The sequence below is a fragment of the Flavobacterium gillisiae genome (assembly GCF_900107635.1).
GTDB lineage: Bacteria > Bacteroidota > Bacteroidia > Flavobacteriales > Flavobacteriaceae > Flavobacterium > Flavobacterium gillisiae.
In genome coordinates, this window is sequence record NZ_FNRD01000003.1 from 1 (window position 1) to 115343 (window position 115343).

General features: G+C 33.8%; 95 protein-coding genes and 1 pseudogene (1 of these 96 running past the window's edge). 62 read left to right on the forward strand and 34 right to left on the reverse strand.

Annotated features, from left to right (window positions below):
• From BLV35_RS05240 to BLV35_RS19725, 4 genes are all read left to right on the forward strand, one after another.
• Positions 1-614, forward strand: a 614-nt coding sequence (locus BLV35_RS05240; protein ID WP_143031838.1) for a helix-turn-helix domain-containing protein, incomplete at its 5' end; no start/stop codon positions are given.
• Positions 615-713: 99 nt separating this feature from the next.
• Positions 714-1424, forward strand: a complete 711-nt coding sequence (locus BLV35_RS05245) for a MauE/DoxX family redox-associated membrane protein (RefSeq protein WP_176980578.1) — start codon at positions 714-716, stop codon at positions 1422-1424.
• Complete coding sequence (locus BLV35_RS05250) at positions 1414-2226, forward strand: hypothetical protein (RefSeq protein ID WP_091085855.1); 813 nt, start codon at positions 1414-1416, stop codon at positions 2224-2226. Before BLV35_RS05245 ends, BLV35_RS05250 begins: the two co-directional genes overlap by 11 nt.
• A 93-nt stretch (positions 2227-2319) precedes the next feature.
• The gene (locus BLV35_RS19725) at positions 2320-2589 is read left to right on the forward strand and encodes a DUF6520 family protein (RefSeq protein ID WP_091085859.1); all 270 of its coding nucleotides are present in this window, start codon (positions 2320-2322) and stop codon (positions 2587-2589) included.
• A gap of 96 nt (positions 2590-2685) precedes the next feature.
• On the opposite strand, the gene BLV35_RS05260 is transcribed toward BLV35_RS19725, so the two are convergent.
• The 3 genes from BLV35_RS05260 to BLV35_RS05270 are packed head-to-tail and all read right to left on the reverse strand — an operon-like array spanning position 2686 to position 9834.
• Positions 2686-5340 carry a S9 family peptidase gene (locus tag BLV35_RS05260; protein WP_091085862.1) on the reverse strand — a complete coding sequence of 885 codons (2655 nt, stop codon included), beginning with the start codon at positions 5338-5340 and terminating at the stop codon, positions 2686-2688.
• A 9-nt stretch (positions 5341-5349) separates the two neighbouring features.
• Positions 5350-6780 carry a RagB/SusD family nutrient uptake outer membrane protein gene (locus tag BLV35_RS05265; protein ID WP_245712016.1) on the reverse strand — a complete coding sequence of 477 codons (1431 nt, stop codon included), beginning with the start codon at positions 6778-6780 and terminating at the stop codon, positions 5350-5352.
• Positions 6781-6792: 12 nt separating this feature from the next.
• Positions 6793-9834: a SusC/RagA family TonB-linked outer membrane protein gene (locus tag BLV35_RS05270; protein WP_091085868.1), complete on the reverse strand. Its 3042-nt coding sequence runs from the start codon at positions 9832-9834 to the stop codon at positions 6793-6795.
• 870 nt (positions 9835-10704) lie between these two features.
• Between BLV35_RS05270 and BLV35_RS05275 the strand changes: the two genes are divergently transcribed.
• Entirely contained in the window at positions 10705-10965 is a 261-nt protein-coding gene (locus BLV35_RS05275; protein ID WP_245712017.1) for a helix-turn-helix domain-containing protein, read from the forward strand.
• Between the two features lie 714 nt (positions 10966-11679).
• Here BLV35_RS05275 and BLV35_RS05280 read toward each other — a convergent pair.
• On the reverse strand, positions 11680-12768 hold the full coding sequence (locus BLV35_RS05280) for a Fic family protein (protein WP_091085870.1): 1089 nt from the start codon (positions 12766-12768) through the stop codon (positions 11680-11682).
• Positions 12769-13036: 268 nt separating this feature from the next.
• Here BLV35_RS05280 and BLV35_RS05285 point away from each other — a divergent pair, with 268 nt between their 5' ends.
• On the forward strand, positions 13037-13882 hold the full coding sequence (locus BLV35_RS05285) for an RteC domain-containing protein (protein WP_091085872.1): 846 nt from the start codon (positions 13037-13039) through the stop codon (positions 13880-13882).
• Between the two features lie 672 nt (positions 13883-14554).
• Here the strand turns inward: BLV35_RS05285 and BLV35_RS05290 are convergent.
• Complete coding sequence (locus BLV35_RS05290) at positions 14555-14836, reverse strand: hypothetical protein (protein ID WP_091085874.1); 282 nt, start codon at positions 14834-14836, stop codon at positions 14555-14557.
• A 384-nt stretch (positions 14837-15220) separates the two neighbouring features.
• Between BLV35_RS05290 and BLV35_RS05295 the strand changes: the two genes are divergently transcribed.
• From BLV35_RS05295 to apaG, 5 genes and pseudogenes are all read left to right on the forward strand, one after another.
• Complete coding sequence (locus BLV35_RS05295) at positions 15221-16873, forward strand: AraC family transcriptional regulator (protein ID WP_091085877.1); 1653 nt, start codon at positions 15221-15223, stop codon at positions 16871-16873.
• A 562-nt stretch (positions 16874-17435) separates the two neighbouring features.
• The gene (locus BLV35_RS19450; protein WP_091085883.1) at positions 17436-17717 is read left to right on the forward strand and encodes a helix-turn-helix domain-containing protein; all 282 of its coding nucleotides are present in this window, start codon (positions 17436-17438) and stop codon (positions 17715-17717) included.
• A 79-nt stretch (positions 17718-17796) separates the two neighbouring features.
• Positions 17797-18210: a hypothetical protein gene (locus BLV35_RS05310; RefSeq protein WP_176980579.1), complete on the forward strand. Its 414-nt coding sequence runs from the start codon at positions 17797-17799 to the stop codon at positions 18208-18210.
• 178 nt (positions 18211-18388) lie between these two features.
• Positions 18389-19021: pseudogene (gene ricT / locus BLV35_RS19620) on the forward strand (regulatory iron-sulfur-containing complex subunit RicT).
• A gap of 55 nt (positions 19022-19076) precedes the next feature.
• Positions 19077-19463, forward strand: coding sequence for a Co2+/Mg2+ efflux protein ApaG (apaG, locus tag BLV35_RS05320; RefSeq protein ID WP_091085887.1), 387 nt, complete (start codon positions 19077-19079; stop codon positions 19461-19463).
• Positions 19464-20151: 688 nt separating this feature from the next.
• Here apaG and BLV35_RS05325 read toward each other — a convergent pair.
• The 19 genes from BLV35_RS05325 to BLV35_RS05425 form a co-directional block, all read right to left on the reverse strand.
• Positions 20152-21594 (reverse strand): undecaprenyl-phosphate glucose phosphotransferase, encoded by a 1443-nt coding sequence (locus BLV35_RS05325; RefSeq protein WP_245712018.1) that lies wholly within the window; start codon positions 21592-21594, stop codon positions 20152-20154.
• 827 nt (positions 21595-22421) lie between these two features.
• Positions 22422-23000, reverse strand: coding sequence for a hypothetical protein (locus BLV35_RS05330; RefSeq protein WP_091085894.1), 579 nt, complete (start codon positions 22998-23000; stop codon positions 22422-22424).
• Between the two features lie 688 nt (positions 23001-23688).
• Positions 23689-24111 carry a VanZ family protein gene (locus tag BLV35_RS05340; protein WP_091085901.1) on the reverse strand — a complete coding sequence of 141 codons (423 nt, stop codon included), beginning with the start codon at positions 24109-24111 and terminating at the stop codon, positions 23689-23691.
• 128 nt (positions 24112-24239) lie between these two features.
• The gene (locus tag BLV35_RS05345) at positions 24240-24971 is read right to left on the reverse strand and encodes a WecB/TagA/CpsF family glycosyltransferase (protein WP_091085904.1); all 732 of its coding nucleotides are present in this window, start codon (positions 24969-24971) and stop codon (positions 24240-24242) included.
• A gap of 824 nt (positions 24972-25795) precedes the next feature.
• Positions 25796-26959 carry a glycosyltransferase gene (locus tag BLV35_RS05350; protein WP_091085910.1) on the reverse strand — a complete coding sequence of 388 codons (1164 nt, stop codon included), beginning with the start codon at positions 26957-26959 and terminating at the stop codon, positions 25796-25798.
• 170 nt (positions 26960-27129) lie between these two features.
• On the reverse strand, positions 27130-28194 hold the full coding sequence (locus tag BLV35_RS05355) for a glycosyltransferase family 4 protein (protein WP_091085914.1): 1065 nt from the start codon (positions 28192-28194) through the stop codon (positions 27130-27132).
• 297 nt (positions 28195-28491) lie between these two features.
• Positions 28492-29580: a glycosyltransferase family 4 protein gene (locus BLV35_RS05360; RefSeq protein WP_091085918.1), complete on the reverse strand. Its 1089-nt coding sequence runs from the start codon at positions 29578-29580 to the stop codon at positions 28492-28494.
• A complete protein-coding gene (locus tag BLV35_RS05365) occupies positions 29580-30131 on the reverse strand; it encodes an LbetaH domain-containing protein (protein ID WP_091085921.1) in 552 nt (183 codons plus the stop codon). The genes BLV35_RS05360 and BLV35_RS05365 overlap by 1 nt, the downstream gene beginning before the upstream one ends.
• A 12-nt stretch (positions 30132-30143) precedes the next feature.
• Complete coding sequence (locus tag BLV35_RS05370; protein ID WP_091085924.1) at positions 30144-30926, reverse strand: glycosyltransferase family 2 protein; 783 nt, start codon at positions 30924-30926, stop codon at positions 30144-30146.
• Positions 30927-30931: 5 nt separating this feature from the next.
• Positions 30932-32266 (reverse strand): hypothetical protein, encoded by a 1335-nt coding sequence (locus BLV35_RS05375; protein WP_091085927.1) that lies wholly within the window; start codon positions 32264-32266, stop codon positions 30932-30934.
• A 270-nt stretch (positions 32267-32536) separates the two neighbouring features.
• A complete protein-coding gene (locus tag BLV35_RS05380; RefSeq protein ID WP_091085929.1) occupies positions 32537-33184 on the reverse strand; it encodes a CatB-related O-acetyltransferase in 648 nt (215 codons plus the stop codon).
• A 2-nt stretch (positions 33185-33186) separates the two neighbouring features.
• The gene (locus BLV35_RS05385) at positions 33187-34551 is read right to left on the reverse strand and encodes a lipopolysaccharide biosynthesis protein (RefSeq protein ID WP_091085933.1); all 1365 of its coding nucleotides are present in this window, start codon (positions 34549-34551) and stop codon (positions 33187-33189) included.
• A gap of 452 nt (positions 34552-35003) precedes the next feature.
• The gene (locus BLV35_RS05390) at positions 35004-36173 is read right to left on the reverse strand and encodes a glycosyltransferase family 4 protein (RefSeq protein ID WP_091085937.1); all 1170 of its coding nucleotides are present in this window, start codon (positions 36171-36173) and stop codon (positions 35004-35006) included.
• A 195-nt stretch (positions 36174-36368) separates the two neighbouring features.
• Positions 36369-37451, reverse strand: coding sequence for a GDP-mannose 4,6-dehydratase (gene gmd / locus BLV35_RS05395; RefSeq protein WP_091086695.1), 1083 nt, complete (start codon positions 37449-37451; stop codon positions 36369-36371).
• 146 nt (positions 37452-37597) lie between these two features.
• Positions 37598-38548 (reverse strand): GDP-L-fucose synthase family protein, encoded by a 951-nt coding sequence (locus tag BLV35_RS05400; RefSeq protein ID WP_091085940.1) that lies wholly within the window; start codon positions 38546-38548, stop codon positions 37598-37600.
• A 91-nt stretch (positions 38549-38639) separates the two neighbouring features.
• Positions 38640-40043 (reverse strand): nucleotide sugar dehydrogenase, encoded by a 1404-nt coding sequence (locus BLV35_RS05405; protein ID WP_091086697.1) that lies wholly within the window; start codon positions 40041-40043, stop codon positions 38640-38642.
• Positions 40044-40690: 647 nt separating this feature from the next.
• Entirely contained in the window at positions 40691-41704 is a 1014-nt protein-coding gene (locus tag BLV35_RS05415; protein WP_091085947.1) for a mannose-1-phosphate guanylyltransferase, read from the reverse strand.
• Positions 41704-42138 carry an adenylyltransferase/cytidyltransferase family protein gene (locus BLV35_RS05420; RefSeq protein WP_091085950.1) on the reverse strand — a complete coding sequence of 145 codons (435 nt, stop codon included), beginning with the start codon at positions 42136-42138 and terminating at the stop codon, positions 41704-41706. Before BLV35_RS05420 ends, BLV35_RS05415 begins: the two co-directional genes overlap by 1 nt.
• Positions 42139-42523: 385 nt before the next feature.
• A complete protein-coding gene (locus tag BLV35_RS05425; RefSeq protein ID WP_245712019.1) occupies positions 42524-42994 on the reverse strand; it encodes a UpxY family transcription antiterminator in 471 nt (156 codons plus the stop codon).
• A gap of 1049 nt (positions 42995-44043) precedes the next feature.
• Between BLV35_RS05425 and BLV35_RS05430 the strand changes: the two genes are divergently transcribed.
• The 3 genes from BLV35_RS05430 to BLV35_RS05440 all read left to right on the forward strand — a co-directional run bounded on the left by BLV35_RS05430 (position 44044) and on the right by BLV35_RS05440 (position 48684).
• A complete protein-coding gene (locus BLV35_RS05430) occupies positions 44044-44829 on the forward strand; it encodes a polysaccharide biosynthesis/export family protein (protein WP_091085957.1) in 786 nt (261 codons plus the stop codon).
• Between the two features lie 4 nt (positions 44830-44833).
• On the forward strand, positions 44834-47167 hold the full coding sequence (locus BLV35_RS05435) for a tyrosine-protein kinase (RefSeq protein ID WP_091085960.1): 2334 nt from the start codon (positions 44834-44836) through the stop codon (positions 47165-47167).
• 779 nt (positions 47168-47946) lie between these two features.
• Positions 47947-48684, forward strand: a complete 738-nt coding sequence (locus BLV35_RS05440) for a LytR/AlgR family response regulator transcription factor (RefSeq protein WP_091085965.1) — start codon at positions 47947-47949, stop codon at positions 48682-48684.
• Between the two features lie 174 nt (positions 48685-48858).
• On the opposite strand, the gene BLV35_RS05445 is transcribed toward BLV35_RS05440, so the two are convergent.
• The gene (locus BLV35_RS05445; protein WP_091085967.1) at positions 48859-49941 is read right to left on the reverse strand and encodes an ATP-binding response regulator; all 1083 of its coding nucleotides are present in this window, start codon (positions 49939-49941) and stop codon (positions 48859-48861) included.
• A 520-nt stretch (positions 49942-50461) separates the two neighbouring features.
• Between BLV35_RS05445 and BLV35_RS05450 the strand changes: the two genes are divergently transcribed.
• Positions 50462-51226 carry a response regulator transcription factor gene (locus BLV35_RS05450; protein WP_091085971.1) on the forward strand — a complete coding sequence of 255 codons (765 nt, stop codon included), beginning with the start codon at positions 50462-50464 and terminating at the stop codon, positions 51224-51226.
• Between the two features lie 459 nt (positions 51227-51685).
• Here the strand turns inward: BLV35_RS05450 and BLV35_RS05455 are convergent, their stop codons facing one another.
• On the reverse strand, positions 51686-55324 hold the full coding sequence (locus tag BLV35_RS05455; protein WP_091085973.1) for a sensor histidine kinase: 3639 nt from the start codon (positions 55322-55324) through the stop codon (positions 51686-51688).
• 640 nt (positions 55325-55964) lie between these two features.
• Here BLV35_RS05455 and BLV35_RS19255 point away from each other — a divergent pair.
• Positions 55965-56114 (forward strand): hypothetical protein, encoded by a 150-nt coding sequence (locus BLV35_RS19255; protein ID WP_176980581.1) that lies wholly within the window; start codon positions 55965-55967, stop codon positions 56112-56114.
• Between the two features lie 394 nt (positions 56115-56508).
• On the opposite strand, the gene BLV35_RS05460 is transcribed toward BLV35_RS19255, so the two are convergent.
• Both BLV35_RS05460 and BLV35_RS05465 read right to left on the reverse strand, forming a co-directional pair.
• Complete coding sequence (locus tag BLV35_RS05460) at positions 56509-57201, reverse strand: SIMPL domain-containing protein (RefSeq protein ID WP_091085982.1); 693 nt, start codon at positions 57199-57201, stop codon at positions 56509-56511.
• A 53-nt stretch (positions 57202-57254) separates the two neighbouring features.
• Positions 57255-57893 carry a rhomboid family intramembrane serine protease gene (locus BLV35_RS05465; RefSeq protein ID WP_091085983.1) on the reverse strand — a complete coding sequence of 213 codons (639 nt, stop codon included), beginning with the start codon at positions 57891-57893 and terminating at the stop codon, positions 57255-57257.
• A 115-nt stretch (positions 57894-58008) separates the two neighbouring features.
• Here BLV35_RS05465 and BLV35_RS05470 point away from each other — a divergent pair, with 115 nt between their 5' ends.
• Positions 58009-58878: a lysophospholipid acyltransferase family protein gene (locus tag BLV35_RS05470; protein WP_091085986.1), complete on the forward strand. Its 870-nt coding sequence runs from the start codon at positions 58009-58011 to the stop codon at positions 58876-58878.
• 78 nt (positions 58879-58956) lie between these two features.
• Positions 58957-60522 carry a protein adenylyltransferase SelO gene (locus tag BLV35_RS05475; protein ID WP_091086701.1) on the forward strand — a complete coding sequence of 522 codons (1566 nt, stop codon included), beginning with the start codon at positions 58957-58959 and terminating at the stop codon, positions 60520-60522.
• A 78-nt stretch (positions 60523-60600) separates the two neighbouring features.
• Here the strand turns inward: BLV35_RS05475 and BLV35_RS05480 are convergent, their stop codons facing one another.
• The 4 genes from BLV35_RS05480 to BLV35_RS05495 all read right to left on the reverse strand — a co-directional run bounded on the left by BLV35_RS05480 (position 60601) and on the right by BLV35_RS05495 (position 64792).
• Positions 60601-62088 (reverse strand): aminotransferase class V-fold PLP-dependent enzyme, encoded by a 1488-nt coding sequence (locus tag BLV35_RS05480; protein WP_091085990.1) that lies wholly within the window; start codon positions 62086-62088, stop codon positions 60601-60603.
• A 183-nt stretch (positions 62089-62271) separates the two neighbouring features.
• A complete protein-coding gene (locus BLV35_RS05485; protein WP_091085992.1) occupies positions 62272-62850 on the reverse strand; it encodes a porin family protein in 579 nt (192 codons plus the stop codon).
• Between the two features lie 23 nt (positions 62851-62873).
• Positions 62874-63650, reverse strand: a complete 777-nt coding sequence (locus BLV35_RS05490) for a zinc metalloprotease (protein WP_091085994.1) — start codon at positions 63648-63650, stop codon at positions 62874-62876.
• A 98-nt stretch (positions 63651-63748) separates the two neighbouring features.
• Entirely contained in the window at positions 63749-64792 is a 1044-nt protein-coding gene (locus tag BLV35_RS05495; protein WP_091085996.1) for a hypothetical protein, read from the reverse strand.
• Between the two features lie 248 nt (positions 64793-65040).
• Between BLV35_RS05495 and BLV35_RS05500 the strand changes: the two genes are divergently transcribed.
• The 5 genes from BLV35_RS05500 to BLV35_RS05520 all read left to right on the forward strand — a co-directional run bounded on the left by BLV35_RS05500 (position 65041) and on the right by BLV35_RS05520 (position 70352).
• Positions 65041-65556, forward strand: coding sequence for an RNA polymerase sigma factor (locus tag BLV35_RS05500; protein ID WP_091085998.1), 516 nt, complete (start codon positions 65041-65043; stop codon positions 65554-65556).
• A 61-nt stretch (positions 65557-65617) separates the two neighbouring features.
• Positions 65618-66526: a FecR family protein gene (locus BLV35_RS05505; protein ID WP_091085999.1), complete on the forward strand. Its 909-nt coding sequence runs from the start codon at positions 65618-65620 to the stop codon at positions 66524-66526.
• The gene (locus tag BLV35_RS05510) at positions 66519-69044 is read left to right on the forward strand and encodes a TonB-dependent receptor plug domain-containing protein (RefSeq protein ID WP_091086001.1); all 2526 of its coding nucleotides are present in this window, start codon (positions 66519-66521) and stop codon (positions 69042-69044) included. The genes BLV35_RS05505 and BLV35_RS05510 overlap by 8 nt, the downstream gene beginning before the upstream one ends.
• Positions 69045-69407: 363 nt before the next feature.
• A complete protein-coding gene (locus BLV35_RS05515) occupies positions 69408-69713 on the forward strand; it encodes a hypothetical protein (RefSeq protein ID WP_091086003.1) in 306 nt (101 codons plus the stop codon).
• A 240-nt stretch (positions 69714-69953) separates the two neighbouring features.
• Positions 69954-70352, forward strand: coding sequence for a DoxX family protein (locus tag BLV35_RS05520; protein ID WP_091086006.1), 399 nt, complete (start codon positions 69954-69956; stop codon positions 70350-70352).
• Between the two features lie 123 nt (positions 70353-70475).
• Here BLV35_RS05520 and glmM read toward each other — a convergent pair whose 3' ends face one another.
• Positions 70476-71864 (reverse strand): phosphoglucosamine mutase, encoded by a 1389-nt coding sequence (glmM, locus tag BLV35_RS05525; RefSeq protein ID WP_091086009.1) that lies wholly within the window; start codon positions 71862-71864, stop codon positions 70476-70478.
• A 98-nt stretch (positions 71865-71962) separates the two neighbouring features.
• Here glmM and BLV35_RS05530 point away from each other — a divergent pair, with 98 nt between their 5' ends.
• The 7 genes from BLV35_RS05530 (at position 71963) to uvrA (ending at position 82787) form a co-directional block, all read left to right on the forward strand.
• On the forward strand, positions 71963-72547 hold the full coding sequence (locus tag BLV35_RS05530; RefSeq protein WP_091086011.1) for an acyl carrier protein phosphodiesterase: 585 nt from the start codon (positions 71963-71965) through the stop codon (positions 72545-72547).
• Positions 72548-72761: 214 nt separating this feature from the next.
• A complete protein-coding gene (gene ggt / locus BLV35_RS05535) occupies positions 72762-74447 on the forward strand; it encodes a gamma-glutamyltransferase (RefSeq protein ID WP_091086012.1) in 1686 nt (561 codons plus the stop codon).
• A 31-nt stretch (positions 74448-74478) separates the two neighbouring features.
• Positions 74479-76167: a gamma-glutamyltransferase gene (gene ggt / locus BLV35_RS05540; RefSeq protein WP_091086013.1), complete on the forward strand. Its 1689-nt coding sequence runs from the start codon at positions 74479-74481 to the stop codon at positions 76165-76167.
• Entirely contained in the window at positions 76124-76837 is a 714-nt protein-coding gene (locus BLV35_RS05545; RefSeq protein ID WP_143031839.1) for a DNA alkylation repair protein, read from the forward strand. Before ggt (BLV35_RS05540) ends, BLV35_RS05545 begins: the two co-directional genes overlap by 44 nt.
• Positions 76838-76881: 44 nt before the next feature.
• Positions 76882-78666: a chloride channel protein gene (locus BLV35_RS05550; RefSeq protein WP_091086015.1), complete on the forward strand. Its 1785-nt coding sequence runs from the start codon at positions 76882-76884 to the stop codon at positions 78664-78666.
• Between the two features lie 68 nt (positions 78667-78734).
• Positions 78735-79688: a Fic family protein gene (locus BLV35_RS05555; protein WP_091086016.1), complete on the forward strand. Its 954-nt coding sequence runs from the start codon at positions 78735-78737 to the stop codon at positions 79686-79688.
• Between the two features lie 267 nt (positions 79689-79955).
• Positions 79956-82787, forward strand: coding sequence for an excinuclease ABC subunit UvrA (uvrA, locus tag BLV35_RS05560; RefSeq protein ID WP_091086017.1), 2832 nt, complete (start codon positions 79956-79958; stop codon positions 82785-82787).
• 1207 nt (positions 82788-83994) lie between these two features.
• Here uvrA and BLV35_RS05565 read toward each other — a convergent pair.
• Positions 83995-84849, reverse strand: a complete 855-nt coding sequence (locus BLV35_RS05565; RefSeq protein WP_143031840.1) for a hypothetical protein — start codon at positions 84847-84849, stop codon at positions 83995-83997.
• 350 nt (positions 84850-85199) lie between these two features.
• On the opposite strand from BLV35_RS05565, the gene BLV35_RS05570 reads away from it, so the two are divergent.
• The 32 genes from BLV35_RS05570 to BLV35_RS05715 form a co-directional block, all read left to right on the forward strand.
• Positions 85200-85928: an LOG family protein gene (locus BLV35_RS05570; protein ID WP_091086026.1), complete on the forward strand. Its 729-nt coding sequence runs from the start codon at positions 85200-85202 to the stop codon at positions 85926-85928.
• A 191-nt stretch (positions 85929-86119) separates the two neighbouring features.
• The gene (locus BLV35_RS05575; protein WP_176980585.1) at positions 86120-88867 is read left to right on the forward strand and encodes a gluzincin family metallopeptidase; all 2748 of its coding nucleotides are present in this window, start codon (positions 86120-86122) and stop codon (positions 88865-88867) included.
• 186 nt (positions 88868-89053) lie between these two features.
• Positions 89054-91462, forward strand: a complete 2409-nt coding sequence (locus BLV35_RS05580; protein ID WP_091086033.1) for an alpha-ketoacid dehydrogenase subunit alpha/beta — start codon at positions 89054-89056, stop codon at positions 91460-91462.
• A 110-nt stretch (positions 91463-91572) separates the two neighbouring features.
• On the forward strand, positions 91573-91830 hold the full coding sequence (locus tag BLV35_RS05585; RefSeq protein ID WP_091086037.1) for a hypothetical protein: 258 nt from the start codon (positions 91573-91575) through the stop codon (positions 91828-91830).
• An 89-nt stretch (positions 91831-91919) separates the two neighbouring features.
• Positions 91920-92600: a peptidoglycan DD-metalloendopeptidase family protein gene (locus BLV35_RS05590; protein WP_091086040.1), complete on the forward strand. Its 681-nt coding sequence runs from the start codon at positions 91920-91922 to the stop codon at positions 92598-92600.
• A gap of 2 nt (positions 92601-92602) precedes the next feature.
• Positions 92603-93115 carry a hypothetical protein gene (locus BLV35_RS05595; protein ID WP_091086044.1) on the forward strand — a complete coding sequence of 171 codons (513 nt, stop codon included), beginning with the start codon at positions 92603-92605 and terminating at the stop codon, positions 93113-93115.
• Positions 93116-93579: 464 nt separating this feature from the next.
• Entirely contained in the window at positions 93580-94944 is a 1365-nt protein-coding gene (locus BLV35_RS05600) for an NAD-dependent succinate-semialdehyde dehydrogenase (RefSeq protein WP_091086047.1), read from the forward strand.
• Between the two features lie 108 nt (positions 94945-95052).
• Positions 95053-96051: an NADP-dependent oxidoreductase gene (locus BLV35_RS05605; protein WP_091086050.1), complete on the forward strand. Its 999-nt coding sequence runs from the start codon at positions 95053-95055 to the stop codon at positions 96049-96051.
• A 341-nt stretch (positions 96052-96392) separates the two neighbouring features.
• On the forward strand, positions 96393-96959 hold the full coding sequence (locus tag BLV35_RS05610) for a helix-turn-helix domain-containing protein (RefSeq protein WP_091086054.1): 567 nt from the start codon (positions 96393-96395) through the stop codon (positions 96957-96959).
• Positions 96960-96973: 14 nt separating this feature from the next.
• Positions 96974-100327, forward strand: coding sequence for a PAS domain S-box protein (locus BLV35_RS05615; protein ID WP_091086059.1), 3354 nt, complete (start codon positions 96974-96976; stop codon positions 100325-100327).
• Positions 100327-100761, forward strand: coding sequence for a response regulator (locus BLV35_RS05620; protein WP_091086062.1), 435 nt, complete (start codon positions 100327-100329; stop codon positions 100759-100761). Before BLV35_RS05615 ends, BLV35_RS05620 begins: the two co-directional genes overlap by 1 nt.
• Before the next feature lie 215 nt (positions 100762-100976).
• Positions 100977-101798, forward strand: a complete 822-nt coding sequence (locus BLV35_RS05625; RefSeq protein ID WP_091086066.1) for an ice-binding protein — start codon at positions 100977-100979, stop codon at positions 101796-101798.
• Positions 101799-101978: 180 nt separating this feature from the next.
• Positions 101979-102146, forward strand: coding sequence for a Thivi_2564 family membrane protein (locus BLV35_RS19695; protein WP_317040161.1), 168 nt, complete (start codon positions 101979-101981; stop codon positions 102144-102146).
• Between the two features lie 60 nt (positions 102147-102206).
• Entirely contained in the window at positions 102207-102401 is a 195-nt protein-coding gene (locus BLV35_RS05630; protein WP_091086069.1) for a hypothetical protein, read from the forward strand.
• A gap of 317 nt (positions 102402-102718) precedes the next feature.
• Positions 102719-102931, forward strand: coding sequence for a hypothetical protein (locus tag BLV35_RS05635; RefSeq protein ID WP_091086074.1), 213 nt, complete (start codon positions 102719-102721; stop codon positions 102929-102931).
• 119 nt (positions 102932-103050) lie between these two features.
• Positions 103051-103524 (forward strand): Dps family protein, encoded by a 474-nt coding sequence (locus BLV35_RS05640; protein WP_091086077.1) that lies wholly within the window; start codon positions 103051-103053, stop codon positions 103522-103524.
• 119 nt (positions 103525-103643) lie between these two features.
• Entirely contained in the window at positions 103644-104087 is a 444-nt protein-coding gene (locus BLV35_RS05645; RefSeq protein ID WP_091086080.1) for a hypothetical protein, read from the forward strand.
• A 283-nt stretch (positions 104088-104370) separates the two neighbouring features.
• The gene (locus BLV35_RS05650; protein ID WP_091086083.1) at positions 104371-105273 is read left to right on the forward strand and encodes a YihY/virulence factor BrkB family protein; all 903 of its coding nucleotides are present in this window, start codon (positions 104371-104373) and stop codon (positions 105271-105273) included.
• A 258-nt stretch (positions 105274-105531) separates the two neighbouring features.
• Positions 105532-105915 carry a hypothetical protein gene (locus BLV35_RS05655; protein ID WP_091086086.1) on the forward strand — a complete coding sequence of 128 codons (384 nt, stop codon included), beginning with the start codon at positions 105532-105534 and terminating at the stop codon, positions 105913-105915.
• A gap of 211 nt (positions 105916-106126) precedes the next feature.
• Complete coding sequence (locus BLV35_RS05660) at positions 106127-106576, forward strand: PA2169 family four-helix-bundle protein (protein WP_091086089.1); 450 nt, start codon at positions 106127-106129, stop codon at positions 106574-106576.
• A gap of 93 nt (positions 106577-106669) precedes the next feature.
• Positions 106670-107428: an MlaE family ABC transporter permease gene (locus BLV35_RS05665; RefSeq protein WP_091086093.1), complete on the forward strand. Its 759-nt coding sequence runs from the start codon at positions 106670-106672 to the stop codon at positions 107426-107428.
• A gap of 1 nt (position 107429) precedes the next feature.
• Complete coding sequence (locus BLV35_RS05670; RefSeq protein WP_091086096.1) at positions 107430-108209, forward strand: ABC transporter ATP-binding protein; 780 nt, start codon at positions 107430-107432, stop codon at positions 108207-108209.
• Between the two features lie 23 nt (positions 108210-108232).
• A complete protein-coding gene (locus tag BLV35_RS05675; protein ID WP_091086098.1) occupies positions 108233-108970 on the forward strand; it encodes an MlaD family protein in 738 nt (245 codons plus the stop codon).
• A 218-nt stretch (positions 108971-109188) separates the two neighbouring features.
• Complete coding sequence (locus tag BLV35_RS05680; RefSeq protein ID WP_091086101.1) at positions 109189-109968, forward strand: DUF4382 domain-containing protein; 780 nt, start codon at positions 109189-109191, stop codon at positions 109966-109968.
• Positions 109969-110192: 224 nt separating this feature from the next.
• Complete coding sequence (locus BLV35_RS05685; protein WP_091086104.1) at positions 110193-110378, forward strand: CsbD family protein; 186 nt, start codon at positions 110193-110195, stop codon at positions 110376-110378.
• Between the two features lie 209 nt (positions 110379-110587).
• Entirely contained in the window at positions 110588-111220 is a 633-nt protein-coding gene (locus BLV35_RS05690) for a porin family protein (RefSeq protein ID WP_091086108.1), read from the forward strand.
• Positions 111221-111292: 72 nt separating this feature from the next.
• On the forward strand, positions 111293-111445 hold the full coding sequence (locus BLV35_RS19135) for a lmo0937 family membrane protein (RefSeq protein ID WP_139174262.1): 153 nt from the start codon (positions 111293-111295) through the stop codon (positions 111443-111445).
• Positions 111446-111487: 42 nt separating this feature from the next.
• On the forward strand, positions 111488-111766 hold the full coding sequence (locus BLV35_RS05695) for a YtxH domain-containing protein (protein WP_091086111.1): 279 nt from the start codon (positions 111488-111490) through the stop codon (positions 111764-111766).
• A 41-nt stretch (positions 111767-111807) separates the two neighbouring features.
• Positions 111808-112155 (forward strand): hypothetical protein, encoded by a 348-nt coding sequence (locus BLV35_RS05700; RefSeq protein WP_091086114.1) that lies wholly within the window; start codon positions 111808-111810, stop codon positions 112153-112155.
• A gap of 1 nt (position 112156) precedes the next feature.
• A complete protein-coding gene (locus tag BLV35_RS05705; protein ID WP_091086118.1) occupies positions 112157-112486 on the forward strand; it encodes a hypothetical protein in 330 nt (109 codons plus the stop codon).
• A gap of 190 nt (positions 112487-112676) precedes the next feature.
• Positions 112677-113807 carry a coiled-coil domain-containing protein gene (locus tag BLV35_RS05710; RefSeq protein WP_245712020.1) on the forward strand — a complete coding sequence of 377 codons (1131 nt, stop codon included), beginning with the start codon at positions 112677-112679 and terminating at the stop codon, positions 113805-113807.
• Positions 113808-114192: 385 nt separating this feature from the next.
• Positions 114193-115343: the 5' portion of an Ig-like domain-containing protein gene (locus BLV35_RS05715; RefSeq protein ID WP_091086121.1), read on the forward strand. The gene runs 643 nt beyond the window's last position; the window shows 1151 of its 1794 coding nt (coding positions 1-1151); the start codon lies at positions 114193-114195; the stop codon falls past the right edge of the window.

Sequence of the window (115343 nt, forward strand, 5' to 3'; positions counted from 1 at the left end):
CGGATACAATTATCAATACCGACTTTGCTAAATTAATTGCCCAGCAATCGAAAGATATTTGGAACGGTATTCTTGATGAATTAAATAAAAACTCCAATTACAATACTACTTTGCAATTAATTTTCATTACTGGTGATAATCACCTACTGCCGTCATTTTGCACAATATCACGATTATTATATAGCGATGAAATAATTGTAAGTTCAGTATCAACCCTACTTGAAGACATGCGTATCATTAACGAACGTCTCTCTGGTTCAAAAATCCGTAGACAAAATGAAGTTACTGCGGTGCAAAATTTACATGATTATATTTTAAGTCATCTAGATGAACCATTACCCACTTTACATTTCTTGACTCAAATGTTTGTTGTTGAAGAACATATATTAAAAAATGGTTTTAGAACTTTTTTTAAAACCAGTGTCTATAACTTTTATCAAGAGGAACGCTTGAAAAGAGCAAATCTAATGATCCGGCAAACATCTGTTTCTTTAAAAGAAATAGCATATCTGAATGGCTTTAAGGGCTATCTTAATTTCTATAAAGCCTTCAAAAAAAGATTTGGCTACAAACCAAGTGATCTTTCAAGACCTGAAGAAGATCTTCAACCCTAATACTTTTGCACAATTTCATTATTTGAATAACGAAATTCCTGATTTGCATAATGTTATATGTTTTTTATTTACAATTTTACACTACTAAAAAATAGTAAAATGAAACTAACAGCTACAAATAGAGAGAAATTAAAAAGCACCATCAACTATTTATTCATACTGCTTTTTGTTTATGCCGCAGTAAGCAAAACACTTGATTTTCAAAATTTTCAGGCTCAATTAGGATTATCTCCATTATTAAGCGCATTTGCTGATTATGTTTCCATTGGGGTCATATTGGTAGAAGTTTTAATTGCTGTCCTAATCGCAATACCACGGTTTCGGCTAATAGGATTATACAGTGCCTTTAGTCTGATGGTAATGTTCTCCACTTATATCTTTATCATTTTAAACTACAGCTCATTTATCCCTTGCTCCTGTGGTGGAATACTAGAAAAAATGACTTGGAAACAGCATTTGATTTTCAATCTTATTTTTGTTTTATTGGCAGCAACAAGCATTGCGTTAACAAAAACAAAAGCACCCACAAAAAACATCCTAATCAGATTGGGAGGATGTGCTCTTCTTAGTGTAGCAGTCGTTGCAGTACTCTTTTTGATGTCCGAAGAAATGATCCAACATAAAAATAGTTTTATCCGTCGCTTCCCTCATGCTGCTGCAACTAAGACTGGAGAAATAGATTTAAAATATAGCGGCTATTATTTCGCTGGAGCTACTTCAGACAAAATCTATCTTGCTAATTACACCGCTCCTTTGCAAATTAGTGTTATCGATTCTAATATACGGCAAAACAATCACTTTGCGTATTAGCGACGATAATTTCCCTTTTCGTTCCGTACAGATCAAAGTACTGCCTCCTTATTTCTATGTACTCGACGGAACGGTTCCAATCATTTTCAAGGGGAGAACCTCTGATTGGAAAGCATACCCTTTACAAAAGGGATACAGCTACTTTTCAAAAGCAGAACCAATCAATTCCAACACGATCCTATTTCGTGCACAGCAACAAAAAACAGGAGAAAATATCCTTGGTGTATTTAAATTGGGGGACACTGTATTGACAAGTTATGCCCCTACCCTTCTAGAGAAGCAAATTGATGGTTTCTTCGATACAGATGGAACCTTACAATATAGCAATCAATTAAAAAAAATGGTTTACGTCTACAGATATAGAAACCAATTTATCGTAACAAATGATGCTCTACAACTGAATTACCGCGGCAATACCATCGACACTACTAAAAAGGCGCACTTAAAAATTATGTATAACAACAAATCAGGAGATCGTAAACTGGGAGGAACTCCATATATAGTGAACGCCTCGACTGCTTTAGATGGAAATTTACTCTTTGTAAATTCTGCCCTTAGAGGAAAATATGAATCCGAAACCATGTGGAAAGAAGCAGCTGTTGTTGATGTTTATGATATCAGTCAAAACAGCTATCAGACAAGCTTTTACATTTATAATATTGGAAATGAAAAGATGAAAACATTTATGGTTACAGGAAACAATTTATATGTGATCATCGGTCAAAATCTTCACAAATATCACTTAGGTAAAGCCATTATTAACAGCAGTACTACTATAAGAACCAAAGAAGCAGATAAATGACCTCAAAAATATACCGGCCAGTATCAGGGGTGCGATCGAAAACCTGTAAAAAAGAGTAGATCATTATTTTTTTAAATTCTAATATTTAATATCATGAAAACAACAATTGTAAAAATGTTGATGCCTGTAGCAGCCTTTGTGCTTGCCAGTGCAGGTGCCGTTAGTACGAATGCCAGTCATTCGTTGAAATCTTCAACGGCTTTAGTGCCAGGCTATATTCATAGCGCTATGCCCTGTCAGCCTTCTATCCAATGCAATCAATCTGGCAGTTTCGTCTGTCAGACAAACATTACCTCAGGCCCTCAGGTTTTTGGTAAGGATGCAGCTGGACCCGGTTGTGCGGTAACGTTGTACAGACCGTAGATTTGATTTTAATTAAGTAAATCAGATGATGCAGTTCCTGAATAGTTCGGGAACTGCATTTTTTCATCTAATGATTAATAAGATGGATATCGCAAATTAATCAGCAACGCCCTTATTAATCCATTCAATAGCCTTTTTGTCTTTCAAGTAATAATCAAACCAGTCTTGAGTCTTATTAGTAATATCGATCTGATTATCCAAACCAAAAATGGCGTGCCCTTCATCAGGATAAAGTAACATAATGTTCTTCTTCCCTAAACGACGTAATGCTAAATAAAACTCCATATTCTGATGCCAATCTACTTGAAAATCCAATTTTCCTGACCATAACAATACTGGTGTTTGAATATTCGACGCATGCACGATGGGAGAATTACGATAATAGGCTTGTTGATCATCATAAAATGATTTCCCCATTCGCCATTGCTGGGTTTCAGAGCGCCACATATCAGGTTTACTCTTGAAGTTACCCATGGTCAGGTACCAACTTACCATATCGGAAACTCCTGCTCCAGAAACAGCAGCAGCAAAAATATCCGTCTGAGTAATGATAAAATTAGTTTCATATCCACCAAAGGAATGCCCCGTCAATCCAATTTTATCTTTATCAATGATCCCCATATCAATAACCTTCTGGGTTGCTGCTACTACACAATCTAAGGCTGATATTCCAGTGTCCCCCTTAACATGAATAATATCCGGTAGTAAAACAAAATACCCCCTAGTCGTAAAATTGGTCACGTTAAAACCTCCCATATTGAGCATAGACGGATTTTCATACTGAAAAAGGTCCCGAGATTGTTTTTCATAAGGATAGACAACCATCGGGTATTTTTGCATGGGATCATAATTTGCTGGATAAAATAAGGCACCGTTCAATGATTGTCCTATACTATTTGAATAATGGATCATTCGTGAAGTCCCCCAATAATAATTTTTCTGCTGGACATTCGTCTCCAGAAAAGTTTGCTTATCAAAATCTGGAGCAGAAAGTATGATGAGACTTGGAGATTTATCAAAGGCCATTTGGCGACAAACATATGTTTCACTGCTTGATGCCTTAGATAACTGGTCAAAAGCGCCACTACCATAAGCCAATAATTTCTCTGCAGTTTTAGTGCTCCAGAGAAAGTATCCCTTGAAACCATCTACAGTACCTGTTGCGGTCAATACCAACTGTTTTGTTAGATCATAAGTGAGACTGTTCCGTCCATTATATAGTAACGAACCTTCCGCACTTGAAATTTTAGATAAGCGGAAACTGATATTCTTTTCCCGTCCCTTCGTTATTCTTCTTTTTAAGCCACTTTCAGGATTGATGATCCAAATATCAAATTGGTCATATACAATTAACTCATTATCTAACGTCCAGCCGGGGTTTCCAAAAGAAGTAATGTCATTGCCTGGATCAAGAGACTCGTTATCCCATTCCATTGGCATGCCTTTGGTGAGATTGCTGGAGGTCGATTTTGCAATATCATATACCCACCAATTTTTGTCTCTGTAATAACAAATGTATTTTTCATTACTAGATAGACCCATCTGTGCCACGTCACCAGATTGCTTTCTCAGCCATGGAGTGCTTTCTCCAGTGGCTATATTAGTAATATAATAGTCCATGTCACCATACATCTTATATTGCGGTTCGTATGCAGCTGGATTGGCCGTTATCGCATAGTTCTGTTTTGAGGTTAGCATAATCCATGGCAATTCATTAGTGCTAATCTGACGGTATATTTTTTTCTTTGGAAACCAGACGGCAATCTTTGCTGTTTTTTCATTACCCTCAAGCTGCTGTGCTAAAGGATAAAGAAATTTATCATTTCCATTCCAAACTTGTACTTTATCAGTAGTCTCAGGCAGATTGATGTAAGACTGTTTTTTTATACCAAAAAATACCTTGCTGCCATCATCGGAAATAGTCAGCTCCATTATATCATGATTAACAATTCCCATCGATGCAGGAAAATCCTTTTCCTTTTCAGGAATAAAAGAATACAGCGAATCATTTTTCACGCTGTAAAATAGGATTTCATTTTTAATACCATTGGAGTCAGAGCGTTCTTTAAGAAAAGCGATACTTTCATCCTTTTGCTGCCAAACCAAATTATAAAAACCGGAACACTGAGCCGCCGCAATTATTGTATTAGTATAGCCTTTTTCGAAAGACAACATTTTAACAATGCTTTTGCTTTTATCTTTATAGTTAAAAACCAGTTTGTCGGCTTTATGGCTCACACTGAACTGATCAACACCCGTAAAAGTATCGGTAGTAGTTTTTTCAAGATTTCGTATGACAAGCGAACTTGTCTGGTCCTTTTCCTTTTTAATGAACGCGAAGTAGGAGCCGTTTGCTAAAAAAGCATAACTGCTCACATTAGGCATTACTTCCTTATTTCCATTTTTTAGATTAATTAGATGAAGCGCCCCATCTGAAGATAAGCAGGCAAACCATTGCTTCTCCGTAAAATTACCTCGGTAACCGGACGGAATTACGTAGGTCGTTTTTTTAGCTTTGTTTTTAACAAACAGGGTGTCAGAAATCCCTGGATACTCTAAACTGTAACTGACCCATTTACCATCAGCTGAAAGTTGATCAACAGCTAGCGTATTCCATAGATGATAATCTGCTTCCTTAAGATTTTTTTTCATCTGGACCTGCCCACTTAGAAGGCAGGAAACAGACAAAAATAACCAATTCAAAATAAAAAACTTTCTCTTATATCGATATATCGTATTTTGCTTTTTCATAAACGTAGATTAATAGCCCGCATTTTGCGGTCTCAAATTAGGATTAGCAATCAGTTCAGTTGATGGCAATGGCCATAAAATATCGGTGCTGTTCCAGCCTACCTTAACACCCGATAATGTCGCGTCAAGTTGTGCCGTTCTCTTCAAATCAAAAAAACGTTGCCCCTGTTCGGTAAAAAATTCCAACCTTCTTTCCGCTAAAACCGCTGTAATAATTTCTTCTGAGGTAATGGCTTCAGTATCGTCTAATCCCGCTGTATTTCTGATTTTATTTAGATCTTCTTTAGCGCCAATCAAATCACCTTGATGAGCACGGGCTTCTGCTCTAATTAGGTACTGCTCGGCTAGGCGAAAAACAATCGAATATTCAACGGATGATCCTGTGAAACCCATTTCTTTGTATTTATTAGCGTAATGCCATACATTCGTCCCTGATGTAATGGTGCCAATCCAGTGAATTTTGCGTTGGTCTCCAGAAGAAAATGCACTTACCAGCGCATTACTAAGAGCCACAAAAGGAGGAGGTCCACTGCTAAAAAGAAACGTACTTCCCTCATCTGTATTCGCTCCCTCAACCTTAGGTATAAATTGCCAGATCGTCGTCGTACTTTCTTTTAGGAATATCTTATCTAAATCGGTTTCCCATACATAAAGAGAGCTATTTAATACAGCCGAAGCACTATTAGAGGCTTCCGCCCAAGAGCGATTATAGAGAAATACCCTTGCCAATAATGCGTTGGCGGTACTTCTATTAGGAAGTGTACGATCTGCGGTACGATACTCTTCTGGTAAAAGAGTGGAAGCATCATTTAGATCTGAAATAATCTGATCATAAACCTGCGACACAGGCATTCTGCCTACCAATCGGTTCACTTGGTAATCTGTCACTGTTATATAGGGAATATCCCCATAGAGATTTGCCAGATAAAAGTGTACCAATGCCCTTATAAATTTTGCCTCTCCAATCAATTGACTTTTATCTGCAACTCCTAAGGCAACTGACTTCTGAACTCCTTCAATAATGGCATTTACCGCATAAATCTGATTGTAGCTCACATTCCATACATTGGATATATCGCTATTAGCGGCAAGCAGCGTGTTGTTGTAGAAATTCGATTCCGAATTAGTCGACCCTCCGTAAAAAGTAAGTTCATCAGCATAAAGCCCTAATCGGCTTGAAATACCCATCGTACTTCCCGTCAGTATTCCACTATCCCTAAGTTTAGCATAGACATCAGCCAAAGCAGCATTTGCAGTGTTTTTATCCTCAAACACTTTTACACCTGTAAGCTGTGAATCAGGAAGACCAACTTCTACAAAATCGGTACAGGAAAAAAGGGTCATACTAAGGAATAACAAGTAAAGAAACGGCCTTTTATTGGCGAACAAACAAGCACAATAATGCCTTGTATTGGATTGATAGTTTATAGTTTTCATCATGGTTATTTTAAGTTAAAAAGTAAGCTGCACACCTAGGTTATAGGTCTTAAGAGGAGGTAAATAACCTGGGTTTCTAAATTCAGGATCCCCATTTTTATAGTTCGTGAAAGTCAAAATATTTTGTCCCTGTAGCGATATCTTACAGTGAACACTTTTACTCCAGTGCTGTGGAAGAGCATAGGATAAAGCAATATTTTTCAAACGGATATAAGAAGCATCAACTACGCCAGCATCACTTAAGGTATAATTAGAATACGCTTGCACTATTTCACCATTTGTACCACTTGTAAATTGCTGAAAGGCGGTCGTGTCGCCAGACTGTTGCCAGCTATTGGCAATCGCTGCAGGCTGGTTATACATGCCCCCAGCATATCCTGCGGCATAATCCCAATTCTGCTGTTTGACAAATTGAAAAAGAAAATCAAGCTGCCAACCGTAATAACTAAATTGGTTTTGGAGCCCACCAAAATACCTCGGGCTAAAATCAAGCACGGTCTGTTTATCATCCGGTGCCGAAATAACACCATCACCATTCACATCCTCAAACTCATAAACACCCGTTTGCGGATTCAAGCCTGTAAAATGATAGGCCTTCTGAATATTTAATGAGTGACCAATCACATAGGTTTCCGAATAAGACGAAGTAGACAAATCAGGAAATGACAAGAGTTTATTACGAGAAGTCGAAATATTAAAGTTGGTTATCCAACTAAAATGAGAATCCTGAATGTTTTGTGTGCGCAAGGTAAATTCATACCCTTTGTTCTCAACAGTTGCATTCAAATTAGCATTCAATGAGGCAAAACCAGTTGTTCCCGGCAACGGAATTCCAACAAGCTGATTGGAAGAAAGGTTCTGATACCCCGCCGCAGTAAAGAAAATGCGGTCTTTAAGCAATCCTATTTCAAGAGCTACCTCCAATTTTTTGTTTTTCTCCCAGCCAAAATTGGGGTTATACAGTCTCGTGGGCTGTAAACCGATAATCCCATGATAATTAGTTCCTGAAGAGGAATAAGTATCTAAGAATTGATAGTCTCCTATCTGGTCGTTACCGGTAATACCATAACTAGTTCTTAATTTTCCAAAGCTTAAAACCGATACTTTATCTTTTATAAGAGGTTCATCTGAGAAAACCCAAGCAGCACCTACAGCCCCAAAATTGGCAAAGCTATTCTCGGGCCCGAAGCGGCTGGAACCATCCCTCCTACCAGTCACATTAAGAATATAACGACTGTTTATATTATAATTAACCCTTGCAAAAAATGCAAGATACTTATACAACGTTTCGCTACTGTTATACACTGCTTTGTATGTCGAAGAGGAAAAGTCATGGATAAGGCTATTACTAGAAAATCCAAAACCAGCTTGGTACAACACATCTGATTTTTGATTTTGCATGGTGCTTCCCACCAAAACTTCCAATTTATCAGTGCCAAAATCTTTATGCCATTGGAGCTGTGGTTCTATAATCCAAGAGTGTCGCGCGGTATCATTAGTAAACAACGATGAATATTCTGGACCTATGCCATAGGCTGGATTATATATTGTTGAGGGTACCGCTCGTGTTTCATCATTTCTCAAATCAGTAAACCCAAAGCTAGATTTCATCTGAAAACCAGGAAAAAATTCATAGGATAAAACACCATTACCAACAAGGTCAGCGGTAACTGACTTAAATTGTATATCCAGATTACTCAACGGATTTTGGAAAGTACCATTTTCCCAATTCAAATTACCCTCGGCATCATAAAGTGCTGGAGCATTTGGTGAGATTGTCGCTGCAATTCGTGTCAAATCAAATCCAGGCTGGATATTATTCTGTGAGATATACCCCGCTGAAAAACTAACTTTTAACTTTTTGTCCTCAGACTGATGATTCATACTAAAATGCAACCCTCCTTTTTTATACCTGAAATCACCCGCAAATACGGTGGTTTCATTACGGTAATTCCCACTCAACAAAAACTGCGTTAAGGAAGATCCACCTGAAACAGTGGCTTGAATACCAGTAATTAGCGCCGTGCCTCCAAGCAACTCTTTCTGCCAGTTGGTGTTTCTATTTTGATCCCAGGTACCATCGACATCATACGCATCATAGGGATAGGGAGTAATTCCATCGTTGGTAAAAGCCTGCCTACGCATGGCCAAATACTGCTTGGTGTTCATCAAGTCAATGAATTTTGTGGCACTCCCCTTCCCTGTCGAGCTATTGATCGTTACAGTTGTTTTGCCTTCCTTCCCTTTTTTAGTGGTAATAAGCACTACGCCATTCGCTCCTCTTGAGCCATAAATTGCCGTTGCATCAGCATCCTTAAGAACTTCAATACTTTCAATAGATGCAGGATCAATACTATTTAACGGGCTTGTTGTAGAAGGCGTACCCACCGAAGTTTGGTTGTAACCAATGCTTTCCGATGAATACGGAACGCCATCTATTACATACAAAGGAGCATTCCCCTGAGTTCGCAGGCTATTTTGCCCTCGTATCTGAATATCAAAACCGCCACCAGGAACGCCACTAGTCTGTGTTACATTTACACCAGCCATCCTTCCTTGCATTACAGCAAGTACATTTGTGACTGGTTGCGTTTCAATAGCCGCCGCCGTAATTCTAGCAATACTTCCAGTACGTTCACTTTCTTTTACACTATAATAACCCGCATTAACTTTCACTTCCTGCAAGTTAGTAGCAGTTTCTTGCAACTGGATATTAAGTATTGTTTGATTATTGACAGCGACAGCAATCGTTTTGTATCCTATAAAGGAAAACACCAGCACATCTGTAGGCAAAGCATTTATGGAGTATTGTCCATCAAAATCAGTAAGGACTGTCGTATTATTCCTTTTTAAATGTACAGTAACTCCAGGTAAAGGATTTCCCTTATCCGTTACAGTTCCCGTAATTTGTTGTTGTTGGCTTGTCATCCCGACGAAGGAGGGATCTCCACTATCTTCCTTCTTACTTACCTCAGCAAAAGAAACAGTGAAATAAAGGCAGCAGCAAATAGTAAAATACCATACCCGCCTACCCTTGTTTAATGAAATATTTTTCATAATATTGGTTTAGTTAATATAAATAATGTTTTTGTTAGCTATAGGTCCTCTATACAGTTGTCCAGACGGTGAGAGGGCCTTTTTTTATGTGTGTGCCACGAAGGGTTTTGTTTTTTTATTTGATCATAGGCGTTTTTTAGAGTGATGAGTTATAGGTTATGAGTTGTTATTAATACTAAATAAGCTGTAGCGGTTTTTAAATCTTTAAAAACAATTGCAACCATATAACCAAAGGCATATTATTGCTATTAAAGCCACTATTAATGCAATTTGTATTTGTTTGTAGTATTTCATCTTTGCAATTTTTGTATGTTATTGATTATCTATTATCTGATCACTACACTCTGCAATCTGGCCATTGTTGTCTATTTTCTATTATTGACATCACTATTAAAATTGTTATTGATATTGCTATTCTTATTGTGTTTTTATTGCATAGGCAGCTGGGTTTTAAAGTTTTTTTTAAAAGGAAAGTACACTGCCGTTGGCAGTTGCAGCCCGACGCAAGCAGTGCATTTCCAAACTAACTAATTCAACAAATAATTTGTTTGCGAGACTTTAAATAAGAAGGAAGATTTGCTAAGAATGGCAGCTGGGTTTGTACCAATAAAAAATGGCATGGAACTCAGCTTACTGCCTTAGAGGTACTGGTATACCTAGGAACAATAAGTGAGCCCACGCCATGGGACGTGAGCATCATACTTATTATTTCGTTCCTTTTAAAATTACCAGTTTTCTAAGACGAAATTCTAAGCGAATGCTTCAAATATTTTCTATATGAAGAAACGCAAATATAATTTATTAGTGACAAATATAATAAATTATTTTTAATAAGTAACCTACAAGTGTCCTTTATTTTCTTTTTAAAAAATGAAATTTACTTCTATGAATAATGATAATTTCACATTAGAAAAGAATGCTTTAGGAACTAGGATTCAAGAGCTTCGACAAAAAGTTATAAACCCAATTAACAAAAAACCTATTTCTCAAGAAGAATTAGGTTTAATAGCCAATGTCACAAAAAAAACGATTGGAGAAATAGAGAGAGGTGAAACTAACCCTAAATTTGAAACCTTATTGATGATTTCCAAAGGACTAAATATCACTATTAAAGAGCTGTTTAATTTTTGATATTTAAACGTACAAAACCATGAAAATAAAAAAAGATGCTTAGGCATCTTTTTTTATGAAAAAGACATAAACTATAGTATTCAATTCGCGAATCGCACACTATACTATTTGCGGCTATCTCAATAAAATTATAGGTTTGATACTTAATCAAATCAATAGTCTAAATGGAATGGCATGAAATAATAGGGGTAATTGTGATTTATTTACTTGGTATTTTTATAGGAATAAAAGTCAATGTGTTTTTAAAACACAGGCATATGAATGAGAGCTGGAGAACAAAGAAGAAATAGATAATTTCCCCCGCTACCGCACGAAACCCGATCGCTCGGATATGTTAGTTATCGCTCAGTTCGTTAGCGCAGAATGCATTCTGTGCCCACAAAGATTGCCCGCTCCTCGAAGTCTTCATAAGGACACTATTGAAAAATGGAATGCTGTAACCCGATCGCCCGGATTTGCACACATTAGTTAGCGCAGAATTGTATTCTGTGCCCACAAAGATTGTCTCGTCCTAAAATAAATTTAAAAAAAGAATCGCTAAATCATTCTATAAAGGAGCCAGCTCTTCTAGGTCTTCCCACCTCGAACCAGTATCTTTTATTCGAAACCGAACATTACAGGATCAAAACTGACAATTTAGCTACAAAACACAATTACTGTAGTAATGCGAATGTATAATCTTCCAAAATAATTAAAATATCAAAGAAGAAACGGTTAAATAGTAATCAACTTATACGATGTACTCCTACCGCTCCCTTCTTGCTCAATAATACCTTTACCCATTAAATCTTGAATATCTCTAAGAGAAGTATCAGTAGAAACTTTAGTGATCTTGGCATATTTAGAAACAGTAAGCTTGCCAAAAAAATCATCAAGAAGCAATTGAAGCATTTTTTGTTGGCGGGAATTAAAATTGGTAGTACGGTGAAATTCCCAGAATTGAGTACGCTTTAAGATTGCAGCAATAGTTTCATCGGTCTGTGCCATAGAACGCAACAAACAATCAAGAAACCATTCCAACCAGTCAGTAATATCCAAATCACCTTTTTGTGTACTTTCCAATATAGCATAATACGTATCACGTTCAGCTTGAATTTGAGCCGACATCGAATAAAATCGTTTTTTACTTTGGTCGGCACGACCCAGTTGCATATCAGTTATAGCTCTTGTGATGCGGCCGTTACCATCTTCAAATGGATGTATCGTAACAAACCACAAATGGGCAAAAGCGGCCTTCAATACAGGATCAATATCTTGTTTTGAACTAAACCAATCTAAAAAAGCATTCATTTCTGTCGGTACTTTATCCGCGCTTGGTGCTTCAAAATGTATAGTTTCTTTTCCCATTGGACCAGAAGTAACCTGCATGGCAGCGTCTCGCCAAGCTTCAGTTTTTATTTTATACATTCCACTTCGCCCGGTCGGAAAAAGAGCGGCATGCCATCCATACAAACGATCTTCACTTAAAGGTTCATCATATCGTTGTGTAGCGTCCAACAGCATTTCTACAACACCTTCAACATTGCGTTCCGCAGGAACAGCGCCGGCTATTTCAATACCTAAACGCCTTGCAATTGAAGAACGAACCTGTTCTGGATTCAATTGTTCTCCTTCAATTTCGCTCGACTTTAGTACGTCCAAAGTCAATGTTTTAAGCACAGTCTCCTCTTGCAATCGAAATCCAAGTCCTTGCATCACTCCAAGTATTTTGCCTTGCCTGTGCCTTACGGTTCCTAGCAGGGGCGTAATCACATCTGCATCCCAAGTAAATTTTGGCCAATCATTTTTTTTATGAATATACATATTTACCGCATTTTTGCGGTAAATATAAAACTTCTTTACCGTAAATAAAAAATATGCAGTGATTATCTCTACTTATCACCGCATATTTACGGTAATCATAAAGTATAATCACCGCATTAGTACAAAAAACAAAGTATGCAATTCGGGAATTTCACTATTCAATTCGGGAATCGAACACCACACCATTTGCAACGGTAGCTATCATCAAATAGATTTACTGCACAATCTAATTACGAGTAAGTCAATTTATAAATCTTAAACCACTTCAATGAAATTATTTTCTGAATCCTTGATGTTCCAATTAGAGCAGCAATTAAAAATGATCCATCTGCAAACAGAAAACCCCATACAATCGGCCGAACAGGCCATGAAAACTAGCGTTGCTGCTTTAGAAAAACTAAAAACCTTTTTCATAAAATACAAATCGTTGAACAAGAAAGAAGAAATAGAATTCTTCCGCAACATCAAACCAAAGTTTGCCAGCAAACTGATTTACTACAACGAAATCTATACTATTGAAACGAATAAGCCATTGGGCTCCCATAAAACAATAGCTAAACATTATAACTCAGAACTTCTTAAATTAAAAGTTTTCTTTAAACAGAACCAGGAATTCTATCGCTACTGCCGCACAGCTAACAATTGCCTTGATCACAAATATTTTATACGCGAAAAATACGACCTTAAATTAATGATGGACAGTGTTTATTTTCAAATTGACAATCGATTCGCAACCTCTCACGACTATAAAATGGCACGCATACTAGCCAACGATGAGATAAAAATTTTTCTGGAAGAGCAACTGGTAAAACTGGGGAGAAAGTCAATAGAAACACAAGCGTCTTCCCTACTCTCTCAAGACCTAAAATGGACAGGATCCAAAGTTGATCTGATAGAATTAATTTATGCACTGCATTCAGAAGGTGTTTTTAATAACAGAGCCACAGGGCTAAAAGAAGTCACAACTTTTTTCGAGACAGCCTTTAATATCGATTTAGGACAGTTCAACAGGGTTTTTCTGGAAATCCGCAACAGAAAATCGGAAAGGACAAAATTTCTGAATACACTCAAAAACAAACTCATAATCCGAATGGATGATGCCGATGAAAATTAAAATAACTTTTCTCCACTCGCCCTACTATTTTTATCCTAAAATCACCTGTTTAGATTCGCCCTTAAATTAAAAACGTCAAAAAACAATGAAAAAAATAGTTGAAATTAAAAGGAGGGCAACCAGTGGCTGTCAGGTAAATTACAAAAGACAGTTTTTAAGATTTTAATTTTCAGGCTTGATCTTTTGTTTCTTTTGCACCCAGTCAAAAGAAAAGAATATTTTCATAAAAATTAATCTCACTAAATATCCACTATTCGCAAACCCGCCCTTAAATTAAAAACGTCTAAAAACAACGAAAAAACATTTGAAATTAAAAGGAGGACAGCCAGTGGCTGTCAGGTAAAAAACAGTTTTTAGGTTTTGAATTTTAAGGCCGTAAAATCGAAGATTCACGAATACAAAAAAACAATAATAAACCACGAATATTTTTTTGTTACTTCTTTCATTAAGACAAATCGAAGATTCAGCGAACACTACCTAAAATGAAAGTCAAGTGAGCTAAAAAAGTAAAATCTAGAATCAAGACCATTCGTTATTGAAGATACAAATCAAATATTCACCGAATACCACCTAAAATAAAAATCTGATAAACTAAAAAAAAGGCTGCCTAATTTTTAGAACAGCCCTATAACTTTGATTACAATAACTCCTATTTAAAAAAACGGAAGTCAACTACTTATTAACCCCAGCACTCCCTGTAAAATGGGTGATAAGTTTTTTCCAGTCTGGATCAACGTCCTCACCTGTCTCTGTTGCACTTACATAAGTCGATAAGCTTTCGGTGACGGGAAATGCCTCCCCTTTTCTGGGAGAATAATATTGAATCTCGTTCTTCGCATCTTCGTTGCCTAATGTATCGCCTGACACAAGAGGACTATCGATGGTACAGGAAGCAAGTGTGAATAGAACGAACAAACAAATTAATGTACTAAAACCTAAATAGAATTTTTTCATCTTGGATAATGTTTTTAAATGTTACTGATTATTTTTAATCAGTTCATTTCTCCCGGGATAATCTGAACAATTTTGATGGTGGTTTTGCTCATAACAAAACCGTTTGAATTCAAGGCAAAACTAAAGGGACCTTTCCCCTCCCGCAAGCCAACAACTGTTCAATTCGCGAATCTATACTATGTAATTCCCGAATTTAACACAGTATATTTCCCTATAAAAGCCAACTATACGACAAGTTAAACTCAAGAAAACGAAAGAATCCTTAATAAGGGTAATTCTTGTAATCAATTGCATTATTTTAGCTACATTTATTTTATAAAATACAGTCCAAAAGACATTAATCTTATGTTTTCTAATCAGTAAGCCCCCAAATTTTTTAGAAATATGACAAAAAAACACTTACTTATAATATGGTTATGTCTGTATTATAATGCTTATGCACAACGAACCAATTTTGTAATTCCAGACAGTCTTTCAACCAAAGACTATGAATATTTTAGCAGCAACATACTGTATGAGGAAAAAGATAGTATCAAAGAAATGCTGTATGCGCAGTCATGGTTAGCCAAAGCAAAACGGGAGAAAAACTACGGCCAAAAGGCGCAGTCCTATAAAGCCTTAATTTATACTAGCGATAAAAAACTACAACTTATCTATGCCGATAGTATGTTGATAGCGGCAAAAAAAACAGCTGATTTTGCATTAATCGGATCGGGTTACATGACGAAAGGAGTTATCCAATACGATCGTAAAGAGCACATGAAAGCACTGGACAGCTACCTAATAGCGGACGAATACATTTCGAAAACACACAACCAATATCAAATTTACAAAGTAAAATATGGCATTGCTCAGATCAAATATTACCTTGGGTTTTACGATGAGGCAATAGCATTGTTTAAAGAATGTTTGGGTTATTTCAAGGAAGATAATAAACGTGCCTATCTAAATACAATTCATTCTTTAGGGCTTTCTTACAACCGCATAGGTAAATATAAGTTATGTAGCCAGATGAATCAGCTGGGGCTGAGCCAGGGCAAGCATTTAAAAAACCTCGAAATGCAGTCGTACTTCATCCATTCCGAAGGCGTAAATCAGTATTTTAAACACAATTATTCCGACGCAATAAAGAAGTTGACAAAGGTACTGCCTGCTTTGAAAGAGACTAAAGACCTTACAAACGAAACGACTGCCTATTTTTACATCGGGAAAAGCTACTGGGCTCTAAAATTGCAGGAAAAAGCATTACCCTACTTAAAAAAGATAGATGAAGCATTCCAAAAACAAAAGTACATACGCCCAGATTTACGGGAAGCTTATGAACTGTTAATTCATTATTATCAGGAACAAAACGACAAAGAATTAGAGTTATATTATGTCACAGCTCTTTCAGAAGTAGACCAAGTGCTTATTAAGGATTTCAAATACCTTTCAGGGAAAATACACAAAGAATACGACACAAAAAAATTACTGCAAACTCAAAGAAACAATGAACAATATTGGACAATTGTAGTCTGCACTATAATTTCAATAATGACAGTAATTATAGCGGTATTGGCGCACAGACACTATAAAAATAAAAGGTTATTTGAAGAGTTGATGAATCGCAAACCCGAAACGAACCAATCATTGGCTTCAAACAATACCAGTAAAGAAACCGAACTCGATATCAATCCCGAAGTGATTACTGCAATTCTAAGAAATCTGGAAAAATTTGAGAGAAATAAAAAGTACCTCGAAAAAGACATGACTTTGGCAAAAATGGCGGCATTATTAAACACCAATATGAAATACGCTTCAAAAATTATAGCACGATATCGAAATAAAGGAACTGTTGACTACATCAGCCATTTAAAGATTGACCATATAATAGAATTACTTAAAAACGAAAATAAATACCGCAATTACACCAACAAGGCATTAGGTGAAGAATCCGGTTTCGGTTCCACCCAAATCTTTACACGCGCATTCAATAACCGAACAGGCCTCTCTCCCACGTACTTCATCAGTAAATTAAGAAGTCAACAACATTCATAAATAATAACAACACATCATTTAGGACGTCTTTATAGTTACCATTCCAAAATTACGGTAAGAATTCTAGCCTTGGACACAGGAGAGATCCCGGAACCGCATACACAACACAAAAGAAAAAGAATCTCTTAATAAACAAAAACAGTAATAGCAAAAGCAAACTTGTAATTACAACCTCCTAACAACGCCCTTAAATAAAAAGTATAGGAAAACAACGAAGAAGTGAAGTGGCAGCAGTCCCCGAGTTGAGGGCGAAGGACGAACGGCTCGGGCTGCGGAACGGCGCTTCAAGGTAGTTTTCAAGCTTTTGATTTTCAGGCTTGATTTTTTTGTTACTTTTTTCATCAAGGAAAAAAGTAAAAATTTTCTTCAAATAAAAAGTCAGTAGTAACATAATCGTACTTCTTATAACCACTCTTATATTTTATTAAAAAAAGTCAATAACCACATCCACTTCAAAATAAAAACTCATTTTTTCTTTCACAACTTGTGAACAACTTGTGATATAAAAACATCCAAAACCGACACTTTTGCACCATAACAATTTAAAACACAAGTTAGGGCAATCGAAATCCTTACCAAAGAAGACCTACATGAATTCGGAAAATCACTTTTAGAAGACATCCAAACAATAGTTAAAGGTAAAAATGAGAAGTCTAAAAAATGGCTAAAATCCACTGAAGTCAGAAAGCTTCTTAACATCTCCCCTGGTACGCTCCAAAACCTTCGAATAAACGGAACACTTACCTATACAAAAGTGGGTGGTATAATATATTATTCTGATTTAGATATAGAAAAATTACTCGAGATCAACAAAGTTAATGCGCTACCTAGGCTCTTCAAATAATGGTATTGCTAAGAACAACGAAATCTCATTATCTAAGTAAAAGTCTTCATACTTAATACTCCAATCTTAATACTTCCAAATGAACTACATAAAACACTTAACAGTCTTTTTTAATAAAGTCTCAAAAGACAAAATTCTCAATCAAACAAACGTTAGTTTATACATTGCATTATTCCAATTTTGGAATTGCAATCGATTCAAAAACCCAATCAGTAATTATCGTGATGAGATGATGCTAACCAGCAAAATTAGTTCCAAAGTAACCTATCACAAATGCTTAAAAAACTTGCGTTCTTTGGGCTACTTCAATTACGAGCCATCGTATAATCCATTCAAAGGAAGTCAAGTATACCTATTTAATTTAGCTAACGAACTAAAACCAATGCCCAAAAGTGAACGAAACACAAGTTCAAATACTGAACCAGTTTTTAAACTAGTTGATGAACAATTAGTGAATAAGTCTTGTACTAGTAGTGGCACAGGCACTGAATAAGCGATAGTATCATATACAAATAATCAAAATATTATAAAGATTGTAAACGGGAATGAGCAAGCACAAAATTTTCAAGATGACATTTCATTTTTTAAAAAAGTAGTTACTGAAATCCCTTTGACATTCGCTGACACCAATAAAAAAAACTGAAGGCGGTCAGCAAAACAAAGAAAAAAAGTTGAGTACGGAGAAAATAGTAAAAAAAATCTATCGCAGTGCCAATTCTGATGATGTAACTAAATGGAAACTGGCCAAAGAGAAGGAACTAGATACTTTATATAAAGTACGGGTCATAGCTAAAAAGCTTGGTTTAGCTATGAAAATAACCGATGTAGACTACTAGGGAGATAAATCTAAAGCCACATTTTATTACACAGCCGAAGGACGTGTGGATTTCCGAGAGTTAATTAAACACCTATCTGAAACCTTTGATATACGCATTGAGATGCGTCAAATTGGGATGCGAGAGGAAGCGAATAGCATTGGTGATATTGGCCCTTGCGGAAGCTATTATTGTTGCCAAACCTGGTCAACTAATTTTAGAACTGATTCTCCTTTTTCTGCCCGTTATCAAAATAATTACAGACGAGAAGGTAATAAATTTGAATGCTACATCAAGGATGAGACGGAGAATATAGACGGCAGTAAATCAGATGAGCTAAAGGATAAAACGCAAGCAAGAAATAAAGCTATAGTTGCAAAGCCTTTATCTTATGCAAACGTTGTTGGCCAGGATAGTATAACCCGTTTTGACGATAAAGATAGTAAGCGTAAAAAAAGCTATAATATTAAGAAACGAAAAACACAATAATAAATCTGCTACATTAAAGAAAAATAACTATGACAGAACATACAGTTAATTTACTATGAAAATTAAATCAACAGCTGGTATAAAAGTAAGCGTTGAATCATTATATCAAGCTAATGAATCACGTCCTCTTGCATCGCATTATTTTTTTGCATACCGCATTACTATTGTAAATACAAGTAATTACACCGTTCAGCTTAAAAAACGGCACTGGTATATTTTTGATTCTAATGGAATGAAGAGTGAGGTGGAGGGAGATCGTGTTGTTGGCGTACAGCCAATTTTAGTTCCTGGTCAGTCGCACCAATATGTTTCGGGTTGTAATCTTTCAACAACAATTGGAAAGATGCATGGAATTTATCAAATGATGCGAACAATCGATGGGGAATTGTTCAATGTTAAGATTCCCGAATTCCTGATGATTGTTCCTTTTAAATTAAATTAGTGTCTAGTCCTTAAAATAAAACAATTTGATATTAATAAATATGAAAAATATTCGAAATAGAAAAACACATACGTTGCCTATACATTCTGTTCAATTTACACTGGAATTGGGTGGTGGTCAATATCACCGGAATTTACATCTCTAAATCAAAAAATCACGAACGTCCTTAAAATATGAATAAGTTACCGAAATCAAAAAAATCTGTTTTTTTTAGTATCTAAATCTAAGAATTGTATAGTCTAATAAATACTACACTTCAGATTGTTACATTTATTATTCGATGCAGAAAAGCTAAAAGTGTAATGGAAAGCATCTGTAAATTCCTCTAAAAAAATCCTTTCAATTATAATTTATAAAAAGTCTACTCTGCTGAAATATAAAAGAGTAGAATGGCTATCGAAAAACCTAAATGTAGTACGACTTGTAAAAGGAATTACTGCAACGCTGTAGCGGCTAGATCTTCTTTAAAGTCTTGAAAACAATTAAAATTTATGAAAACAAGAATAAAACAAAATGCCTGCTAAATTTTGATATAGCTAATTTTATTGTCTTTTGCATAATCCTAAATAAAGTGTTCTGATTTAAACTATATATTAACTTGTGGGAGCTGCCTTTATTTCTATATCCAAGTCTAACTAAAGTATCTTCAAAAAAGAAAATAGGGAAATCAGACTAATCTTCACTCTAGTTAATAAGCATTTTCCTCTCCTTTAAAAATATTAAAAACAGTTCTATAAATAATTTTAATATCTAGAAAAAAGATCCAATTCTCAATATACCAAATGTCAGATTCAACACGATTTTTCATGTCAATCAGTTCCTTAGTTTCCCCTCGTAAACCATTAACTTGAGCCCAACCTGTTATCCCTGGTTTTGCATAATGGCGCACTAAATAATCATTAATCAATTCGCAATATTGTTCGGTGTGCTTCAACATATGCGGTCTTGGACCAACTACAGACATATTACCAATTAAAACATTAAAAAATTGGGGCAATTCATCCAGATTAGTCTTTCTCATAAAAGACCCCATTTTTGTGATTCTACTATCCCCTACAGTAGCTTGCTGAGAGGCATCAAATCTTTTGTCAGTTCTCATGGTTCTAAATTTGATACACCAAAAAGCCTTATTATCTCTACCCGAACGTTCTTGCATAAAGAAGATTGGCCCTGGGGAATCTAATTTTATTAAAATAAATAGAATAGGAAATAGCCATGGAAAAATAAAAACGATGACACATAAAGAAAAAAAAACGTCAAATGTTTTCTTAATTAAACAATTAAGAGTTACTTCTAATGGCTCTCTTCTAAACACCAATACAGGTAAGTTTCCATAGAAATCAATTTCTACTTTACGAGATTTAGTATACAACTGAAAATCAGGAATAAATTTGATTCTGACCATATAACGCTCACATAGTTCAGTTAGCTGGTTAATAATCATTATATCATCAATGTTCAAAGCAATATACATCTCATCCACCTTTTGATTGATAATGTAATTTTGTATGGAATCTAGCTTACCTAATATTGGAGTCGATAGCAATGGATCACTTACTTTTTGATTATCAAAAAAACCCATGACACGATAACCAAAAGTTAAATCTTGAGCTAAAATTTCAGCAATTTTATTGCCTTTTTCATTGGCTCCTATTATAATTACAGTTCTAAAATTAAAACCTCTAGATCGTACATACTTCAAAATTTTCATGAAAAAAAAACGAAATGTAAAAAGAAGAAAGAAAAAAAATAAATAAAAATAAACCAATCGTAACTTAGAAAGAGCACTAAAATCCAATGCACTAACAGTAAAAAAAACGAGAAATCCGTGTATCATTAGCAAACGTATTGTTCTTGATACAATTGACTCAATTCGTTCCACTCGTATAATACGATAAGCATCTTTGTGTAACAGCAAAGAAATCCATATAATATTAGATAAGAATGAAATAGTTTTAAATTCTTTAAAAGCAATATTATCCAATTGGCCTAATTGATCTAAGCGAGGTAAATTTCCAAACCTAACAAACAATGATACTAAGATTGCAATATTAAGTAATAACACATCCCATAAAACAAATCCAATTTTGAAGTAACGGGATAATTTAAAAGCGGCTAATTTTTGTAACATATATATGAAATTTAAATTATTATTCTAGCCTTTTGTACAGACGGCTAGTCTTTCTAGGAAAAAACGACTTTGATTTATATTGTTTTTTATTAAAAATTAAATAGCAAAGAATACTAAGCGCTATTCATGTTTTTAATAAATGCTGGGTTTGTAGGTAAAAGATCTTAACAAACCTTTATTTCGAGTACTTTATGCTGAACGAAAAAATGCATAAGGAAAACTATTTTCTAATTTTATTGTTTGGCCCAGTGGAATCGATAATACTTTTACAATCAATAGCAACTGCTAAGTCATTTGGATAAAACCGAAGTGAAACGCAACGTAAAACAGTGAAGCCTCTTTTAAGGTCTAAACAATAGCACTATGTACTTTAATTTAAAAAAAACTGCTCACTGCTTACATTATTTCACTAATAAAACCGTTAAACTATTTCTATATCTTCTATATCGTAAAACTATCATTAATAGGTTTTACGTAGGCTAAGATTATAGCCCCTATTTTTTATTCGTCTGTAGCGCAACTGTACCAATAAAAAAATTTGACAGCATTCAGAAAATTCAAAAGAATATATCCTATGTTTGTATTCTTTTCAAATGCAGCAGCTAACAAGTTAGCTTGTAGCTACTATTATCATCAATATTACAAGATCATAAACTACAAAAAATAAGCATTCTTGCCACACCAGATAATTAAAACGGACCTTAGTTATCGGATTAGCACGATAAATAAAATGCTTTTGTTTCAGTGCTCTTAATCGCTTTTTCTACTGACTAAATAATTGAAAATATCTAAATTATTTTTTTTGAAATTTTCTTAAAGCGTCAAAACTAATTTCGCCAAACTACGCCTAAATTGTATTGAAAAAGATTCCTGATAGAGTCATTAATTGGACTCAACCCCACTTTTCCATTCCCTTGAATATTTACACCAAAATGATCTGAAAACCAATACCTACCACCGCCAATTATATTTAGCGTGTTATTTCCATTATTTTCTAAGAAATAACGTCCTAGTCCTAAACCAGCATACATCTCAATTTTTTCAGTATTAAATATATAATCACCAAAATAAAATTGACCTCCAGTATCTATACTCACATAACACTTCTCTTCAGAACCTACTATTAAGCGATTTGTAGATGCTCCTAGAACTACCGACCATTTTGATTCAAATCGACGCTCAACCGCAATAAAAAAAGGAGTTTTAAAAGCCATTGCTTCCGCATTAAATGGTAATTTACTTCTTCCGTTGTCTATTACATTTACCCCTACAGAAATCGTATAATTGGACTTATTAAGATTGCTATTTATAATTTCTTGATCTGCTTGCGGTTTAACAGTTGTTTCTTGTGCAGAGATAAATGAAGTAGAAAGAAATAAAACGCCGAGTACTAAAAATGATTTCATATGTTTTTTTGAATAATTAGTGAGTTGTAGTTAAAGTTTAATACCAAGGGGGTTTTATGATAATTATATTCAGGATTAAAAAACAAGATTTCTAAATTTTTCCTATTGATAATTGATCCACTTACAACGCAACTACCCGCTCTATTCTACCTGTATTATTTATTTTAAGGTATAATGTGGCTGTGATTAAAAGAAAACTTAAATGTTGCAATCCTATAGCACTAGTAATTCCAGATGTATTGCTGGAATGAAAATAATTGTTATTTATATGGCTACGCCCAATGCCTCACAACTGTGAAACATGCTACTAGAATAGACAAATATCACTACAAAGTTAGCCTGAAACCAAACAAAAAAACAGGAAATAAAGCCCCTTGTACTAAGTGCGGTATTTATGGAAATAAGTGGAAAATAGAAGTGAATAAGTGGGTTGAATGAACTGATTATAAGTAAGAAAACAACATCAAATAATTAACCTATGATGCTTATTATACATATATCACTAGGTCCAATGCATCTGTGTTTTGCAAGGTACAAGGATGCAAAAAGTGCTGAGAGACTTTCTTCAGCACTCTCACCAACAGTACGGGTATTTTGTAAAGAGGAAGAGGCGGAGTGGTATCGAGAGCTCGAATCGCCTCGCAACTGAAAATAAAAACGAATCCTTAATATAAATGATACATGAAAATTAACTAATCACTTTCTTCAAGATGTAATAGAGTAGAAAACCCAGCTGGCTCCCCAATACCCCAAACAAAACATCCATCCCATCAGGATGCCGATTTAGGATAAAAAACTGACCTCCTTCTGCTAGGCATACTAAGGCTAAGGCTATAGTTGAATTCCTCAACCATAAATAAAATTTGGACTTCTGTTTCGCTGATTGAAGGGTAACAGCGAACCATAGCTCTAATAAAACTCCAAATACAATAAAGGGAACTGCAGTACGCAAATTAAAATAAAAATTAGACCAATCCAGAAGCCAGAGCGGTAAATAACTTTCAGATGCTAAAGACGGATCCGGTATCCAGGAAAAATATAAAATGGAGGAAATAATGACCATAAACAGGAATAGTATTCCTTTAGCTTTCCATTTTGATTTCATATTCATTACCTATTTTGAATGCATATTACTAAACTATTGCACCAATACGGAATTTGAATAGTACATACTTTTTTTAATTTTAATTTGATCTATAACGAAACAGCCAAGCCTAATGGCCTTAGTTGGATATTTTATTATTTCTTAAATTTTTCTAAAATAATTAATTTTATAAAAACAGGACCATAATACAAATATCGTTTCCACATACGCTTCGGTTCTTTTATCAATCGAATAAACCACTCCAAGCGCAGCTGTATCCAGAAAGGATGCGGACGCTCCACGGTACCTGCATAAAAATCAAAAACAGCTCCTATGGAACAAATAATTTTTGCCTCTAATGCGTCCTTATGTTGGTGTGCCCATTTTTCTTGTTTGGGAGCAGTCATCCCTACAAATAAAACATCAGGCTTAAAAGCATTCACCTCTGCCAGCATTTGCTCATTATCTTCAATAGAAAATTCAGGTTTAAATGCTGGAGAAAAAGTTTTTACGATTACATTAGGAAAATCCATCTTCATTCGCTCTTCAATTTTCAACAACGTTGTGGGAGATGATCCTAGGTAAAAACAGCTTCCCCCTTTCGTATTTAAATCCTCTAGAAGGAATTGATGCAAATCAGCACCCGCGATCTTTTTTATTTTATTCTGCCTTAATAAAGAACTTGCAACAACAATTGCCATTCCATCAGCTAATAAAATATCCGATCCCACTAAAGAGGCTTTAAATTCTTTATCTTCTTTGGCTATGCAAAAAGAATACTGATTAAGCGTATTAATCAATGTTTTACCCTTAAAGGAAACATTGCATAAATCGCCGCTAAAAACAGAAAATTCTGCTAACGAAACAGTTGGTACCTGCGTAGTCATAATTAAATAATTTAAATTAGAAAGATAGATTTGAGATAACAGGGGACAATTACTCATTAGAAACAAATGGTTATGTAGTCTAACCACATTTTTAATAAACAGCTATAAAACACAGTTACTTTGACATACAACCTGAATCATGGAATACTTTATCCATATTGTACAGGATAATAAATAGTTGAAAGTTATATTTGAATTTTGAACAATAATGGATACCCACTAAAAGCAAACTCCTAATAAAGCCTATTAAGGAATTATATGGCATCCGAAATACTTGATAAATAAATTTTGAAATAGAAGGTATTCCCAAAAATGTGAATGATAAAAACTCACCTAATAACAATCAAAGAAGAAATCTATTTAGATTCGTATTTAAAAAAACTTCATCAGGAAATTAACACTATTATAAAAGCGTTTTCTTTAAATATTTTAGTGGCTGCGCCATATGGTTCACAGTTGTGAAACATATTTATATTCGTAATTATCCAATACAAAAATACCCCGAAAGAATCCATAAAACTAACGCATAAGATCCAGTTTACTAACTGCTATTCTTATACCAATAACTGGGAAAAACAAAGTCATAAGTAGGGAAAACTATTCTCTTTAGATCAATAAAAAATACTCAATTACTAAAAAGAAGAATGATTACTCACTGTCAAAAAAGTATAAAAGTGGTACATTCAACCTTGTACTTCCTTTGTAAGTTGGTTAAAGAAATTTGGTCCTTTTAATTAGTAAAACAAAAACCCTTCCAGTAGGTCATACTACAAACATATTCCAAAATACAGATTGATTTTAATATATCTATATGGGATAAAAACTTAAACAGCTTTATTTATTGCTGCATTATAAATGCCTTCAAAATAGCCCAATTGCATTTCCGGAGCATAATGAGATTGATAGGATTGAAATGCATTTGTACCCATGGTTTCTTTTTCTACTTTAGAAAGTGATTCAAATTTCATAATAGTCTCTTGTAATGAGGACACATTACCCGCTTCAAATAAAAAACCATTTACTTCATCAGCAACAAGAGAAGTCATTGCGCCCAAATTGGAAGCTATTATGGGAACACTGGCTGCAAATGCTTCCAAAATAGTCATAGGCATTCCTTCAAACCAAATAGACGGAAAAACTAGCGCCTTTGCCTTACCTAATTCTTCACTTACTTCCTTACTAGTTAAATTCCCTATATATTTAATATTTTTCGATTCTAATATTCCCTGAAGTACTTCATCTTTTAGAGGCCCATCACCAGCAATATGCAACTGGAAAGGTAATTTTTTGAATGCTTCTACTAAAATTAAAATTCCTTTTTCGTCACACAAACGACCTATAAACAAATAATGATCTTCATTTCTCTTTAAGGAGACTATTTGAGAACAGGAGGTGAAATTAGGCTTAACCGTAAACTGTTCTTTTGAGACACCAAATTTAGAGTCTTGAAAGAGATCTACAGCAAAAGACGTTAAACAGACATACGAATTTATTAATTGCCAAGTCCCTATTTTCTTATGAAACCAAATAACAAAAGCCAACCAAAAAGTCAGTAATAGGGAATTACGGTACACTTTATTAAAAACTGCTTTCCAAGGAAAACTAGCTGTAAGACTATCAGTAAATAATATACCATCGTGCAGCAATATGCCTGATGGACAAAGCAGACGGTAGTTATGAACAGTATGCACTATAGGAACACCCAATGTTCTAATTTTTCTAAAAACCAACGGACCAAGAGCAAAATGCCAATTGTGAATATGAACAACATCTGGCTGGAAAGTCTTTATCTTCTGAGCCACCATACTAGCTGCAGATAGGTTCCAAATTGAAGATAAAAATTGTACTAATCCTTTAATTCCTGACTGATTTTGAAAATAAAACACTTCTACTGTATGATGTTGCTCCAGCAAAGCCAATTCTTGTTTGACAACGGTGTCTTCGCCACCTTGAAGCTGATACTTCGAATGTAAAAGTAGTATTTTCAAATTATGAGTTTTAATATTATATTAAATAAACACCTACTGCTTGATATGCAACTTCTAGACATTTATACTGGAAAAGTTTTAACTAGAAACTACTAATTAAACATTCATTAATTTTCAACAAAATAGAATTTCTTTCTTTATTCCTTATATAGAACTGCACCAAAGTAACCCTATAGAACTGAATTTACTGCATCAACAATTCCTTTGGCAGCATTGTCAAAACTATATTTTTGCACATGAGATATCGCATTAACGGAAAGCCTCTTGTACGTAGTATCGTCGTTAAAAATTTCAACTATCTTATCCACCCATACCATTTCTGACAAAGGCAACACATAGCCATTAAGATCATTAATTACTAAATCATTAGCTACACCAGCATTACTGCAAGTTATCACAGGCATACCAGATGCCATGGCTTCATTGACTACTACACCCCACGGATCATTAACAGTAGGAAACAAAAATAATTTAGATTGCGCGTAATACTTAGGTAATTCTTCCTGATTAATAAAGCCTGGAAAACTGTAGTCTATATTATATTTATCCAATAATGTGAGAATGTCTTTCTCTAATATTCCATTTCCTAAAATAAGTACGTCACATTTTCCAAATTGCTTCTTAACTAATCTTGCAATTTCTACAAAAAAAAGAGGCATTTTCCGGTCTATAAATTGACCTGAAAACATCAAATCAAATTTTTTATCAATTGACGAACCGTTTATAAACAACTTGTTATTAACAGATAGATAAGTTCTGTAAAATTTATTTTTATTAATACCATAACTTTCATATAATGCAGCAGATGCCTCACTCGGACCAACAAAAGCACTTGTTTTCAAGAAAACAATTCTACGAACTATTTTATGTATTAAACTTAAATGGGATTCTGATTGTAGTGTACCATCCGTAAAAACTATAAGTTTCTTTGCTCTAAAAAGAGACCATAAATAAGCATAAAGCATTGTTGGATAAAAGCCCATAATGACAACTACATCCGGATTAAGTTTATTTAAGTATTTTATTACTTCAGGATTATTATGTACTGCATTAGAACTAATTTTGGATAAAACTAATTTATCGTAATTACCATATTTCACTTTCCACTTTCTATCAGACTCCTTTTCAGCACAATAAACAACTGTATATGCACCACCTAAATATTCCGATACCAATTCATGCATTTTTTCCCTGTAAGGAGCTGGAATATTTGTTAACAATGTTACTTTAGTCATTACAAAATTATATAATTTATTAACTCTTTTAGCAAAACACAAATTGCCTTATTTTCATTCTAATTTTCCTAATTTTAGTACTACACAACATTCATCAACTAAACCAAAGAGATTCACTTTTTACATTTGCATATTACTAACAATATGTTTTCTTCTATTTCGCTTACAAAAACTACTTAGTCAATACATTTTAATTTTGACAAACTAAATTCTATTTCCCGCATTAACTACTTAAAACATACTATTGCACTCTATAAATAAATTTTTAGATACTGCTAGTAATCTAAAAGAATTAAATTAAACTTTTTCATACAGAGCGTCATGATTATTGATAAATGACTCCATTGGAAACAACTTAAGTGCTCTTTCATGGGAAGCATTACCCATCTTAATTCTTACTTCTTCATTTTCTAGTAAATGTACTATTTTTGACGCCCACTGGTCAGCATTATAAGGGTCAACGATAAAGCCGTTAACACCTTCTTCTGTCAATTCAGGCAAAGCACCTGCATTTGAGACAATAGTAGGGCATTTCATATACATTGCTTCCGTAATTGCTATACCAAAACCTTCTGTGTCGGCAGGATGAACATATATACTACATTTATTTAAATATTCAGTAACGGCAGTCGAATAACCTAATAAAATTACATTTTCTTCAATTTTCAACTTCTGAATCAAAACTTCCAATTCTGAACGAGAAGGACCATCACCTAAAATGTAAAGCTTACAATCAATTTTATGATCGTGAACAACCTTACCGATCGCATTAACCAAAACTGCTAGATTCTTACGTTTACACAATCCTGAAACTGAAACCAAAGATTTTCTAGAAGCTACATCTGAAATTTTGTCTGAAATGTGAATCGCAGAATTATAAATCACTTCACTATTCTTTTCCTTTAAAACTGGATAATCATGTTCGTACAATTTTTTTATGTAATTAGAAACATAAATAATTCGATCAACAGGTTTCAATACCATTTTTAAAACTAGTGAACGTAAAATTGACAATGGTTCATCATACCCTACTACTGAACGAATTAAGACCACCTTTGGATTCAGTAATTTTAGAATGGGTGCAAATGTATTTTCAAAATTAAAATAAAAATGAACAATATCAATATTCTGCTCTTTAATCACCTTATTTATTGCTAATGCATATCTAAATATATTCTTACCATAAAACCCCTCATATACTTTAACATTTGTCGATTCAAACCACTTTTTGTTTTCTGGAAAATCTTTAACAATTTGCGAATCACTTAAAGCAAAATAAACTGAATGATTATGCCTTGACTCTTCAACTAATTTCTTTAATTTCACTGTAGTACCACCAGTTTTACCACATACTGATATTACACTTAAAACATTTGCCATTTTCATTAATTTATTTTATAAGAACCATTATTTACCTTAATTTTTTTCTCAGAAACCTTATTAACATTTGAAACTATTGTTCCCTCTTCAATATTAAATGTAAGTGTCGCATTTGCCCCTATTATACAATTATCATTAACCATTATAGGACCCGCTACTACACAACTAGCACATAAAATTACATTATGGCCTATAATTGGTCGTGTTTGTAAACTTATTCCATTGTCAATAAATTTTTTCATGTTTCCACCAATAGTTACATTCTGATCAATTTGACAGTTATCACCTATTGATACGTTGGAATCAATAATTATATTATAAGGATGGTGAAGTATTAACCCTATACCTAAGTCTACATTTTTCCCGACTTCAAAATGATACTTTACTTTAAGCATCCTACGCAGAAAAAAACAAAATATATCATCATTATGAGCCAAATAGTAGACACTTATAACAGCTCTTCCTCGAATTGAAATAAGCATATTATATATTAATCCAAATCGGTTAATATACTTTAAATCATTAGCAACTAAATAACTTTTTAATTTATCGTTCATATAAATACTAAATTATTTTTTCATGTATTGCACAAAATTTCTTAAAAAATCAATTTTTCTAAATGGTTCCTTGCAAAATTGCCATACAATCCAAATATTTGATAAACTAAAATATGGAGCGTTGTACTTTCTCTTTACTTTAATTAAATCCTTAAAAAAACTGATTTTGGATGTATAGGTTTTGCTATCTTCCCATACTCTAAAATACGCAAGATCCTTTTCGATTGTATAAACTTGATAATTCTGAGCAATTCGAATAAATAGATCACGATCCATAGTATAATGAAAACTTTCATCAAGATAACCAGTTTTATTAAATACATCACTTAAAAAAAAAGTAGAATTTTGCATTACAGCAGATTTAACTCCATTTATAAGCCAATCAGCAGAAAAAACCTGTGCTTTTACAGTTTTGATAGTCTTGTTTACCCCATCAATAAACACTTGATTTCCCACAAGAACCGATCTATCTTTATGCTTAACAAAATAATTATTAACTTCATTCAACGCATTGGAGCATAACATATCATCCGAATTTATCCAAGCAATAATATCGCCTGTAGCTTTTTTAAATCCTTTGTTCAAACCATCTGACTGACCTTTATCCTTCTCCGACACCCAATTTAAATGAGGATATTCTTTTAATATACTAACAGTATTATCTGTCGAACCACCATCGATGATTATATGTTCAAAGTTATCATAATTTTGAGATAAGACTGATTCAATATTATCACGAATGAATTGTCCTTGATTATACGAAACAGTAACAATAGAAATTTTATATAATTCCATAATAATTATTTAATTGTATTAGGTAAAATTTTAACAAATTTATCTTTAGTAATGCGTGCATATAAAATTGTATAAACTCTATATATAAGAAAAACATCGAAAAAAGTCGTCATATAACGGGTAAAAATTGTTGATTGAACAATATTTGCACTTTCCGAAATAATGATGGCAATTATCGCAATGAGAAAAACACTTAACACGCTTCTTTTTCTCCTTATTAATTTATTTACGGCCCATAAAAATAACACAACTATTGGCAGCAATCGAATCATAAACCCTATGTAACCTTCACAATACAAAACACCAGCGATAGAAGTATCTTGCGTAAATACAATTGATTGAACACCTTTAGTTCCAGAGAGTTTTAAGTTTTTATTAAAATCCCTTTTATAACCTAGTCCAAATAGTTCAGCATCATTAATTGTCAATACATTTTCTGCCTTATCAATAATTCTAGTTCGTACCGCGTAAGTACCTTGACCCTTTTTCAATTCATTATTTACAGTACTAGAAAACATATTATCCCAAACTGAAATAGTTTTTGGAAAGGCAACTAATAGCAATCCGAAAACACTAATTATCATCATCATGCTCTTAAACAATATACCTATATTTAAAAATTTAATTGAAAATAAAATTAATGAAATCGCTAAAAGAAGCCCAAAACTTAAAATTTGACCTCTACCTAATGATAAAACAACACACATTAAATATAAGCCAATAAGTAAAAAAAACTTGCGATTCCCTGTAAGTGCACCTATCAAAACAAAAGGAACTAATATATTAAAATCTGGAAATGCCCCATACGACCTAACTAAATCTATTCCACCTGAATTAAATCCTCTAGAATCTAGAAACGCCAATCCAGTAAACTGAATGACATATATAACTATTTGAAATAAAGTAAAAAAATACAATATTTTAATAAAACTATATATCTTTTCAACTTTCAAGTTCATTAGATAAGGCAGCATTAGCACAAATGTTAAAGCTTGAATATAGTTGTACTTTAGCACAGTCATTAACTCCTCTATATCCTCGTAAAGCAAATAAGACCTAATACTGTTACAAAATATAAAAAATGAACATAAAACAATAGCTCGAATAACAAAAGATTTCTTATACTTTCGTATACTATCTACGTTAATTAGGTAAAATAAAAATGATAATAAAAAAGCAGTAAGGGCAGCTCCAATTTTAAATGCAGAAATAAAATTAAGAAAAAAACCCCACCATGCATATGAGATATAACGCATTACAAAAACTATAAAAAAGAAACACCAATCAGCCCGGTTTAAAATTCCGACTTTGGCATTTTTTATTTCTTCAAATAATCTCAATTTTTTCTTATTTTAAACATTAAACACAAAATTATATACTGTAATCATTTTTATATTCTACAAATGAAATTTTAAATAAAAAACACATCCCTCATATTATAGTAGCTTTCATCGGTAAACTTTCACTGAATTATAGAATCCGAAAATAGACTATCAAATATCCAGTATCAATATACAATTGAGCTGCTATAAAATATTTATTTTGATGGAAAATAACTCAAACAAAACTAGAACAGCAATATTAAAATTCATAATCCTCAATTTTACATACTAATACTTTTTTGTAAACAAATTAATATTATTTTTAATCCATTCAATATCATTGTCCCACCATTTCATTTTGATAATATTGCTAATCTTATCTTCATCGAACCTACTACCTATTATTTTCGCAGGTACACCGCCCACAATTGAAAAAGGATTAACATTTTTTGTTACCACTGCACCAGCAGCAATGATAGCACCATCTCCAACTGTAACATTGTCCAATATCATTACATTTGCTCCAATCCATACATCATTTCCAATAACTACACTACCTAGCTCTACAAAATAATTCTTATCAACAAAACTTATCTGACCCTGTTTCTTAGTAGAAAAAAAAGCAGGAAAAGTTGATAAATAATTAGTTGGATGCATCCCTAAACCGATCTGAACATTGGGTCCAATAGAACAGAATTTGCCAATCTTACAGTTTTTGATATTTGAATTACTAGAGATGTAGGTGAAATCACCTATTTCGGTATTTGATACTATTATATTGTCGTAAAAGGTGTTATAATTCCCAAATTTAACATTGTGTAAACTAGTCAAATATCCAACTTTCAAATATTTATTTTTATTTTTAAATAATAAAACACGATATTTAATAAACCATGACAACCATATTGTTAAAGGATTTTTTAATATACTATTCATACTTATTTATTCCAAATTCCATTTGCATGGTTATTAACAATTTTCCAATATTGAATTGGACACAATATAATATGCGGTACTAAACAAATAATTGTAGAAAGAATAACACCAACCACCCCAAAACTTAAATTTTTAGCTAATAAAATAGAAAGAGGTATATTAATCACAGAAGTTATCAAAATTGAATACATCTGGAGCTTCACTTTTCCTGTACCATTTATAAAAAAGGTAAAGGGAGAATAAAAGATAGTTAAGGCCATGTACAATGCCATAAATATAGTTAAGTTGAATGGTATTACAACTTTATCACCAATCCACAAATTATAGAAAATAGGAGCCACAAAAACTAAAACACCAACCAAAACAATTGCTCCAAAAGTAATTTTAACTAAACTATTCATTGACTTTCTAATCCATTGTAAATCATCCTTCGCATAAGCCTCCGTAACGGATGACCAATATGGTGTAATCACTAATGATAATGCCATATTTACTATACTAAAATACTTAAAAGCTATATTGTAAGGAACAACTTCTTCAGGGCCAAATAACTGCGTTATAATAATATTGTCTGTTGAAAATAAAATTATTCCTGCAATTTGAATCACAAAAAATTTCATTCCCAATCCAAATATTTCATCTAAATATTCTTTTTTAACCAAGGCATATTTTGGCTTAAACGCTTTATATCGATTATTAAAGGCCAAGAAATTAAGGGCAATAAGAATTAAAACAGGAAAAACAGATATTATAACTCCGAAAATCAGAAGGGAACTTTCAAAACTTTTAGTCATTATAAAAATCAAAAGCAATGAACCTGCCTGAATAAAAAAATTAATTTGTCCCTGCATTGAATGATGCTGATCAGCTGCATAAATGGTTGTTATTAGCTTGATAACTAATTGCAAACAAAAAAAGGCAAAAACAATAGGCATCAAGACGCTTAACTGAGTTTGCAATTTTTCTGAAGCATTAAATACCTTTGTCCAATCAATATAGAAGTTAGAAATCAAAAAAATAAATATCAAACCGACGCTAACTAATCCTATTGTAAAATAAGCAGTACTAACATACCCTTGAGCTAATGTCAGATCCCCCTTAGCTTTAGCTTCTGCAAATTTATTACGCAAGCCATTTCCTAAACCAACATCAAAAAAAGAAAACCATGCGATAAACGAACTTAATGTCAACCAAATCCCGTAATTCTCCGTATCTAGATATGAAATTGTTAGTGGTACAAGCAAAAAACTACATAGTATGCTTCCTCCTTTATATAATGCAGATAGCAAGATATGCTTAGTTATATTTTTCGTCCGATCGCTTTTAATACCTACCTTACCGTATAATTTGTGTATCTTATTTTTCAATGTATATTTTTAAATATGGTATTATATATTGTTGTTCAAAATAGTTCAACTTTTTAAACTAATTACCTTTTTAGAAATCTGAATTACTTTAAATCTAATTATTTATTGATTTAACGAACAAAAGACCTTTAAAAAGGCACTGAATTCAAAAATTCAGTGTCTTCAAACACTTATTCTATAGCTATATACAGCAGAAGCACCTTAATACAACTTCAAATCGCTAACGATCATCTCTTTAACCATAGCTGCTAAATCGTATTTAGGCTCCCAACCTAATTGTGTTTTTAATTTTGTTGAATCACCAATCAATAAATCAGCAACGTATAAAATACCAGTGTTTTTTTGGCAACACGATGAACTGCTTGCCTATCTAAGGGTGTATTAATTAAAAATTTTATTGACCAATTAGGCTTTTATTTTTTTTCTTAAATAAGTGGTTTTTCAATAATGAATCAGCAACTTAGCTCTAAAATAGAATTGTATTCTTTTATATACTGTTTACAAACAATTTCTTGCGAGAAACTAGTTTGTAAATTAATAATTCCGTTTCTGCTTAATTTTTCATAGTATTGTCCATCTACTATCAATCTGATTATGTGCTCTGCTACAATTTTAGGAGATTTTACATCCGTTAAGCACCCTGAATAGCCATCGTCTAAAATCCAAGGGACTGCTCCTGCATCTTTTCCTCCAATTACAGGAATACCTTTACTCATTGCTTCTATCAAAATGTTTCCAAAGCTTTGTTCTCGCGCTGTATGCAAAAGGATATCAAAATGTTGCAGCTCTTCCATTAATCTGCTACGATTCATTTTTCCTCTGAAATGGACATTTTTACTCCACCCCTTTTTTTGAACCAAATTATAATTTGCTCCAGCAGGTTCAAAACCACTACCTATTAAATGAAGTTCGCAATTTTCATACGTTTTTTGTGCAATATAAAAAGCCTCAATTGCTGCCTTTGGATTTTTTCTAGAATCCCAACCATTGGCAATATAACAGATTTTAATTTTTTTTCCATACGAAGGATGCTTTCTCGCTGTTTTGATCTCAGCGTCCTGAATAGGATTGGGGATTACCATTCCTTTTAGATTAATAAGTACACTCAAATACATGGAGTTATAACTAAAATGCTTTGCATTATTACGAACCCACCTATCCATCAACAATCGAGTCAATCGGTAGGGTTGCTTTGTCAATTTCAATTTTGTTTGAGCGTGATCTCTAAAAGTAATTAAATGAGGCACATCGGCCAAAATCGTTCCTATAGCATATTCATAACTCCAATGCGCATTTACAATATCTATATTGCTTTTCTCCTCATCAATAAATTGTTTTATTTGCAAAATTTCAGCTTTCCAACAATCAAACCACTTCATCTTTGATCGTGTTCTACAATGACCAATAATCACTTTTAAATTGGGCCCACTAATACTATATTTTGATTCTATAGTATAGTCAAGGGTAAATACAGTCACATGATGTCCTTCATTTATCAAACCATCAATTAAAACATTTACAGCAGTTCCTCCTAAACCTAATTTGCATTCTTCCTCCGTTACATTAGGTAAATGCTTTTTTAAACACGCTATTTCAATTGGACCTGCTATTCCTATATTCATAAATTAAATAGTTTAACTTTTAAAAACAATGATTTCATCAATTTACTAATCATGGCTTTCTCTTCACTTTTTAATCCTATGGACCTACTAAATTGTAAAAAAAAAGAAAACACCTAAAAAATAACTTCTACGAGCTACCTAAATTGATTAAATCTAGTAAAGACTATGAATTTATGTTCTTATTCGTAGAATGTTTTAGTACAATTTCAAATCACTTTCAACCATTTCTTTCACCATAGCCGCCAAGTCGTATTTAGGCTCCCAACCCAATTGTGTTTTTGACTTAGTTGGATCACCAATCAATAAATCCACTTCAGTAGGACGGTAATATTCAGGGTCTACACGAAGTACTACTGTACCAATTTCTAACTGATACAAAGGGTTAGCACAAGCAGCAACAGTAGCTGTTTCATTTTCTTGTTCTCCACTAAATTTTAAAGTAATACCCGCTTCATTAAATGCCATGATTACGAAGTCTCTAATGTAAGTGGTAACGCCTGTTGCAATTACGTAATCTTCAGGAACTTCTTGTTGTAGAATTCTCCACATTGCTTCTACATAATCCTTAGCATGTCCCCAGTCTCTTTGTGAATTCAAGTTTCCTAGGTATAAACAATCTTGCTTTCCTTTGGCAATAGCCGCTACTGCCATGGTGATTTTACGCGTTACAAAAGTCTCTCCACGTCTTGGAGATTCGTGATTAAAAAGTATTCCATTACAAGCAAACATACCATAGGCTTCACGGTAATTTTTGGTAATCCAAAACCCGTAGATCTTTGCTGCTCCATAAGGAGAACGCGGGTAGAACGGCGATTTTTCGTCGTAAAAACCTGCTGCATTTTTATTTTCGGCCAATCCTCCGTACAATTCAGAGGTAGAAGCTTGGTATACTCTTGTTTTTTTTGTTAATCCCAACAAACGAACCGCTTCAAGGATGCGCAAAGTTCCTACTCCATCTACATTGGCAACATATTCCGGCGAATCAAAAGACACCATTACATGCGACATCGCACCCAAATTGTAGATTTCATCGGGTTGTACTTCTTGAATGATTCGGATAATATTAGTGGAATCCGTCAAATCACCATAGTGCAACTTGAAGTTTACATTCTTTTCGTGTTGATCCTGGTACAAATGATCAATACGTTGGGTATTAAAAGAGGAAGCACGACGCTTTACTCCATGCACAAAATATCCTTTTTCTAATAATAATTCAGCTAAATAAGATCCATCTTGACCTGTAATTCCTGTTACTAAAGCTGTTTTTTGTGCTGCCATCATTATATTTTGTTATTTTTTGTTTTTTGTTTTTTGTTCCTAATTAAGGGTTAATCGGTTATTTGGTTCATCGTTTAAACTCTTCTAACCGTTTAAACCTTTCCCTAACCGTTTACCCAATTCCTATATCAATTCACCTTATCCTTTTAAAGACTAATCTTTTTCACGCTTTCAATGTTTTCCAAAAACCAGCTATACGTCATCCTAATTCCCTCTTCAAGAGAAACACGGTGCTTCCACCCTAAATCATGCATTTTAGTACTATCCATCAATTTTCTAGGGGTACCATCTGGCTTAGTAGAATCCCATACAATAGGCCCTTGATGACCTACAATCTCTTGAATCGTTTCTGCCAGTTCTTTGATGGTTAGATCCTCTCCAGTTCCCACATTGTATAAGTATTCTGGTAATTTATTTTCTAATGCAAAAACCACTGCTGCTGCTAAATCATCTACGTATAAAAATTCTCTCATCGGAGTACCACTTCCCCAAAGGGTTACGGCAGCATGATTATTTAATTTTGCTTCATGAAATTTTCGCATCATCGCAGGCAAAACATGAGAGCTGTCTAAATCAAAATTATCATAGGTACCATACAAATTTGTTGGCATCAAGCTCACATAATCCTTATTAAACTGATTACGGATGGCTTGACAAGCCTTAACTCCCGTAATTTTAGCAATAGCATACCATTCATTCGTAGGTTCTAAAGGGCCCGTAAGTAAGTATTCTTCTTTCAAAGGCTGTGGAGCCAGTTTAGGGTAAATACAAGAACTCCCCAAAAAAATAAATTTTTCAATACCAGATTGCAAAGCCGTATCAATCAAATTATTTTGAATTTGCATATTTTCCATGAGAAACTGGTAGGGATAGTCATTATTGGCTAAAATACCCCCTACTCTTGCAGCGGCATCTATAATAACATCTGGTTTTGTTTCAGCCATAAATTGATTTACTGCCAGCTGGTCTCTTAAATCTAATTCAGCACTCGAAACTCCCATCAAATTGGTATATCCTTTCTCGATAAGCGTTCTCCAAATAGCACTACCCACCATACCACGATGTCCAGCTATATATATTTTAGTATTTTTTTCCATGTTTTATTGTTTTAAATCAAAACGTAAATAATGTGTTTTATATTTAATTTTCAATCAGACTACTCTTTCTTAACTAATTACAGCCACCGGCTTATACCATTGTACTTTTCCCCAACACGGAGCAAACAAAACCAATTTCACTTAAAGCTTTTACATCCAATATTCCCCTGCCATCAAATACAAAAGCAGGTTTCATCATATTATCATAAATACGTTGCCAATCATAGTCTACAAATTCATCCCATTCCGTCAAAACAGCTATAGCATGTGCCTCTTTACATGCTTCATAAGGGTCTAATCCTAAAGAAACACCTCTTATATTCGCTACAGCAGGGCGACTCTCAAGATAATTAAGATCATATTGTATTTGTTTTTCAGACACCTTAGGATCATAAACTGTAATGGTTGCCTGTTCGCTCAATAAATAATCAGCAACATAAATCGCTGCAGATTCTCTAGTATCATTGGTGTCTTTTTTAAAAGCCCAACCTAAAAATGCAATTTTCTTCCCACTAACCGTGTTGTATAGGGTCTTAATTATTTTTTCAGAAAATCGTTTCATCTGATAATTATTAAAAATAATGACCTGCTCCCAATAATCAGCTACCTCATTTAAACCCAAACTTTTAGCGATATATACGAGATTAAGAATATCCTTTTTAAAACAAGAGCCTCCAAATCCAACAGATGCTTTTAAGAACTTACTACCTATTCTACTATCCATCCCTATTGCCTTAGCCACTTCTTGCACATCGGCTCCGGTTTCTTCACACAACTCTGACAATGCATTGATAGAAGATACCCGTTGTGCTAAAAAGGCATTAGCACTTAATTTAGATAATTCAGACGACCAAATATTAGTGGTTAATATCTTGGCTTCTGGAACCCATTTAGAATAAACATCGACCAAGGCCTGTATTGCATTTTTTCCTGCTAGACTTTCTTCACCACCTATCAACACCCTATCAGGAAACAATAAATCCTGCACCGCAGTACCTTCAGCCAAAAATTCAGGATTGGAAAGAATAGTAAATTTACATCCATTTCCAGTATGCTCTAAAATATCCTTCAGTGCTTCAGCAGTTCGTACGGGTAGGGTTGATTTCTCTACTACAATTTTATCTGTTTTAGCTACTTTTGCAATTTGTCGTGCACAAAGCTCGATAAACTTGAGATCAGCTGCCATACCTTTACCAGAACCATATGTTTTAGTAGGGGTATTCACCGAGATAAAAATTGCATCGGCTTCAGCTATGGCTTGTTCAATGTCAGTGGAGAAGAAGAGGTTCCTGTTTCGAGTAGCAGCAATAATCTCAGCTAATCCGGGCTCAAAAACAGGAAGCCTTGTCAAATCTGCATCATTCCAGTCAGCAATACGTTGTGCATTTAAATCGACAATAGTAACCTTGATATCAGGACATTGGTTAGCAATCACGGCCATAGTAGGACCACCAACATAACCAGCTCCAATACAGCAAATATTTTTAATTTTAATAGGAACTTCCATTTGGTCAATTTTATTTAATATAGCAACACAGTATGATGTGTTATAGTTTATTTGTTCAATACAACGAAACTTATTATACTAGATACACTCTAACAAATGTGTATCTCAAATAACTTTTCATCTATTGCAGTATGTTCAAGTGACATTCTAAACAGGATTAATCAACAGTCTACTTCCATATTAAGGCAGCTTTATATTTCCTGCGTAGTTTCCTAAAATCGATTAATACGGTAACAATCTAAATAAATATCCGTGACTGACTGCTACGTGCTTAATGCATTCAACAGTCTGTATAATACTAGCATGATTAGTACTCTGATATTTATAATCATCGTGAATACCACTATCTATCTTCCAATGGAAATGCTCCACCATTTTACTTTCAATAAGAAGATTCATTAATACTGCTCTAATAGCTAGTTGGCCATCGGAAATAAAAACAATCCCAATATCATATTCTGAGTCATTAAAAAAATAAATCCTTAAGTAGTTACTATTTTTACTGGGCCGAACAACAATCATATCCATATATTTATAATTAAACCCAATTGTAACCATCTTTTACTCCTAAAGTATAACGTTCACCAAAAGAAGTTTCTCATGGATGCTATTCGTATTCCATTGAAGCTATAATTTTATATAAGATTTTGTTTGGTCCTTTTTACTGAATTATAGATATCTTTCACCAAATGACTTTCACCTATTGGGAGGACCAGTATAGCATCAAATGTATCAACAACTAACAAACCATCTAAACCACTAGACACTACTAGTTTATCAGATAAGGAATACGAATTTTGAGTACCCTCAATTCGCTTCAATCCACTAACATTTTGATATTGTTGTCCATAAGCTAATAAAGAATCAAAGGAACCTAAATCAGTCCATTCAAACGAAGAAGGAACCGTTTTTACTAGCGTAGAATGCTCTAAAACTGCATAATCAATACTTTCATCAGGAATTGCCTCCATAAGTTCTAATGGCACTTCATTATTTGAAATACCACCATGAGCTTTGATGCAAGCCTCTAGGATTATAGGCTGATACTTGCGTAGCTCGGATAAATAGGTGGCAGCTTTAAAACAAAACATGCCAGAATTCCAATAAAAATTTCCCGAATCTATATAAATTTGAGCGGTCTTAAAATCAGGTTTCTCTCGAAATCGTATAACATCTTCACCGGAAGCTTCGATATATCCAAAACCCGTTTCAGGATATTTTGGACAAATACCAAAAGTGACTAAATAACCATCCTTGGCTAATGTTTTCGCTCGCTGGATTGACTGATGATAACTAGCATCATCTCCAATCATCTGATCAGAAGGAGTCACAAATAAAATAGTTTCAGGATCTACAGCCAAACAAGCCAATGCGATCGCTGGTGCCGTATTTCGACCGACGGGCTCTATAATTTCCTTATAAATGCTACCGCCTATTTCAGCAACTTGTTCATGAGCAGTCGAAAGCTGTGAAGCATTAGTAATCAACATAAAATCATCTACTATTTTTTTATTTCTTTCTATAGTATGCTGAAAAATAGATCGTCCATTAAACAACTTCAAAAATTGCTTGGGCCTACTCTTACGTGACAAAGGCCATAATCGAGTGCCAGAACCTCCACTTAAAATAACATTAATACATTGTGTCATTATCTATCTTTTTTACAATCTTCTTCATGCTTATTAACAATTTCATTTCGCAAAGAAGTGGACGAAAATCGATGCTCTCGTTTATTAAAATATAGAGAAACCCCTGATTCGTCACAATAACTTCTACCAGTAAAATCCTTGTTTTCATATTCATCCCCAACGATACGAACTGCAACATCAAAACTTTTCAAAACATCTTCTAAATCTTGCTCTGTTGTATAGGGTACAATTTCATCAACATATCTGCATCCTTTCAATTGAATATACCGCTCCACAACCGTCTGTATTGGTTTATTCTTTTCAGGCCTATCTATTGTAGGATCAGTCTGTAATCCTACGATGAGGTAATCGCATTGCTGTTTCGCTTCTTCTAACATTTTTATATGTCCAGCATGTAAAAGGTCAAAAGCGCTGAATGTAATTCCAATTTTCATAATTAAAGTATTTTAGTAGTTATAGCCTTTATGATTCCCCAATTAATTTAATTCCTCTAGGTACTAAACAGCTAAAAAATAAACAGGCAAACAGTTTTCATGAAAATTGGTCCCGAATCAATTTTATAACTAATTTCTTTGTATGGGTAAAGAAATGCTTGCCTGTAGGTTTTTTAGTTAGCTAACTAATTTATAGTTCAGTAAAAACCTAGATATGATATTGATAATTATTTCATCTGGAACAACCAGACAATTTCAATTTTCAGCTACCTATTTCTATGGCTTCGCCCAATGAATCACATTTGTGACACATTAAAATTTATTTTCAAATGCAAAAAAAAAGCACTTTTATGTTTGAATAGCTAAACGAATTAAAAGAGTAGTACTAAAGACTAATAGTAACCATAGCCCCCAATTGTTCTAAATAAACAGTGATACACTTAGTGCTTACCTTTATTACTTCCCCTGATTGATTTTTAAAAGCACCAGTATCGATAGTAACAATTTTACCTACCTTGTATTGTTCCACTTTTACCGATTGATAATTTCCGCTCATATAACCACGTAACTGTTCAATTTCTTGATCCTTTACTTCTGCAGCCTTACCCAACCAAAATAAATAACGAACAACACCCGGCACTTCAAAAACACGATTCCGCTCTTTTTCAATAATTTTAACAAAGACATATGATTTAATCAAAGGAACTTCAATTTTTTTCTTTCTATCGCTCCACTGTCTTACTTCTGTAACTATTGGACAATAAGCTTCTACTCCTATTTTTGTCAAACCTGCTGCAACTTTTTTTTCCTGTTGCGGCCTAGTGTAGATTACAAACCAACTCATAGTTATGCTCATTTATTTTTGACAAAAATATAATTAAACAGACCTAAATACTACACATTTAGCAACGCTTGACTAAGTGTTGAGTATAGTACATAACTGTTATTAAAAGATTAATAACTGGGAGAATAATTAAAAATTATCCACATATGATTTTAAAAATTTGTAACATATAATTAACCTCAAACATCAATTTGAGTAGGACTACTTGATAAAAATTAGGGGGAATTGCACCGATAAACCTGGAGGTTCAGCCCAATGATTCATTTTATAGTGATGGCTACTTTTAAGTATAATTTCTATTTATAGAAAATACTAAAACTGACATAAATAACCGTAGAAAAGTGCAACCACACCAATGAGATAAAAAAGCGAACAAATAATGGCTGTGAAAAAATATCTATTTGAACGCTTAAGTTTAAGTTGTTACGTATACCTGTTACAGCCAGACCTGAGATTTTATCGAAGCTGAAACGAGGTTATTCATTTAACTATGCCGTAAAATCCATTTTGTGTGCTGTCTTCTCGAAACATTTTAAAATAAAAATTATTGAAGTACTCGAAGTGACGGCAATCAAAAAAGCACCGATAACTGTCGACTCAAGTAGCAAAACATGCTTAAAAGAGAGTTTTAGTTAAAAAAATAGAATCTATTACGATATAACTTAAGTTTAAAGATAGTTAGTTATTTTGAGTTTATTTACCACAATATATATTTCAGGACACGATCCATAACATCATTAGACGCCGAGCAAATCATACCACTTATTACTCTTTTTATTACACTTATTACTTTGCAATATATCAGATTAAAATTTACATTATTTTCGCGGCAATTAGAACTTATTGAGTAAAGTCATATGTAATATTAATATAAAATAATTTTGCAGTCTGATATTTCGTTTACTAACACTATTTGAAATTTGGCTATGCTTTACATACGAATGATTTCAGATACTAACAGTAGCCTCCTTTAAAAAATAGGCTTCAGTTACGATAATGAAAACTTACATTACAACACAATCACTTCTTCCATTATTTACAATATCCAAAATAATATATATATGATAGCAAAACCGATGTCAAAAAGCATTCTACTACTAATAGTGTTTATTGTTAGTACAAGTTTTTTTTCTTGTACAACAAAAAAAGATCTTTTGTATTTTCAAAATCCGGATAAATCTAATTTTTCAGAAACAGTTCTAATTGATAAAAAAATCAATATTGATGACATCTTAAGTGTCAAAATATACTCTTTAGACATAGAGTCTTCAGCTCCTTATAATTTTACTAATAACAATAATAATACAGGTACAAGCACAGAAATACTAAAATTACAAAGCTATTTAGTAGATAACTCTGGAAAAATTACCTTACCTGTATTAGCAGGTATGAAAGTAACTGATAAGTCAACGGAAGAACTCGAGCTATTTTTGACCAATAAACTAAAAAATGAAGGACATCTTAAAAACCCTATTGTTGTAGTCCGAGTATTAAATTCAAAAATAACGATATTAGGTGAAGTAAAATTACCTGGCACTTACAATTTTACAGAAAAAAATTTAACCGTATTACAAGCAATTGGTCTAGCGGGCGACTTGACTATTAACGGACAAAGAAATGATGTAATGCTTATTCGTCACGAAGAAAACACGAAGAAAATTATACATCTAGACTTAACATCTACAGATTTGCTGAACTCCCCCTATTATTATATCAGCCAAAATGACGTTATCGTTGTGAATCCAAACAAGGCCAAAGTTAAATCGGCAGGAATCATTGGTAATGCAGGTACTTTGCTATCTGTCTTTACATTACTACTAACAACTATTGTACTTATACTAAAATAAAATCATGGAAGAGGAATTCGGTTTTGATGATCAAATTGTAATTAAAAATTTAATTTTAAAATATCTACAGTACTGGAAACTGTTTGTAATATGTACATTTATTACCGTGCTATCAATGACTATATATTTAAGATATACTAAAAACATTTATAGTATTGAATCAAAAATAAAAATTTTAGATGACAGTAAAGGTTTGAATTTACCTTCGGATGCACTTGGTTTTTTATCAAAGTCCAAAGTAAACTTAGAAAACGAAATAGAAGTTATTAAATCTAAAAAACTTTTAGAACCGGTAGTCGAAGATTTAAATTTAAACACAAAATATTACCACCAAGGTAAATTTATAAATAATGAATTATGGAATATTCCTATCATAATAAAAGTATTAGAAAATAAAAATCTCCAGTCCTTTGCATTTAATATTGAAATAACCAATCAAGGCTATAAAATCAAAACTGAACTACAAAGCATTGATTTAAAAGGCAAATATGCTACGGCAACCATTAATAATCATAAAATACAGATTATACCCAATCCGGATTATGACAAGGCCAGCAGTGAAAAAGAGTTTTATGTAACTATTAGTCCTACTGCTAATTCTGTCAATATACTGGCAAAAAAAATAAAAGTAGAAGTAGTTGGTGAAGATAGCGATATACTAGCAATTAGTATTGAAGATGAAAATAGTGAAAAATCAAAAGCTGTTGTCAATAAAGTAATTCAAAAATTTAATGAAGATGGTATTAATGACCGACAATTAATATCTAAAACGACAGTTGAATTTATTCAAGATAGATTTAAATATTTAGCTCAAGAACTAGATAGCATTGAAGATAAAAAGAAACAATTTAAACAATCTAACAATTTAAGTTTCATTGAAGCTGATGCTGCTTTAGACATCCAAAAGAGAGCGAAATCTGAAACGGAGCTCTTTAAAGTAGAAACCCAACTAGCACTATCTAATTTATTAAAAGGTGCAATTGACGATAAAAACGGAAACACTATCATCCCAGCCAATTTAGGTCTTGAAAATGAAATTATTAATGTCTTGATTGGGGAATACAATACCTTAGTCATTGAACGTGATAAGTTATATAAAACTGCCGGAGGTCAAAATCCCACGGTAACAGGAATAGATTCCAAAATAGGAATACTAAGGACTAACATTAAACAATCTATCACAACCTACTCCAAACAACTCAATATTACTCTTTCTCAACAAGAAAAAGATCTAGGTAACGTAAATAGATTGATAACCAAAATACCTAATGACGAACAAATTTTACGAGGAATTACACGTCAACAAGAAATTAAAGAAAACTTATACTTAGTATTGTTACAAAAAAGAGAAGAGTCAGCTATCGCTTTTGCAGTCACTTCACCCTCAATAAAAATCATTGATTATGCCAATGGAAATTCCACACCTATATCACCCAACAGAAGTAAATTTTATTTAATAGCACTTTTAGCAGGTGTTTTAATACCATTTATTGCTCTTTATCTTTATTTTCTTTTTGACACTAAAATAAAAAACATAAATGAAATTGGCTTTCAAAATTCTAATATTCCTATTGTAGGAGAAATTCCATTTTTCGAAGAGAATAACCTCTTCAAAAATAAAGATGATCGATCTATCCATGCAGAAACTTTTAGAATCTTAACTTCCAACATAAACTTTTCTCTTCCTATAAAAGAAAATAAAATTGCAAACATAATATTAGTAACCTCTTCTATAATGGGCGAGGGAAAAACATATATAACAACCAACCTGGCCTTAGCTTTAGCAAGTTATAATAAAAAAGTACTTTTAATTGGAGCCGATATGAGAAAGCCCAGACTTAAAGAAACACTTCATATGGAACATAACGGCAAAGGATTATCTAGCTATCTACATGAAAAAGAGACCAATTGGAAAGATATTTTAGTTACAAAAAACCCATATAATAGCGATTTACATATTTTATTCACGGGATCTATTCCTCCAAACCCATCTAATTTACTATCAAATGGAAGATTTGAAACTTTAATTGAAGAAGCAAAAAAAGAATATGATTATATTATTATAGATTCAACACCTACAATATATGTAAACGACACTTTCCAGATAGCTGATTTAGCTGATTTAACACTAAATGTTACACGATTCAACCACACTGACAAGCAATTGTTAGGTTACTCTAGAAACTTAGCTGTAAACAATAAACTAAAAAACATGGTTTATATACTCAATGGTATACAAAGCAAATCCAATTTTAATTATAATTATGGTTATGGTTATGGTTATGGTCAAGAAACGCATTCTCAAAAAAGACATTGGTTAAAAAAATGGCTGCCATAGTAGGCTCACTTCTATTTTATCCGAGGCTTACATAATTATTTTATGTAGGCCTTTTTTATACACTTAATTACAGACTAAGTGGTAATTAGAAGTACCTCATATGCGAATACCACCACATACAAAAAGCTAACTAACATTTATGATTTTTTACTAGCCTATTTAGTACTTTTGTCTGAGCTAAAAACCCACCCTTTTTGAGGAGCCCTATTCGTAGCTGTCTCTTCAGTACTTATTCCTTTACTTAAAACTCCTCCTAATGTTCTTATTCTGCACACCTAAATTTTCTTTCTAACTCAGCTATTATTTTTTATTCTGGGGTCTGCTTTAACTTTCCACTACCAGGAAAGACTTCTGGAACCAAACTGTACCTTTTTAGCACTTTTATAACTGAATTGTTTTAATGCTTCTTACATCAACTAATTTAGATATGTTGTCTCTTTCTGAACTGGTTTCACATTAAAAGCTCGGTCGTCAATATTTCGGATCTGTTTTGCAAGTTAAAATTAAATCTTTTATTCCTTATTCATTCTCACGGTAAAAATCGCAAGCTCACACCATAGCACTCCTATTCGTACTCAATTTCGAAACGATAAACGACTCCATCTATCAATAAAAACAAGCCAGTTATCCTCCTGATATGACACTTAATAAAAAGGTGGAATGATTACAGATATTCTTACAATTTAAATTATGAATATTTATTTTTAATAGATTTAATCAAATAAATAAACACCGACTAAGATAACATATTTTCGTATAGAACTTTAAACTTTCAAATTATGAATATATCAGTTTTAGTGATTGATCACGGCATCTCCGAATCAAAAAGTAATGTATTGCAACTAATGAAAAGTATTAAGATGGAATATTTACCTATTGCCTATTGCAATACTATTTCAGAGGCATGTCCAAAATATTTAGAAATTTTTCACGATTTAATAATAGTAAATGTTACAAATTTAGATACCGACTTATTTGATTTTTTAGAGAAATATGTGAATGAAAAATCATCTATTATTCTCATGAGTGATACTCCCAAGCATGCATTGAACTGTATTAAATACAACATCACTGATTACCTCATCACTCCCATTTCAAATACTGAATTTCAAAACACGATACTTAAAGCGATTACCTTAATTGCCATAGCACGAAATAAAAAATCATTGAGATATAAAACCCGAGAAAAATTCAATAAATTTATTACAGTCACATCTTTAAAAAAAATAGATGTTATAAAAGTAGCTGACATTCTTTATTTTGAGGCTGATGGAAGATACACTCTTATTCATTCAAATAACGGGACAAGTAAAATCGCTAGTAAAAATATTGGAGAATTTCAAAAATTACTAAATGACGAAATATTCTGCCGCATTCATCATAAATATATAATCAACCTAAATAGACTGCTGAAAATCAACAAAATAGATGGATACTCCTGCCAAATGAGCAATGACTTAGCTATTCCTGTATCGAAAAGAAAGTTAGAACAGCTTAATAAAATATTAAATATTTGAAACGCCGACAGTAAAAACTAAAAGCTCAACATGACTAACTTAATTTAAAAAAAGTAGGAGAGAGATCGCAATCTATTATTAAAATAATAACCGTAAGTTCACAAATAAATACTTTTGAAATTAGTGAATTTACGGTGATGACAAAACGGTACAAAAAATTAAATTGCAATGATATTAAATCACTTCATCTTGCAAAGGAAAAAACAAGGAAATTTCTGTACCTACATTTTCTTCTGAAACAATAGTAAAAACACCTTCCGACTTTTTTAGAATCGCCTTACTAAGAAAAAGCCCTAAACCTAATCCTTGTTGCTCTCTTTTTTCACGATTAAACTGTTGACCTGCATCTATTCTTTTCAACTCTTCCTGCCTTAATCCAATCCCAGCATCTTTTATCACTAAACTGTAATAAGTATCATTGAATAGCTCACCTACAATACTTATAGCTTGATCACCAGAAAATTTTAGTGCATTGTCAATCAATTCAAAAAGAATAAAATCCAAATATTTTTGACTTATTTTAATATTCGACTCTTTTATTTTAAAAACGATCCTTTCTTCCGAATCTTGATACATAGCTTGAACCTCCTCCTTCACACTAGAAAATGAATTTAATATATTAGTTCGCGAGTTGTCTGGAAATTCAAGTTCATTGTCAATAAAATTTTGATAGAGAAATAAATTTTGCATTGTTCTATTTAAGCGATCTCCAGATATCTTAATATTATCCTGAAATTCATGAACTTTCTTTTTTTTCAAATTATCTCGATTTTCAATTAATAGGTTAATACTTCCTAGTATACCATTAAGTGATGTATTAACTTCATGCAATAAGTATTTTTTTTCACCAATGTATAAATTATTACAAACGGTTTTTATTTTTTTAAATCTGTCTAACTTCGTTTTTATGGTGCCCATTAATTCACTGACATCAAAAGGCTTACACAAGAAATCATCTGCCCCGCTGAGCAAGCATGTACGCATTAAATTCGCTTCCGTTTTTGCGGTTAAAAAAACAAACGGAATAGCTGACAAAGACTTGATTTCTTTTACTCTTTCATGAAACACGTAGCCATCCATTACAGGCATCATGATGTCACATATCACCAAATCTGGTGTCCAATTATCTAGTAAATCCAGTGCTTCTTGTCCATTGCCTGCAGTAATAACATCATAATTTTCAATAAGAAGAAGTTCATGTATTGTCTCTCTAAGAGTTAACTCATCATCAACTAGAAGTATTTTATTTTTGGCCATAAGCAAAGGTCTACCTTATTTAAGTTTTGTGATCTTCTTTATTATTTTTACCCTATTTAAAATTCCGTACTACGTTTTATCGTAGCTACACATAATTCAAAACATTTAATTCTGACAGTCTTTACCCTTTAAAGAAGAATAAATAAATTGATATATCGCGTTTAATAATTACTATCTACTATGTAACCTTAGTATTGAGATAGATTACTATTAAAACAGACTAATGACTATAATAAGAATATTTAAATCAAATTGGTTAGTGCTATAGTAATTTCTAACAAACTAGCAACAATTATAAGGGCCGATATTCTTAGCAGTTTCTATTATTTTGTACTTACCCAGTAATTATTTGAACTACTTGATTTGTATTATGCTCACACACCCATTTTAAATAAAGATTAAATTTATTATTATAATTATTATACAAAAGTATTTTTTTTAGAAACCATTGATACAAATCGTGCAGTATTATTAAAAATAAATACCTATATTTTTAAATAGAAAAGTTTAACTTCACACTATGAAATTTAAAAAAAAAATACTTTTAATTGAAGATGATTTAAACTTAGGCGGATCTATTGTAGAGATATTCCGAATGAGTGATTTTGATGTAGATTGGCTAAAAAGTGGACCTGAAGCACTAATTTATTTAAAAAAAAATACTTGTGCCATTATTATAAGTGATTTTATGATGCCTCATATGAATGGAGAAGAGGTATTATTGGAAATTCGTAAACAAACAAAGCATAATACTATCCCTTTCATTATAATTACAGCTAACCTAGATGAAGTGATTAAATACAGCCTACTAAAAAACGGTATAAATGACTATATAACAAAACCTTTTGAGACGAAAGAATTGATTTATAAAGTTAGGAATTTATTAGATTTCCAACAAAAAATCATAAAAAAATTAACCCCAGATCCATTTTCAAAAGTTACTATAAAATTGTCTGAGACAGATTTTATCACCTCCCTAAATGAAATTCTATCACAAAATTTGAAGTCAAAAATTGATGCTAATGGATTAGCAACAAAACTTTTGATAAGTAAATCAACATTAGACAAAAAAATAAGAAAACATACTAATAAAAACACAAGTCAATATAGAAGAGAGTTTAACCTGGATTATGCAATTAAACTTATTAATCTGGGTGAAACAAACATTCAGCATCTGGTTAATGAAACAGGTTTTAATTCCTTCTCTTATTTTTCTACAAGTTTCAAATCATATGTTGGTATGTCAGCTACAGACTATATAAAATCTATTAAAGTAAAGGATTAAAAAAATATTTAACTTTTTAGCGAATCTACTTCTTAAACCCAGTTGATTCTAATATTTAGCTACTGTAACTCTAGATCCTTTAGTTCCTAAGTAAGTATACGCTTAGGCTATTTTGAGTCCACCGTAACGTTGTTTGGACTCAAAATATACGGAATAATTATTTATTTGAAAGCAACAACTCTTTATTTTTTATATCTCAAAGAAGATTATGTTTAAGAAAAGCATGTCCATCCTTTTTCGGCATCATTATGTAACATACAATAAGTGCTAGTTTTTCCTGATGATTTTTTTAGTTAATAAAATCGGTTATCCATCTGTACTACTTTAGGAGCAAATAATCTAAGTGGTGCAAATAGAGTTTATCTCTATTCAATTAGGCCCCCAAAAATTAAAACTCTTTTCAAAACCCTTTTTTATAAAATTTATTAAATAGTGATAAGTAAAACAAGAAACTTAATCCTAAATTACCACAACTGTTTTATCATCTACTAGAGAAAGACCTATTGTTTTTGGTATTGGAAATTGTAATGTTACTTTAGTCCCTTCTCCTAACTTACTTTCTAATTCAATCGAACCTGAATTCATTTCAGTAAATGTTTTAACAATATAAAGTCCTAAACCTGTACCTGAAATTCCATTTGTATTACTTGCTCGATAAAAAGTATTAAACAATTTCTTTTGGTCCTCTTCAGGAATACCAATACCAAAATCTATAACCTCGACAACAACCACGTCCTGCGTCGTAAAAAGGTTAAGAATAACATCTCCACAACCTTTAGAATATTTAAAACCATTAGCTAATAAGTTAATTAAAATATATTCCATTAATTTCTTATCAGCAAAAACAGGAAAAGCATCCCCTTTAGATACCATTTTTATTTTTCTTCCTTCTTTGTGATCAAAATCATCTAGTCCAATAACTTTCAGACAAATTTGCTTTAAATCAAAATTAACAGGGACGAAATTAGTTTTTCCTAAATCATTTTTAGAAATAACTAGCACGGTGTTCATCAAGTCAATAATACGGTCAATTTCTCCTTTAATAATATCAATTCTATTTTGCAAAAGCGGAAAATTTTCTATAATTTGATCCTTTAAATACATTAGGATTAAGTCCGCACTTGCTCGTATAGTACTCATAGGAGTCCTGAATTCATGAGAAATAGTAGAAACCAAGTTAGTCCTCAATTCGTTCAATTGCCGCTCTTTATTAAAAGCTTTTTTAACAGCGAATTTTGCTTTTTTTTCTTGTGTAATATCTCTGGTAGAAGTATGAAAACTGGCTGGCTCCCCATTCTCTTTAACGAACTTAACTTTAACTTCACACCAAATATACTTCCCTTTTTTATTTCTAAATCGCACCTGAACGACCATCTCTTTCTTTCTAGCTATAAAACCTAAAATCTTTTTTTGCAGGGTTTTCAAATCTTCAGGATGCACAAAATCTATAGGGGACAATCCAACTAAGTCTTCGGGGAAATAGCCAAATATTCCATTAACAGATGGTGAAACGTATTTCAATTTGGCGTCCAAACTATGTAAACAAACTAAATCAACCATATTATCTGCTAAAAGACGATACATGCCTTTCGCTTCATTCAGCTGTACAGTCTTCTTTTTGTTATTTTCCTCTATTAACAATTTATTTTCTTCTTCCACTCTCTTTTTTAAGGTGATGTCGACGATCTGGGAAACAAAATGGATTGATTGTCCTAGATTATCTTTTACCAGTGAAACAGATAATTGACCCCACACTATAGATCCATTCTTATGAATATATCTTTTTTCTCTAGCATAGTTAGAAATGTATCCATTGCTCATTAGCACTAAATTAACTAAATCTTCCGCTTTATCATCAGGGTGTGTAACATCTACAAATGTCATTTTATTTAATTCTTCCCTGGAGTACCCTAAAATTTCAACCAATTTAGAGTTTACCAAACACCATTTAAAGCTTATAAAATCAACAATAGCCATTCCAATACTAGAATATTCAAAAGCTCCTTTAAACTGTTCTTCACTCTGAGTTAGTTCGTCCTTTAGCTTTTTTTCATAAGTGATATCTTGCATAGCACCTACCATACGAATGGCTTTACCGTAAGCATTCCTAATAATTACCGCTCTATCTTTAACGTATGCATAAGTTCCATCAGATTTTAAATAACGGTACTCATCAGACCATGAACTCTCTCCTTTTTCAAAGGACTTTTCAATGCTTTTATAGCAATAATCTCTATCGTCAGGATGCACTAAGTTTATACTATCTGAAATCTTAAGCATATTATTCTCAAATTTGTATCCAAATTGAGAAGGGCCTCGTCCTCCTATAAATACCTCACCAGTTTCAATATCCCAATCCCACATAAGATCGGATGTAGCTTTTCTGGCATACTCAAACCTTTCGGTACTTATTTTTAAGGCATCTTCTGCTGTTTTTTGTGTAGTTATATCACTAAAAGAACATATTACATAAATTAGTTCATCATCATCTCCAAATACAGGTATAGCATTCACCAACAACCAAACCAAATCATTTGTCACAGGACGATGAACTCCCATGACAATATTATTCAATGGCTTTAATTCTTTAATAGCCCGCGGAACGGGATGATCCTCAGCTTTAAAACTACTCCCATCCAAGTGTATTACATTCCACTGTTCGTCAAAGGAAGTTTTACCAAGCAATTGATCCTGTGTAAGGCCCAACATTTGACAAGCAGAGTCATTGTTTTCCAATATTTCTGATTGTGGTCCCTGAACTAAAATCCCAACTCCTGCATTCTTGATAATATTACTGGTTAGCTGTTTACTTTTAAGTACTTCTATTTGAGCATTTTTGCTTTCCGTGATATCTAATCCAAAACCAATTAACATATCAAGTGTTCCATCATTGCGAAACAAAGGAGTAATTATTCGCTTGTGATAGTACATTTGATCACTTGTATCACAGAACTCCTCTTCCCATATAATAGTTTTCTTTTTTAGTATCGCTTTCTCGTATTTATCTGTTCGTTCAATTGCAAATGTCTCGTCACGATTCGTTCTTTTGGCATATTCAAGGTCATTTTTTCCAATAATAAATTGTCGAAGCTCATCGTTTTTAATAGCCGTAGGATTTAAATACATATACCTAAAATCACTGTCAATTACTGCTACACCAGTAGGGAGTCCATTTAGAATTTTTTCGTAAAATTCTTTTTGTAGTATAAGCTTGTTTTGACCTTCTATATATTCAGTTATTTCTCGTGACGCACCAATATAGTACGTTCCTTTTTTATTTTCTAACAATCCTATTTTACAAGAGAACCAAACATAATGGCCATCCTTGTTCCTAATTCTATAGGAATGCTCCTTTTTACCAATTGTTTTTTGTGGAATATTACCTAAATACACCAAACAAGAATCAACATCATCCGGATGGATATATTCGGTAAAATTTCTTCCTAAAATTTCTTCATTAGAGTGACCAAGCAAATTAGTCCAGTTTTGGGATACGTAAGTGACATTTCCGTTCAAATCCATTAGGTAAAAAATCTCCATAGAGTTTTTTATAAACAAATGGAATTTATTTTCATCTTGATAAACAGTATCTTGTAAACTTTTATTTTCAAGGTGCAGCTCTAAGAGGGACTCGATTTGAGCGACAGTCTGTTTTAGTGTTTTTAATTCAATTGAAGAAAGTTCTTTAGGCCTTTTATTTAAAATGCAGAGCGTTCCTGCAATTAAACTGTCTGGAATGTTTATAAGAAATCCAGCAAAAAAGTCAAAAGAGTCACTAGAGTCACTAGAGTCACTAGAGTCACTAGAGTCACTTAATTGAAATTTTGAATCTTTTTTGAAATCTGAAACTATTAAATCTTCTTTACCTACTATAAGTTCTTTAAAACCAAGAATATTGCTTGGATTTGATAAACCTTCTAAACCTATTTTAGATTTAATGGAATGCCCTTCGGTCTCTGCCAGCGTAATAAATGCATATTCAACATTGCATATTTCTGACACAAATAATAACATCCTTTCTAAATCATCATTTAATTTTAATGAATTTAGATCAATAGCACTCGCCATATTACTTATATTAGAAAATGCAGTCTTCATTTAAATTAATTTTATTGTTTGAGTAAATAGTATATTGCTCTGACGGACAATGTTTACTTGCAAATTAACGCCTATTTCATACAATAAAAAAACGCTAATTTAATTTACCGAAAATATAGTTCATTAATCACTCTTTTCGTCTAATATAAATTATTTTTTGGTTTTCTTTTAGTGAATAATTATAGAAATACTAATTTTCAAAATCTATTTGTTATTGTATTCAAACTCAACTTCGTTTTTCACCCCTCAAAATTTAATTATAATTATTATTTAAAAAAATTATTCGCTTTTTTTTTTAATTTATAAGTTACAAATTAGCTATGTTCAACTTCGACATCTAAATTTGGTTTATGATTTAAGGAAAGTCTTGCTGCACAGCTTGTTCAAATTTATTAGAATTATTTGAGATTTTTTTGTAGGAGATTAATCGTTATAAGCTGTGTCTGCAAGATATTTAAATTAAACAATGCGTAAGTCCAGTAAATTCATAGTACGACAAACCTTAAAATATTGCATTGAAGACTCACAACTTTTATTTAACAGATAAAACACTAACTGTTGCTTACTAAAATTGATTTGCTCTGGACATGCTAACTTAGCCCGCAGATTGAGTTAAGAATAAAAGACTTATTTTTAATTTATGAAACAGACGCGCAAGATTTACGACCGAGCTTTTAAAGAGAAAGCCGTGCAATTGAGTTATGAAAGGCATAACCTATCAGAATTAGCTCGTGAGCTAGGTATTACTGCCCCCCCAGTTATACAAATAGAGAAAAGAGGTCGATTATAATCAGAAATACAATAATAGTTCTATAATAATTTTATTAAATTGCTACACTTTCATTCTAAATTTAGCTACATTTGACTTTAATTAAACATGAATTATTACGTTCATTAAAATCAAGTTAAGTAACTGATAATGTTATAATTTAGCTATCAAATTAACTCATTTAGTTTTGTGGCAAAATCGTGGCACATTGGGTTATAAATTTAGACAAATGCAGCATAGATAAGGGTTCAGCCGATTAGGTTCGAATCCTACTCTCCCCACAAAACGCTACAAGAAATTGCAGCGTTTTTTTTTATCCAAGTATTACTATAGTTCAATACTGAATTTGGAAAATAAAAAAAGCTCCGTTTCTTAATAAAAAGAACGGAGCCATCTGAAACTTTAGCAACTAATTTTATTCTAATATAAAACTCACGCTTACGTTTGCCGTTATTGTGATTTCACCTTCCGCCAGCGTTTCTCTTGTTGTTGTAGCACTCTCGTCCATTGCCATAGTCTTCATTCTTGCATAAACAGGCTGTGGTTGATAAATTTGTGAATTATCTGATATAGTCATCGCTTTACCTACTTTTTGCCCTAAAACAGACACATAGTCTTCTGCTTTGAGTTTTGCGTCCTTCATCGCTAATTTTCTTGCCTCTGATTGATATTGCGCTAATTTTGAAGACTGAAAAATCACATTATCAATTCTATTGATTCCCTGATTCACCAATCCTTCCATTAACTCATCATATTGCGATAAATCTCTTAATAGAATTTCAACAGTTTGCGTGGCGTTATAACTCGTTTTCTTTTTTTCATAATCATAGACCGGATTTAATGAAACACGTTGGGTTCTATAATCAGCAGGAGAAAGATTCATTTTTTTAATGACTTTCAATACCGCTTCCATTTGTTGGTCATTTTGCTTTTTTACATCCTTAGCAACATTCCCTTTTGTTTCTACCGTAGCAGAAATAGTTGCCTGATCTGGAACAACTTTTACTTTTCCTTCTCCTGCAACACTGATTTGAGGAACTTGCTTGATTTCTTGCGCATATGACATAGTCATAAACATCATGGACAATACTACTAGTGCTTTTTTCATCTTGAACTATTTAAATTAATTTATGAAGTATTAATCTTTCAAAAGTTGTGCCACTATAATTTTCCCATTTTTGCCATCACAAAAAGAATAATTATAGGGATAGTAAGTAACACTACCATAAAAGTATGATCAACTACTAAATGTGGATTAGATATCAAAGTAATCAAATAGCCCCCAATCGCGCCTCCAAAATGCGCCGTATGTCCTATGTTATCGTTCTTAGCTCTCATTCCGTAAATAGAATACAGCAAATAAAGGATTCCAAAAAGATAAGCCGGCATCGGAATTATAAAAAAGATTCCTAACATCATGTCCGGCTGCAATAATATCGCCGAATACAAAACACCAGTAACCGCACCAGAAGCTCCTATTGCTCTATAATTGTAATCGTCTTTATGAAATACGATGGTCAATAAGCTTCCGAAAATTAAACTTCCAAAATAAATGATCACAAACGACAAACTCCCCAGATGACCAATCACCACCGGAGCAAAAAAGTAAAGTGTAATCATATTAAATGCCAAATGCGAAATATCAGCATGAAGAAAGCCAGAGGATATCAGTCTGATTTGCTCACCAGCACGAACACTTCCCATGTGGAATTCGTATTTTCTAAAAAAGGATTGGTCATCAAAACCTTTGAAACTAATAAGTACAGTTACAACAATTATTGCTATTAAAATGATATTCATAAAGTCTATTTATTGTGAATTACAAATGTACTAATTCTCAAACACCCTATTAGTACCTCATCAAAATATATCTGGATATTCATTTTTGGCCTATCTTTGCAAGAAAAAATACTGCATGCAATTTCTCGTTTTCATCATAGCCTACCCTTTTCTTTGGATTATTTCCATCCTTCCCTTTCGAATTTTTTATTGGTTGTCTGATGGAGTCTATTTTTTAGTGTATTATATTATCGGTTATCGCAAAAAAGTGGTTAGAGCAAACATTGCTTTGGCGCTACCTCATCTTAGCGATAAAGAAAGATTGGCAATCGAAAAAAAATCATACCATCATTTATGTGATATGTTTATGGAAATGGTAAAAACCATGACCATATCATCAGAGGAAATGAACAGAAGATTTGTAATCACAAATATCGAGTTGCTAAAAGAATACGAACAAAAAGAAAAAAGCATAATGCTTTTAGCTTCCCACTATGCAAGTTGGGAGTGGTTACTTGCACTTAATCAAAAAGTAAGTTATCAAGGTGTAGGGGTTTATAAAAAATTAAGCAATAATTATTTTGACAAACTAGTAAGAGATATTCGATCAAAATACAATACTGAACTCGTTACTACCAGTAAAACAATTCCTTATATCTCCCATAATCAAAAAGATGGAATCCTTTCTATATATGGTTTAGCCAGCGATCAATCCCCAAAAGCAGATCGTATTTTTCATTGGAAATCCTTTATGGGTGTTGAAGTTCCAGTACATACTGGTGCCGAAATGCTGGCCAAAAAATATGACCTTAATGTCATTTTTGCTAAAGTAAAAAAAGTAGGAAGAGGCTATTATGAATGCACACTAATTCCTATTAGCGACAATCCAAAGTCGGTTCCTGATTTTGAAATTACCGATGCTTTTATTCAGGAAGTTGAAAAACAAATCCATGAAGCACCCGAATATTATTTCTGGACTCATAAAAGATGGAAGCACAAACGCTAAGTAGCCCGTTATAATTTTAGTTTTAATTAACTGTCGATCCAAATATATTTGACTAATTTTGACATTATGCAAAACAAAATGAAGTTGAAAATCAACAATAGATTTAGCACAGAATTACCCGCAGATCCTGACCAAACTAATGTTACGCGTCAGGTAAAAAATGCTTGTTTTTCCTATGTGACACCCCAAATACCGTCGAATCCCCAATTAATCCATTTTTCAGAAGAAGTGGCAGCAATGCTTGGCATTTCTAATGAAGACGCGCAATCTTCTGAATTCACAAACGTATTTTCAGGAAAAGAACTGCTACCAGGTTCCCGTCCCTATTCCATGAGCTATGCCGGACATCAGTTTGGTAATTGGGCTGGGCAATTAGGAGATGGTAGAGCCATTATTCTTGCCGAAGTAGAAAATAAGGAACAAGTTTATACCTTACAATTAAAAGGAGCTGGCATGACGCCTTATTCCCGTAGAGCCGATGGTTTGGCTGTATTGCGTTCTTCCATACGAGAGCATTTGTGTAGCGAAGCCATGTTTCACCTTGGTGTACCCACTACTCGATCGTTATCCTTGATGCTTACTGGAGATCAGGTATTGCGTGACGTTATGTATGATGGAAACCCCGCCTATGAAAAAGGCGCAGTAGTTTGCAGAGTAGCGCCTTCGTTTATGCGTTTTGGAAATTTCGAACTGTTCTCTTCTCAAAAAGATCTGATAACATTAAAAGCAATCGCTGATTTTACGATTAAATATCATTTTTCCGAAATTAAAGGAAACACGGCAGCCAATTATGTCGCCCTTCTACAAGCAGTTGCTAACAAGACTCGTGAAATGATTGTGCATTGGCAGCGCGTTGGTTTTGTACACGGCGTAATGAATACGGATAACATGTCTATTTTAGGACTTACTATCGATTACGGACCTTATGGTTGGTTAGAAGATTACAACCCCAATTGGACTCCAAATACAACAGATCGTGAACATCGCAGGTATCGTTTTGGCAACCAAGCCGAAATAGCGCTTTGGAATTTATATCAGCTAGCCAACGCTTTGTATCCTTTGATTCAAGAAGCAGCTCCCTTAGAAGCCATATTAGAGGCCTTTCAATCGCAATATGAGGAGGAATATATAAATATGATGCGAAATAAATTAGGACTGTCCACTATAGAAGAAGAGGACAACCAACTTATTCATATCCTTACAGAAAATCTACAACTCACGGAAACGGATATGACCATTTTCTTCAGAAAATTAGGCCAAATCAAGAAAGAAGATTCTGTTGAAGAAGCTTTTGAATTGATAAAGGAATCCTTTTACAAAATAGAAGAAGTTGTAGACAAAACGTACGATGCTTGGATGTATTGGTTTACCCAATATTTAAATAGACTGCAACAGGAATCGATATCAGATGTAGATCGTAAAGTAGTAATGGATCAAGTGAATCCTAAGTACGTATTGCGAAATTATATGTCGCAATTAGCTATTGAAGCGGCAGAAAAAGAGGATTACTCACTAATTGAAGAACTACACCTTTTACTAAAAAATCCGTATCAAGAACAAGACAAATACCAAAAATGGTTTGCTAAAAGACCAGATTGGGCAAGAGAAAAAATAGGAAGTTCGATGCTATCCTGCAGTTCTTAAAAATGAATTAATGCCAACTAAAAAGCCCTTTAAGTATCTCTTAAAGGGCTTTTTTATATAAAAATAGATTTCTATTGGTTATAGTGAAAACCAGCTTTTAACCAATTCATCTTCTAACGGCTGTGCGTCCTTGTGGACAAACTCATTTGTATCTCTATTGTAGGTATAATCCAAGGCCCATGTTTTATGGTTTTCGGCCAAAGCCTTAATGCTGTTGCATACCAATTCAATTTCGACATTTGTTGTTGTAGGATGAATAGACATTCTGATCCAACCCGGTTTTCTGATTAAATCCCCTAAGGTAATTTCGTCAATCAATTTATGAGACGTTTCCTGATCTACGTGCAATAAAAAATGTCCGTAAGTACCAGCGCAACTGCATCCACCGCGAGTTTGTATTCCGAATTTATCATTCAGTAATTTCACACCCAAATTAAAATGTAAATCATCAACATAGAATGAGATTACGCCCAATCGATCTTGATGCTGTGCCGCCAAAATTTTAATATTAGAAACAGCTCCTAGTTCTGAGAAGATATAGTCTACAATTTCATGTTCTCTTTTTAGGATATTATCAATTCCCATCTGCTCTTTTAACTGAATAACCAGTGCAGTTTTAATGACTTGTAGAAAACCAGGAGTTCCCCCGTCTTCTCTATCTTCGATATTATCGATGTACTTATGTCCGCCCCAAGGATTAGTCCAAGAAACTGTTCCTCCTCCGGGATTATCAGGAACTAAATTTTGATATAATTTTTTATTAAAGACTAAAACACCACAGGTTCCAGGTCCGCCAAGAAATTTATGTGGAGAAAAGAAAATAGCGTCCAAATAGCTTTCTGAATCTTCAGGATGCATGTCTATTTCTACATAAGGTCCCGAACAAGCAAAATCAACGAAACAAAGTCCGTGATGTTGATGCATTATTTTTGCCACCTCATGATAAGGCGTTCTTATTCCCGTTACATTAGAACAAGAAGTTATTGATGCAATTTTAAAACTTCGGTCTTTGTATTTATCTAATAGTATTTCTAAGTTTTCAATACTTAATAGTCCGTCCTCCGTAGAAGGAATTACCTCAACATCAGCAATTGTTTCTAACCAAGAAGTTTGATTTGAATGGTGCTCCATATGCGAAATAAACACAACTGGTCTTTTATCTGCAGGTACATTTATAAAATCTTTTAAGTTCTCCGGCACTTTCAATCCCAGAATACGTTGAAATTTATTGACTACCCCAGTCATACCCGTTCCGTCTGTAATGAGAACATCGTCACTATTTGCATTAACATGCTTTTTTATAATGCTTCTAGAATGGTGGTACGCTTTAGTCATTGCAGTACCGGACACCGTAGTCTCCGTATGTGTATTGGCAACAAAAGGCCCAAATTCATTCATCAATTTTTCCTCAATCGGACGGTATAAACGACCACTGGCTGTCCAGTCTGTATAGATAATTTGTTGTTGTCCGTACGGAGATTTGAAGTCTTGATCGATTCCGATGATATTCTTGCGAAATTGTTGGAAATACTGTTCTAATTGGGTTGGATTCTCTTTGGTTGTCATTCTAATCATTATTTGGTTGTAAAGATAATTGAATTTTAGGGAATCTGCAATTGAGATCGACTGTCATTCGTACGAATGAAATTTAGAAAAAACTGTTTCTAAATAATCACTTATTCGAAACAAACAAAACCCTTTCAAAGTACTACTCTGAAAGGGTTTATCTAAATATTAAAATGTCATGACTTACAAATCAAATCCCACTGAAAATTGCCAAACTCGGTTTTGTGCTTTTCCTTCATCATACAAATCTCCAAGACCTAAGTGGTAACGCACTCCTAAACTGATTCCGGAATTAGTTTTAAAACCTCCTCCAAAATTCATTCCCCAGTCAAAGTTATTAGGATCATATTCTTGAGAACTACTAAACAATCCATCGTATTCTTCCTTATGAGAAATAGCTAATCCTATTTGTGGTCCTGCCTCTAGGAAGAAGTTTTTAGACGGATAAGCTTTTAACATTATCGGTAAATTGATATAATTCAGTTTTTGAGTAAATGTTCCATTCGCATCTTTAATTTCATACCCTTGTTGAGAATACAACAATTCGGGTTGGATAGAAAAGCTTTCGCTGATAAAGGACTCTCCATAAACCCCGATGTGAAACCCATGGCGTTGTCCAGTTTCTCCATCACCGTCAAAACTTACGGCAGCTAAATTATACCCTCCTTTTATTCCTGCATTTGACTGGTGCGTCGCTGTATCCTGTGCGTTTGATGTAGCGATACCTACTAATAAAGCTAGTGTACTATATATCGTTTTCATAATTTTTTATTTATATTATTCTTTTATTTCCCTCCGTTTGCTTTAAGATCTGCTAAACATTGGGCGTCTAGTTTCGGGGCTGAACCTCCTGAAACCATATTGGCAACTCCACTTCCTGATTCTGCAGACCAATACATTAAACAACTTTCTACATTACAATGTTTTTCGTGTGCAGTATCTTCATGGTTGCTTTGCAAAGGTGTTCCTAGATTAGTAAGTCCAAGGATATGACCAAACTCATGAGTTATTATTGTTGTTTCAAATAAAGCTCTATTAGGTTCAAAAGGACTATCGCTTAAACTCTGAATCGTCTTCTCATAAATTACAAAGGACGTATTTCTATAAGCCGTTCCTAAAACATAGCTGTTTCCTGAGTCAGAAGCAGAAGCTCCATCTATAAAAAGAGCCCAAACCGCGATCTGATCTGCCGTGTTGTACTTCGTTCTATTGGCATCTTCGATAGCGACAATTTCTTGATTTGTAAAAGTGGCTTTCCCCGGTGACGCAATTGCTCTCTTTACAACTGTTATTCCCCCTGACTTATTAGTTCTGGCATTCAAAAAAGAAGTGAAATTACTAATTGCTGTCGCTGATGGTTCGTATCCTTGGACATAAACCAATTCGATTACCATGCTTTTATAAGTATCCCCAGATAATAAATCATGGGATGAACTTCCTGTTGCTTTTTTATTATTACTGATTGAGAATCCTTCTACAGAAGTAGTAGACGAACTATCTTCTTTTGAACAAGAAACTAATAAGGCAAAGGCCATCGTTACTAATGCAATTCTTTTTTTCATTTTATTCTTTTTTTATGAATCCTTTTTTTTTAAAAAACAGCAACCATTTCCGGTTGCTGTTTTAAACTAATCCAATATTTTTAAGCTAATCGCTTTAATTATATTTGCGTCAACACTAAGGTTACGGCAGCATTTGTTTTACTTTGTAGCGTTATTGTCGATGTAGTGACACTTGCTACTTTCCATGTATTATTCAATAAGCTAAAAGAAGTACTTCCTGTGAAATTCAATTTCAGAAAAACATCTAACTCTGAACTTACTGCATAAGTCCCTGTAGCAGTAGTTGTTAAAGCAGTGACCGCTTTCACTTTCCAATCGTTCGCAAAGTCTACCGTAGTATCTTTATAATTGTTTGCTGAATCTACACCAGCAGTAATAAACGATTGTACTTTAAACGTACCGTTAACTAAAATCGCTTCTAGTTTTTTCGAATTCTGCTCTGCTTGCGTTATCGTTGCTTTCGTTGTAACAGAAGCATTAATATTTGATTGCAATTCAGCATCGCTATTAACTGTTGATTGTGTATCATCAATAAGTTTAACCGTTATTGGGTATTTAACTGCAAACAATTCAGTACTGCTTACATTACTCATATACGTAAACAATTGTTGTTCGGATGTGATAACAACACTTCCCGTTTGTTGTAAACTCACATTATAAGTTAAAATTGTAATAGGAAAGTTAATATTTAAAGAATTAATTGCACCTTGACCTGAACTTTCGGCTGAACTACATGCATTCAAAATTGCATTGTATTCTGTTTGGTTGTTCACTGTAACCTCTGTATAGTTACTTGTTTTAACACGCAATGGAAATTGTAATACCACTGAATCCTGATCATTATTAAACTGACCTAAAATAGAAATCACTTGTTGGTAATCCAGTTGGCTAAAAAGAGAAATCTGAATCCCATTTACTTTTGCCGTAGCGGGCAATATAATAGAAGAACAAGAAGCTCCATCTATAAAATCATCAAATGAACCATCATACATAGAAGTACGTTTCAGGTTGCTTGCAGTTGTTGAATTAGCAGCATTTGTATTTGGATTCTCTCCTTGTACTTCATCTACTTCACTTTGGCATGATGTTAAACCAAATATAGCCATCAATGCAATTCCAGTAATACTTTTTAATCTTTTCATAATTTACAAATTTAAGGTTTTTCTAATGTTATACAGCGATGATTGATTCGCCTTTCTGTTAGTAAGACAACCAACATTATTTTTACCCTACCCCCTTTTTTAATAAAAAAATAAAAAAATATATAAGCAGCTTTAAATCAATATTTTACAACCCTTAAAAAGACGAAAAAAAATTTCAGTTTAATCCTCATGTCCCGTTGTTTAAAAAATAATTTACATTTACAACCCATACAACCAACCTACTATAAATGAATAACGGAGATAAAAACCTTTGTGAGGAGCAACATTTTAGCGACTTTTATATAAAGAACGTACAATCAGCCACTAATTTCGCCTACTATAAATGTGGTGACAGTGATGCTGCGTTAGACCTTGTTCAAGATGCATTTGCCAAAATTTGGGAGAATTGCTCCCAGATTGATTTTAGCAAAGTCAAAACCTATTTGCTGACCACGGTAAATAATTTGTTTCTGAATACTATAAAACACAATAAGGTCGTTATGGCTTTCGCCAAAGAGACGCCTAATTTAGACACTACAAATCAAAGTCCAGAATATCTACTCGAAGAAGAAGAATTCAAAGTAAAACTGCAGAATGCAATTGCCTCTTTAAGTGAAGCACAGCGCGAAGTCTTTTTAATGAATCGCATTGACGGGAAAAAATACCGAGAAATAGCTGAATTACTGGATATTTCGCAGAAAGCAGTAGAGAAAAGAATGTCTGCAGCGCTTAAAATTTTGAAAGCACAAATAGAAAACATATAATTATTTGATTTATAGTAGGGTAAATCGAATTCAAGTTGTCTTATACATATAGAGTTGAAAAATGAAAAACGAAAACGAAATAATAAAATGGCTTAACGGCGAACTTTCAAGCAAAGAAATCGATGATTTAAAACAATCTGAAGGTTTTGAGACGCTTGAAAAAATAGCACATTATGCTTCACATCTAGAAACTCCAAAGGTAGATGCGCAAGCGGCTTTGGGGGCTTTCAAAACCAGATCCCTTTCGAAAAAAGAAACAAAAGTACGAACGCTAAATTTCAAAAGCTTCTTTAAGGTGGCGGCGGCATTAGTGGTACTATTTACTTCTTCCTATTTTCTGTTTTTTAACAACACCCAATCCTACGAAACTGGAATCGCTCAAACAAAAACATTCCGACTACCTGATAACTCCGAAGTGCTATTGAATGCCTCTTCAAAAATAACATTCAATGAAAAGAAATGGGAAAATAACCGCGATTTAACCCTTGATGGTGAAGCCTATTTTCAAGTGCAAAAAGGAGAAACCTTCAGCGTACAAACTACAGATGGTGTTGTAAAAGTATTGGGAACACATTTTAATGTAAAACAACGCAACAATTACTATGAAGTAACTTGCTACGAAGGATTAGTAAGTGTAACCTATAACAATGAAACCGTTAAATTACCTCCTGGAAAAACATTTAGAGTTATCAATAAGCAAATTGAAGCCGTCGATGATTTAAATATTGAAAACCCATCTTGGATGCAGCAGGAATCGAGTTTCTCACAGATTCCATTAAATCAAGTAATAGCAGAATTAGAGCGCCAGTACGATATTAAAATTAAAGTGGATGATGTTGATACTTCTAAGCTATTTACCGGAAGTTTTACTCATACCAACCAAAAAATTGCTCTGGAAGCAGTGACTATTCCTTTAAAATTAAGTTACAAAATTGAAGGCAAAACTATCGTATTCTATAACTATGAATAAATGGATCCTTTATTTATTGTTGTGCATAAGCACAATTGGTCAGGCACAAACAGCAACCAATACAACCGCCTTAACAGCGATTATAGGTACTATTGAGCAGCAATTCAATGTAAAATTCTCCTATGCGGTTGAAGATGTGGCCTCTATAGCTATAGAAAAACCAGCTATAGAACTAACCCTTGAGCAAACTATAGCGTACCTCAACTCAAAAGTACTTTTGAACTTTAAAGCGCTAGACAATCGATATGTAACAGTTTCTGTATTAAACAAAACATTCCCAGTATGCGGCATCGTGAGCGATCTGGATTCACAGACTTCTTTACCGGGAGCATCTGTACGTATTGATAACAGCTCAAATGGAACCATTACAGCAAAAAACGGTGCTTTTACTTTGGACAATGTAGCACTTGACGCCAAAATTACCATTTCGTACATTGGCTACGAATCCAGACAGTTTACTGCGAACGAATTGTTTTCGGCTGAAAATAATTGCAGAAAAATAGTACTGAAACCTTCCAAGGAAGAACTCAATCAAGTGTTGATAAATGTTTACCTAACACCTGGATTACAGAAATATATAGACGGAAGCACGGTTTTAAACACTAAAAAGTTTGGTATTCTTCCCGGACTGGTAGATCCTGATGTATTACAGTCGATACAAGCTTTGCCAGGAGTGGAAAGCACGAATGAAAGTATTGCTAATATCAATGTACGTGGCGGAACTAATGATCAGAATTTAATGCTTTGGGACAATATAAAAATGTACCATTCTGGGCACTTTTTCGGTTTGATTTCGGCTTACAATCCTAATGTAACTAATAAAGTCACGGTAAGTAAAAACGGAACCAGCGCTGCTTATAGTGACGGGGTTTCGAGTACCATCAACATGAGTACAAACGATCACATAGGAACTACAATTTCAGGTGGCGCCGGTGTCAATCTAATTAGCGCCGATGCCTTTGTAGAAATTCCTCTGGCGAAAAATCTCGAGTTGGATATCTCCGCTCGTCGTTCTGTAACTGATTTAATTAATACCCCCACTTTTACTAACTATTACCAGAGAAGTTTTCAAGACACAGAAATTAATGCAGACACTGCAGATAAAAATACCACTTCTGATTTTTATTTTTATGATTTCACTGCTAAATTACTATTTGACTTAAACGACAAGCATAGCTTTAGAGCCAATATAATCGGAATCAATAATGCCTTGAATTATGCTGAATATTCTAATGCCGATCAAAGTGAATCAAAGGTCAGTCAGCTTTCGCAAAAGAACATTGGATACGGAGGAAGTTGGAAAGGGCAATGGACGGATGTCTTTAGTACAGAACTAGTCACTTACTTTTCCAGATACAATATTGACGCTACCGATTATCGCGTACCAACAGACCAGCTTTTGACCGAAGCTAATGAAGTACTTGAGACCGGAACCAAGCTGAATGCATATTATAAAGCAAACTCTAGTCTTAGTTTATTATTAGGGTATCAGGTGAACGAAACCGGAATGCTCAACCAAACTACCGTGAGTGCTCCCTCCTATTCTAGCACTAAAAAAGACGTATTACTCAATCATGCCGTCTTTGCGGAAGCAGAGTACAATAAAAACAACACCTATTTAAGACTGGGAGCACGTTTAAATTATTTTAAAAAATTTGACAAATTACTAGTAGAGCCTCGTATCAATATACGCCAACAAGTATCGAAGCAGTTTGCTCTAAAATTAGAAGGCGAATTTAAAAATCAGACCGCAACTCAAATCATCGATTTTGAAGACGATTTTCTAGGTGTTGAAAAAAGACGCTGGGTATTGGTCAACAACGAAGACATTCCTATCGCAACAAGCAAGCAGAGTTCTTTTGGAATAGAATTCAAACAAAACAAATTGAATATTGAGTTGACAGGATTTTACAAAATAGTAGATGGTATTACAGCTTCTAATCAAGGATTTTATAATAACTTTCAATATAAAAATGCGCACGGCAGTTACACGGCAAAAGGAGTGGAATTTTTAGCCAATAAAACGGCGAGGCGATACAGTACCTGGATTAGTTATACCTATAGCACGAACGACTATGAGTTTGATTCCTTTACTCCTTCAACCTTTCCTAATAATGTTGATATTAGGCATTCTGCTTCGCTTGGATTTAATTATGATATTCTGGACAATCTGAAAATTTCAGTGGGAGGAATTTGGAGAAATGGACAACCGTATACGCGCCCGGTTGAAGGCAACGAAACTGTACAAAACGGCAACAATACCTTGGTCAATTATGATGCACCTAACAGCGAGAATCTAGATGACTTTATGCGATTAGATGCTTCTTTCAGTTACAACTTCAATTTCAGTCCTGCAATAAAAGCAACCCTTCGCGGCGGGATAATCAATATTACTAATGAAGACAATGTCATAAATCGCTATTACAAAGTAGATCCGAACGACAACAGTAATACTATTGCCGTAAACAATAAATCACTGGGTATGACTCCTAATGTAAGCTTTAGAGTAAATTTTTAGACTCAGATAAATCATCACCAATTTATAATTAGTCCCCATTTCAAATATAATTTGGGAGCGGATTTGCTATTGTTGCCGTTTTAATTGGTCAATTAAATACAATTACTCTATTTCAAAAAGTCTATTGTACTACTTACTCATTCAAATTAACAGCTCTCGTTTACACTTATACTATATAATTAAGTATCAAATTTAAATTATAAAAACCATAACCATATATTATATTAACTTTATTTTCAGATAGTTATAATTTTTAATTCATAATTTTATCTATATAATTATTTCTGTGTGGAGACCAGAACCCACTTTAAAAACGGGGCGCATTCGAAAAGCCAAACGAGTAGAGGAATAATAAACTACAAAATGGAAAACAAGAAAAGAGTTATGGTAGAATTTGACTTTCCTGGAATGTCAGTAAAGGAATACGATCAAATATGGCAGGATCTTCGCAAAGCAGGATATGAACATCCAAAAGGATTAATTCACCATGCAGGAGCTCCGACAGACAAAGGAGTAAAAATAGTTGATGTTTGGGAAAGTGCTGACAAGTTTAATGAATTTGGATCTGCATTAATGCCAGTTCTTCAAAAACATGGGGTAAAAGAACCTAAGCCATCTATTTTCCCGTTGCACTATGAGTATAATGAAAATAAGAAACCTATTATGTAAATAGCATAAAATACCATTGGATGTATAACCACAACACAGCTCATCCATCTTTAATACAAACCCCTTTCAAATTCAACTATGAAAGGGGTTTATTGTATTACTAAAAAGAGCCACTGCACTTTAATAAGTAAAAATTACATCCGCTTTAAAAAATAGAATATATTTGAGAAGCAAAAGATAATCAATGACATAGCATAATTATACTGGATATTAACTTCAAACATATAAAAACAAAAAATCATGAGTAAAAACACTGATTTGGGATTGTTAATCCTTCGTATTGCAGTTGGAGCATTAATGCTACTTCACGGAATTGCTAAATTAGGAGATGTCTCTTTTATAGAAGGCATGTTATCTGGAAAAGGACTACCGTCTATTCTTGCCTATGGAGTTTATGTCACCGAAATTGTTGCCCCGTTACTAATCGTAGTTGGATACCGAACCCGATTAGCGGCTCTCGTATTTATTTTCGGTAACTTATTTGCTTTTTTCTTAGTACACACGGCAGAACTATTTTTATTAAACGATAATGGTGGTTGGCAATTAGAATTATTGGGCTTATATCTTTTTGGTGCACTGACACTGTTCTTTACTGGCGGCGGAAAAATGGCTGCATCTTCATCGAACAAATGGGATTAAACTTTTGACAATACATATTAAGCTTAACTTTCAATTTGCACTTTTTAAATACATGAACCAAAAAACAAAACCCCTTTCAAAATCAACTTTGAAAGGGGTTTTTATATTTTAATAAGCGCTGTTTTAGATGCCAGCTACCGCTTTAATTTCATCAATAATTCGCAAAGCCAGCGTATCAGCCTGAGCTTGTGAAGGCGCTTCAGTATAGATTCTAATAATAGGTTCTGTATTTGATTTTCTCAGATGAACCCATTCATTAGCAAAGTCAATCTTTACTCCGTCAATGGTAGTAATATCTTCGTTTTTATATTTCTCAGTCATGGCAACCAGAATCGCATCGACATCAATTTGTGGGGTCAACTCAATTTTGTTTTTGCTCATGTAATACTCCGGATAAGAAGCACGTAAAGCCGAAACAGTCATTTTCTTGTTGGCCAAATGCGTCAAGAATAAGGCAACACCTACCAAACTATCACGGCCATAGTGTGATTCTGGGTAAATGATTCCGCCGTTTCCTTCTCCGCCTATGATGGCATTGTTCTTTTTCATTAAATCCACTACGTTCACCTCGCCTACGGCACTAGCTTCATAGCTTCCGTTATGCCTGTTCGTCACATCACGCAAGGCACGAGAAGAAGACATATTAGAAACCGTATTTCCTGGGGTTTTGCTCAACACATAGTCGGCACAAGCTACCAAAGTATATTCTTCACCAAACATTTCACCATCTTCACAGATGAAAGCCAAACGGTCTACGTCTGGATCAACGACAACTCCTAAATCTGCTTTTTCTTTAACTACTAGTTCTGAAATATCAGTCAGGTGTTCTTTTAAAGGCTCCGGGTTGTGTGGAAAATGTCCGTTAGGTTCACAGTATAGCTTCACTACTTCAACTCCCATTAATTCCAATAATTTTGGGATAATGATTCCTCCAGATGAATTCACACCGTCTACTACTACTTTGAATTTAGCCGCTTTCACTGCTTCAACATCAACTAAAGGCAAATTCAATACCTCGTCAATATGAATATCCATGTAAGCGTCATTCTCTGTGATTTCGCCCAAACTGTCCACATCCGAGAAATCAAACGCTTCTGCTTCGGCGATAGCAAGGATTTTTTCTCCTTCGATACCATTAAGAAATTCCCCTTTTTCATTCAATAACTTTAAAGCATTCCATTGCTTCGGATTGTGTGAGGCAGTAAGGATAATTCCTCCGTCTGCTTTCTCCAAAGGTACGGCAACTTCAACCGTTGGTGTCGTTGACAATCCCAAATCAATCACGTCAATACCTAAGCCAATTAAGGTATTCACAACTAAATTATGAATCATAGGTCCTGAAATCCGTGCGTCACGTCCTACGACAACCGTAAGTTTGTCTTTACCAGAATAGTTTTTTAACCAGGTTCCATAAGCTGAGGCAAATTTCACAGCGTCAAGCGGCGTTAGGTTATCCCCTACTTTCCCTCCTATTGTCCCACGTATTCCTGATATTGATTTTATTAAAGTCATTATTATGTTTTTAAATTTTGAGTATTATATTTCGAATTTCCCACAAATATAATAATTGACAATTTAAATAAGTCATTTAGAATTCATAATTTAGGCGAATGAACTTCTTAGCACACATCTATCTCTCGGGCGACAATGATTTAATCAAAATTGGTAATTTTATGGCCGATGGGATTCGGGGGAAACAATTTAAAAATTATCCTCTGGAAGTCCAGAAAGGAATTATGTTACATCGTGCCATTGATACATTTACGGATGCACATCCTATTTTTCGACAAAGCACTAAAAAATTGCATTCCAGATACCATCACTATTCTGGTGTCATAGTTGATGTTTTTTACGATCATTTTCTGGCAAAAAACTGGGCTAAATACTCAAATGAAGATTTGGAAACATATGTTACTGCTTTCTATCAGTCTTTGAATGACAACATCCCCATTTTAAGCGAAAGAACTATTTCAATTATGCCGTATATGATTAAACAAAATTGGCTACTCAGTTATCAAACCATTGTAGGGATTGACAAAATATTAACCCAAATGGATAGCCGAACCAAGAATGAATCAAAAATGCGCTTTGCTTCAGAGGAACTAACGGAGTTCTATACCGTATTTGAGCAGGATTTTACGGACTTCTTTGAGGAATTGAGAGCACATGCGAGACAAAAATTAATAGAAGAATGATTTCTTTTTTACCACATAGAAACTTAGGTTAGTTTTATTGGGTTAAGAAAGTAGAAAATAAATTTTCAAACATAGTTTTGAAGGATGATTAAATCTATTATTAAGCGAAGCCTTTTTATACACAAACTAAAATTCTATGTCTCTATGTGGTTAAAGCATTTAAAGCTAGTTTCACATTAAAAAAATACCAATAAAACCAAAACACCATACCATAATGAAAAAAATAATACTACTACTTTCTCTAGCGATTATCAGCTGTAAATCAAATGAAAAAATCGTCGCTCCAACAGGTTTGGTAACCGATAAAGCCATGGTCGTTTCGGCAAGGGAAGAGGCTTCCGCAATTGGTGTTGCCATTATGAAAAAAGGCGGAAACGCTTTTGATGCTATGGTCGCGACTGAACTCGCATTGGCCGTATCTTATCCGCAGGCGGGAAATCTTGGCGGTGGTGGTTTCATGGTTTTTAGAAAAGCCAACGGAGAAACCGGAGCGCTTGACTACAGAGAAAAAGCACCTCTAGCTGCAACAAAAGATATGTATCTCGATGCAGCCGGAAATGTAATTGAAGGCAAAAGTACCGCTTCGGCAGTAGCTTCTGGAATTCCAGGTACGCTGGCAGGATTATTTGCAGTACATAAGAAATATGGTTCATTACCCATAGCCGAAATCCTTGCGCCTGTAATTGCGTTAGCAGAAAATGGCGTGGTCGTTACGCAGCACCAAGCACAAAGTTTAGCTGATTACAGAGAAACTTTTATAAAAACTAATGGTCCAAACAGCTTATTTTCTCATGAATATAAAGCGGGTGACACGATTAAATATCTAGCCTTGGCAGCCACTCTAAAACGAATTGCAAAAAACGGACGTGATGAGTTTTACAAAGGGGAAACGGCGAAAAAGTTAGTAGCTTTTCTAAAGATCAAAGACGGAAATATGACATTGGAAGATTTAAATCAATATGAAGCCAAATGGAGGGCACCTATCACTTTTACCTATAAAGATTTAAAGATAACCTCTATGTCTCCGCCTAGTAGTGGTGGTATTTGTTTAGACCAAATAATGAAAATGATCGAGCCTTTTAATCTTGCCGAAATGGGACACAACAGTTTGAAAGCCATTCAAGTAATCACAGAAGCTGAACGAAGAGCCTATGCTGACAGAAATGCTTTCCTAGGTGACCCTGATTTTGTAAAGCTTCCCGTAAAAGAACTCTTGGATTCCACTTACATCCAAAACAGAATGAGCGATTTCTCATTCGATAAGGCCTCTAAATCATCTGATATTGGTAAAGGAAAAATTGCAGGTTATGAAAGCAAGCAAACCACCCACTACTCTATCGTTGATGCCGACGGAAATGCAGTTTCCGTAACAACGACCTTAAATGATAATTACGGTTCTAAAATCTACTGTGATGAATTAGGTTTCTTTTTAAACAATCAAATGGATGATTTTAGCGCTAAACCTGGAGTTCCTAACCTTTACGGACTTACAGGAACCGAAGCCAATAGTATCGCTCCAGGCAAAAGAATGCTTAGCTCTATGACACCAACCATTGTAGAGAAGAACGGAAAATTGCTTATGGTTGTGGGAACTCCCGGAGGTTCTACAATTATCACTTCTGTTTTGCAAACCATTTTAAATGTGTACGAATTCGGAATGAGTATGCAGGAAGCAGTCGATGCACCCCGTTTTCATCACCAATGGCTTCCTGATGAAATCACTTTTGAGCCGAATTCATTTTCGAAAGAAATTACAAATGCACTAAAAGAAAAAGAGTACAAAATAAACGAAGCTAACAAAGAAATCATCGGTCAAGTTGATGCTGTCTTAGTATATCCAAACGGAAAACTAGAAGGTGGTGCTGATAAAAGAGGTGATAATAAAGCGGTAGGCTTTTAAAAAAAGGATTCCATTATAAATTGAAAGAAAGATGAAAAAAAGTATTTTACTGTCGTTTGCCATTATTTTTTTAAGCTGTAAAACACAAAACAGTGTTGTGCAACCTACAGGACTTTTAGCGAATAAAGCGATGGTCGTTTCGGCACGGGAAGAAGCTTCTAAAATTGGTGTCGAAATCATGAAAAAAGGCGGAAATGCTTTTGATGCCATGGTCGCAACCGAATTAGCATTGGCTGTAGCCTACCCTTACGCCGGGAATCTTGGCGGTGGCGGATTTATGGTCTACAGAAAAGCAAATGGCGAAAAAGGAACTTTGGACTATCGCGAGAAAGCACCATTAGCAGCCACAAAAGATATGTTTTTGGATGCCAATGGAAATGTTATTCCTGGAAAAAGCACCAAAACTCCACTGGCAATTGGGATACCTGGCACAATAGCAGGTGTTTTTGCTGTACATAAAAAATTAGGTTCTCTACCTATCGAAGAGATTTTAAAACCCGTTATTGAATTAGCGGAACGTGGTGTTGTAGTCACTCACAAACAAGAAGAACGTTTAAACGACTATCGTCAAGAACTTACTAAAATAAATGGTGCTAATTCGGTGCTTTCAAAAGTATATAAAGAAAAAGACACCATTAAATATCCAGCGCTAGCGGCAACACTAAGAAGGATTTCAAAAAATGGACGCGACGAGTTTTACAAAGGTGAAACCGCTAAAACTTTAGTGGATTATCTTCAGGCAAAAGGAGCTATAATCACCATGGAAGATTTGGCTCAATACGAAGCCAAATGGAGAACACCGCTTAGTTTTAAATACAAAGATTTGAACATTATTTCGATGGCACCACCAAGCAGTGGCGGAATATGCCTGGCACAAATATTTAAAATGATCGCCCCTTATGATTTAGCTAAAATGGGACATAATTCTTCACAGGGTATACAAGTAATTGTAGAAGCCGAGCGACGAGCCTATGCAGACCGAAGCTACTTTCTAGGAGATCCTGACTTTGTAAAGATACCATTGAAAGCGTTAATGGACGACAACTACCTTAAACAAAGAATGGCCAATTTCAGTTTTGACAAAGCGACCTTGTCATCAGATATCAAGGAAGGGAACGTCAACTATAATGAAAGTATGGAAACCACCCACTACTCTATTATAGATCAATTTGGAAATGCCATTGCAGCTACAACCACGCTAAACGCCGGTTATGGTTCAAAATTTTACTGTGATGAATTGGGATTTTTATTGAACAATGAAATGGATGATTTCAGCGCTAAACCAGGCGTACCCAATATGTTTGGACTCGTAGGAAATGAAGCGAATAGCATTGCTCCACAAAAAAGAATGCTGAGTTCTATGACGCCAACCATTGTAGAAAAAAACGGAAAACTATTGATGACCGTGGGATCGCCTGGAGGCTCGACTATTATCACTTCTGTATTACAAACGATCTTAAATGTGTACGAATACAATTTGAGTATGCAAGAAGCGGTTAATGCGCCACGCTTTCACCATCAATGGTTACCGGATTTGATTACATTCGAACCGAATACTTTTAGCACACAAACCTTTGATGCGTTAAAAGCAAAAGGCTATCTTATTAATGAAAAAACAACTCCTGTTATTGGTAAAGTAGATGCTATTTTAGTGTTACCAAACAATAAACTAGAAGGTGGAGCCGATTTTAGAGGAGATGATACCGCAGTTGGATTTTAGAAGTATGGGATTTATTGCTGATTTAGAAGTTGTCTTTCAAGAAAATAGCCAGAGCGAAAATGCTTTGGCTATGTCCAAATATATGAAGAATAATTTTGCGTTTTTTGGAATAAAAACAACCGAACGAAGACAAATTTTTAAAGAAGTCTGGAAAGCGAACAAAGAGGAAGTAGCCAAAAATGCAAGAGAAATTGCAATAGCCTTATATGCAAAAGATCAACGAGAATTTCATTATTGCGCCATTGAAATTTTGATAAAAGACCTGAAAGGAAAGTATAAACAGAAAGATATTGATCTCATAGAAAAACTGCTAACACTTAATTCCTGGTGGGACAGCGTAGATACTATTTCAAAAAATATTCTTGGCGAATACTTATTAGAATTTCCGGAGTCTATTGTCGAAACTAGTACTAGATTTTCCAATTCAGAAAATATGTGGCTTAACCGAAGTGCTATCTTATTTCAATTGGGGTATAAAGAAAAAACGGATTTTGATTTACTAAAAACGATCTGTAGTCAGCACAAAGCCTCTTCCGAGTTTTTTATTCAGAAGGCAATTGGATGGTCCTTGCGGGAATACGCAAAAACAAATCGAGAAGCAGTAAAAATATTTGTAGCTGATTCCGACCTACAACGATTGAGCAGAAAAGAAGCGCTAAAAAACTTATAGGATCATTAAAATAATAGTAAATTAGCACTTTCAAAAAAAAATAAATGCTCAAAAAATATCTTACTAAACTAGAAAATATTATTGCCTGGGCGCAATCTATGCTAACAGAAAAGCAATTTATTTTCTTATCTAGTGTATTAGTAGGTATTTCTTCCGCATTTGCAGTAATTGTTCTAAAATCATTTGCCCACCAAGTCTTCTCCTTTGCCACGTACATCAACGGAATTTTAAAACTGAGTTTCATTAATAGTATTTTACCTATTGCAGGTTTATTACTGACCGTATTTGTAGTAAAAAAAGTCCTTGGCGGTTCTATAGAAAAAGGGACTTCCCAGATTTTATACTCCGTTGCAAAGAAAGCCAGTATCGTTCCAAAAAAGCAAATGTATGCCCAAATAATCACAAGTTCCCTTACTGTTGGTCTTGGTGGATCAGCGGGTTTAGAGAGTCCTATCGTTGTGTCTGGTGCCGCTTTTGGGTCCAATTATGCACAGCGCTACAAGCTCAGTTATAAAGACAGAACCTTACTCATTGGTTGTGGAGTGGCTGCTGGAATCGCTGCTGCATTTAACGCACCTATTGCAGGTGTTCTATTTGCTATCGAATTTTTATTGGTAGATGTGAGTATAGCCGCATTTACACCTATTATGATTGCCGCCGCTACGGGCGCTTTGGTTTCTGAAATTGTATTGGACGAATCTATTTTATTAAATTTCAAACAACAACAGGTTTTCGATTACCATAAAATCCCTTTTTATATCCTTCTGGGTGTATTGACCGGATTTATGTCAGTTTACTATACTCGATATTTTCAAAGAACAGAACATTATTTTGCTAAACTAAAACTCAGTCCCTATAAAAAAGCACTTTTTGGAGCTTCTATTCTGGCCGTTTTAATTTTTATTTTTCCAACGCTATTTGGTGAGGGTTATGAGAGTATCAAAGTATTATCGGAGGATAATCCCGGTGTAATGTTAGAAAACACTCTTTTTAGCAGTTTTAGAACTAACAGCTGGGTCTTACTGATATTCGTAGGTATGACGATGATGGTAAAAGTTTTTGCTACTGGAATTACATTAGGATCTGGTGGAAACGGTGGTAATTTTGCCCCTTCCTTATTTGTAGGTTCCTATCTAGGATTTGTCTTTTCAAAAGCGATAAACCTAACTGGTTTGACCCAGTTGCCTGTCAGTAATTTTACGATGGTAGGAATGGCCGGTATTTTGAGCGGCTTGTTTCATGCCCCATTAACAGCCATTTTCTTGATTGCTGAAATAACTGGTGGATACAGTTTAATGCTTCCGTTGATGATTGTTGCTTCAATCAGTTTTGCTATTTCAAAACGATTTGAACGACATTCCATGGATGTAAAAGAATTGGCTAAAAAAGGACACGCTTTTACGAGTAATAAAGACACAAATGTACTAGCGACATTAGATACTACTTCTATCATACAAACCGATTATTTAACGGTTACACCCGATGAAAATCTAGAGAAATTAGTTGATTTAATTTCGCACTCCAATCAGGTTATTTTTGCCGTTGTGGATAAAGACAAGCGTTTATTAGGTGTGGTCCATTTCAATAATATCCGTGAAATTATTTTTAATACGTACCGAGTAAAATACACTTTGGTTAAAAATATCATGGCCGTTCCTACTGAAATAATCTACCCATTCAATACCATGGAGACGGTGATGAACAAATTTGAGCGATCAAAAGTTGCCTTTTTACCAGTGGTGAAAGATGATAAATACTTCGGATTTATATCTAAATCAGTCGCACTTGAAGCCTATCGCACCAAATTGAAATCGATGACGATAGAATAATACATAAATCTTAATATCGGATAAGATGTTTTTTAATATTATCCGATAAATGTAGTATCTTTGTGGTTATGTGGAAGATAGATACAAACTATAGAGAAGAATTTCAATCAACCTTTGATCGATTGTATGAAAAAAAGCAAGTCCTGCAAACCAGCAGACCATTGCCCGACATCGCATTGAATAAAATCAAGGAAAGTCTATCTATAGAATGGACCTATAATTCTAATAGTATTGAAGGAAACACCATGAGTTTAAGAGAAACCCAAATGGTGCTTCAAGAAGGAATAACCATCAAGGGAAAATCATTACGAGAACATTTTGAAACCCATAATCACGATAAAGCAATTGATTATTTATTCTCCATTGTAAATACTGATTATGTGTTGCGCAGTATTGACATTTTGTCTTTGCATGGATTAGTTTTACGTTCTATTGAAGATGATTTTGCAGGTCGCTTGCGCAATGGCGGCGTGCGTATATCAGGTGCAAATTTTGTTCCTCCAAATGCTAATAAAGTTTCGGATTTACTCGATGAATTGATTGATTTTAGTAATACAAATCCGTTAGGACTTAATGACATTGAACTAGCGGCTGTCTTTCATCATAAACTCGTTTGGATTCATCCTTTTTTTGATGGAAATGGTAGAACGGTTCGCTTGACTATGAATTTGTTATTGATGCGTTGTGGTTTTCCGCCCGCCATCATTTTAAAAAATGACCGCAAGAAATACTATGAAGCGCTTAATCAAGCCAATGGAGGTAATTATCAAAAACTTACTTTATTGATGTGTCAAGCTCTTGAGCGCACACTTAATATATACATAAATGCGCTTCCAGGAAATGACACAGAATACATTGTCATTTCTAATTTGGTTCAGGAACCTGATATGCCCTATGGTCAAGAATACATAAGTCTACTGGCTAGGCAAGGCAAAATTGATGCTTATAAAGAAGGACGCAATTGGCTTACCACAAGAGAGGCCGTAGAAAATTACATGGCCACCAGAAAACGAAAACGCTAATTACATAATTAGCGTTTTTTTATGCGCAATACCCATTCATTATTACAAGAACAAAACGAACTAAATAGCCCCGATTGAAGTAAAAATACTTATAAGGCAAGTGTTTTGCCTTATAAGATTGAAACGGAAAGCGGGAGAGCTCTTTATTAAAAACAATAGAAACAATGCTCTAAACTCCATTTTAAGGTATTGATTTTAACATAAACTTCTAAAGTGTTGTATCGAAAGAATAAATCAAAATGGTAACTTTGCTTTTTTGCAAAAATTATGTTAGACAAAGACAATACTATTGAGGTTCAAGGCGCTCGCGTTCACAATCTAAAAAATATAGATGTTTCCATTCCTCGTGAAAAACTGGTAGTAATTACCGGTCTTTCAGGATCCGGAAAATCATCCCTCGCATTTGATACTATTTATGCCGAAGGCCAACGTCGGTACGTAGAAACATTCTCTGCTTATGCCAGACAGTTTCTAGGAGGCTTGGAGCGTCCTGATGTCGATAAAATTGACGGACTTTCGCCTGTTATTGCCATTGAACAAAAGACCACCAGCAAAAGTCCGCGGTCTACTGTGGGAACTATTACTGAAATATATGACTTCCTGCGTTTGCTTTATGCACGTGCGGCCGATGCCTACAGTTACAATACCGGAGAGAAAATGGTCAGCTACTCTGATGAACAAATCAAAGACCTGATTATCGAAGATTTCACTGGAAAACGAATTAATATTCTTGCTCCGGTTATTAGAGCGAGAAAAGGACATTACGGAGAATTGTTCCAGCAAATCGCTAAACAAGGCTTTTTAAAAGTGCGTGTGAATGGTGACGTCCTCGACATAACTCCGGGAATGAAATTAGACCGTTACAAAACCCACGATATCGAGATTGTTGTGGACCGAATGGTCATTGAAAAAACTCCCGATAACGAAAAACGATTAAGCGAAAGCATCAACACCGCCATGCATCATGGAGAAAATGTGTTGATGGTTTTAGATCAGGATTCTCAGGAAGTACGCTACTTTAGTAGAAACTTGATGTGTCCCACTACCGGAATATCGTATCAAAATCCAGAACCCAATTTATTTTCTTTCAACTCTCCAAAAGGAGCCTGTGATCATTGCAAAGGACTGGGAACTGTAAACGAAATCAATACCAAGAAGATTATTCCAAATCCGAAATTATCTATAAAAGCGGGTGGTTTTGCTCCTTTGGGCGAATACAAATCGTCTTGGATATTTAAGCAATTGGAAATCATTGGAGAAAAATACGGTTTCAAAATTACCGACGCTATCGAAAAAATTCCGGAGGAAGCGATGGAAATGATTTTGAATGGCGGAAAAGAAAAATTCACGATCAACTCTAAAGATTTAGGCGTTGCCCGAGATTACAAAATAGACTTTGAAGGAATCTCCCATTTTATAAAAAACCAACACGACGAAAGCGGTTCTACGACTATCAAACGATGGGCTAAGGAATTTATGGATGAAATTCCATGCCCTGTTTGTGAAGGTTCACGTTTGAAAAAAGAAGCACAATTCTTTAAAATCGACGGACAGAATATTACGGAATTGTGTGCGATGGATATTTCTGACCTGACCGCCTGGTTTCACGATTTAGACAGCCGTTTATCTGATAAACAGCAACGTATCGCCACTGAGGTGGTTAAAGAAATCAAGGACCGACTGAACTTTTTAATGAACGTAGGTTTAGAATATTTGGCTTTGAGCCGAAGTTCAAAATCACTTTCCGGTGGAGAAGCACAGCGCATCCGTCTAGCAACTCAAATTGGTTCTCAATTGGTTGGTGTATTGTATATTTTAGATGAGCCAAGTATTGGTTTACACCAAAGAGACAATGATAAACTAATCCATTCTTTGGAACAATTACGTGATATTGGGAACTCGGTTATTGTGGTCGAACATGACAAAGACATGATTGAACGCGCCGATTATGTGATTGACATTGGACCAAAAGCGGGGAAATTTGGAGGCGAAATCATCAGCATAGGAACTCCAGCGGAAACCTTGAAATCAAATACCATTACCGCACAATATTTGAATGGCGAGATGAAAATCGAAGTTCCGAAAAAAAGACGTGAAGGCAATGGAAAATTCATGAAACTAACCGGAGCCACAGGAAACAACTTAAAAAATGTTTCTATCGATCTTCCATTAGGGAAATTGATCTGTGTTACGGGAGTTTCCGGAAGCGGTAAGTCTACTTTGATCAATGAAACGCTCTACCCTATTTTGAATGCGTATTATTTTAATGGCGTCAAAAAACCACAACCCTATAAAAAAATTGAAGGCTTAGAGCTTATCGACAAAGTAATTAATATTGACCAAAGCCCGATAGGGAGAACACCACGTTCTAATCCTGCCACTTATACTGAAGTATTTACGGAGATCAGGAAATTATTTACCATGACTTCAGAGAGTATGATACGCGGCTATAAAGCGGGACGTTTCAGCTTTAATGTAAAAGGCGGACGCTGCGAAACCTGCCAAGGTTCTGGTGTGCGTACGATTGAGATGAACTTCCTTCCAGACGTTTATGTCGAGTGCGAAACCTGCCAAGGAAAACGTTTTAACAGAGAAACACTAGAAATTCGTTTTAAAGGAAAATCCATTTCTGATGTGTTGAATATGACCGTGGATGAAGCGGTTCCGTTTTTTGAAATGATTCCGAAGATACATCGCAAAGTAAAAACCATTCAAGATGTAGGTTTGGGATATATTACACTTGGTCAGCAAAGTACCACGCTTTCGGGCGGGGAAGCGCAACGTATTAAGCTCGCAGGAGAATTATCAAAAAAAGATACTGGAAATACCTTTTATATTCTGGACGAACCTACTACGGGGCTTCATTTTGAAGACATCAGGGTATTGATGGGCGTTATCAACAAATTAGTAGACAAAGGAAATACGATCCTGATTATCGAACACAATATGGACGTAATCAAACTGGCAGATTATATTATCGATATTGGTCCCGAAGGAGGAAAAGGCGGCGGAAAAGTCGTTGCCAAAGGAACTCCCGAAGAAATAGCCGATAATAAAAAAAGCTATACTGCAAAGTTTTTGAAGAAGGAATTGGAGTAAGTCTATTTTAACACAGATTACACCAATTTTCACGGATTGTTTTATTCATAAACTACTCCGCAATCTTGTCATTCTGACGAAGGAAGAATCTCACCCAGTACTGAGGATTTTCATTATGGAGATCTCTCCTTCGTCGAGATGACAAATCGTACGGATAAGGTATGTTTAATTTAAAATTGAGTGATTTATTGTATTCCTATTTATCTATCTAATCAATACTAACTTGTCATTGCGAGGGACGAAGCAATCTCACCCAGTATGGAGGAGTTTCATTATGAGATACCTTCGTGCCTCGGAATGACAAATGATTGTGTATTTATTACTAGTCTAAGAATGGAATTCAGTTATCTAATACAATTATTTTTCAAACACTAATTACACAAATTTTATTATTACCGAACCACTCCGCAAACTTGTCATTTCTTCAGCTGTTCGACTAAAGTCTCGAGTCTGACGAAGGAAGAATCTCATCTTGTTTGTGTGAATTTGAATTCAGTACTGCGTCATTGCGAGGAACGAAGCAATCTCACCCAGTATGGAGGAGTTTCATTATGAGATTCCTTCGTGCCTCGGAATGACAAATGATTGTGTATTTATTACTAGTCTAAGAATGGAATTTAGTTATCTAATACAATGATTTTTTAAACACTAGTTACACAAATTTTATTATTACCGAACCACTCCGCAAACTTGTCATTGCTTCGACTGTTCAACTAAAGTCTCGAGTCTGACGAAGGAAGAATCTCATCTTGTTTTTGGGAATTTGAATTCAGTTCTGCGTCATTGCGAGGGACGAAGCAATCTCACCCAGTATGGAGGAGTTTCATTATGAGATTCCTTCGTGCCTCGGAATGACAAATCGTACGGATAAGTTGTGTTTAATTTAAAATTGAGTGATTTATTGTATTCCTATTTCTCTATCTAATCAACATTAACTTGTCATTCTGACGAAGGAAGAATCTCACCCAATATTGAGGAGTTTGACAATGCAGATCGCTCCTTTGTCGAGAAGACAAATCGTACGGATAAGGAATACTTTAATGATTCCGGAGTTTCATTACGAGTAGATTATAAAATTGAAACAGCAAATAGCACCGCATACCAATTGACGGGCCTCAGTCAACACAAACTAACCCAAAAAAAGCCCCCAATATTTCGTGACTGAGGGCTTTTTTTCGGCTAGTTTGTTAAGTGTTAGCAGTTGTTTTTATTTCATAATTTCTCTTTTAGATAGCCATTTGATCGCTATTTCAGGATATACAAGCTTGAGAGCTGATTCTATTTCAATATGAAATTCCTCTTCATTTTCAACAAAAGTTGCACTATAAAATGAATATCTAACTGTGTTCTCAAAAATATATGGTTCTTTTGGGTCTACAAAAGGTTTTAAGGATTCAATTGCTTGGTAAATTACCCAAGGATATGGTCTAATATGTCTGTGCATATGATGATTAATCCAGATATTTATCCATTCAATTTCAGTCCAATTAACTGCTTTAGAGTATTTAACAGTTTTAAGTTCTTTTGAAAGTTTAATCAATGAATTTAGACCAATGTTTTTACCTTTACTTGTTGCATAATCAATACCTAATAGTCCTCTTATTCTGTTTTCTAAAGATAATCTTAAAGAGTATATAACTAAAAGATCTGTGTTGTAATTATTCTGATTTTGTTCTCTTATTTGATGGGAGTTAAACAATATTGTAGCAATGTTAAAATGAATAGCGGAAGGTAAAGTGTTTGTACTTAAAATAATGAAACTAACATCTTCATTATCGTCTAAATTTCTTATGTATTTTGAAATATCTGCAATTACTATTTTGATTTGTCCTTCTGAATAATTTCCTATTATTGAAAGTAGATATTCCGATGCATTTTGTATATGACATCTGGACATTAAACTATCTTCTGTATCTTTCCATTTAACTTTAAACGCATTTTGTTTTCTGCAAATGCCAGTAAGTGTCTTTCCTCCAATATTTTGAAAATACTTAATAAGCAATTCAATATTTTCTTTTGTTGAATTGGTGTAAGCGGATTTCAAATAGGTTGTTTTGTTCATCTGCGGATTTTTAAAATGACTGCCAACTTCTATATAAATCAAATATACACCTCTTTTTGAATTTAATATTAACAAATTTAAGGTTTTTCTTATTTATAAAAAGGCCGTTGCATTTAATTTTCTTTCGATACAGCAATTCAAAAAAGATAGACCCTTTTAAAAAATAATTAAACTATACCGTGCCGTATTTGAAAAAAGAGTTACTTTAGTATCTTGGATTTTTATCCCAGATAGAAGCGGTATCTCCCGAATTAGAAAAACAAGGCATTGGCCGTAGTTTTTGTTATCGGGAATATAGCGGATAGCTGGATAAGGCTCCAGAAAATAATAGTTAATAATACAATACGAATATGAGATTAGAAGATTTTGACAATGACGAGGATAAAGTAATCCAAGATAAATTAAAGCAAAAAAACTGGAATGAGATCCGGACTAATGACAGCTGGGCGATTTTTAAAATTATGGCCGAGTTTGTAAACGGTTATGAAAATATGGGACGTATAGGTCCGTGTGTGTCCATTTTTGGATCGGCACGAACTAAGCCAGAAGACCCGTATTATTTACTTGCCGAAAAAATAGCCTACAAAATTAGTAAAGCCGGTTACGGTGTTATTACTGGCGGAGGCCCCGGGATTATGGAAGCCGGTAATAAAGGTGCACATCTGGGCGGTGGAACTTCGGTAGGATTGAATATTGTATTGCCGTTTGAGCAGCATTTCAATCCGTACATTGACGGCGATAAAAACCTGAATTTTGATTATTTCTTTGTTCGAAAAGTAATGTTTGTAAAATATTCTCAAGGATTTGTGGTTATGCCTGGTGGATTTGGGACTTTGGATGAATTGTTTGAAGCGATGACGTTGATTCAGACAAAAAAAATCGCAAAATTCCCTATTATACTGGTAGGAACTGAATTTTGGTCAGGCTTAATCGAATGGGTAAAAAAAGTGTTAATCGAAAGAGAACACACGGTAAGCCCCGAAGATTTGAACCTGATGAAGATTGTGGATACCGAAGACGAAGTGGTCGATGTTTTAGATACTTTCTACAAAAAGTACAATTTGAAACCCAATTTTTAATAAAGAAAGCTGTTTTTACGAACAGCTTTTTTTATGCCTTCTTCAAAAAATAGTTCCTTTTGTATCCAAATAAATGTATATTGTGCTTCCCTAACTAGTTGAATTAAAAGTTGAAACCATTTTATAAAATTGCAATCTGTACTTTAGTTTTATTGACCTCAATAAAACAATATGCCCAGCACCATTCCCAAATGTTTGTGGAAGTCAATGCTGTCGATAAGACTATGAATATCCAGCAGGAATTGACCTTTTTTAACGAATCGAATGATACGCTGACTTCACTGGTTTTGAATGATTGGAATAACGCCTACGCTGACGTTAACACGCCTTTAGCAAGACGGTTTTCGGACGAATTTTATCGTGGTTTCCATTTGGCTAAAGAAGACGAACGTGGCAGCACTAAAAATATAACGATTATTGATGCCGACAAATTATTCCTTTCCTGGGAAACAACGGCTGAAAATCCGGATATCATTAGGGTGCAATTAAGAGAGAAACTCGCGCCTAATGAGAAAATAAAGTTGCGTCTTACCTATACAGTAAAAATTCCAAGTGATAAGTTCACCAAATTTGGTTACAATGCCGATGGTGGTATGAATCTAAAAACATGGTACCTCACTCCTGCCCGCTATGAAAACCATGCTTTTATAAAATACAGCAATGCCAATTTAGACGATATTGCCAATGCGGTTTCTGATATTGATATCGATTTAAAAGTGGCCAAAAGTTTAGAAGTAACCACTGATTTAAACAGCGAGGAAGCGATTCAAAAGGACAGTTATTCCATTTATAAACTATCAGGAAAAAACAGGACTAATTTCAGTCTATATATAGAACCTAAATCTAGTTTTTATAGCTATAAAACCAAAGCGCTAGAGGTTGTGACTAATTTAAAAGAAGATAAAGTCAGCCTAAAGCAACAAGCCTATGCTATTGATTGTATCGTTAATTATGTAGATGGTTTAATAGGGAAATACCCATTTGATAAAATTGTGGTTTCTCAAACTGATTATGAACGAAATCCATTTTATGGTTTAAATCAACTGCCATCGTTCATCAGGCCGTTTTCGGATGAGTTCACCTTTGAGATTAAATTTCTAAAAACCTACTTAAATGCCTATCTAAAAAACAGTTTACGACTAGACAACAGGAAAGACAGCTGGATTTATGATGGAATTCAAGTCTATGTTATGATGAAATACATAGAGCAGAATCACCCCAACACCAAGATGCTGGGTAGCGCCTCTACCTTTCTATTATTGAAAAGCTACAATTTGACCAATTTAGATTTTAACGAGCAATACAGCTATTTCTATATGCTAATGGCTAGAAAAAATCTAGATCAGCCACTGGGCGATCCAAAAAATTCTCTTATCAAATTCAACGAACAAATCGCAAGTAAATATCGTGCTGGATTAAGTTTTAGGTATCTTGACAACTATCTCGGAAATGGTATTGTTACAAACAGTATTCGCGAATTTTATGATGAGAACAAAGAGAAACAGGTCTCCAGAAATGATTTTGAAGCCATTTTAAAAACAAATTCTAGCAAGAATATCAATTGGTTTTTTAAAACAATTATTGATTCCCGTGAAATCATTGATTTTAAATTTGCTGACGTAGAAAAATCGAAAGACAGTGTTTCGTTTACCCTTAAAAATAAAACAGGAGTGATTGTTCCTGTTCCTGTCTATGGAATTAATAAAGGTGAAATTGTATTTAAAAAATGGTTAGCCCCACAAGAACCCGACAGTGTATTTACTTTCGAAAGAAAAAATGCCGATAAAATCGTTTTAAATTATAAGAATGAAGTTCCTGAATACAATTTAAGAAACAACTGGAAATCGTTAAAGTCTTTTTTTCCAAACAATCGTCCCGTAAAATTTGTGTTCATGAAGGATCTTGAGGACCCATACTATAATCAGGTTTTATATGTCCCTACCCTCACCTACAATTTATATGATGGATTGTCACCAGGAATGCGTCTTCATAACAAAACGATTTTAGATAAACCTTTTACCTTTGATGTGAATCCGGCCTATTCAACAAATGCAAAATCATTTTCAGGCTCCGGTTTTGTTGTTGTCAATCAAAATTACAGAAACAGCGCACTCTATAATGTACGCTATTCACTTTCGGGTGCGTATTTTCATTATGCACCAGATGCTGCCTATTCAAAAATTAATCCGATGGTGCAGATAAAAATCAGGGAAGATGACATTAGAGACAACAAAAAACAGTTAATACTGCTGCGTCAAGTAATCGTGAGCAGAGAAAAGAGTGATATCGTTATTGACAATTCCACAGAAAACTATTCTGTTTTCAATGCGAAATACTTCAATACCACGACAGAGATTACTAATCACTTCAGCTTTTCTACCGACCTACAAATAGCATCGAGGTTTGGAAAAACTGCTGCAGAAATAGAATACAGACAACTATTCGAAAATAACCGTCAGATCAACTTGCGCTTTTATGCCGGTACTTTTCTATACAACAAAACCAATTCTGATTTTTTCAGCTTTGCCTTAGACCGTCCTACCGATTATTTATTTGACTATGGCTATTATGGAAGATCAGAAAGCAGTGGCTTTTTTAGCCAGCAGTTAATCGTGGCTGAGGGTGGTTTTAAATCAAAACTGAATACGCCTTACGCTAATCAATGGATGACTACTATGAATGCGAGTTATACACTGTGGAATTGGATCGAATTATACGGTGACGCTGGACTATTGAAAAATAAATACCAAAGCGAGAAATTTGTATATGATAGTGGTATCCGCTTGAATTTGGTTCCAGACTATTTTGAAATGTACCTACCTATCTATTCCTCCAATGGTTGGGAAATTGGCCAAGATAAATACAATGAAAAAATTCGTTTTGTAATTACTTTATCTCCAAAAATATTAATCAATTTATTTAATCGAAAATGGTTTTAATCTAAAGCATTACTACTTTTTCATTATGTTATTCTTGATTTAAAAGCAATTAATTTCCGAATATGTAAATTATAGATATATTTAAAGCGAATTAATTGATAATAATTAAATTATATTTCTTTCACTGTATTATGATAATACATAGTTTTTAAGTAAATTTGTCTCATTAAGTGATACTTTTCAACTATGATAAAAGAAAAAACCAATACTACATTGACATTCGAAGATTTTAAAACCGAAGTGTTGAACGACTATAGAATCGCTATGATAAGTAGAGAGTGTAGTTTATTAGGGCGTAGAGAGGTATTGACCGGAAAGGCAAAGTTCGGAATTTTTGGTGATGGAAAGGAAGTGCCGCAATTAGCGATGGCTAAATTTTTCAAAAATGGTGACTTCCGTTCTGGATATTATCGTGACCAAACTTTTATGATGGCCATAGGTCAAATGACGGTTGAACAATTTTTTGCAGGACTATATGGTAATTCAAATATAGAACAAGACCCTATGTCTGCAGGTAGGCAAATGGGAGGTCATTTTGCTACTCATAGCTTGAATGAAGACGGTTCTTGGAAAGACTTAACAAAACAAAAAAATTCGAGTGCTGACATTTCTCCTACAGCAGGACAAATGCCTAGATTACTAGGACTTGCACAGGCATCAAAAATATACAGACAAGTTAAAGGAATACCCAACAAAGATAATTTCTCGAATGAAGGAAATGAAATTGCTTGGGGAACCATTGGAAACGCTAGTACCTCAGAAGGATTGTTTTTTGAAACAATTAATGCTGCAGGTGTTTTGCAAGTACCAATGATAATAAGTGTTTGGGATGATGAATATGGTATTTCAGTTCATGCAAAACATCAGACTACCAAAGAGAACATTTCAGAAATTCTAAAAGGATATCAAAGAAATGACACTGAAAAAGGATATGAAATCCTTAGAGTAAAAGGATGGGATTATACCGATCTTATTGCTACCTATGAGAAAGCATCCACTATTTCACGCGAACAACATGTTCCTGTGCTAATACATGTAAATGAACTGACTCAACCTCAAGGGCATTCTACCTCTGGATCACATGAAAGGTACAAAGATGGAGATCGCCTTGCGTGGGAAAGAGATTTCGACTGTATCAGACAGATGAAATTATGGATGATTGCAATTAACATCGCTTCTCCTGAAGAATTAGATGAAATAGATGCAAGCGCTAAAAAAGAAGTGCTAGCAGGTAAAAAAGCGGCATGGAGTGCTTTTATTGAACCTATTGTTGAAGAACAAAAAGAGTTGATTTCATTACTACAAAAAATTGCAAATTCAAGTAATCATAAAGAAGCGATACTAAAATATGCTTCGAGCTTAAGCAGTGTAAAAGACCCAATAAGAAAGGAAATTCTAATTGCAGCACGTAAATCTTTGCGCCTTATCGTTAATGAAGGCGGAAAAACCGAATTGTCAAATTGGATTACTTCTTATACTAAGAAAAATCAAGAAAAATTTAGCAGTCATTTATATTCTGATTCTGATTTAAATGTCTTCTCCGTAAAACAAGTTTTACCGCAATATGCTGAAGACGCAAAAGAGGATACAGACGGCAGAATGATTTTACGTGATAATTTTGATGCTATATTTACAAAATACCCTGAGACCTTAATTTTTGGAGAAGATGCAGGAGCCATTGGTGATGTAAACCAAGGTTTAGAGGGTATGCAGGAAAAATACGGTGCGCTACGCGTTGCTGATGTTGGAATACGTGAAGCTACGATTATAGGACAAGGTATTGGAATGGCGTTAAGAGGTTTACGACCGATTGCTGAAATTCAATATCTAGACTACCTATTGTACGCTATACAAATAATGAGTGATGATTTGGCAACCCTACAATACAGAACAGTAGGAAAGCAAAAAGCACCATTAATTATCCGTACAAGAGGGCATCGTCTGGAAGGAATATGGCACTCTGGTTCTCCTATGGGAATGATCATCAATGCTATTAGAGGGATTCATGTGTTAGTTCCAAGAGACATGACAAAAGCAGCAGGTTTTTACAATTCACTGTTGGAATGTGATGAACCGGCTTTAGTAATCGAATGTTTAAACGGATACCGCTTAAAAGAGAAAAAACCACTTAATTATGGTGAATTCAAGACCCCGATTGGTGTTGTTGAAACGATGAAAGAAGGTGCTGATATTACTTTAGTTTCTTATGGTTCTACACTAAGATTAGTGGAACAAGCTGCTCAAGAACTTCTTGAAGTAGGTATTGACTGTGAGATTATAGATGTACAATCTTTGCTTCCATTTGACATTAATCATGACCTTGTAAAAAGTATAGCTAAAACAAATCGTCTTTTAGTAATTGACGAAGACGTTCCTGGTGGAGCTTCTGCTTATATTTTACAACAAATTCTTGAGCAACAAGATGGTTATAATTATTTAGATAGCAAACCGCAAACCTTAACTTCAAAAGCACACAGACCATCTTATGGAACTGATGGTGACTATTTTTCTAAACCATCTGCAGAAGATATTTTCGAAAAAGTATATGCTATGATGAATGAGGTAAACCCATCAACATATCCCAATTTATATTAAAAAATAATACTGTACTAAAAAATTCCGACTGCTAAGCAGTTGGAATTTTTTTATAATAATAAAAACAGTATATTGTCAACTAATTAGTTACAAACTTAAATACAATAAACATGAAAAAAATAACAATGTTCATAGGTGTATTGTCAGTTATGGCAATCGTTTCTTGTAAGGAAAAAGAAGAAACTCCAGACACGACAACTAACCAAACTATTGAAGTTACTACAGAAGCTCCTCAAGCTGAAGAAAATCCTGATGGTACTTCTATTAGCGTAGGAACAGATGGCGTTGATGTAAGCACTAAAAACGGTGAAAACAAAACAAGCGTAAATGTTTCTGAAGGTGAAGCAAAAGTTGAAATTAAAAAATAATAATATTTTTTAAAGTTAAAATTATAAAGCCAATCTGGATTCGTTCAGTTGGCTTTTTTTATACTATTGAAAACACAAAATAGCAATAAATGACAAGTTTAGAAACCGTTTTAAGAAATACCCAAGACGTTAAAGTAATAGCTGACTCTATCAGTTTAAATCAATATGTCGCTTTGGATTTATCCGTTTTAAATCATAATCTACCTAAGGAATCATTAGCAAATTCAGCTGATTTTGAAAAATACATTGAAAGTTACTTGACTTCAAACAATGCAAAAGTTGCTTATGGCGGTTATAATGAAGAAAGAAATCTTTATAAGCGAAGCACTATATTTAAAGATGAGGAGACAGAGGAACGAAACATACATATTGGTTTAGATTTGTGGATAAAAGCTGGAACGCCCATTTTATCTGCTCTTGATGGCAAAATCCACAGTTTTTATTTCAATGCAGGTTTTGGCGACTATGGTCCCACCATCATTTTAGAACACCATATCGAAAATGAAACATTTTATACTTTATATGGACATTTATCGTTGGATAGTTTAGAGAATATAGAAATTGGCACTGTTTATAAAAAAGGGCAACAAATAGGTTTATTAGGAGATTCAGCTGTGAATGGTGATTATTCTCCACATCTGCATTTTCAAATTATAAAAAACATAGGAACTAATTTTGGTGACTACCCTGGAGTTTGCACAAAAAGCGACTTGAGTTTTTATTTAGACAATTGCCCTGATCCTAACTTATTATTAAAAATAACATCTTAGAAATGAAAAAAGTAATCCTCCTACTAAGCTTAATTGTACTTATTGGATGTAAGTCAAAAAAACCTGATACACCAACTGAGGTAAAACCAGAAGAAGTTAAAATCATGAAATTAGCTGTCGCCAAAGTTGACGCTAATCTAAAGACAAAATCGTACGAATTAGGGAAACGAATTTTAATGACTTGCAACACTTCTAAGTTTAAACCCTTTAATCAAAGTGAAGCGACACAATCTGTAATCGACAACATAACATTGGAAAAGTTATCAAAGACCTGTGCTAAATTCAGACAGCGCTATGGTGCTTTTAAAGACCTTAAATTAATGGAAGTGTATAAAGAAAATACGGCTAATATTACTATTTTTCGCTATAAAGCACTCTATACAAAGGCTGTGGCCAATAAAGAACTTCGTGTTTACATGAATAACCAAAATAAAGTAGCCGCAATAAAATCTATGGACTGGAATGATGTTTTCGAACGAAAACTATTCACAGATACTGATACAGATACTGAGTAGCTCGTACTGGCTCGCATTTCTAAAATAATCCAAATAGAAAATGACTTAATTTCATTTTCTATTTGGATTATTTGCTTCTAATTCTAAGCTAATAGTATAATTAGCACTACTTCCCTATCTCCAGATTTTTAACATATTGCTGAAAGCTTCTACATTTTCAATTATCTGACAAACAGCGTTAAAGCCTAATACGCGCCTACAAACCTCTACTATAAATAAATACGTGTTAAAATTTATGGATTAATTAATAGTGGTGTCTTTTTCTTTTAACGTTTAGTTGCGACAAATCGAGTGAATTTCGTATTAATTTTATCAAACAAAATTTAATCTTTAAGAATGCTGATTAAAAAATTTCGGAATAGATACTGTATTTCTACTTATCTCAAATCACAGTATCTGTTTCTACTTATTTTAGTTCAGCATAAGCAAGATTAAATCTATTTTAATTAATAAAAAATAAATTTATGTCTATTCAAACAACAAATCCTGCCACAAACAAAGTAGTTAAATCATTCGAAGAAATGACTGATGAACAAGTTCAAGCCGCAATCGAAAAATCAAACAATACTTTTCAGGAATGGAAAAAAACTTCTTATGATGATCGCGCAAAAGTCTTGCATAAAGTAGCTGCTTTGATGCGAGAACGAAAAACCGATTTAGCTAAGCTAATTACCCTTGAAATGGGAAAAATACTATCACAAGCAGAATGGGAAGTCAATTTAAGTGCTGACATATTAGATTACTATGCCGATAATGGAGCTGCCTTTCTTGCCGATAAAAAACTAAACCCTGAATCTGGTGAAGCTTTTATTCGAAATACTCCTGTAGGTGTTCTATTTGGCGTTATGCCTTGGAACTTTCCCTTTTATCAGGTAGTACGATTTGCTGCTCCAAACATCATGGTAGGAAACACCATATTATTAAAACATGCCTCGATTGTACCACAATGTGGTGTTGCAATAGAGGAATTATTTAAAGAAGCAAAAGCCCCAGAAGGATTATACATCAATTTGATGATTTCAGGCAAGCGAAGTACAGCATTAGTAAGTGATGATCGAATCAAAGGAGTGTCTCTAACGGGTAGCGAAGGAGCCGGATCAAGCATCGCTGAAGCGGCAGGTAAAAATTTAAAAAAATCAGTACTTGAATTAGGTGGTAGTGATGCCTTTATAATTCTAGAAGATGCGGATATTGATACTGCTGTTGAAATGGCTATTGCGGGGAGATTTAGTAATACTGGACAGAGCTGCGTTGCTTCAAAAAGGTTTATTGCCGTAGGCACTATAGCAGATGAGTTTTTAGAAAAATTTGCAGATAAAGTTGCGGCTCTTAAAGTAGGTGATCCAATGGATCCTACTACACAAGTTGGACCGCTAAGTAGTGAAGAAGCATTAGTCAATATATTAGATCAGGTGAAACGATTTGAAAAAGCAGGTGCTACAATTTTAGTTGGTGGTAAAAGAGCATTTGATACCGGTGCCTTTATGCAGCCTACAATTTTAACTAATCTAAAACGTGGAGTTCCTACTTTTCAGGAAGAGTTATTTGGCCCCGTAGCTTCTTTTTACAAAGTTGGAAATGAACAAGAAGCGATAGACCTTGCCAATGATTCGCCTTTTGGTTTAGGAGGTTCTATCTTTACTAAAGACACAAAACGAGCCATACAATTAGCCGATCAAATTGATAGCGGAATGGTTTTCATCAACCAACCTACAGCGACACAACCAGATTTACCTTTTGGAGGAACTAAAGGTTCAGGCTACGGACGTGAATTATCTGAACTCGGAATTCATGAGTTTGTGAACAAAAAACTAATTAGGATAAGCTAACAACATAATAATGTGTTAATTAGCACCCATTTATAAAATAGAGTAATCCTTTTTAAGTTTTAGAAGAAGTGATTTCAATCTCTATCTCACAATTTAAAGTAAAAGAACATGACGACAAGACAAATTATATTGCAATCAAGACCTGTGGGGACACCTACATTACAGAATTTTAAACTTGAAAATACCACATTAGATCAACTACAGCCTGGAGAAGTCCTGCTAAAAGGATTGTATTACTCAGTTGATCCTTATATGCGCGGCCGAATGAATGATGCCAAGTCATATGTAGCTCCCTTTAAGATAAACGAACCTTTGGATGGTGGTGTCGTAGCTACTATTATAGTAAGTAAATCAGATAATTTTAAAGTAGGTGACACCGTAGTAGGAAGATTTCCATGGAAAGAAATGTTTGTATCAAAAGATGACGTTCTACAAAAGGTAGATACAAATGTACCCGAGTTGAGCTACTACTTAAGCATACTCGGCATGACCGGTTTAACCGCTTATTTTGGGTTGATGGATATTTGCAAGCCTAAAGCAGGTGAAACTGTAGTCGTATCCGGAGCTGCAGGAGCTGTAGGAATGGTTGTAGGACAAATTGCTAAATTACAAGGCTGCCACGTGGTAGGAATCGCAGGTACAGATGAAAAAGCCAAAACATTAATTGAAGACTTTGGTTTTGATCAAGTAATCAATTATAAAACAACCAAGGATATTTATAAATCTGTAAAAGAAGCTTGTCCCAATGGTGTAGATGCCTATTTTGATAATGTAGGCGGAGAAATTTCGGACGCCGTTATTAGTGCCATTAATTTTCATGCCCGAATCGCTTTATGCGGACAGATATCCTTATACAATAGTAAAGAAACACCTATGGGGCCTAGAATACAACCTATGTTATTAACAAGGAGCGTTTTAATGCAGGGCTTCATCGTTAGTAATTACCAAGATAGATTTCCTGAAGGGATGAAACATTTATCGAGTTGGGTTAAAGAAGGAAAACTAAAATTCACCCAAACAATTGAAGAAGGTTTTGATCAATTACCTACGGCATTACTCGGTTTGTTTGAAGGTGCAAATACCGGAAAAATGATCGTCAAAGCTTAAATTATAAGGAACAATCAAAGGTTAGGAACAAGCCGTTAGCAGTATTATTTTAATACAGCTAATGGCTTCTTTCTTTTGTTATTTGAAAATCAATTCTCACTTCCACACTGGACATTTATACCATTATACCCTTACAAAATAAATAACGACACAACATCCATAATTTAAGAACACCAACCAATTATAGATAATTATTACCTATTTTTGATGCGAGAAAAAGCAAAATAATCTGTGAATTATACAACTAATTTATAAATTATATAACTCTTTTTGAATAAAAAAGTGCAAATTTTACACAATCAGTTAAAAAAACAAACAATTTGAAGTTATATATCAAATACATGGTCAGCAATCGCTGTAAATTAGCAGTTAAAGAGGAATTAAAAAAACTTGGCTTGCATTTTATCGTTGTTGATTTAGGAGAAGTAGACGTCATGGAAAACATTTCATTGGCACAAAGAGAACTACTTAAAGCGGGACTGCTTAGTGCAGGTTTTGAACTGATGGATGATAAAAAATCTATGCTTATAGAAAAAATTAAGAATGTAATTATTCAAATGGTTCACCATTCAGATGAAGTTATCAAAGTTAATTTTTCTATTTATTTAAGTGAGAAACTGAATCACGATTATACTTATTTATCCAACCTATTCTCTGAAGTACAAGGAACTACAATTGAGCACTTTATCATTTCTCATAAAACAGAACGAGTTAAGGAATTGATAATTTACGGAGAACACAATATCACTGAAATTGCATGGAAAATGGGTTATAGCAGTGTAGCACATTTATCAAGTCAGTTTAAGAAAGTAACTGGACTCTCCCCTTCTCACTTTAAAAATTTGAAAGATAAAAGAAGATCTCCTATTGAAGAAATTGGTATAAAAAATCCAAACAATCTAAATTAAGTTTTAATACCACCATGAAATTAATTTCAGAAAAAAGATTTCAACTCTATTATATCCTGGTAGCAATAATATTGACTACTGTTTTGGGTGTTTTCTATTATAATAACCTCAACGTTAAGTCAAGCATTAGCTCAGCGGAACATGCTCAGGAAGTACTACGTAAAAACGATAATGTTCTTTTAGATATTCTTGATATCGAGACTGGAGTAAGAGGGTATATCATCTCTGAAAATGACGTATATCTAGACACGTATAATAATGCTGTAAAAGCAATGAACAAAAACCTGTCGACCTTGTCAGAGCTGACCCGCGAAAATAAGCACCAAAACATTCAGGTCGATTCTTTAAAAATAATGACTGGCAAAAAATTGGTTTTATTGCAAAAAATTATTGATGACAGACCATATGATTTATTGGATGAAAATGAAAAGATCGCTATACTAAAGGATGGTAAAATTATTACCGATGAAATTAAAAGTATCATTGCTAAAATCAATGTTGATGAATACAATGCACTTAAACTAAGAAAAACAGAAAATGAAAATAGTATTCAATATTCGGAAATACTGTTCTTCTTACTTTTAATTTTAATATTTGTTATTTTTACGCTTGTCTTTATTATTGTTAAAAGCTTAAAAGTAAGAAATGACGAATTAGAACTCTTTACTGCTTCCCAAAAATTACTTTCTAATTATTCCCTAAGTCTTATAGAGGCCAGTTTAGACCCGCTAATCACCATCAATATAGATGGTAAGATTACTGATATGAATGAAGCTACTGTTAAAATCACTGGTGTTAAACGCGAAGAATTAATAGGATCTGATTTCTTTAATTATTTTACGCACCCTAATATGGCACGTGAGGTATATGAAGAAGTATTTGCAAAAGGTTTTGTAATTGACTCTCCACTTACTCTTTGTGACAAAGGCGGAAAATTAACTGATGTATTATTTAACGGATCTGTTTATAAAAATGATGTCGGGAAGGTATTAGGAGTTGTAATAGTTGCCCGCGATGTAACAAAGCAAAAGCAAGCAGCTTTGTATACCCGTAGTATACTTGAGGCAAGTTTAGATCCTCTAGTTACTATTAATGCCGAAGGGCAGATTACTGACGTAAATCATGCATTAATAGCTGTAACCGGTATTCAACGAGAAAATTTAATAGGAACAGACTTTTCTATTTATTTTACCGAACCAGAAAGAGCAAGACAAGCTTATATTCAAGTATTTGAACAAAGTTTTGTTTCTGATTACGCTTTGACGATAAAACATCTAAATGGAAAATTAACAGATGTATTATACAATGCTTCTGTGTATAAAGATGATAAAGGAGAAGTCCTTGGTGTATTTGCAGCCGCAAGAGATGTGACCGCACAAAAATTACTTTCTAATTATTCGCTTAGTCTTATTGAAGCAAGTCGTGATCCATTGGTTACGATTAGTATCCAAGGAAAGATTACCGATATGAATGAAGCGACGATCAAGATCACTGGCATGGAGCGAGAGCTTCTTACTGGTTCTGATTTCTTTGATTATTTTACCGAACCTCAGATGGCCAGAGAAGTATATCAGGAAGTGTTCGCAAAAGGGTCAGTTGCTGACTCTCCGCTTACTCTTCGCCACAAAAGCGGTAAATTAACAGACGTCCTCTTTAACGGATCTGTTTATAAAGATGACCAAGGAAATGTACTTGGTGTTGTTGTAGTAGCAAGAGATATCACAGACCAAAAAATAATTGAGACGGAACTGATAGAAGCTAAAGTATTTGCTGAACTCGCAACAGGAATTGCCGAAGAAGAAAAACGAAATGCTGAAAATGCTACTTTAATTGCCGAAAATGCAGTAAAAGCAAAGCAGCAATTTTTGTCTAATATGAGTCATGAAATTCGAACACCTATGAATGCTATTATTGGCTTCACAAAGGTGGTACTGAAAACAGATTTGACTGTCAAACAAAAAGAGTATCTCGATGCTATTAAAATGAGTGGTGATGCGCTTATTGTACTTATAAATGACATCTTGGATTTAGCAAAAGTAGATGCTGGGAAAATGTCTTTTGAAAAAACACCTTTCAAAATGAGATCATCTATTAAATCGATGCTTCATTTATTCGAAACAAAAATTCAAGAGAAAAATTTAAAACTAGTTAAAGAATACGATTCAAATATACCTATAGTATTAGTTGGGGATCCTATTCGTTTGCATCAAATTATTTTAAATTTGGTTAGTAATGCCGTCAAATTTACATCCGAAGGAAAAATCACTGTTAGTGTACGTTTAATTGATGAAGATTCAGAAAATGTTACTATCGAATTTTCTGTAGCCGATACCGGAATTGGGATTCCAGAAGAAAAATTAGATTCCATATTTGACAACTTCCAACAAGCTTCTAGCGGAACCTCAAGAATTTATGGTGGTACTGGATTAGGATTAGCCATTGTTAAACAATTAGTGGAACCTCAAGGCGGTAGTATCAATGTAATCAGTAAAATTGACGAAGGAACTACTTTCAGTTTTAGATTGAATTTCCAAAAAACAACTGCCGACGCAGAGCTAGAAACGGAAATACTTGAATTAGACAAAGACGCAAAAAACATTAAAGTTTTAGTTGTTGAAGATATTCCTTTGAATCAATTATTGATGAAAACCTTATTGGATGATTTTGGATTCGAACGTGATATTGCCGAAAACGGAAAAATAGCGATTGAAAAACTGCAAAACAATGCTTATGATGTGATCTTAATGGATCTTCAAATGCCTGAAATGAATGGATTTGAAGCTACTGAATATATCAGAACAACAATGAATTCTGATATTCCTATTATTGCATTAACAGCTGATGTTACCACTGTAGATTTAGCTAAATGTAAGGCTGTAGGAATGAATGACTATATCGCAAAACCCGTTGATGAACGATTATTGTACAGCAAAATCGTAGGTATTGTGAGAAAACCATCTTCCAAAAAAGCAAAAGAGATTAAAAAAAATAGTGCATCCAAAAACGAAAAATGTATTGATTTAACATATTTAGAGTCTCGTACTAAATCTAATCCTAAATTAATGATGGAAATGATTGCCGCTTATTTACAACAAACGCGTCCATTAGTCACTGCCCTACAAGAAAGCTTGTTAAACAAAGATTGGGAATTACTTCGGGCCTCAGCACATAAAATGGTACCTTCCTTTTCGATAATGGGTATCAACTCAGAATATGAAGATATGGCTAAAAAAATCCAGAATTACACAGGTGATTTAGAGGATAAAAAGGAAGAAATAGATGATTTAGTCTTGCAACTTTCAAGAGTATGCAATCAAGCTTGTGAAGAATTAGAAATAGAATTTAATAATATAAAAAATAAAAACTGATGAAAAACGAAGGAAAAATAAAACTATTTTTAGTAGATGACGATGCCGTTTTTCTAAAGTCATTAGAAATCGAATTTATTCATCACACTGATTTCATTGTGGAAACATATGCGACTGGTGAACTTTGTCTGGCAAATTTAGACAAAAAACCAGATGTGATCATCCTTGACTACCATTTGGACGGAATTGATAAAAACGCTATGAATGGGATTGAAACCTTAGACAAAATTAAAGATTTTGATCCAGACATTCCAGTGGTAATGCTATCCTCGCAAGATAAAATTGATGTCGCTATTAGTTGTATGCACCATAAAGCTTTTGATTATGTGGTAAAGAGCGAAACGTCTTTCTTGCGACTTCAAAAAAACATTACTGCCTATTTCCATTTTGAAAGAATCGAAAAGGAACTTAATTGGTATATGGCCAGAATGTAATGATCTGATTGATCATACAGCTTAAAAAAATACATTATAAAAGAGCAAAGCCTGTCAAGTGACAGGCTTTGCTCTTTTATACATTAATATAAAAAATCTCCATTTCTTGAAACATGTTAATTGCATAATGTTTAGGCAAATTAACATAACTTCTTTGATAATAATATCATCACATTTGGATAGTGATAATTAATTCACATTTTAAACCCAAATCTATGAAATTAGTAAAAGTAATGCCAATCGTAGCGATGCTATTAGTTGGAGTAATGTCAAGTTGTAGTACAGACATGGATTCCGCAGAGCCAGTGGTCGCAAATTCAACATATGAAGCAACAACTACGACGGCTGCTAAACAATCCACTGACGCCCAGTCGAAAGATTCTCAACTACAAGGAGTAAATCTTGGTGTTGCTGAGAACTTTGCTATTATTTCTAAAACAGGAATTACCGATGTTTACAAATCTGACGTAACAGGAGATGTTGGAGCAAGCCCTATAACAGGTGCTGCCATTCTTTTAAAATGTAATGAAGTAACTGGTACTATATATACAGTTGATGCAGCAGGACCTCTCCCATGTAGAGTAACTAATGCTTCCCGATTGACAACGGCCGTGGGTGACATGCAAACTGCTTACACGGATGCTGCAGGCAGATCTAACCCTGATTTTTTAAATTTAGGAGCGGGAAGTATCGGTGGAAAAACACTTACACCAGGACTCTATACTTGGACAAGTGATCTTTTGATTCCAACGGACATAACAATTTCAGGTAGCTCGACTGATGTATGGATATTTCAAGTTGCCGGAAATCTTGATATGAGTGCTACAGTGAGAATTACCTTAGCCGGAGGTGCTCAAGCCAAAAATATATTTTGGCAAACTGCTGGTGCAGTTACATTAGGAACAACAAGCCATTTTGAGGGAAATATACTTAGTCAAACCGGAATTAATTTAAAAACTGGAGCTTCTATAAACGGAAGAATGTTGGCACAAACAGCGGTAACGCTACAAATGAATACCGTTAATAAACCACAATAAATATTTTAAGATTACTTAAAAGCACCGTATGTCCCCTACTGGCAAACGGTGCTTTTTTTATGTACATCAAGTAGCATTTAAAGAAATCTGTGAATGATGAAACTTTTCATTCAAATTATATAAAACATACTGCCTATAAGAGTTTTATCTTTGATAATAATATAATTACAAATTATCATCATGTCATTAATTAGCATATTGTTAGTTTTAATTGTTATCGGAACTGTTCTTTGGCTGATCAATACTTATGTTCCTATGGATACCACAGTAAAAAATATATTCAATTCCCTAATTGTTATTGTGACTATCATATGGATACTTAATGCGTTTGGGCTTTTCAGTTCTTAAATCAATTGATCCTATCGTCAACAACAGACTATCAAATTTATAAATCTAAAAAATAAAATTATGAATCTTAAAAGAATCTTTGGGGCATTGCTTACAGCCCTTGGTATCGGAGCGTTAATTTATGCTGCAGTATTATTTATGAACACTTCAGGCGGTAATCAAGATATTAAAGCGTTGATAATCTACGGAATACTAGGACTAATATTCTTTTCATCAGGAATAAGCTTAGTTAGAACAACAAAAGACGAATCATAAATAATATTAAAATTTGTCATAGCCTTATTTTTGTTATTTGAGGAATCAATTTCGATCTCATTTATCATAATGAGTACTATGTCAATGACAATTAATTAAAATTGTAAATAAATACAATTTGATATTTAATTTTTGTACGCTATCTTTATATAGGTTTTAAAATCAGATTTTTAAAAAAAAATCTATTTTATCAAATATTTAGTAAACATAAAAAAATGTGTTGTTTTTTGAATTAATTGATAAATATAGATACACCTAGCAATTAGCATTTCACAAAACAGCTACTGTCAAATTTAAACATCAAAAACTTAGAATCGATGAATGCAAAAAACATAGGAATACTAATAATAATTATTGGAGCCATTATGGTATTTTATACCGGATTTAATTATGTGACGACTGAAAAAGTACTAGACATAGGGCCTATAGAAATAAACAAACAACAAAATCATCCTGTACAATGGTCCCCAATTCTTGGTGTAGTACTAATCATGGGAGGTGTTGTGCTTGTAGTAAAAGACAAGAAATAATTAATTTTAAAGGATATAATCAGTTCAAAGAACTTGTTTATTTCTCTAAATTAATAACCATTACTATTCAAAAACGGTGACAAATTTAGTTTACTGTTTAAAAATAAAATATTGGCATTATGAAACCACAAATTGGCATTACAGAAAATCATTTAGCAAATAGTGTAACATTGCTTTCTTTCGTTTTAGCGGATGGAATGACCTTATATATTAAAACACGAAAATTTCACTGGAATGTTTGTGGCGAAAGTTTCATGGAAATACATAAATTGTTTGAAAACCAATACAAACAATTAGAAGAAAGTATCGATGAAATTGCAGAACGCATCAACAAACTTGGAGGAAAAACAATTGGAACCATGGCTGAGTTCTCGCAGCTTACAAACCTTAAGGAATCCCCAAACAAATACCCCTCTCAAAAAGAAATGTTGACCGAGTTATTAAATGATCATGAAACGGTCATTGTATCACTGCGCAAGGGAATCGAAGTATCTGAAAAGGAAAATAAAGATATTGGTACTGCTGATTTTCTAACAGGAATGTTACAAGAACACGAAACAATAGCTTGGATATTAAGACGATATTTAAGCTAAATAATATATATTTCAATCCTTTATATTTATTGAAGCCTTGTAATGGGAATCAGTTTTATTAAGGATTTGAGTTACTATACCTCTTATATAATTTTATTAAACACCTAATACTATCAAAAATGAAAAAAACTACTTTTAATGTAATAACAAAAAACCTGATTTTAGGTTTATTTGTAATCATGCTAACAGCATCCTTTACTTCTTGCTCGAAAAAGGTCGCTTTCCAAACTTCAACTATTGTTCCTGCCGCCCGTGGTGATGTCAAAGTAACAAAAGATGAGAACAAGAACTACCTAATCCAAATTAAACTGGAGAACCTAGCAGAAGTTAAAAGACTTGATTCATCAAAAGAGGCTTATGTCGTTTGGATGGAAACAGAAGATTCGATGGTTAAAAATATTGGTCAGATAAAAAGCGATTCAAAATTTTTATCTTCTAAATTGAAAGCTACATTCGAAACAGTTACTCCATTGAAGCCTACAAAAATCTTCATAACTGCCGAAAATGATTCGGAAGTGCAGTATCCTAATAATCAAATAATACTTACTACAGGAAATATGTAGTGTTTTGAAAAAATACTACATACTAGAAACAATATAAAAATGGTTGTCGCTTTTTTTATTTAAGCTTAAAAAAAGAGCACAATTTCAATGATTTTTTTTGGTTTGGTTTGGTTAAAGGGTTGCAGTAAAATGCAACCCTTTTTTACGTCTCGCGTTTTTTACTTTCGAATAAAATGAAAACATAGCATGCTAAAATGTGAATATTACAATTTATTAAAAAAGTTATATAACAGTTTAAATACCTTAAATACCGACCTTTATCACTTAAACTATTTTATTCAAAATGCAATTCAAAACAAAAGATACGACCAAACTATTATCCGCAACTTTTACCTCTTGGAACGATAAAGATCCATTTAGACAAAGCGCCGTTATTGCCTACTATGCTATATTTAGCATACCAGGACTTTTAGTACTGGTTATCTCTATCGCTGGTTATTTCTTTGGCAACGACGTTGTAAATCGAAATATCTTAGAACAAATTTCGAGTACGATGGGCTCAGAAACATCGATTCAGATTAGTCAAATTCTAATTAAATCTACTGAATCAAAATCTACCATCTGGGGATCTATAATTGGAGTTGTTATCTTACTTGTGGGAGCAACAGGTGTATTTGTGGAATTGCAGAAATCGCTAAACTTCATTTGGCATGTGGAAGTAATACCTAAAAAAGGAATCTTCACTATCCTGAAAGCGAGACTATTTTCATTTGGATTAATATTAGCCATCGCTTTTTTGCTTCTGGTTTCTCTTGTTGTCAGTACGGCCCTGTCCAGTATGGCCGATTGGATTAAAGTATATTCTAACGATTCTACGATTGCCTTTTTCAACGTATTAAACTTTATATTTTCTTTTGCGGTGATATCGGTACTTTTTGCATTAATGTTTAAAATTTTACCAGATGCTAAAATAAAGTGGAAGCATGTTTGGCTAGGATCTATCGTGACGGGAATTCTATTTACGGTTGGTAAAACGATATTGGCTTTTTATTTCAGTACGGCAAATCCCGCATCAGTTTATGGAGTTGCCGGTTCTGTAATTTTAATATTATTATGGGTTTCATACTCATCGATGATTCTGTTTTTTGGTGCTGAATTTACGGCGGCTTACGCCAAATTTTATAATGGTGTCATTCCTCCCACCGCAATTGCAAAAAAGGACTCATCCAACAACAAAGAAATATAATTGCATTTTTCTGATATGCTACTTCAAATCATCTCTTTTTTATAATGAATTAGCAGCCAATTACCATTAATTAACTAAAACCCAACCAAATTTAACTCCATCACAATTTTATCCTTTACCTAATAACATATGTAAATTACATAAGCTTATACAAAAGTTGTGTAACATGATTTAAGATTAAAATACTGAATTTTAACTTATTACGAACAATGAAATTCTAATATTATTTTTTAGTTTTTCATTAAACAAATAAACATCATGAAAAGAGTAAAAAAATTAGGAGTATGGATGGATCATTCTATTGCATATTTAATGGAATTCACAAACAATCCTTTTGAGATTAAAACAATTGAATCTGAATTAACTGAAGATAACAACCAACTGATTCTTTCAAAAAAATCCGAAGCATTAATTAATATGGACCAACATACTTTATATGCCTATTATAACAAAATAGGTGAAGCAATTAAAAACTACAAACAAATCGTACTTTTTGGCCCAGCTGATGCAAAAATCGAATTATTTGATGTTTTAAGCGAAGACCACCGTTTTGTCAAAATAAAAGTTGAAATAAAAGAAACGGACAAAATGAGCGTAAATCAACAGCATGCCTTTATCAATAAATATTTTGCCGAAAACTAGCTTCTCAATAAATATACTAAGTGTATTTTAAAATCAATATTTAGAATTAGTACTCCAAAATTGATAAAAAAAGAACTACTTATTTCCTTTCCATAACAAAACTGTGAAAAACACAAATTTATTCACAAATTATGCAACACAAATTATTTAGACAATAGAGACATTTGCTCTATGGTAAGTGCTATATAGCATTAATTTAAAAATTAAAATAATGGATAAAGAAAAATCAATTACCGTATTAAATTCATTTATTATAATTAATAATGCCCGTATCAAAAGATATAAAAAGGCCTCAAAAGATACCGAAAAATCGTATTTAAAAAAAGTATTTACCAATTTTCAAATAACAAGTCAACGATGTAAAACTGAACTTAAAAAAGAAATTATAAAGTTAGGTGGAACTCCTGTTGAAGACAGAACCCATAATAGATCTATTCATAATTTTTGGTTTAATCTTAAAAACATATTTATACATAAGGATCTAAATGACGTACTATATTCCTGTGAAAGAAATGAAACAATTGTAATGCAATCCTATTATGAAGCGATTTACAACAATTTTGGATCTCTTTCAAATAAGCAGCAAATAATGTTAAATGATCAATATTTACTTATAAATGTTGATCACGATAAAATGAAGTCTTTTCAAAGTGCTTTTTAATGCAACACAAAATTTATTCTCAAGACAAAACAATTAAATATTATACAAAATTACTGAACGTACTAATTATTAACCTTTATAAAATATGAAGCTTTGAACGTTTATCTAAAAAATGTATTCACTGATGTGGGTAATGTAACATTATTTACATCAAAGTTTTTCAAAGAGGTTTTCTCTCCCCCATATGAATTCAAAGAGTTCATGAAACAATGTTATATTATAGGGTACAAATCGATTCCCTTAGTAGCTATAACAGGTTTTATAATGGGATTAGTACTAACTCTTCAATCTCGCCCTACCCTAGCTAAATTTGGCGCTGAATCTTGGTTACCTGGTATGGTGGCACTTTCATTGATTAGAGAAATTGCACCCGTTATCACCGCGTTAATTTGTGCTGGTAAAATTTCATCCGGAATAGGTGCTGAGTTGGGTTCGATGAAAGTAACAGAACAAATAGATGCTATGGAAGTAGCGGCAATTAATCCGTTCAAATACCTAGTAGTGACTAGAATTCTAGCGACAACACTTATGGTTCCACTACTAGTAATATTTGCTGATGGAATTGGTATGCTCGGTGGTTATATTGGTATAAATATGCATGGAGACGTGAGTCTTTTTCGCTATATCTCTAAAGTATTTGATTCTCTAGCATTTGTAGATATAATTCCGGCGACAATCAAAACATTCTTCTTTGGTTTTTTTATTGGAATGATTGGTTGTTACAAAGGATTCAATGCTGAAAATGGAACAGCAAGTGTGGGACAAGCTGCAAATTCAGCCGTTGTAACAGCATCACTAACTATTTTCATCATCGACATGTTAGCCGTTCAATTAACTGATTTACTTTTTTAAAATGGAACAAGAAGCAAAAACTATACTTCCTCAAGTTACTAGTGAAGAAAAAGTACCTGTTATAGAAATTAACGGACTTGTGAAGACCTTTGGCGAAAACAATCATGTTCTAAAAGGTATAAACCTGTCTTTAAATAAAGGAGAAGATCTAGTCATATTAGGAAGATCTGGTTCTGGGAAGTCAATAACAATAAAATGTATCGTGGGACTTGTTGTACCCGATGAAGGTGAGATCAAAGTATTTGGTCAAAATGTATTAAACTTGGTCACTCATCAACTTAATGAAGTTCGAATTAGAATTGGATTCTTATTTCAAAATTCCGCTTTATATGATTCGATGACCGTTAAGCAAAATCTAGCATTCACCTTAAAACGTCATGCTTCTGATTTAACATCTCAAGAAATAGAAACGCATATTAACGCAGTCTTAGAAAGCGTGGGTTTGGCAGAAGCCATAAATAAAATGCCCTCAGAATTATCGGGAGGAATGCGCAAAAGAATCGCTCTTGCCCGTACCCTTATTTTAAAACCTGAGATTATCCTTTACGATGAACCTACTACTGGTCTCGATACCATTACATCAAGAGAAATAAGCGAGTTAATTTTGGATCTTAAGAAAAAGAACAACACTTCTTCCATTATTATCACACATGATATGGCTTGTGCAAAACTTACGGCAGACCGCATTATCATTCTCAAGGATGGAGTAATCCATGCGGAAGGCAGTTATCAAGAATTAGAAGAGAGTGAAGATCAATGGGTCCGCTCCTTTTTTATATAGTTATTTAATTTAAGAAGTTAGTTATGAACAGCAAATCAGGGAGCACTTGGAAATTAGGAATGTTTGTTATAATAGGATTAGTGGCGTTTACCTCCACCATATATTTTGTTGGAAAACAAAAAAACATGTTTGGCTCTACCTTTCGATTAAATTCAAATTTCAAGAATGTTAGCGGATTAGAAATTGGAAACAATGTACTTTTTTCCGGTATAAATGTGGGTACGGTAAGTGAAATACAATTAGTAACAGATACTTCAGTAGTAGTTCGATTATTAATTAAAAAAGAGGTGCAGCAGTTCATTAAGAGCGATGCTGTTGCCAGTATCGGATCAGATGGATTGATGGGAGATAAAGTTCTTACCATATCTCCAGGTACTAATTCGAAGAGTATTGTAAAAGACAATGCAACCATAAAATCAATCCAAGCTATTGAAATGGACGAAATTATGAGAAGTATTAAAGTGAGTATGGACAATGCAAGTATTATCACTAGTGAACTTGCGGAATTCACTTATAAAATGAATAATGGAAATGGTGCTTTATCAAAACTAATCACTGATGAAAAATTTGCAAACAGTCTAACAAAAACATTAACTAACCTTCAAACAGGGTCTAAAGGACTAAGTGAAAATATGGAAGCGGCAAAACATAATTTTTTATTAAAAGGATATTTTAATAAAAAGAAAAAAGCGGAAGAGGAGAGACTTGAAGAGCTTGCAAAAGCAAAGGAATTAAAAGAAAAAAATGAAGTAGTAAAATAGCATTAAAATATTCTTTACTAGCTGTATTTCATTCCTTAACAATCCTATAGCTCAAAGCTACAAGCCATAAGAAAACCCTTGCCATTATTCTTTATTTGTACATTTAACACGTAAATAATGAAACTAAATACTAAAATCGTGTAACACTCCGTTGAGGTAATAGCTTCACCTTTACATAATTAATAAATGTTTGAAGTTAATCCCTAAAGAATAAAAAAATGAAAAAATTAAATGTAATTCTATCTCTTATCATGTTTGGGTTCCTATTGAATTCATGTAATAATGATAATGCACAAGCAAGCTATCCGTATTCAGTAAGTATGACTGATGCACCAGGGCCTTATCAACAAGTGAATGTAGATGTCATCGGTGTTGAAATTAAAGGTGAAGGATCCGAATCTATAACATTGAATGTGATTCCTGGTATCTATGACCTACTTAAATTATCGAATGGAGTGGAAAAACTTATTGCCACAGATACCTTAGAAATATCCAAAATATCGCAAATAAGACTTATTTTAGGAACAAGAAACACGGTGGTTCTAGACGGTATAACATATCCTTTGAGCACTCCAAGTGCGGAGCAGTCTGGATTGAAGCTTCAGGTACATCAAACATTGCAGGAAGGTATAATGTATCATGTACTTCTTGATTTTGATGCTAACAAGTCAATCGTTAAGTTAGGTAATGGAGGCTATAAATTGAAACCCGTTATTAGAACAGTTGAAACTGCAATAAGTGGAGCCATCAAAGGTACTATTACACCTATTGGAGCATTAGCCGTTGCCACTGCAACTAACCTTGTTACTTTGGAAACATATTCTACGAATGTAAATGTTGAAGGAAAATTTCTGGTAATGGGTCTTCCAGCAGGAAAATACTCTTTAACCATTACGCCAGATATCACTATCGTGCCTGCCTTAAAAGAAGTTAAGGTTGACAATATTGATGTAGAAATAGGACAAACAAAAATCATTGCAGCAATAAGCTTGTTATAGACAACCCAAAAAAATATTTCAAACACCTCCATTTTTGTAAAAAATGGAGGTGTTTTTTTTGTGTACTTTTTTAATGATTCCATTCTATAAAAATCTTCTTTACCACTTTCTTATTCAAAAAATAAGTGAATCATATAACTTCTTATAAAAGTTATATAACACAATTGAACTCATAACTGCCCACCTTTGCATTATACTGAATATAGAATATAAATTACATTAAAATGCAAAAGAAAGATCTCAAAGAGACATGGGAAGAACAAAAGGAACATCTAAAGCAAAAATTTGCTGCTTTGACTGATACTAATGTATTATTTCTCGAAGGTAAAGAAGAAGAAATGATCGCAAAGCTTCAACTTAAATTTGGTAAAACAAGACAGGAGTTATACAAAATTATTAATGGTCTTTAAAACGGGCTCAAAACTAATAAAGTAGAGTTTACAATGTAAAATGGTACATGTTAAAAAAACAGGTTTTTAATTATAAATCACTATACAGCAATTAGCTAACCGTAAATAATGTAACATTTATCAAAAGTTATATAAGAACTCCCTTTAGTATGTTTCCGATATTTGTAAGACAATAAGTTCAATAGAAATTCAAATTAAAAACAAACAAAATGAAAAAAACAAAACAACTTACGTTAGCTACTTTTTTACTAACATGCTTTGCATTTAACACATCAAATGCGCAAGACATAAAATCAAGTACTCCAGCATTTGGATTTAAGGGTGGTCTTAACTTTTCCAACCTATACACTGATAACGTAGATGATAATAATTTATTAACTGGTTTTAATGCAGGTTTATACGCTAAATTCCCGATTTCAAATTCTGTTTCCATACAGCCTGAAATCTCTTATACTACTAAAGGTGCTGAACTTACCTACAATAATGCTTTTGCAAATGGAACAGCAACATTCAAAACAAACTATATTGAAGTTCCTGTACTACTAGTTTTTAATCTTACAGATGCATTTAACGTACATGTAGGACCGTATGCAGCTTATATGGTAAGCGGTAAAACAACAAACGATTCAAACCTGTTTACCTCTGAAACTCAATTAGACACTAATGATTTCAAAAGGTTTGACGCTGGTCTTTCTGGAGGTCTAGGTATTGATTTAGAAGTAGTAAACTTTGGAGTAAGATACAATTACGGTTTAACAAAAGTATTCAAAGAAGGAAGCTTTGGGGATTCAGATGCTAAAAACAGTGTATTTAATGTATATGTTGGTCTTAGACTAAACTAAAAACAAAATTGGGCTTCTGCTATACAGTCTCAAGTATTAAAAATAATAACTAATCCATAAAAAATAGAAATCATGAGCAATCTACTTTACACATTAGCAGTAATTTTAATCATTTTTTGGGCAATCGGATTCTTCGCATTTAGCGCGGGCGGAATCATACATGTTTTACTAGTTATTGCAGTAATTGCAGTATTATTGCGACTTATCCAAGGAAGAAGGTTATAGAATAAGTATATTTAAAATATTAAAAAAAATAAAAAAATAAACATGAAAACAGATAAAGTAATATTAGGAGTTTTAGGTGGTCTTGCGGCAGGTGCAATAATGGGAATATTGTTTGCTCCTGAAAAAGGAAAAAAAACAAGAAAGAAAATTAAAAATGTAAGTAACGAATACAAAGACGAGCTAAAAGATAAGTTAGATTCTGCATTAGAAACACTTTCAAAAAAATATGATGCTCTTAAAGAAGAAGGACAAGGTTATTTTGAGGAAGGAAAATCTAAATTTGAGAAAACTAAAAAAGATATTGAAAATCTAAATATCTAAGATTAAATTTTTTAAACTTTAATTGGCTTAAAAATAAAATTATGAGTAGCAAAGCAACAACAATAGAAATTCTTTTCGAAAAAGTAGAAGACTACACGCGTACCACTGTAGAATTGGCAAAACTAAAAGTTATTGACACTTCAACAGATGTTGCATCTTCATTGATATCTCGATTAACAGTTGCTATTGTTTTTGCTATGTTTATTCTTCTTCTAAACTTTGGTCTTTCGTTTTGGATTGGTGAACTCCTTGGGAATTTTTATTTCGGCTTTTTTATAATGGCCTTTCTCTATTTAATCCTATCGATTGTATTATATTCTTATAAAGATCAATGGATTAAAATGCCTGTCAGTAATTTTATTATTACCAAAATGCTAAAAAATAAATAGCATGAAAAAAAGTAACGCTACAGAAAATTTGAGCCAAATGATCTTACTATTAGAACAAAAAAAGGCTGCCGAATTCGCATCACTACATCAACACTATCTTGTCATAAATGAAAGTATAAAGCCTTTAAACCTTATTAAAAGTGCTTTAAACAAAATGACAAGCTCTCCAGATTTAAAACACAATATACTTAATACTGCAATAGGTTTATCTACTGGATATATCTCAAAGAAGTTATTGTTAGGATCAACTCACAATCCAATAAAAAGAGTATTAGGTACCGTATTCCAGTTTGTAGTAACAAATTTAGTTGCTAAACGTATTGATAATTAGTAAGTACTATTTCTAAATTGATAATTTGTTTCACCTTATTTTTTTTACAAAATACTTGTAGTAAACTGATTTATAAAACAGTATGAAAATTAAGTATTAATTTTACTACAACGAAGAGAACCATATTATCCCGGTTTTATCATTTTTATTCCTTCAAAGAGTGTTACCTTTAAAGTAAAACAAGGTGGACATGAATATGGAAAACAGAAAAGAAGAACTAATTATAGCTAATGCTAAGCTTGCTTTTCAAAACCAAGAAAAGGAAGAAAAAGCTGCTGAACTAGTCATAGCCAATAAGGAGCTTCTTTTCCAAAATCAAGAAAAAAAGAAAAGAGCTACTGAGCTAATCATTTCCAACAAAGAACTTGCATCTCAAAACCAAGAAAAGAGAAATAGAGCCGCTGAACTAATCCTTGCCAACAAAGAACTTGACTTCCAAAATCAAGAAAAACAAAATAGAGCCACCGAATTAATTACCGCCAACAAAGTACTTGCTCTTCAAAATCAAGAAAAACAAAATAGAGCTGATGAGTTAATTATTGCCAATAAAAAACTTGATTTTCAAAACCAGGAAAAAAAAGATAGAGCCGCTGAATTATTAATTGCTAACATAGAGCTTGCCTTTCAAAATCAAGAAAAGGAAAAAAGAGCGGCAGAATTAATTATTGCCAACAAGGAACTTCTTTTTCAAAATAAAGAAAAAGAAAAGAGAGCCGCTGAACTAGTTATAGCTGATAAAGAACTCGCTTCTCAAAACCAAGAAAAAGAAGATAGAGCTGCTGAGTTATTTATTGCTAACATAGAGCTTGCCTATCAAAATCAAGAAAAGGAAAATAGAGCGGCAGAGTTAATTGTTGCTAATAAAGAACTTCTTTTTCAAAATAAAGAAAAGGAAAATAGAGCAGCTGAACTAGTTATAGCTAACAAAGAACTCGCTTCTCAAAACCAAGAAAAAGAGAAACGTGCCGCTGAATTAGTTATTGCCAATAAAGAACTTCTTTTTCAATATAAAGAAAAAGTAAAGCGAGCACAAGAATTACTAAACGCTAACATCGAACTCAAAAAAGCGCAAGAATATCAAAAGGAATACATACTTGGAATAGAGAAAGTGATATTTATGACCTCTCATAAAGTCAGACAACCGATTGCCAATATTTTAGGCTTAAGCGAATTACTAGACCTTTCAAAAGATTCAAAGTTAGAGATTACACAAACTTTAGATTATATAAAAACATCTGCACAATCCCTTGATGTATTAACTAAGGAACTCAATGCCTATATCATAGAACTTCGACAAAAAGCAAAAAACATGCTTCTTTAAAATATATTAATCGCATTTACCGTAAATACTCCCTCATTTAATCTAGCAAATTGTTATCCACATTCTTTTATTATAATTAGAAGCAACTAATACTCCATGTTGCAAAACCTATATCTAAGATATCTATTTCTTAAAAAAGAAACCCACTACTCTTTTTAATTGCTATTTGAACATGTTTTTTTCTTTCTGTTCAATAAAATATGCCAAATAACGCGCCTTTAACAGTTTTTATTTTACAACCTATTGATTTAAAACGAATTGTTTTTATTCTTAACATTTTACATAAGTGAATTATACAAGGAAACACTTTAATAGTATAATACTTCTACAAGCTATTAAACTAACCTTTGCTTAAAAATTAATTAATCCCCTAAATCTCAATAAAATGAAAACTAAAAATGTACTATTAACCTTTGCAATACTATTTATTGCTTTAATTTCAGGTTGTGCGAAGGACGATTTTGAAGAAATCGACGGCGTTTGCCCAGTTGTCAACTTGACCAGCCCAGTAAATGGATCTACTAATGTTCCTTTGGATCAACTGATCACGGTAACTTTTAACGAAGAAATGAATCCTGAAACTATAAATCAGTCTTCTTTTACTTTAAATGGTACTTCACAGATCGCTGGTGTAATTACCTACTCAGGTAAAACAGCAACGTTTAAACCATCTGCTTTACTTTCTCCAAATACAACTTACAATGCGAGAATAACAAGAACAGTAAAAGACCTTACGGGTAACGCATTACAAACAGAAACAAATTGGACTTTTAGTACTGGTTTAACAGTAACTCCAATGGTTGCATCAACTGATCCAGATAAGAACGCTAATAACGTAGTTATAAATAAATTAGTAAGTGTGAACTTCAATATGCCAATGAAAGCTTCCACTATTACCGGAACGACATATACTTTAAAACAAGGAACGACCACGGTTTCAGGAATTGTATCGTATAGCGGAACGACAGCTGTTTTTACTCCTACATTACCATTAGCTGCAAATACAAAATATACAGCAACTGTTTCAGCAGCTGTAACAAATCTAGACAATACACATTTACCAAGTGACTATGTGTGGGAATTTACAACTGGGTCTATAACAGCGCCAACAGTAACTTCTACAGATCCTTTTAATAATTCAACAGGAATAGGACTTGCTAAAACAATTACTGCCAACTTTAGTGTAGTAATGGATCCACTAACAATCAATGCCACTACTTTCACATTGAAACAAGGTACAACTACTATACTAGGTGCTGTAACTTACACAGGAACTACAGTTTCTTTTAAACCAACAAATGCTTTATTAGAAGGTAAAATGTATACCGCTACCATTACTATTGGTGCTAAAAATGTTGCTGGAGTACCTTTAGCAAATGATTACGTATGGAACTTCACAACATTAGTTACCCCGGTAACACCAGTTATTCCTAGTACTTCAAATTTATTTTTCGGGATTTTTGGTGGAAATGCAGGTATAACAAATCAAGGACTAAATACAAGAATTAATAATGGTGCTATCGGTACAACTGCTGC

Excerpts from the sequence above, each read along its gene's own strand:
- BLV35_RS05275 (WP_245712017.1), top strand. The coding sequence starts at position 10,705 with ATGAAATTTACTTCTATGAATAATGATAATTTCACATTAGAAAAGAAT.
- BLV35_RS05595 (WP_091086044.1), top strand. The coding sequence starts at position 92,603 with ATGAAAAAAGTAATCCTCCTACTAAGCTTAATTGTACTTATTGGATGT.
- BLV35_RS05630 (WP_091086069.1), top strand. The coding sequence starts at position 102,207 with ATGAATCTTAAAAGAATCTTTGGGGCATTGCTTACAGCCCTTGGTATC.
- BLV35_RS05360 (WP_091085918.1), bottom strand. The coding sequence starts at position 29,580 with ATGAAAATGGCAAATGTTTTAAGTGTAATATCAGTATGTGGTAAAACT.
- BLV35_RS05575 (WP_176980585.1), top strand. The coding sequence starts at position 86,120 with ATGTTTGTGGAAGTCAATGCTGTCGATAAGACTATGAATATCCAGCAG.
- BLV35_RS05510 (WP_091086001.1), top strand. The coding sequence starts at position 66,519 with ATGAATAAATGGATCCTTTATTTATTGTTGTGCATAAGCACAATTGGT.
- BLV35_RS05555 (WP_091086016.1), top strand. The coding sequence starts at position 78,735 with ATGTGGAAGATAGATACAAACTATAGAGAAGAATTTCAATCAACCTTT.
- BLV35_RS05455 (WP_091085973.1), bottom strand. The coding sequence starts at position 55,324 with ATGAAGACTGCATTTTCTAATATAAGTAATATGGCGAGTGCTATTGAT.
- BLV35_RS05430 (WP_091085957.1), top strand. The coding sequence starts at position 44,044 with ATGATAGCAAAACCGATGTCAAAAAGCATTCTACTACTAATAGTGTTT.
- BLV35_RS05290 (WP_091085874.1), bottom strand. The coding sequence starts at position 14,836 with ATGAAAAAATTCTATTTAGGTTTTAGTACATTAATTTGTTTGTTCGTT.
- glmM (WP_091086009.1), bottom strand. The coding sequence starts at position 71,864 with ATGACTTTAATAAAATCAATATCAGGAATACGTGGGACAATAGGAGGG.
- BLV35_RS05245 (WP_176980578.1), top strand. The coding sequence starts at position 714 with ATGAAACTAACAGCTACAAATAGAGAGAAATTAAAAAGCACCATCAAC.
- BLV35_RS05590 (WP_091086040.1), top strand. The coding sequence starts at position 91,920 with ATGACAAGTTTAGAAACCGTTTTAAGAAATACCCAAGACGTTAAAGTA.
- BLV35_RS19255 (WP_176980581.1), top strand. The coding sequence starts at position 55,965 with ATGAAACAGACGCGCAAGATTTACGACCGAGCTTTTAAAGAGAAAGCC.
- BLV35_RS05265 (WP_245712016.1), bottom strand. The coding sequence starts at position 6,780 with ATGATGAAAACTATAAACTATCAATCCAATACAAGGCATTATTGTGCT.
- BLV35_RS05695 (WP_091086111.1), top strand. The coding sequence starts at position 111,488 with ATGAAAACAGATAAAGTAATATTAGGAGTTTTAGGTGGTCTTGCGGCA.
- uvrA (WP_091086017.1), top strand. The coding sequence starts at position 79,956 with ATGTTAGACAAAGACAATACTATTGAGGTTCAAGGCGCTCGCGTTCAC.
- gmd (WP_091086695.1), bottom strand. The coding sequence starts at position 37,451 with ATGGCAGCACAAAAAACAGCTTTAGTAACAGGAATTACAGGTCAAGAT.
- BLV35_RS19695 (WP_317040161.1), top strand. The coding sequence starts at position 101,979 with ATGTCATTAATTAGCATATTGTTAGTTTTAATTGTTATCGGAACTGTT.
- BLV35_RS05380 (WP_091085929.1), bottom strand. The coding sequence starts at position 33,184 with ATGAATAGTATATTAAAAAATCCTTTAACAATATGGTTGTCATGGTTT.
- BLV35_RS05675 (WP_091086098.1), top strand. The coding sequence starts at position 108,233 with ATGAACAGCAAATCAGGGAGCACTTGGAAATTAGGAATGTTTGTTATA.
- BLV35_RS05660 (WP_091086089.1), top strand. The coding sequence starts at position 106,127 with ATGGATAAAGAAAAATCAATTACCGTATTAAATTCATTTATTATAATT.
- BLV35_RS19135 (WP_139174262.1), top strand. The coding sequence starts at position 111,293 with ATGAGCAATCTACTTTACACATTAGCAGTAATTTTAATCATTTTTTGG.
- BLV35_RS05355 (WP_091085914.1), bottom strand. The coding sequence starts at position 28,194 with ATGACTAAAGTAACATTGTTAACAAATATTCCAGCTCCTTACAGGGAA.
- BLV35_RS05445 (WP_091085967.1), bottom strand. The coding sequence starts at position 49,941 with ATGGCCAAAAATAAAATACTTCTAGTTGATGATGAGTTAACTCTTAGA.
- BLV35_RS05425 (WP_245712019.1), bottom strand. The coding sequence starts at position 42,994 with ATGAGCATAACTATGAGTTGGTTTGTAATCTACACTAGGCCGCAACAG.
- BLV35_RS05685 (WP_091086104.1), top strand. The coding sequence starts at position 110,193 with ATGCAAAAGAAAGATCTCAAAGAGACATGGGAAGAACAAAAGGAACAT.
- BLV35_RS05295 (WP_091085877.1), top strand. The coding sequence starts at position 15,221 with ATGACAAAAAAACACTTACTTATAATATGGTTATGTCTGTATTATAAT.
- BLV35_RS05440 (WP_091085965.1), top strand. The coding sequence starts at position 47,947 with ATGAATATATCAGTTTTAGTGATTGATCACGGCATCTCCGAATCAAAA.
- BLV35_RS05420 (WP_091085950.1), bottom strand. The coding sequence starts at position 42,138 with ATGAAAATTGGAATTACATTCAGCGCTTTTGACCTTTTACATGCTGGA.
- BLV35_RS05325 (WP_245712018.1), bottom strand. The coding sequence starts at position 21,594 with ATGTTACAAAAATTAGCCGCTTTTAAATTATCCCGTTACTTCAAAATT.
- BLV35_RS05655 (WP_091086086.1), top strand. The coding sequence starts at position 105,532 with ATGAAAAGAGTAAAAAAATTAGGAGTATGGATGGATCATTCTATTGCA.
- BLV35_RS05700 (WP_091086114.1), top strand. The coding sequence starts at position 111,808 with ATGAGTAGCAAAGCAACAACAATAGAAATTCTTTTCGAAAAAGTAGAA.
- BLV35_RS05490 (WP_091085994.1), bottom strand. The coding sequence starts at position 63,650 with ATGAAAAAAAGAATTGCATTAGTAACGATGGCCTTTGCCTTATTAGTT.
- BLV35_RS05270 (WP_091085868.1), bottom strand. The coding sequence starts at position 9,834 with ATGAAAAATATTTCATTAAACAAGGGTAGGCGGGTATGGTATTTTACT.
- BLV35_RS05680 (WP_091086101.1), top strand. The coding sequence starts at position 109,189 with ATGAAAAAATTAAATGTAATTCTATCTCTTATCATGTTTGGGTTCCTA.
- BLV35_RS05475 (WP_091086701.1), top strand. The coding sequence starts at position 58,957 with ATGAAGTTGAAAATCAACAATAGATTTAGCACAGAATTACCCGCAGAT.
- ggt (WP_091086012.1), top strand. The coding sequence starts at position 72,762 with ATGAAAAAAATAATACTACTACTTTCTCTAGCGATTATCAGCTGTAAA.
- BLV35_RS05330 (WP_091085894.1), bottom strand. The coding sequence starts at position 23,000 with ATGAAATCATTTTTAGTACTCGGCGTTTTATTTCTTTCTACTTCATTT.
- BLV35_RS05515 (WP_091086003.1), top strand. The coding sequence starts at position 69,408 with ATGGAAAACAAGAAAAGAGTTATGGTAGAATTTGACTTTCCTGGAATG.
- BLV35_RS05710 (WP_245712020.1), top strand. The coding sequence starts at position 112,677 with ATGAATATGGAAAACAGAAAAGAAGAACTAATTATAGCTAATGCTAAG.
- BLV35_RS05280 (WP_091085870.1), bottom strand. The coding sequence starts at position 12,768 with ATGTATATTCATAAAAAAAATGATTGGCCAAAATTTACTTGGGATGCA.
- BLV35_RS05645 (WP_091086080.1), top strand. The coding sequence starts at position 103,644 with ATGAAAAAAACTACTTTTAATGTAATAACAAAAAACCTGATTTTAGGT.
- BLV35_RS05465 (WP_091085983.1), bottom strand. The coding sequence starts at position 57,893 with ATGAATATCATTTTAATAGCAATAATTGTTGTAACTGTACTTATTAGT.
- BLV35_RS05705 (WP_091086118.1), top strand. The coding sequence starts at position 112,157 with ATGAAAAAAAGTAACGCTACAGAAAATTTGAGCCAAATGATCTTACTA.
- BLV35_RS05620 (WP_091086062.1), top strand. The coding sequence starts at position 100,327 with ATGAAAAACGAAGGAAAAATAAAACTATTTTTAGTAGATGACGATGCC.
- BLV35_RS05605 (WP_091086050.1), top strand. The coding sequence starts at position 95,053 with ATGACGACAAGACAAATTATATTGCAATCAAGACCTGTGGGGACACCT.
- BLV35_RS05495 (WP_091085996.1), bottom strand. The coding sequence starts at position 64,792 with ATGAAAAGATTAAAAAGTATTACTGGAATTGCATTGATGGCTATATTT.
- BLV35_RS05610 (WP_091086054.1), top strand. The coding sequence starts at position 96,393 with ATGGTCAGCAATCGCTGTAAATTAGCAGTTAAAGAGGAATTAAAAAAA.
- apaG (WP_091085887.1), top strand. The coding sequence starts at position 19,077 with ATGAAAATTAAATCAACAGCTGGTATAAAAGTAAGCGTTGAATCATTA.
- BLV35_RS05580 (WP_091086033.1), top strand. The coding sequence starts at position 89,054 with ATGATAAAAGAAAAAACCAATACTACATTGACATTCGAAGATTTTAAA.
- BLV35_RS05625 (WP_091086066.1), top strand. The coding sequence starts at position 100,977 with ATGAAATTAGTAAAAGTAATGCCAATCGTAGCGATGCTATTAGTTGGA.
- BLV35_RS05565 (WP_143031840.1), bottom strand. The coding sequence starts at position 84,849 with ATGAACAAAACAACCTATTTGAAATCCGCTTACACCAATTCAACAAAA.
- BLV35_RS05480 (WP_091085990.1), bottom strand. The coding sequence starts at position 62,088 with ATGACAACCAAAGAGAATCCAACCCAATTAGAACAGTATTTCCAACAA.
- BLV35_RS05520 (WP_091086006.1), top strand. The coding sequence starts at position 69,954 with ATGAGTAAAAACACTGATTTGGGATTGTTAATCCTTCGTATTGCAGTT.
- BLV35_RS05640 (WP_091086077.1), top strand. The coding sequence starts at position 103,051 with ATGAAACCACAAATTGGCATTACAGAAAATCATTTAGCAAATAGTGTA.
- BLV35_RS05285 (WP_091085872.1), top strand. The coding sequence starts at position 13,037 with ATGAAATTATTTTCTGAATCCTTGATGTTCCAATTAGAGCAGCAATTA.
- BLV35_RS05390 (WP_091085937.1), bottom strand. The coding sequence starts at position 36,173 with ATGAATATAGGAATAGCAGGTCCAATTGAAATAGCGTGTTTAAAAAAG.
- BLV35_RS05345 (WP_091085904.1), bottom strand. The coding sequence starts at position 24,971 with ATGACTACGCAGGTACCAACTGTTTCGTTAGCAGAATTTTCTGTTTTT.
- BLV35_RS05460 (WP_091085982.1), bottom strand. The coding sequence starts at position 57,201 with ATGAAAAAAGCACTAGTAGTATTGTCCATGATGTTTATGACTATGTCA.
- BLV35_RS05615 (WP_091086059.1), top strand. The coding sequence starts at position 96,974 with ATGAAATTAATTTCAGAAAAAAGATTTCAACTCTATTATATCCTGGTA.
- BLV35_RS05505 (WP_091085999.1), top strand. The coding sequence starts at position 65,618 with ATGAAAAACGAAAACGAAATAATAAAATGGCTTAACGGCGAACTTTCA.
- BLV35_RS05570 (WP_091086026.1), top strand. The coding sequence starts at position 85,200 with ATGAGATTAGAAGATTTTGACAATGACGAGGATAAAGTAATCCAAGAT.
- BLV35_RS05600 (WP_091086047.1), top strand. The coding sequence starts at position 93,580 with ATGTCTATTCAAACAACAAATCCTGCCACAAACAAAGTAGTTAAATCA.
- BLV35_RS05400 (WP_091085940.1), bottom strand. The coding sequence starts at position 38,548 with ATGGAAAAAAATACTAAAATATATATAGCTGGACATCGTGGTATGGTG.
- BLV35_RS05260 (WP_091085862.1), bottom strand. The coding sequence starts at position 5,340 with ATGAAAAAGCAAAATACGATATATCGATATAAGAGAAAGTTTTTTATT.
- BLV35_RS05340 (WP_091085901.1), bottom strand. The coding sequence starts at position 24,111 with ATGAATATGAAATCAAAATGGAAAGCTAAAGGAATACTATTCCTGTTT.
- BLV35_RS05670 (WP_091086096.1), top strand. The coding sequence starts at position 107,430 with ATGGAACAAGAAGCAAAAACTATACTTCCTCAAGTTACTAGTGAAGAA.
- BLV35_RS05550 (WP_091086015.1), top strand. The coding sequence starts at position 76,882 with ATGCTCAAAAAATATCTTACTAAACTAGAAAATATTATTGCCTGGGCG.
- BLV35_RS05690 (WP_091086108.1), top strand. The coding sequence starts at position 110,588 with ATGAAAAAAACAAAACAACTTACGTTAGCTACTTTTTTACTAACATGC.
- BLV35_RS05310 (WP_176980579.1), top strand. The coding sequence starts at position 17,797 with ATGAACTACATAAAACACTTAACAGTCTTTTTTAATAAAGTCTCAAAA.
- BLV35_RS05485 (WP_091085992.1), bottom strand. The coding sequence starts at position 62,850 with ATGAAAACGATATATAGTACACTAGCTTTATTAGTAGGTATCGCTACA.
- BLV35_RS05450 (WP_091085971.1), top strand. The coding sequence starts at position 50,462 with ATGAAATTTAAAAAAAAAATACTTTTAATTGAAGATGATTTAAACTTA.
- BLV35_RS05650 (WP_091086083.1), top strand. The coding sequence starts at position 104,371 with ATGCAATTCAAAACAAAAGATACGACCAAACTATTATCCGCAACTTTT.
- BLV35_RS19725 (WP_091085859.1), top strand. The coding sequence starts at position 2,320 with ATGAAAACAACAATTGTAAAAATGTTGATGCCTGTAGCAGCCTTTGTG.
- BLV35_RS05500 (WP_091085998.1), top strand. The coding sequence starts at position 65,041 with ATGAATAACGGAGATAAAAACCTTTGTGAGGAGCAACATTTTAGCGAC.
- BLV35_RS05635 (WP_091086074.1), top strand. The coding sequence starts at position 102,719 with ATGAATGCAAAAAACATAGGAATACTAATAATAATTATTGGAGCCATT.
- ggt (WP_091086013.1), top strand. The coding sequence starts at position 74,479 with ATGAAAAAAAGTATTTTACTGTCGTTTGCCATTATTTTTTTAAGCTGT.
- BLV35_RS05415 (WP_091085947.1), bottom strand. The coding sequence starts at position 41,704 with ATGACACAATGTATTAATGTTATTTTAAGTGGAGGTTCTGGCACTCGA.
- BLV35_RS05365 (WP_091085921.1), bottom strand. The coding sequence starts at position 30,131 with ATGAACGATAAATTAAAAAGTTATTTAGTTGCTAATGATTTAAAGTAT.
- BLV35_RS05435 (WP_091085960.1), top strand. The coding sequence starts at position 44,834 with ATGGAAGAGGAATTCGGTTTTGATGATCAAATTGTAATTAAAAATTTA.
- BLV35_RS05470 (WP_091085986.1), top strand. The coding sequence starts at position 58,009 with ATGCAATTTCTCGTTTTCATCATAGCCTACCCTTTTCTTTGGATTATT.
- BLV35_RS05370 (WP_091085924.1), bottom strand. The coding sequence starts at position 30,926 with ATGGAATTATATAAAATTTCTATTGTTACTGTTTCGTATAATCAAGGA.
- BLV35_RS05585 (WP_091086037.1), top strand. The coding sequence starts at position 91,573 with ATGAAAAAAATAACAATGTTCATAGGTGTATTGTCAGTTATGGCAATC.
- BLV35_RS05530 (WP_091086011.1), top strand. The coding sequence starts at position 71,963 with ATGAACTTCTTAGCACACATCTATCTCTCGGGCGACAATGATTTAATC.